The following is a 113,972-nucleotide window of genomic DNA, read 5'->3' on the forward strand; positions in this document are numbered from 1 at the left end:
GGCTGTTAATTTTTAAAGAGCATTTCTGCGAGAAACTTCGTGTTTCCCAGCAGCGCTGCGTTTTCAGCAGCAGAGAAGCGAAATTATGAGTTGTTTTTAAAAACTCGTCAACAACTTTTTAACTACTTCGTTGCGACGGTTTAGATTCAACTCCTTGTGCGTCGGGGCTTTACAACCTGCCATCAACCGCACCGCTTCCCTTCTTTCCTCTCGCGCTGCGTTTCCGTTAGCGCGAAAGAGGCGTGATTCTAAGCACCCGTCCCTGTCTCCGCAACCCCCTTTGTGAAATTATTTTTACAAGCGGTGCCAGGGGTCCGTTGAGCCGCCCCATTGGTCATATATAAGCGACACGGCGGACGGGCCCCGGTAGCCCGTGAACACCCGCCGCATCGAACGCAACCCTCCGTCGCTCACTGCCCCACCATCGCCCTCACCACTCCGTCCCGCCGGATCAACCCGTGATACAGCGCAGCCGCAAAGTGCGCGAGGAACGTCGCGAAGAACAGGTAAGCCAACACCCGATGCGCGACCCGGAGCCAGGCAAACGTCACCGGATCCGCGGAAACCAGCGCCGGCAACTGCACGCCGCCACCCAGTGTCACCGGATACCCGCCAGCCGAAAGCATCGCCCAGCCGATCAGCGGCATCGCGACCATCAGTGCATACAGCACCAGATGCGACCCATGCGCGGCAACCTTCTGCCACCCAGGCAGATCCTCGGGCAACGCCGGCGGCTTCGATACGAACCGCACCACGATCCGCACACAAACCAGCACCAGCACAGCAATCCCCAGCGGCTTGTGCAACGCCACCAGGAAATCGTGCCGCCCGGAAACCGACGCCACCATCCCCACGCCGATGAACAGCATCGCGACGATCATCGCGGCCATCACCCAATGCAGCAGCCTCGCCGGCAAGCCAAACGTCGTAGCAGCCTTCATCATCGTCCCTCCGCACTCAATCGCGCCGCGCCGGCCACGCCGGCCTCTTCACTCGTCCTGCGCAGATACGAATCCGCATAAGCCGCCGACCGCGCCGCCAGCAACGGATCCCCCGACACCTGAATCCCCTGCGGCAGCACCGTCGGGTCGTAATTCACGTCCCGGCACGGCCCGCTGTCCTGCGGCTCCACGCGATCGAGCACGAGCGTCCCCGCGTCGATCGTCGTCCGCTGCGCCGGCCAGGTCTTCGTCGCGTCGTTCACCGAGTCGCCGGGCTCCGCGAGCGTGACCAGCAGCTTCCACTTCTGCGCACCATCCGCGATGCGCCGCGTCAGGTCCTGCTGCAACACGTTCGGATCCGCGGCCGTCGCGACGTCCCCGGCGCCGGCCGTCTGCTCCGGCACGACGCGCCATCTCACCGCCTGGCGCTTGCCGGCCGCATCGACGAAGTAGAACGCGTTCAGCCCGTAATAGCTTTCGGTGACGTAGCTCGCGCTCGGCTTCGCACCCTTCACCCATGCGCGGAACGCGGCCGTCTCCGGATGCGCGCCGAAAAACGCCTTCACCTTCGCCGGATCGGGCTTGCCCGTCGCCGGATCTGGCCGGGTCGCCAGCAACTGCGCGTAGAACGCCTTCGGCGTCGCCACCGGAAACACGGGCATCGCGTTCATCCCGGTCCGCCATTGCTGGCCGTCCGGCGCGGTGAGCTTCAGCGCGAGGCTGCGGATCGGCACGCTGCTGTCCGGCGCATACGGATTTCCTCCCGGCAGCGCGAACCGCCCGACCACCGGCGTGCGCACCGCCTTGAAGAATGGCGCGACCGAATACGCGCTCGCGGCGCCGTTGCCCTCGAAGTAACCGGTCACGCACACGCCCTTCGCATGATTGCGCCGGAAGCCCGGATGCTCGCCGCCGGCCGTCTGCAGCGCGTCGACGAGCCGGTGCGGGGTCAGACGCGCCGGCGCGAGCCACCCGCCGACATACCCGAACGCCACGGCCACGCCGGCCACCGCGCCGCCAATCGCGGCCCAGCGCCACCACCCGCGCCCGGGCTCGCGCGGCGGCAAAGAAGAGGAAGATTGCTTCATGGATGCACTCCCGATCGTCAGATCATTGTCGAACGGGCGTAGGACGCCACCCGTGCCGCTTTATTCCATGAAGAAATTTTTCGTATGCTGACGGAATAAGTGGCGCCGACCGGCGTCCTACGCGGCATCTCCACGCTTATCGGCTCGCGCCCCCGGCCATGCCCCAAAACGCCCCCGACGACGACGCATTGCGCGAACTCATCCCCAGGCTGCGACGCTTCGCGCTCTGGCTGGCGCGCGACGTCCACGCGGCCGACGATCTCGTCCAGTCGACGCTCGAGCGCGCACTGTCGCGCTGGGCGAGCCGCCGCGACGACGCGTCGCTGCGCAGTTGGCTCTTCACGATCCTTTACCGGCAGTTCCTCGACGGCAAACGCAGCGCGAAGCGCTACGCATGGCTGCTCGGCCGCATTCGCACCGACGACGAGCCGCACTGGCCGTCCGCCGAACGCGAAGTCACCGCGCGCGCGACGCTCGAGGCGTTCGGCCAGCTATCCGACGAGCAGCGCAGCCTGCTGCTGCTCGTCGCGGTCGAGGGCTTCACGTATCAGGAAGTCGCCGACCTGCTCGAGGTGCCGATCGGCACCGTGATGTCGCGACTCTCCCGCGCGCGCCAAGCGTTGCGCCAGCTCAGCGACGGCGAGCTTCCCGCTCCTTCTCTCCGCTTGATGAAATGAACACCCTCCGCCCCGACGAACACGATCTCCAGGCCTATGTCGACGGCCAGCTCGACGACGATGCGCGCGCCGCGGTCGAGCGATATCTCGCGCTGCATCCGGAGAGTGCGGAACAGGTGAAGCGATGGCAGCAGGATGCGCAGCGGTTGCGGGCCGCGCTCGAAAGCGTGCGGATGCCGAACGAGAACCTCGCGCTCGATCCGGCCGCGATTCGGGCACGACGCGCGGAGCGCTCGCGGATGCGGTTCGCGATGGCGGCTTCGTTCGTGTTCTGTATCGGGCTCGGGACGTTCGGCGGGTGGCAGGCGCGCGGGTGGAACGCGGCGCCGCCCATCGCGCCGATGAGCGATGCGGTCGAGGCTTACCGGATGATGGTGGTCGATCAGACGGCGAAGGTGGATTTCCGGCCGACGAGTGCGGGCGATTTGCAGGGGTGGCTCACCAGGCGCGTGGGGGCGTCGGCGAAGCTGCCGGATTTGAGTGCGGCGGGGTTCAGGCCGGTTGGTGGACGGTTGTTTACGACGGACAGTGGCGCCACGGCTGCGATGGTGCTCTATGAGGACGATGCCGGGCGCACGCTGAGCTTCTATCTCCGGCCTGCGGAATCGGAACATCGGCTGCTGCCGGCCGGGCAACGCGTGGACGGGACGTTGCTGGCGCGGTATGGGTCCGTGAACGGGCTCAACTATGCGGTCGTCGGGCCCGCGGATAATCTCGGGGAACAAGCAGTCGTGCGGGCGCTTGATCAGCAGATTTGATCGGGGCAATGCGCGGTTCGTTGGTGGCCGTTGCGCGCGGCCTGCGGTCCGGCCGGTGCGGCTCGACCAGTCCGAAAGCGCTTACGCTCACCGTTCGGGTCCACAGCGTTTGGATTCGCTTTCGTGATGGTTGTCCACACCGCAAACATCGTCGCGATGTGTTCGCGAATGGGCGTACCCTCTTCGGTTCCGGTGTCACAGGGTTTGGCGTCGTTTCGGCGCAGGATATCCACATCGGCCGCAACGACTCAGCACGCCACCGCTCGTCGAACTCCTCACCTTTGAGGCGCACAGCCTTTCGTGTGGCTTTGGGTGACGATATCCACACCGCCCTCACCAAGCCAATGCACAGGGTTTTGATTCGGCTGCGTTCGGGTTGTCCACATGCACGTGAGCGTTTCGGGTCGATGCTCACCGGTGGGTCGCACAGCGTTTCGGATTGTTTTGCGTGCCGGTTATCCACACGTGAAGATCAGGCGCTACGCCGGCATGGACGTCACTTGGTCAGGTAAATCCCGAGAATCTCGCCGGTTTCCGGGGAAACCACGTACTTGATCGACGTCCCGAGAGGGCTTGCATTGCCGAGCCCGCGTACACCGGGAGGCATCCTTGCAACGAACGTGACGCTGATGACGTCGTGCTCGTCCATCGGGGCCCCACGGGCCGCGCTTTCGTCCGTGATGCATATCTCGAAATTGCGCGAATCCTGACCGGTGGTCGAGAAGTTCTCGTAGGCCGCCTGCAGGCCAAGAAGCGTCGCGGTATTGAACTTGACGGAACAACGGTCAACCGTGCCGAAATTCAATCTGCTCATGCCCTTCTCCCGAGGCGGGCCATCCGCCTGTCCTTCCGCTTCCGCTCTACGCGCGCTTCACCAGACGCCACGTCACCCAGTGCACCTTGAGCTCGCCCAGGTTGTCCCTGACCAGCATGTCCGGCATGGCCGCCCCAGCTTCGACGCGCAGCGTCTTGCCGCCGTATTCGTCCGTCTGCCATTCACCGGTAACCGGACAGCGATCGCCGGTGCGGACCTGCGCGACGGTTTCCTGCTTCGGCTGCGGCGCTTGCGGCGGCTCGAGGAAATACTGCGATTCGTCGGGGATGACGCCGCCCACGTATCGCTTGTCTTCCCACAACAGTCGCCAGTGCGTCTTGACGGCCGTTCGCGTCTCGTCGTCCCTGAGGTTCGGCGCACGGATGTCCCGAATGAAATAATTGAAGCAGCCGTTGTTGCGCAAGCTGCGATTGCCGACCGGCACGACACCCAGCAACTTCGATTGCTCGACGGCAACGGGTTCCCAGATGCCGTCGCAAGGCACTTTCTCGCCGGACTTGATCACCGGCCCGACGGCTTCCGGAACCTCGGGCAGGTTCTCCGGAAACACCGGATACGGGAGCGTGTAGAAGGTGTTCTCGTATGCACCCGGGGACAGCAGCAGCCCTACCGAGCGCAGTTGTGCTAGGTCGTTGTTCAAACTCGACGGCTCTAACGGAGCATTCTCCATCTGGTATTCCGATGCGTGCAGCAGTTGGGCCAGCGCATCGATCTTCGGCGGGTAGGCAGCCATCTGCGCACCGCGCTCCCAGTAATCCTGATGCGGGAAGAAATACGCGTTCAAATAGTCGTACCGATCAATCGCGTATTCCAGCGGCTCGCCACGCTGCCACACGAATCGATACCCCCGGGCCAGCTCCGTCAATCCTCGATCGTAAGAAGCGAGTATTTCGAAGATGGTCGGCAAATGGTCTGCGTGTACGCGCTCCGGATCGTCTTCCGGCCAAGTCTTCACCGCATTTTCATACTCGTTCGCGAAGATCACAAAGGCATCGCGCTTGCGCTTCCAGAGCGAAAAGCTGGTCAGCCGTTGAAGCAGCCAGAAAATCCTGCGCCGCGTCGTGTCATCCGTCATGTCGTATTGCTTGATCGTATTCGTCATCGCTGACCTTCGTAATTCGCTGCCGATCGTGTCGCTGCGGTCACTTTGCTGTTGGTCGCCTTGGTCTGGATTTCGTCACTCGCCAGCCGACGCGTATCCGTCGAGTAGTGGATGTCGTCCTCGTACTTGCTGTAGCCGTAGACCTTCTCGACATTCTCCCAGTTCGTCTTGTGGAACTCGATCTTGACGCCGTCGAACTCCCTCTCGACGTGCAGATTCGCGTGCCCGGTGAAATTCTCGAATTCCTTCTTGATCTTGTTTCCTTCTGCGGTCACATATTCCGACAGTTTGCCGAAGTCGACGACCAATTGATCGGCGCCGCCTTCAAGATACTGAACGGGCGTCACCGAGCCATACTGCTCGGCAATCTTGCCAGCCCACGCATTGGCTGTCGGCATCCGCTCACCGAAATCGTGCGGCAACTGCATGACCACGATGAACCCGTTGCCGTTCCACGCATCCAGCACCGCACAAAGCCTGCGCCACTCCTCCGCGGTCTTCGGCGGCTCGCCGAATCCCCAGAACGCGGGGCTTCTGCCGCCCGCCGAGCTACCACCCGGGTATATCGCCAGTTCGGACGGGTTGCCAAACACGCGAAACACCTTCTTGCCCGCGAGCTCCTTTGCCGTCAGTGCCTTGATCTCGCCGCTGAACGATGCGACATCGGTAAAGACCTTGTCTTTGCCGAACATTGGCATCTTGCCTATCTTGGCAAGAATGTCCGGCCATCCCTCGGCAATTTTCGGGCCGTATTTCGCCTTGAGCCACGCTTCGACCTTACCTTCGTCAGCCAGGCATTCCGCCGACGGAAAACGACCCCGACGAATATCGCGGGCAAGCCTGCGCTCCTGCAGATACGCTTCGGCCTCGCGCTGGACCTTCGGCACACCGCCCGTCGCGATTTCATGCACCTCGCCGCGATAGACCATGTTCTGCAGCACCTTGAGCTTCGCGTTCAGCTCCTTGATCGCCTCCGGCACGATCTTGTCTGCCATGTCCTGAATCGCGTGGAAGCCGCTACTGACACGCTCGAGCGCGGCCCGCCATTTGTCGGGCAGCATTCGACCGACGCGCGCATTGAGCGAACGCTCGATGGCCACGCGAACCGTCGCGCAAAAGTCCTTCAGCCGCGAGATCGCCTGCGCCTGATACTTGGCCAGATCCAGCGCCTTCAACCACTTCGGTGCGTCGCCGTGCCCCATCCGGTTCAGGAATTGCACAACCGCCTTGAGCAGTTCGGCATCTTTCGCGACATCTCCGGTGACCTTCAGCAGCAAACGCCCGACGCCCTTGATGACACCGCCCACCACCGGGATCAGCGCGAAGATGAGTACGACCAGCAGCACGCGCTGCATCGTATCGTTCCGCTTGACCGGATCCTGGCTCATGCCGATGCTGACGGCCAGCAGATCCCGAACGGCGGTCGCGTCGCCCACGAGCGGAATCATCCCGATCACCGCATCGACGATGATCTGGCTGATTGTCTGTTTTTCGTTGAATGCGCCTTCCAGCGTTCCCCAGCACCACTGCCCGACTTCCAGCGACGTTGCCCTGAAATCATCGATCGTCCAGCTCACGCTCACGCTCCCCCGTGCTTGTTGATGATTGAATCGATGTCGCCATCGGAAAGACGCTCTCCCTTGTAGTCGGGATTAGCGGTCGTATCCTTGCGCGCATACGCGCGCGCATCCGGCCCGAGTTCGACCTTGATGGCGCCGGCCGGCACGTTCTCCAGATGCATCCGGCCCTGCGAATCGAGCACGCCTTCGCGCGTGGTGCCATCGGGCAGCGTCGCAACGTACTTCGCGCCCTGGACTGGCTCGTTGTCGTGATACTGGTATTGCAGCGCCGCAGCATGCGTGGAAGTCGGCATCGCCGGCAGCGGATATGCCATGCTCGTCGGCCCCGCGAACGTATGCGACGCGCCTTTGATGTCGACCTTGCCGGGCGCATGAACCTCGACGTTGCCATCCTTGATCCGGATGTACGCACCGCCGCTCGTCAGCACGATCCCCTGATCGGCCGCGATCTCGATCCGATCGGTTGCGGACACAACCTTCACCGCTTTCTGCGCGGTCACCTCGATGTTGTCCGACTGGGCCTGGATCTCGACCTTGCCCTTGCCCGCGAACAGCTTCATCCCCGCGTTCTGCACGAACAGGCTCAGCTTCTGCCCGATGCTGCCGATCAGCGACTTGCCCGCCGCGACATGCACGCTCTGCCCGCTCGCGACGTTCACGTGATCGTTCGCGACCATGTGCAGCGACTGCTGCGTCGACATCCCGATTCCGGACGGGCTGCCGAACAGCATCACGGGCTCCTTGAACGCATTCGCGCTGCCCGTGCCGCCTCCTGCCGTGCGTCCGCCCGAGGTGCTGCCCGACACGTTGTTCTGCGTTGCGTCGGCAAATGCGCGCATCGTGTCGTGCGCGCCCTTCAGGCTCTCCGCCTGATGCTGCTCGCTCACGCCCGACATCGCCTCGACCAGGCTCTCTCCCGTCACGAACTGCTGCTGCGCCTCCTTCACGTCGAGCGGCTGGCTGTTCGGCGCCTTCGGATGGGTGGTGACGTACAGGCCCTGGCTCGCCCGCACCGCGCCGTAGGCGTCCGAACGCAGGTCGAACCCGCTGCCCAGATACAACCCGCGCGAATTGCCGTTCTGGTCGATGAGGTAGCCGAGATGCAGCAGGCTGTTCGCGCTGCTGCTCATCAGCTGCACGCGGTTCTGCCCGGTCGCGTCGTCCATCACGAGATGGTTGTAGCCGCTGCCCGAATACTCCTTCGACCGATAGCCGGAGAGAATCCCGTCGCTATGCCACTGCGGCTGGTTCGAGCCGTTGTACACGCGCCCGACCGCGAGCGGCCGGTCGCAATCGCCGCCGACGTAGTCGATCAGCACTTCCTCGCCGATCCGCGGCACATGCACGCCGCCATAGCCGCCACCGGTATCCGACTGCACGACGCGCACCCAGCACGACGCGTTCTCGTTGCCCGGGTTGAGGCGGTCCCACACGAACTGCACACGGATCCGGTTCAACTCGTCGGTATAGACTTCCTCGCCCTGCGGCCCGACGACGAGCGCCGTCTCGAGGTGCATCTCCGGCTTCTCGTGTTCGAACGGGCTGCGATACGGCACACTGGCGCGCTGCGCCTCGACTTCGACGAGATAGAAGCCGCTCGAGCCGTCGTCGTGCGATACCTGCAGTCCAGGCGTGTTTTCGTATCGGGCGCGTGTCCGGTCCAGCGCGCGCGCCAGGCTATGCGGGAAATCCGAATCGGTGCCGGGCATCGGCAGGTTGTTCTCGATCCACCATGCGACTTCGATCGCGGCAAACTCACGCTGCTCGGCGGAATCGCGATCGTGCTCGGGATGATCGGCCAGCGTGAAACGCCGGCCCGCATCGATGCCCCGAACGCCGCCCGACCCGAGGAAGCGCTTCGCCTGCGACTCCCATCCCTCCATCCGGATCTTCGACAGGTGGTCGCCACGCGACTGGTCCAGATACGTATAGCCGCCCGTGTACTCGTACACCTCGAGCTGGTCGGGCAATGCCCCCTGGCCGCCCATCGTCGGCACCGATGTCCCTTTCGGGTTCGCAGACTGCGCTGGATTCTTGTAATCGAACGTACGTGTCGTCAGGGTCACGCTCTGCAGCGTGCGCGTACCCGACCATTGCGTGAACGCATCGGCTTCACCCGCCGCGCCACCGTGGTAGAAGCGCACGGTTTCCGGCGACAGCGGCGCGAACGCCTGCAAGTTGTCGGTGATCAGGAGCGTATGCGACTTGCCGTCGTCAGCCTGCTGCCACGCGCAGTAGAGCCCTTCGTCTTCCATCAACCGATGCACGAGGTTCCAGTCCGTTTCACTCTGTCGCGTGAACGACCGATTCGCCAACGGCTGAGACAACGCAAAACGGAACCGCCCGCGCGCTTCCGGGTGCGTGCCCAGCACGTCGGAAATGATGTCCTCGGCGTTCCGGTCGATCCAGATTTTCTCGTCCCGGCGAAACCGGAGCACGTGCATCCATGTGTGCAGTTCCAGCTGATAGGTCGTCAGGCCGCCGTTCGCACCAAGTCGGCGAGCCGTGTACACGTACCCACTGATGGGCCGGTAGGAATTGTCCGCCTGCTGAATCCAGAGCGTCGCAGGTTGCGCAATCAGCTTCTTGAGTTCGAGGCCGTCGTCGCCTGATATCACGTCGAGCGTGAACGAATAGTCTCGGCCGATCCGCGATCGGCCCACCGCGCGCTGTACGGTGAGTGCGTTGGCGCCAAGCGGCGTATCCAGCTTGAGCAAACGGTCCTGCTGAAGCAAGCCACCGCGAATCGCGGCGCCGATGTCCGGCATGTTCATGATGCGGCCCTTTTTTATTTCAGCACCCTCGGATGGTGTCTGTCACGCTATCGCGCGGGATTTTACCGGTTTATCAGGGCTTTACTGTCAAGCATCGTTGGCTGGAACATTAAGAATCTTGAATTCGATGCCGCGTCGATCCACTTCACGGAACGGCCTGCCGCTGGAAATACCCGGATTCGTCCGGGATGATGCCGTCAACGTAACGCCTGTCTTCCCATAGCAGGCGCCAATATGCGGACCTAAGCGTTACGTCGAACGTTGCGACGTCAACATCCGCAAAAACAGGCGCGGTCATGCCCGCAACGAAATAGTTGCAGCAGCCATTGTTCGAGGGCAGCTTTGCATTACGCGGGACGATGTCGGAAATGGGGGGCCCGGCTCGATGGTGATCGGCATCCCAGATGCCGTCGCATGGTACATGCATATCGTGTTTGTTCATCTCGCTGATCGTCACCCTGCTTCCTTCATGAGCCAACCGACGATCTCCGAGATGTCTTCACCGGGTAGCTTGCCGACGCGATCGACAAACATCCCGTAAGCGAGATCGAACCTCACGTTGAATCGCACGCCCTTGTAGTGACAACACGGGACTTCGACTTCCAGTATCGACGCGTGTTGCTCGAACACGATGTTGCCCGGGTGTTGCTGCATCCGGTGTACGACGGCGTCGATATCGAATGCGTCGAGCCGGGTCGATGAGGAATCAGCCATCTGTGGTGAGCCGGTCCGTCGGACTTGGCATTCTGAATCCCGGCGATTCTACAGACCAACCCGTTCACTGATCGACCGCAGGCCTCACAGCCCGCAGATTCGGTTATCCGTCCACCGCACGCGGTGCATATCCTGCCCGGATCACAGTCTCCGGACTGTGCTTATCCAAAGGTGTTAACAGGGTTCGTATATATACGTAGTGATAGTTAACAAGCCCGCCGCCTCACAGTGGATAACATCCGTAACCCCATGAATTTTCAACAAGAAGCGGAATGCATAACCCCCGGCAATGCACAGGCACATCTCTGTGAAGCACAGAACAACTTTTCGTCGATTCACGGCCGCGCCGACATATCCTCAATCGCTCCACTGTGAATCCAGAGGCTTGCCGGACGGTTATCCATAACGCGCTGTGGATAAGTTTCGTCACGAGTCGGCCCGCTATCGAACCGCGGCAGTCAGGTACAGCCCGCCGAGGATCATCGCGACGCCTCCCCATTGCGCATACGACACGCGCTCGCCGAAGAACACGATTCCGGCCAAAAAGACGAGCACGAACGTGAGTGCGGTAAACGGATACACGGCGGTGAGCCCGGCCTTGCTCAATGCGAAGATCCAGAGCACCGTGCCGCCGCCGTAGCAGAGCAGCCCGAGCGCAACCCAGGCGTTGATGAATTCGACGAACGCGTGGCGGCCATCGGCCCCGACCTTGAACGCGACCTGGCCAGTTGCAGCCAGGAACACGCCGGCCAGAATGACAACGTACACGGACAGTTTCACCGGTCTTCCTCGTTGCGCTTCAATCGGTTGGCGACCATGCGGCTCTTCAGAATGGCGATGCTGGTCTTCATGCGCACCGGTAGCCAGCGGAGCATGAACTTGCGCACCTTGTAGCCGGGCGGCGACACGTCCGGTATGCCCGAACCGCTGTCGACGCGGTGTTGTTTGATGGCGTCCGGCAGCCGTTCCACTTCGTCGGCAGCAACGAAGAAGAGTAGGTTGTAGCGGTACCACGGCTCGATGCGGGTGTCCGCGGCGATCAGCGGCCGTACGAAATCGAACAGCAGGTAGCCGCGCCGCGCGAACAGGTCGCGCCAGAACCCGTAGCCCTGTTCGTTGATGTGGTTTTCGCCGCCCTGGCCGGGCACCGCGGCGGAAAACAGCACATGCGTGCCATGCCGGACGAGATTGTCGACGAGTATCTCGCTGGATGCCTTCGGCACGTGCTCGCCGACTTCGAGGCACTGGACGAGGTCGAACGACCGCTCGAGATCGAAGCGCTTCGAAATATCGGCCGGCACGAAGTGGGCGTGGTCGAACAGCAATACCGAACGATCGACATAGTCGCCGTCGATGCCGATCAGGTCCTGCACGCCGAGTTCGCGGTGCACGCTGAGCCACGCTCCGGCGCCGCAACCGACGTCGAGGATGCTCGCGGGGCTCAGCATTGCATTGACGCTTGGCAGTACGCCGCGCGCGGACCGCACCGATCCTTCGCGCTGGTACCGGTAGAACGTCTCGTCATACGGCCGCGGCGTGTCGTCCGCGATGAATCCAGGTGGCATCGCAATCTCCCGATGGCGCGATCGGTGCAGGACGTGCCGCGACGCAACGCACCTCATGCGGCAGCACTGCAATCAATCGCCCCGACAAGCCTGCTTCTCATACACCGACCATTCGCCCGCCGTCTTCACGCGCACGACGCGACAGTCCGGATTGGCGAAAAACGCGTCCGGCAGCGGTGTCTCGGCGCGGACGAAGAAATACCGGTACAGGCGCCCCTGGTGCCGCTGCCAGTTGAAGTGCCGGTACAGCTGCTGCGGCGAGACGTCGGACGGCCCGACACCGGGCAGCCGGTCGAGCCGAAAGCGGACGATCTGCGGCGGGAACCGCGCGGCATTGAAATCGACGAAACCGCGATGCTCGGCCTGATACCAGACCGCAAAGTTCTCGTAGACAAACGGATTATCCGCGGCCACGCTCGCCCGGTCGACGATGAGCGCGAGGCCGCGCTGCGCCGGTTCGATCGCGTTGGCGACCTGTTCGAAATCGGCGCTCTCGTCTGCGAAGCGCAGCACGCGCACGCCTTGCTGCGCGACGAAGCCGATGCAGATTCCGGCAAGGATCAACTGCGTCATCAGCGCGAGCCATGGCGTCTCCCCTCGACCGGATTCCGCCGGCATGGGCGCCCGGAACATCAATGCATAGAACGGAAACAGGAACAGCGCGAAGCGCGGAAACAGGAAGAACGTATTGATCGCGAACAGCGGCACGCCGAACCAGACAACGGTCATGACGATCGCCGGTACATAGGCGGCGACGTGCCGGTTTGCCTTCGATGCCATCAGGAGCGGTGCGGCGACGATCAGCAGGAACGCCAGCAGTGCACTGTCGGCGGCGGTAATACCCCAGGGATACATCACGGCCGCAAACATTCGGACCAGTGGATTGATGGTCCAGATCACGGTGAACGGATACATCGGCGCCAGATCGACGTCACGATGCAAGAGCGCGTACAGCACCGTGACAAGCGCGAGCACCGCATACGGCCACGCGGCGAGCAGTGCGCGCGGAAACGTGCGGGGCCGGCGCACGAGCAGGAACAACCCGCCGATCGCGTTCGCGAACACGAAGATCAGCCCGTGCGAGAAAAACAGCGCAAGATTGACGAGCGTCAGTACAGTGCCGCGGCGAGAGGTCGGCTGCTCGGCATAGTCGAGCGCAAGCGCAAGGAAGATCATCGCGACCGGCGCGGCGACCAGGTACGAATAGAGGCCGAATTCATACGCGAAGCCGAAGAACCCGGGCACGCACAGCCAGTCGAGGCGCGGATCCGTGCCGAGACGCCGGCGCAGCGCGATGTACGCGGCGACGAAACCGTAGAACGACAGGGTCAGCAAGACCTTGAACGCGGCAGTGACCGGCATCACGAACGACAGTGCGGCTGCCGCGCCATAGCCGAGCAGGTAGGGCGTAAACAGGTTGATCCGCAGCAATGGCGCCCAGGGCGACTGGCCGAGCAGCATGTCGTGCAGCGTCGCGACCTGCGCTGCATGCTGCGGAAGATCGACCATTGGCGGGTGCGGCGCGAGCCAGAACAGCAGGCCGGCCGCCGCGACCGTCGCAACGAACAACGCGCGCACCGCGCGATCCACCGCGCGACGTGGCCACGCGCGCGGCAGGCGGCCGCTTACCGTGCTGTCATCCATTGCGCGAGTCCCCCGCGTGAGATACCGACGCCGCCGGCCTCGTGCCGGATCGTTGCGGCACAGGACCGATTGCCCGTCATAGCGTCTTCTCGACGATGAAGCGCGGGCGCTGCTTCGTCTCCGCATAGATCTTCGCGACATAGCCGCCGATCACGCCGAGGAACAGCAACTGCAGGCCGCCGAGAAAGTACATCGGGATCACGGTGGACGCCCAACCGGGCACCGAGCGGTCGGTGAACAGCCGGATCGACAGCGCCCAGATGCCGCACACGGTCGAGGCCAGCGCGAGCAGGGCGCCAACGTACGCGCTCCATTGCAGCGGCTTGGTCGAAAACGACGCGACACCGTCCGATGCGAGCAAGATCATCCTCGCCAATGGATACTTGCTTTCGCCGGCGAAGCGCGGCTGCCGGTCGTACCTGACGATCGCGGTACGGAAGCCCAGCAGCGGCACGATGCCGCGCAGGAACAGGTTGACCTCGCGGAAGCCGCGCAATTCCTCGATCGCCCGGCGGCTCATCAGGCGGAAATCCGCGTGATCCGGCAAGATGTTCACGCCGAAGCGGCGCAGCAGCCGGTAGTAGCCGCGCGCGCTGACGCGCTTGAAGAAGCCGTCGCTGTCGCGACGGTGCCGCACGCCGAATACGATCTCGGCGCCGGATTGGTATTCGCCCAGCATGCGCGGGATCGCGTCGAGGTCGTCCTGAAGATCGGCGTCGAGACTGATCAGCACGTCGCCGTTCACTTTCATGAGGCCGGCAAGCAACGCGTTCTGGTGCCCGTGGTTGCGCGACAGCTTGAGGCCATGGATACGCGGATCGGCGGCATGGAAACCCTCGATGAGGGACCAGGTCCGGTCGTGTGAACCGTCGTCGACGAACGTCACACCGCTCGCGCCGTCGATGATGCCCTCGCGGGCAAGCCGGTCAAGCAGGATCGTGAGCCGGCGTACGGTTTCCGGCAACACGGCTTCCTCGTTGAAGCAGGGAATCACCAGATTGAGCGCGACCATACCCACCCCGATATCGTTACGCGTACGTTGCGGTCTGCCGTCGTCACGAGGCGCTACTGGTGCGTGCATTGTGGCGGGCGGATCATGCATCTCGCGCGCCTGTTCCCCGCGACCGGCTCGGGCCGATTCCTGCTCTTGATTGTCGTTCGCAACCCCCGGCCCCGGATTCGCGACGAATCCATTATGACGGAACGTGCTCCGGCCCGGTGAGACGTCGCAGTGAGGATGAACCCGGATGCGATTGCGGTTTGCCTCGAGCGTCGGACAATCCCCCAAAGCTTCATCCCCGATTCAAAAAATTTTCACGAAGGGGCTTGTGCTCCTCCAAAACCCTCTCTATAATTCGCGGCTTCTTAGGCTCGTAGCTCAGTTGGTTAGAGCACCACCTTGACATGGTGGGGGTCGTTGGTTCGAATCCAATCGAGCCTACCAACGAACAAAATGAAGGGGTCCGGCAGCACGAATTGCCTACAGGCAATCCGGCTCGCCAAACATACGAACGCCACGCGGCAACATCGCGTGGCGTTTTTCTTTTTGCGGCCGAAATTGCGCATGCATGTGCACGAGGCACCACGCGATCCGCGCATGGCAAGCAGTCGGCAATCGACGAGGCAGGGCGCGGAGCAGGGGAAGCGGCTGCACAGCGCCCATCCGCCACCCTCAATGCAGATGCTTCAACTTGTCAGGATTTCGCACGACATAGATCGCGACGATCTTCCCGTCCTCGATCTCGAGCGCGGTCGTCTGCAACTCGCCGTCGGCCTCCAGCGTGACGAACCCCGGCAGCCCGTTGATGAACCCGGCACGCACGAGCTTCGACGCATGCGTGGCGAACAGCTCGGCCAGGTATTCGTGCACCCTCATCACGCGCTCGAAGCCGAATACCGGCTTGCCCGCGGCCGGGCGCTTGCCGCCGCCGTCCGAATGCAGGCTTACGTCCTCGGCGAGCATCGCGCCGAGCGCGCGCATGTCGCCGCTGCGTGATGCCGCGAAGAACGCCTCGGCCAGCGCGATCCCGCGCTGCTTCTCGACATGAAACCGCGGCCGCGCCTCGCGCACATGCGTGCGTGCTCGTGCAGCGAGCTGCCGGCAGGCGGCCGGGTCGCGCTGGATCGTCGTCGCGATCTCGTCGAACGCGAGGCCGAACACGTCGTGCAACAGGAACGCCGCGCGTTCGAGCGGCGACAGCCGTTCGAGCGCGAGCATCAGCGGCAGCGTGACGTCCTCCTGTTCATCTTCCTCGACGACCGGCTCGGGCAGCCACGGGCCGATATAGGTCTCGCGCTGGTGCCGCGCGGACTTCAGCTGATCGAGGCACATGCGCATCACCATGCGGCGCAGGAACGCCTCGGGCACGCGCACCTCGGTGCGGTCGACGTCCATCCAGCGGATGAACGCCTCCTGCACCATGTCCTCGGCGTCCGCGACGGAACCGAGCATCCGGTACGCGACGCGAATCAGCGTGCGACGCAGCGGGTCGAAGCTCGCCGCTGCGTCGGCCCGGTCTTCGGCGCTGCCCGCAGCCGGAACGAGGCGGGTCATCACGCCACCATCTTCGCGGCAGCGGCTTTCGCTTCGGCCGGATCGATCCACAGCCCGAACCCGACGGCCAGCCGGTTCCAGCCGTTGATCACGTTGATCATCACCGTGAGTTTCACCTGTTCCTCCTGGCTGAAGTGATCGTTCAGCGCCGCATACGCGGCTTCGTGCGCGCCATGGCCTTCCGACAGCCGCGTGAGCGCGTCGGTCCAGCCGAGCGCCGCGCGTTCGCGGTCGGTGTAGCAGGGCGCTTCGCGCCACGCGGCCAGCAGGTTGATGCGCTGCTCGGTCTCGCCTTGCTCGCGCGCCTCGACGGTGTGCATGTTAAGGCAGTTCGCGCATGCGTTGATCTGCGATGCGCGGATCTTGACCAGCTCGATCAGCGTCGGCTCGAGGCTCCCGGCAGCGGCGACCGATACGGCCATCCAGTTCTTCATCAGCGCGGGGGCGGCGGCAAACGGATTGAGTTTCGCAGTCATGGTTCCTTCTCCTTTCGTGTGGGTTCCGGTGATATGACGAGCGAGCACCCCGCGCGTGTGACATCGACGCAAAAAATTATTCAAAAGCCGGGAAGCGTGCGGAGGGGAGAGCAGTCGAACGGCGGTATCGATGCCCGCGACGCCAACGCGCGGACCAGGACCGATATCGGTTGCATGATGCTGCTCCCGCGGCGAACCCATACCATCCGACCTTTCATGACTCCGGCGTGGGTGTCATGAGGCGTCGGCATGGCGAACACGCAGGCATGCACATTGCGCTCACCTGTCGAGCCCCGTCATGACGGGCATCGACGGTTCATCACGTCGCCGACCCGAGCATGTTCGATACTTTCATTTTTCTTTCGCGTTTGTTTCACCCGAAATCCGATTCGCGGCGTTCACATTTCTGGCCCATACTGTTCTGAATGGGCAGATGAAGTGACGCCGCACCAGCGGCCCGGCGCGCGCGCCGGCTGCCCGACGACGCAGCAATGAAGGTCGCACGTCAGCCGCGCGCATCCGAGCGCAAGGCTTTCCTTTTTCCGGCAACGCAACGCAGCGAATCGCGACGTGGACGGTAAACCGATGAGCCTCCTTGCATCCCAGCTTCAGCGCCGTTACCAGGACGTGCGCGCCCAGAGCGTCGCATTGACCACGACGCTGTCCGCCGAAGACCAGGCCGTGCAGTCGATGCCCGACGCGAGTCCGGTGAAATGGCATCTCGCGCATACGACCTGGTTCTTCGAAACCGTCGTGCTGATGCGCCGCGTGCGCGGCTACGCGCCGTTCGACGACGCATTCCAGTTCCTCTTCAATTCCTATTACGAAGCGCTCGGCCCGCGCCATCCGCGGCCGCAGCGCGGGCTGCTCACGCGTCCGTCGCTCGATGAGGTGCATGCGTACCGGCAGTACGTCGACGACGCGATGCTGCGCGCGCTCGAAGTCGCCGATCCGGCGTTGCTCGCCACGATCGCGCCCGAGATCGAACTCGGCCTGCATCACGAACAGCAGCATCAGGAGCTGATCGTCACGGACATGCTGCATGCGTTCTCGTGCAACCCGCTGAAGCCTGCGTTCCGGCCGCGCAACGGCGCCGACGCGCATGCCGCCCTGGCCGCGGGCGATGCCGGCCCGTCGCGCTGGCTGCATCAGCCAGGCGGGCTCGTCGAGATCGGCCACGACGGCGACGCGTTCTCGTTCGACAACGAACGGCCGCGCCATACGGCGCTCGTGCGTCCGTGCGAGATCGCGAACCGTCTCGTCACGAATGCGGAATTCGCGGCCTTCATCGCGGACGGCGGCTACGCACGCCCCGAATACTGGCTGTCCGACGGCTGGGCGACGGTGCAGCGGGAAGGGTGGCGAGGGCCCGCGTACTGGATTCCCGACGACGACGGTGATCCAGCAACCGCACACGGATGGCACACGTTCGGCCTGCACGGCGTGGCGCCGCTCGCGCCCGACGCGCCCGTGTGTCACGTGAGCTTCTACGAAGCGGCCGCGTACGCGGAATGGGTCGGCGCACGCCTGCCGACCGAGTTCGAATGGGAAGCGGCGTTCGGCGCGGATGGCATCACGCAGATGCTCGGGCACGTATGGCAGTGGACACGTTCGTCCTACGAGCCGTATCCGGGCTTTCGGCCGCTCGCGGGGGTCGCTGCCGAGTACAACGGCAAGTTCATGGTCGGCCAGCAGGTCCTGCGCGGCAGCAGCATCGCGACGCCGCCGGGGCACGAACGGCCGACGTATCGCAATTTCTTTCCGCCGGCCGCCCGCTGGCAATTCACGGGAGTGCGACTTGCGCGAGACGTCTGACCTGACGGCCACGAGCGGTGGCCTGCAACCCGCCCGCGATGCGCGGCCGAGCGCGTTCGAGCGCGACCTGATCGACGGACTGTCGCGCACGCCGCGCAGCATTCCGCCGAAATACTTCTACGATGCGGCCGGTTCCGCGCTGTTCGACCGCATCTGCGAACTGCCCGAGTACTACCCGACGCGCACCGAGCTCGGCATCCTGCGCGATCGCGCGGCCGAGATCGTGCGGCGCGTCGGCCCGCATGCGGACATCGTCGAATTCGGCGCGGGTTCGCTCGAGAAGATCCGCGTGCTGCTCGACGCGTGCGCGGACAACTACGCGAACGCGCCGGCGCGCTACGTGCCGATCGACATCTCGGCCGACTACCTGCACGGCGCGGCCGCGCGGCTGCGCGCCGCGTATCCGTGGCTCGACGTCGCGCCGATCGCGGCCGACTACACGAAGGCCGAGCAACTGGCCGAACTGACCGAAACGCCGCGCCGGCGCATCGGCTTCTTCCCCGGCTCGACGATCGGCAACTTCTCGCCGGAGGAAGCCGATGCGTTCCTGCGCGACGCCGCGCGGCTGTTGCGCGGCGGCGGCCTGCTGGTCGGCGCGGATCTCGTGAAGGACGAGCGCACGCTGCATCACGCGTACAACGACGCGCAGGGCGTGACCGCACGGTTCAACCTGAACCTGCTCGCCCGTGCGAACGCGGAGCTCGGCGCGGACTTCGATCTCGACGCGTTCTCGCATTGCGCGTTCTACGATCGCGAACGACAGCGCATCGAGATGCATCTCGTCAGCGATATCGCGCAGACGGTGCACGTGCGTGGCCACGCGTTCCGCTTCGAGGCCGGCGAGCGTATCCACACGGAGAACTCGCACAAGTTCACGATCGACGGCTTCCATGCGATCGCGCGGCGTGCGGGCTTCGAGCCCGACACCGTGTGGACCGACGAGGGCAACCTGTTCAGCGTGCACTGGCTGCGCAGCGTCGACGATATCCGCGCGTAACGTCGTTGCGATCCGCTCGCGCGGCGTGCATGCGGATCGCGTGCTGCCTGCATCGCAGGCCTGCTCTCCGGAAAAATTTCCCGACCTTACCGATTCGATGCGCCGTTGCAACGGCGCGTCGAATCGCTCGTCCCCCTTGTCCCGCAAGGCTTTGCGCCCCTCCGTAAACGTCCGTTACCGGTCTCGCATACCCGTTTCACCTGTGTCGGCGCCTGGTGCCTAGACTCCGAACCGTAGTCACATGACGCACGACACGTGCAGGGAGTCGCAAAATGAGCAAGAAACTAATTCTCGGTGCAGTTCTCGGTGTGGCGGCGCTGGCAGCTTCGGGCGTCGCATCGGCCCACGTCGACCTGTCGGTCGGCATCGGCGTGCCGGGCGTCTATGCGGCACCGGAGCCGGTCTACGTCGCGCCGCCGCAGCCGGTCTATGTCGCGCCTTCGCCGCCGGTGATGTACGCGCCGGTGGGCTATCGCGATGACGACTGGCGTGCGCGTCAGTGGCGCGAACACGAGTGGCGCCGCCGTGAATGGCGCGAGCATGAGTGGCGCGACCGCGGCGGCTGGCATGACGGCGACGGCTGGCGCGGCCGCTGGAACTGAGCCCGGCGACCGGCTCACGAGAACACTGATCACGACGACAAGAGGAGAGTGATCGCATGATGCCCATTCGACACATCAGGGTGTGCGCAACCGCCGCCGTCGTTGCGCTCGCAACGATCGGCAGCGCGCACGCGGCGGGCTGCATGAAGGGCGCGGTGGTGGGCGGCGTCGCCGGCCACTACGCGGGACATCACGCCGTGGTCGGCGCGGTCGGCGGCTGTATCGTCGGTCACCACATGGCGAAGAAGCACGAGCAGGAACTGGCCGCGCAGCGCAAGGCGGCCGCACAGGGCACGCAGCCGGCGCAGTAAGCGTGCTCACCGGCGGAAACGGCGCCGCGGTGCCGTTTCCGCCTTTCATCTTCCTTGTCCGGTGACGGGCCGGCCGCGCAATCCGCGCACGCAGCCGGCACGCCACACATTGATCTGACGAATGTGCGTCGCGCACACCGTTACGATCATTTACAACGTCGAGTCGCGCGGAAACCGCGTGTTCCTAGAATGCAATCATTCGAACACGCTCCAGGGAGCAAACAATGAAAACGCAACGATATCTTTCCGTCCTGGCAGCCGCGCTGCTCGCACTCGGTGCCGTTTCCGCGCAGGCAGCGGGCGGTGGCAATGGTGGTGGTGGTGGCGGCGGTCATGGCGCAGGCGGCATGGGTGGCAACGCAGGCGGCATGTCCGCCGGCCACATGAGCGGACAAGCGCTGAGCAACTCGAACAGCTTCAGCGCTGGCGACCGCGACAAGGGCCTCGCGCGCGCAGCCGATCGCTCCGACTCGATCGCCGATCGCGCCGGTGCGCAGCCGGGCCATGGGCATGGCCATACGCACGGTCATACCGCACATGCGTCGACGTCCACGCATCACGCACATCGCAACGCGTTCGGGCGCACGCTGTAACCGCGGCGCACGCATGCGGAAGAAGGGCGCTTCGGCGCCCTTTTTTCATGGCGGCGGCGAAACGGATGTGTCGCGCGCCGGCATCGTATCGCCCCCGATTTGCAACCAGCCGTAACCATGCGCGCGAACGGGCGAGGATACGAATCGCTTTCATCTGAATGACAGACGGATTCGTCCCCGTGGAGCCCGCCATCGCAGCAGCATCGCGGCCCGCTCCATGAAAAAAGGGCGGCTCGTCGCCGCCCTTCGTTTCAGCGCCCCACGCCGGCCAGCGGCGCGACGGATGCAACAGGCTCGAACAACGCATCGGCCTGCCTGACGCGCACGAACCGCGCCGCGTCTCCTCCCTCCACCAGCGCCCGGAAATGCGCTTCGCCGCACGCGAGCTTCGCGCGCTCGTGCTCGCTCGTCACGTCGCCGTCGGCATTCGGCGTATCGACGACGAAATACAGCCGCTCGCCGCCGTCCTGCTCCGCGAGCACCGCCCAGTCGGGGTGATAGCTGCCGAGCGGCGTCGGCACGCGGAACCATGCAGGCAGCTTCGCGTACAGCTTCACGCCGTCGTGCGCTTCGAGCGCATCGGCGAACGCGCGCTCCGCGTCGGTCTCGCACACGACGGCCTCGTGGATCGACTTCCGCGCATCGGGCCGCAGGTTGCGCAGATAACCGGTCAGCGCCTCGCTCTCGAACGACTCGAGCGCATGCACGTGGCGTTCGCCGAGTTTCCGGTACGCGATGCCCGCGACGAGCGCGAGACGCTTGCAGCGGTTGATCGCATCGGCGGCCAGCGTGATGAACTGCTGCGGATTCACGCGGAAATCGTCGAGCCGGCCGCTGTCGGCCAGGATCGTCGCGAGCGAGCGGCGCGTGAGCTGCGTGCGGTCCTGCAGTTCGGTGAGCAGGTCGGGCAGCGGAAGCTCGCCTTCGTCGATCAGCACCGTACCGGCGCCGGCCACCTCGATCGCCTCGATGCCGGCCTTGCCGATGTCGATCTCGGCCTTGCGCCACTGCAGCCGTGCGCGCGCGATGTCCGGCGCGTCGCGCAGCGCGGCCGTGCAGTCGCGCACGAGCTTCGCGTTGTCGAACTCGACGCTGTACACGGTGCGATGGCGGATACGGTCCCACAGCGCGCGGAAGTCGTCGCCGAACACGACCGCCTTGCCCGACGTGTCGCGCCGCAACGCGATCGCGCGGCGCTCGTCCGCATTGCGCACCGCGAAACGGCCCGACAGCTTGCGCAGCGTCGCGACGATCGGCGCGCGCAGCGATTCGAACGCGTCGGGCAGCACGAGCGCGCTCTGGCGCAGCGCATCCTTCAGCCGGTCGAGCACCTTGCCCTGCGCGTCGACGTAGCCCTGCTCGTGCAGATGCGCCCACAGCACGCGCGACAGCTCGATGCCGAGCGCGTGCGCGGGCCCGTCGCCTTCCTGCACCGGCAGCGCCGCGAACTGGTGCTCCTCGACGATTCCGAAGCGGATGCCCGTATCGGCCTCGATTTCCTTCTGCAGGTTCTCCGCGAACGACTCGTAGCGCTCGGTCGCGATCACGGTGAGCGTGTTCACGCCCGGGTCGCGCACGCGTTCGCCGTCCTGGTCGACCGCGAGACGCAGCCCGCGGCCGAGCGTCTGGCGGCGCTCGCGTTCGGTCTGGATGTCGCGCAGCGTGCAGATCTGGAACACGTTCGGGTTGTCCCAGCCTTCCTTCAGCGCCGAGTGCGAGAAGATGAACTTCAGCGGCGTGTCGAACGACAGCAGCGCTTCCTTCTCGCGCATGATGAGGCCGTATGCGCGCTCCGCGTTCTCGCGGGCCGCGGCGCTGCTCTCGCTCGTGTCGGTCCAGCCGCCCTTGCGGTCGATCGAGAAGTAGCCGTTGTGCGCGCGCTCGACTTCGAGTGCCACGTCGACGCCGTCGAACAGCGCACGGTAGGCCGGCACGCGCGCCGCGCGCGCATATTCCTCTTCGAAGATCAGCGCGTAGTCGCCCTTCACGGGCATCCCGTTCTCGTCGTAGCGGCGATAGCGTTCGACCGAATCGACGAAGAACAGCGACAGCACCTTCACGCCGCGCTCGGCCAGGCGCAACTCCTTGTCGAGATGCTCGCGGATCGTGCGGCGGATCATCTCGCGCTGCACGGCGAGCGTGTCGATGTCGCCGAACGCCTCGCCGAGCGACAGGAACGCCTCGCCTTCCGGATGACGCAGCTCGACGTACTCGGCACCCTTCACCGCATGGACTTCGCCGATTCTCAGCCCCGCATACAGCGCGCGCCTGGTCAGGCGTTCGAGATCATCGCCGTCGGTCGCGGACACGATCTGGCGCTTCACGCCGGCCGCGGTCGCGACGTCGAGCTCCATGCGCGCGCTGATCGCGCCGCGCCGGTTCGACACGCCGGCGAGCCGCACGTACGGCTTGTTGTGCGCATCCTCGACGATCGCCGACGCGATCTCGATCTGCTTGACGAGCTTGCGCTCGTACGCGTCGACCGCATCGAGCCGGTACACCATGTGGTGGCGATCGACGTGCGTCGCCGAATAGCGCAGCGTGCAGAGCGGCGCCATCGCGGCGAGCGCCTCGCGCCCGCGCCCCTCGAGCCCGCCGTCGACGCTTTGCGGCTCGTCGACGATCACGATCGGCCGCGTCGCGCGGATCAGGTCGATCGGCTTTTCGCCGCCGGTCTTCTCGCTGTCCTTGTAGAGGTTGTTGATCTCTTTCTTGTTGATCGCGGCAACCGTCATCACCATGATCTGGATCGCGGCGCTCGCCGCGAAGTGGCGCACCTGGCCGAGCTTCGCCGAGTCGTACAGGAAGTAGTCGTACGGCACGCCCGCGTACAACGCGCGGAAATGGTCCTCGGTGATCGACAGCGTCTTGTGCACGCCTTCCTTGATCGCGATCGACGGCACGACGATCACGAACTTCGTGAAGCCGTAGCGGCGGTTCAGCTCGAAGATCGTGCGCAGGTACACGTAGGTCTTGCCGGTGCCGGTCTCCATCTCGACGGTGAAGTCGCGCGAGCCCGGCTGGCCGGACGGCGGCAGCCCGCCGCGCAACTGCACGTCGGCGAGATTGCGCGCGAGCGCGTCGTCGGTCAGCGACAGCCGGTTGCCGACGCCTTGCTCCGACACCGCGAAGCCGAGCGAGCCTTGCGCGGCGGCCGTGGTGCCGGGCGCGGCGTTCGCGAGCACGCTGAAGTCGCCGCGATACGATTCCTGGCCGCGAAACAGGTCGCAGACGGCGTCGATCGCCTCGCGCTGGTAGTCGAGGTCCGCTTCGAAATGCAGCCGCATCACAGGCTCCGCACGCGCTTCACGCCGTGCTGTTCGAGCAGCGCGGCGAGATTGAGCTTCGCGACGTCGTCGACGAAGCCGCTGTCGCGGAACAGGCACGTGACGTCGCGCGTCGCGCCGGTCGCGTCGAGCAGTTCGACGATGCCGTCGGCGAGCGGGCCCGCGTCGTCGCGCGAGATGCGCGCATCGAAGCACGCGACGATCGAGCGGCCGATCAGGTGCACGGTCTTGCCGGCGACCGGGTGATGCTCGACCGGCGTGCACAGATCGAGGCCGAGCTTCAGCGTCAGCTCGGCGAGCAGGTCGTCCTCGCTGCGGCCGGTCTTCACGTGCTCGACGGACGCGAACAGCGCATGGTCGAAGTCGTCGCGGCGCGGATCCCATTCGATCACGTTGGTCGTGTCGAGGCGGTACACGCGGAAACCGAGGTCGCCATAGCTTTCCGGATAGTCGCGCGCGACCTGCTGCGCGGTGCGGCGCAGGCGTTCCTTCGTCACTTCCGCGAGCGTCAGCGGCTTCTTCAGCTTCGCGCAGAAATCGGCGGCCGCGAGCTGCGTCTTGTCGCGGCGGTCGAGTGTCTCGGGCAGCTGCACGAGGATGTAGCGGCGCGCGCCGCCGTCGGTCGCGTTCACCTGCATCACCGCGTGGCCGGTCGAACCGGAGCCGGCGAAGCAGTCGAGCACGATGTCGTCGCCGCGCGTGCACCAGCCGATCACGGCCGCCGCGAAATCGACCGGCTTCGGCTGGTCGAACGGGATGCCGAGCGTCTTCAGCAGCGCGTCGTCGGAGCCGGCGAACGGCAGCACCGACGGGACGTTCTCGTACATGTTCTCGTCGAGGTAGTAGATCCGCTGCGGCTGCGTGGTTTCATCCGGGCCGAACTCGATCTGGCCGCGCTCGATCAGCGCCTGCATGGTCGCGGGCGGGTTGCGCCAGCCGCGCGCCGGCATCGCGCACGGCTTGCCGGTGACCGGGTGGATCAGCGGCGTGAAATACTCTTCCGGCGCCTTCTTCTTGTTCGGCCACGCCATCGACACGAGGCGGTACACGCGCCCGTCGGCCGACAGCCGGTCGTACATCACTTCGCCGCCCGACAGGTTGGTCTGCGCCTTCATCCACGCGCGGTACGCCTTCTGCGCATCCTTCGCGTTGCCGCTGCGGTACACCGCGTCGTGCGCGGCATCGAGCATGCGCTGCGCGTTGCGCTTCGGGCGCTTCAGCGGCGCCTGCTCGAGCAGCGTCTCGGCGTTGCGCGCGAACAGCACCAGCGATTCGTGCTGGTACGCGACGCCGCGTGCATCGCCCTTCGGATTGCGCTTGTCCCACACGGCGACGCCGAGCTCGTTCTCCTCGCCGAAGATCTCGCGCAACATCAGCACGAGCGCATGCACTTCGTGCTCGTCGATGTGCACGGCGATCAGCCCTTCGTCGGACAGCAGCGCGTGCGCGAGCTTCAGGCGCGGATACATCATGTTCAGCCAGTCGGTGTGGAACCGGCCGTTCGCCTCGGTGTTGGTGCTGCGCTTCACGCCGCCGTCGGTCTGGCCCGTCATCGCCAGGTAGTGGCGGATGCTGTCGCTGAAGTCGTCCGGATAGACGAAATCGCTGCCGGTGTTGTACGGCGGGTCGATGTAGACGAGCTTCACCTTGCCCGCGTAGCTCTTGTGCAGCAGCTTCATCACGTCGAGGTTGTCGCCCTCGATCACGAGATGGCGCGTGTCGTCCCATGCGACGCTGTCGCCGGGGCAGGGGCGCAGCGTGCCCGTCGACGGCGTGAGCGCGGCCTGGCGCGCGCTGCGCTTGCCGTGCCAGTGGAAGCCGTAGCGCTCGTCGGCGTCGCCGACGGTGCGCTCGCCGATCAGCGCCTTCAGCACGTCGACGTCGACCGACGCGCCGTCCGGGCCTTCGGTCACGAGTTCGGGGAACAGCGCCTTCAGGCGCGCGACGTTGTCGGCAGTGAAATCCGTCGACATCGCCTGCGGGCTCGCCGCATCGAGTTTCTGCATTGCTTTTTTCCATCGGAGCCCGGCCGCGTGCGCCAGGACGTCGGGCGCACTCACGGCACCGGCGGCAATGGCCACCCGGGCAAACCCGAAACGCTAGCGAGTCGGTCGGCGCAGGTCAAGCACCGATGTGAGGCGATCGTGCGCGCATCGGCCGCGATCGCCCGCCCCACGGGCCGCAAGCGGCTTCGGGCCGGTTGTCGCAGCGCCGGCCAGCGGGCGCTTTCCGGGGGCCCCGCGCGGGCCGAAAACGACGAAAAAAAGGGCACGGTCGGCGCAATGCGCCGGCGTGCCCGCATGGAGAAATCCCGAACGGAGGGTAGGGCGGGGCCCGACGGGCCCCGCTTCGGGTCAGAAGCGCGTACGGATGCCCGACGTCAGTTCGAGCTGGTTCTTCGCGCCGAACGTCGACGACACCGTATAGCCGCCGTGCAGCTTCATGTAGTCGCCGGCCAGGTACACCTCGGTGCGCTTGCTCAAGTGGTAGAACACCGACCCGTAGATCGTCTCCTTGAAGCCGTTGGCGACGCCGTTGGTCAGGCTGAACGCGCCGAGGTTGGCATTCGGCGTGAAGCCGTCCGCGTTGTTCGCCGCGTTCTTGACGCGCATCTGCTGGTAGCCGAGCTCGTAGTCGAGCGGGCCCGTCGGCGCGATCTTCATCGATACCGTCCACGAATCGTCGTGGCGCTGGCCGAGCGGCCCCTGGTCGCCGTTGTAGCGGAAGTAGCCGGCATTCAGGCGCACGATGCTGAACGCGTAGTTGCCGCCGACCGAGAACGTCTGGTTCCTGAAGCCGTTGTGGTTCACGTGGTTGTAGAAGCCCGACACGGCGAACGGCCCGCCGTTGTAGCCGAGCGCGACCTGGTACGCGGAGCCGGTCGCGAATGAGGTCGAGTTGCTGAACTGGTAGCCGGCGCTCGCGAAGATGCCGTTGCTGAACAGCTTCTTCCACGCGAGGCCGTTGTTGTAGCGCGTGCCGGTCGGGCCAGCCGCGTAGAAGATCATCTGCTTGAAGTTGTTCGAGTTGGTCCAGCCGCCTTCCTCGGTCGTGAGCTTCGCGGAGCCGTACGCGTCGCCGTAGATCGCCGATGCATCGCGCGCGATCGTGTTCTGGAAGCCGGCCGTCAGCTTGCCGAAGCGTTCGTCCTCGACGCCGACCCATGCGTCACGGTCGAAGATCTGGCCTTCGTCTTCCATCTGGCCGTTCGCGACCACGAACTCGCTTTCGAGGCGGAAGATGATCTTCGTGCCGCCGCCGATGTCTTCTGCACCTCGCAGGCCCCAGCGGCTGCCGCTGAACCACGGCTCGCCTTCGTTGCCCATGCCGATCACATGGTTGCCGTTCGCGTCGGCGTGGGTCCGGTAGGTCGGAAAGCTCAGGTCCATCAGGCCGTAGAGCTGCACGCTCGACTGCGCATGCGCCTGGGTGCCGGCGCACAGGCCTGCCGCCGCGATGGAAAGGGCAAGGGTTTTTCGTTTCAAGATCGTCTCCTCCGAGCTGCCGCATTGAAATCTGTTCGTTGGCAGTACGTAATGTATGCCGAATGGTGCCGACCACAGCGAGAGGGCCGACACATAGCATCGTAGAGGGTGCAATCCTTCACGCGGCTTTCCCGGAGGAAAGAATCGGATCGGTGAAAACACCGAACGCGCAATAATCGCGAATCGGGCAGGCGGACGTGCGCGAGCCCGGCGGGTAGCCTGCGGGCCGCCCGCACATGATTACGTGTGACGAATCAACGCCGCGGGCGGGGCCGTCAGTCCTGCGCGGTCTTCGTGCGCAGGATGTAGCCAAGCCCGCGCAGCGTGATGATCTCGGCCGTGCTGCCCGCAAGATGCTTGCGCAGCCGGTGGATGTAGATGTCGATCGCATCCGCGCTCGGCTCGTCGTCGAGCGCGAACACGCTGTCCATCAGCCGCGCCTTCGACACCGTCTTGTTCTGCTGCAGCATCAGCGTCTCGAGAATCGCATGCTCGCGGCGGCGCAGCGCGAGCACCGTGTCGCCGCAACGGAATTCACGCGTGCCGAATGCATAGACGAGATCGCCGCACACGAGTTGCGTCGTGCCGACGCCGGCCTGCCGGCGGATCAGCGCGCGGATCCGTGCGACCAGTTCGCGCGATTCGAACGGCTTGACCACGTAGTCGTCGGCGCCCGCGCCGAAGCAGTCGACCTTGTCGTCGACCGAGCCGTGCGCGGTCAGCATCAGCACCGGCACGTTGTCGTTGCGGCGCCGCAATCGCGCGAGCACTTCCTTGCCGCTGATGCCCGGCAGCCGCATGTCGAGCAGCACCGCGTCGTAGCGCTCGGTCTTCAGCACCGTGTCGGCGCGTTCGCCGTCGCCGACGCAGTCGACCGCGAAATCCTCGCCGCGCAGCAGGTTCACGATCCAGTGCGCGAGTTCGGCGTTGTCTTCGACCAGCAGGAGTTTCATGGCAACTTCATCTCTTCAATCGTACGCGGGCAGCCGCACAGTCACGACGATACCGCGATTGCCGGGACCCGGTGCAAGCGTCGCGCTGCCGCCGTGGGCCTGCGCGATCTCGCGGACGATCGCGAGGCCCAGGCCCGAACCTTCGGTGTCGGTCGACACGCGGTAGAACCGCTTGAACACGTGCGGCCGCGCTTCGGCCGGAATGCCGGGGCCGTTGTCGACCACCTCGAGCACGACCGCGTCGCCATCGCGCCGCGCGGCGACCGTCACGCAGCCGCCCGGCTGCGTATAGCGCACCGCATTGTCGACGAGGTTCATCACCAGCGCGGTCAGCAGGCTGTCGCTGCCCGCGACGTCGAGCCGTTCGCCGAGATCGGCGCCGAGGTCGATGTCGCGCTGCTGCGCGAGCACGATCGTTTCCTCGAGCACGCTCGATACCACGGCGGCGAGATCGACGCGATGCGTGAGCAGCGTCGACGGCGTCGCTTCCGCGTGGGCGAGCAGCAGCAGCTTGTCGGTCACGTCGGCCATCTTGCGGCTGCTGCGCTGCATGCTGTCCAGCACCGAAGCCAGCTCGCGATCGTCATGGTCGCGCTGCTGCGCGTACTGGATCTGCGTGTCGAGCACCGCGATCGGCGTGCGCAGCTGGTGCGCGGCGTCGGCGATGAAGCGGCGCTGCGTGGTCGTGTGCGTGTTCAGCCGCGCGATGCACTGGTTGATCGCGTCGACGATCGGCCGCAGCTCGTGCTGCAGCCGCTCCGGGCGGATCGGCTCCAGTTCCATCGGCCCGCGGTCGGCGACGTCGTCCTTCAGCTTCATCAGCGGGCGCAGCTCGAGCGTGAGGCCGAGATAGACCAACACGATCGCGAGCACCAGCATCAGCGACAGGCGCACGAGCTGCGGCCGCCAGATCGTCGCGACCATCGCGTCGTACGAGCGCGTCGTCTTCGCGACGACCACCGTGACCGTCTCGATCTGCCCCTCGTCGTACAGCTGGCGATCGTAGGCAACCGCGCGCAGCCGCACGCCGTCGAGCGAGGTGTCGTACAGCGTCGGGTCGACGCCGTGCTGCACTGGCATCGCGAGCGTGGGATTGCCCGCGAGCAGCCGGTCGTGGCCGTCGATCACCTTGTAGAACACCGAATCGCCAGACGGCGACTCGAAGATTTCCAGCGCGGCCGGCGGCACGTCGGCGGCCGGCCGCCCGTTGCGCCATTCGACGTCCTCTCCGATCGTGCGCGCGGATGCGACGAGCGCGCTGTCCTGCACGAGCCCGGCCGTGCGCCGCGCGGTGTCGTACGACATCGCGCCCGCGATCAGCACGAAAGCCGCGAGCGGCAGCAGCAGCCACCACAGGAGCCGCCCGCGCAGGCTGTGCGCCATTCCTTCTCCTCAATGCCGAACCGCGCCGGGGGCAACCGGCGCGGTTCGGGTGTGTCATCCGATGCGTGCGCTGCTTAGAACGCGGCGGGGCGCCACTTGAGCAAGCGCTTCTCGAGCCAGGTCAGCAGATAGTCGGCGGCCAGCGCGACCACGGCCAGCACGATCATCGCCGCGAACACGCCGCTCGCGTTGAACGCGCCCTGGGCCGTCGAGATTAGCAGGCCGATGCCCTGCTTGGAACCCAGGAATTCGCCGACGACCGCACCGACCAGCGCGAAGCCGAAGCTCACGTGCAGGCTCGCGAGAATCCAGCTCAGCGCGGACGGGATCACGACGGCCGTGGTGATCTGCCGGCGCGACGCACCGAGGATCTGCGCGTTCGCGATCAGGTAGCGGTCGGCCTCCCGCACACCCTGGAACGCGTTGCCGAACACGACGAAGAACACCATCACGACGGCCAGCGCGATCTTCGACGCCATCCCGAGGCCGAGCGCGATCACGAAGATCGAGCCCAGCACGACGCGCGGGATCGAGTTCGCGATCTGGATGTACAGGCCGAACACGTCGGCCATCAGCTTGTTGCGGCCGAGCACGATCCCGCAGATCACGCCGGCGACCGAGCCGATCAGGAAGCCGATCCCGGTTTCCTCCAGCGTGACCCACACCTGCGTGAGCAGCGGGCCCTGCGACGTGCCGTTCACGAACCAGTCCTGGATCTGCGCGAAGATCAACGACGGCATCGAGAAGAAGAACGGATCGATCCACTTCAGCCGTGCGGCGAGTTCCCAGCCGCCGAGCACGATGACGAGCACGGCGATCCGGAGCGTGACGATCAGGTTGCGCCGGCGGCGCAGCCGGCGTTGCGCGGCGCGCTCGTCGTCCTCGAGCGTCGTCGCCGGAAGGGCGGTAGTGGGAAGCGTCATGTCGGTCATGCTCCTGTCCTTGCTATGTCTTGCCATTGCTTGCCGTGCGGCATATGCGTCAGCCGATCTGCACTTCTTCGCGCAGGTCGTGCCAGATGTCCTTGGAAATCTCGATGAAGCGCGGGTCGTAGCGAATCTCCGACGTGACGCGCGGGCGCGGCAGGTCGATCTCGTACACGCGCTTGAGCGTCGCGGGGCGCGCGGTCAGCACGAACACGCGGTCGGCAAGCGCGATCGCCTCCTCGAGATCGTGCGTGACGAACACGACCGAGCCCTTGTTCGCGGACCAGAGCTGCAGCAGCTCGTCCTGCATCAGCGTGCGCGTCTGCATGTCGAGCGCGGAGAACGGCTCGTCCATCAGCAGGATTTCCGGCTGGTTGATGAAGGTCTGCGCGAGCGCGACGCGCTTGCGCATCCCGCCGGAGAGCTGGTGCGGGTAGTGCTTCGTGAACTTGTCGAGGCCGACCTTGCGGATCCATTCCTCGGCCTGCGCGTAGGCGACGTCCTTCGAGCGGCCGCGGAACAAGGGGCCCGCCGCGACGTTGTCGATCACGTTGCGCCACGGGAACACGGCGTCGGCCTGGAACACGAAGCCGATGCGCGGGTCGATCCCGTCGACCGGGCGGCCCATCACGCGCACCTCGCCCGACACCGGCTTGAGCAGCCCGGTGATCATGTTCAGCGTGGTCGACTTGCCGCAGCCGGTCGGACCGACGATCGCGATGAACTCGCCGCGCGCGACGCTCATGCTGAAGTCGCGCAGCGCGACGGTGGCCTTGCCTTCCGGCGAAATGAAGCGGCACGACACGTTGCGAAACTCGATCGCCGGTGTGCTCGGGGAAACTGCCTGGTTCATCGCATTCGTCCTGCGGGTGAGGAGGGCGCCGCATCGTGGCGACGCCGGGCCGGTCAACCGGGCCGGAACGGGGAACGCGCGGCGGCGGGATCGCCGCCGCCGGCGCCTGTACCGATATCGATTACTTCGCGTTCACGAAATCGTTGGTATAGGTGCGCGCCAGGTCGATGTGCTTGCCTTTCACCGACGGGTTGAACGCCGACAGCACCTTCAGCACGGTCGCCGGGCCGTCGGCCGGCATCTTCGCGTCAGCCGTGTACATCGGCAGCGACGCCTTCAGCGCGGCCACGTACAGGCCCTTGTCCTTCTGGTAGTCGGCCGGCATCTTCGCGGCGATTTCCTCGGCGCTGTGCGTGTGGATGAACTGCATCGTCTTCGCGAACGCGTGCGCGAGCTTGGTGGCTTCCGCCTTGTGCGAATCGGCCCACGCCGACTGCACGTACAGGCTCGCGGCCGGATAGGTGCCGCCGAGCGCGGCGCGCGTGCCGTCGACGGTGCGCATGTCGACCATCACCTTCGCGTCGCCCATCTTCTCGAGCGCGGACACCGTCGGCTCGGTCGTCATCCCGGCGTCGATACGGCCCTGCTTGATCGCGGCGATGAAGCTCGCGTCGGCGCCGACCGGCAGCATCGTGTACTGCGTCGACGCCACGCCGTGCTGCAGTGCGAGGTATTGCGTGAGGAAGCTCGTCGACGAGCCCAGGCCCGTCACGCCGAGCGTCTTGCCCTTCGCGTCGGCCATCGACTTGAACGTCGGCGCCGCCTTGGTCGACACCATCTCGACCTCGCCCGGCACCTGGCCGAACACGGCGATCGCCTTCACGTCCTTGCCCTTGCTCTGCAGGTCGATCGTGTGGTCGTAGAAGCCGACGACGCCCTGCACGGCGCCCGCCAGCAGCTCGTTCTCGGCGTCGACGCCGGCCGGCTGCGACAGCAGCTCGACGTCGAGCCCTTCGGCCTTGAAGTAGCCGAGTTCCTGCGTGAGCCGCGCGGGCAGGTAGATCAGTTTCGCGATCCCGCCGACCATGATCGTGATTTTGCCGCCGTCGTCGGCGAAAGCGGGGTGAGCGGCGAGCGCGCAGCTCAGGCTGGCTGCAACGGCGAGGGTGCGCAGGATGGGTCGCATCGGGGTCGTCTCCTTCGTTGTATTCGTATGGCGCGATGCTTGCTGCATCGTGATAACGAGTATAGGGAGGCGAAACCTTCCGCTACCTTTCGCGGGCGGGCGATTCCGTTAGGGGTTTTCCAGCAATTTCCGTGCAGCGGGCCGGTGCGGGAAGCGAAAGGCTTCGCGCTGCGCGGCCGGTTGGTTAAAACGGAGCGATATCGCCGATGTCGATGCGAGCCAGATTCCCGTCCGGCGTGGTGGCAACCGACAGATTTGGCGCGATCGCGTATCTGACCGACGCATCGTCGTGCCAGACCAGGGAGAGGCAGCGTGCCGCACTGTCATAGGCGGTAGCCGGTTCGCGGACGCTCGCGCGACCGAGCGCGTCATACGCCGCGCTGAAGCGCGGCGTATGCGGCGAAACCGGAATAGGCGGCGGTAGACCGGCTTTTTGCCAGTGATCGGCGTTCGTATAGAAGTCGAACGAGCACAAGCGGCCCACGCCGTCGAGCGTGAGCGTCAAGCTGCCGGCGGTGATGACGTGACGGGTTTCGGACTGCACGCCCAACTGGTCGTCCAGTCGGTCGCGAAGGACGGAGGGCCGTGCCGTCCGATTGTCCGGCGCATGGCGAATGTCGCACGAGAGCGTGAAGCTGTCCTCGTCCCATCGCATGCGGGCGGTCGCCGGCGCAGCGAGCGGGGTGGCGGCAAAGCGCAGTTGCTTGCTTGACGAGGCGGCGAAGCGCGTTCTGAGGCCGGATAATACGGGCCGACCGATGATCGCGTGAGTACCATACCCGCCGATTCTCGCCATCGCACGGGCACCCGATCGCCACATGGCGCCGACAACGAAAATCGTATCGACCGGATCGACAAGCGGCGCTTCCAGCGGCTTCTCGGTGACCGAAACGCATGTGCCTTCGAGATCGTATATGTATGCGACGCCACCGATTTCCGTACGGTATCCGATGATGGCATCCAATCGACCGTCAAGCAGCGGCTCCGCATGAATCGGTAGATTCGGTGGCCGAATTTCGAACAAAGCAGAAGATACTGGTGCGCGACCACGCCATACGTGTCCCGCTTCCGTGCTTGTGTAGAGCATGCTGGATGATCGCCCCTCGACGAGGCTCGTTCCGGTGGATGAGTCCGCCAGCGTATTTTTCACGGACACCCAAAGCAATCAGACACGTTCGAAAAGCAAGGGGGCAGCGCGAATATCCCGCACGCTTGCCGAGTATTGCCGCCTCAGCGCCACCCGAGCAGCACGCGCCCCATCGCATCGAGCCCCATGTCGAACAGGTGCAACACGAACGGCACGAGGTTCGGGATCATCAGTTGCACGAGCAACAGCCCGACCAGCATCGTGACCGGAAAGCCGATCTGGAAGATGCCGATCTGCGGCGCCGCGCGGTTCAGGATCCCGAGCGCGAGGTTCGCGATCAGCAGCGCCGCGACCACCGGCAGCGCGAGCAGCAGCCCCATCTCGAACACGGTCGCGCCGAACGCGGCGAGCGTGCGCCAGCCGGGCGCGTGCAGCAGGTCGGCCGATACCGGCAGCGACTGGAACGACGCGGCCAGCGCCGCGAACACCTGCAGGTGGCCGTCGACCGCGAGGAACGCGAGCATCGCGATCGCGTTCAGGAAGCGGCCCATCACCGGCGTCGCGCCGTTCGAGTGCGGGTCGAAGAAGGTCGCGAAACCGAGCCCCATCGACAGGCCGATGAAGTCGCCGGCCGCCTCGACGGCCGCGAACACGAGCTGCATCGTGAAGCCCATCGCGACGCCGATCAGGAACTGCGTGACGACGATCCAGATGCCCTGCGCGGAGAACACGGTGACGCCCGGCATCGCGCCGAGCGTCGGCGCGACGACCAGCGCCATGAACGCGGCGATGCCGATCTTCACGCGCACCGGCACCGCCGCGTGGCCGACCACGGGCGCCGTCGCGACGAGCGCGAGCATCCGCACGAACGGCCACAGGAAGGCGGTCAGCCAGCCGTTGAGCTGCGCGTAGGTAACCGAGAACATCGCGGTGGAACGGAGCCGGGTGCGCCGCTCAGCCGGCGCCGAGCGTCGCGACGTGCAGCAGCGTCTGCCGCAGGTAGTCGAGCATCGTCGTCAGCATCCACGGGCCGGCGATCACGAGCGTCGCGGCCACCGCGAGCAGCTTCGGGATGAACGACAGCGTCGATTCGTTGATCTGCGTCGCGGCCTGGAACAGGCTCACGACGAGGCCGACCGCGAGCGCGACCAGCAGCAGCGGGGCGGCCAGCAGCAGGCCGACCATCATCGCCTGGTGCGCCAGCGTCATCACCTGTTCGGGCGTCATCGCGCGTTCTCCTCCGCTTACGTGAAGCTCTGCGCGAGCGAGCCGATCAGGAGCTGCCAGCCGTCGACCAGCACGAACAGCATCAGCTTGAACGGCAGCGACACGGTGGACGGCGACACCATCATCATCCCCATCGACATCAGCACGCTCGCGACGACCATGTCGATGATCAGGAACGGAATGAAGATCGTGAAGCCGATCTGGAAGCCGGTCTTCAGCTCGCTCGTGACGAACGCCGGCACCAGCAGCGACAGCGGCACGTCTTCCGGGCCCTGCATCGGCGCGGCCTTCGAGATCTTCGCGAACAGCGCGAGATCGGTCTCGCGGGTCTGCTTCAGCATGAAGGTCTTGAACGGCGCGACGCCGCGCTGCACGGCCTGCTCCATCGGCATCGAGCCGTCGGAGAACGGCTTGTAGCCGTCGCTGTACGCGCGGTCGAGCACCGGCGACATCACGAAGAAGGTGAGGAACATCGCGAGGCCGACCAGCACCTGGTTCGGCGGCGTCGTCGCGGTGCCGAGCGCCTGGCGCAGCAGCGACAGCACGATGATGATGCGCGTGAAGCTCGTCATCATCAGCAGCATCGCCGGCAGGAACGACAGCATCGTGAGCAGCAGCATCGTCTGCACGCTCAGCGAATAGGTGGTGCCGCCGTTCGGGCCCGGGCTCGTGTTGAACGCGGGCAGGCCGGCCGCCTGCGCGCACGCGAGCGCGGGGGCAAGGCCGAGGATCAGCACGGGCGCGAAGCGCGCCGCGCGACGCAGGAATGGGTGTTTCATCGGAATGCGAGTACGGAAAGAGGGCGCGACACCATGTCAGCGGTCCTTGCCGCGTCCAAAGCGCTTCACGGCTTCGCCCGCGAGCGCGTCGCGAAACCGCGCGCCGAACGTGCCGGGCTGGCCGCGTTCGGCGGAAGCCGTGCCGGCGGGGACGTCGGGGGAGGCCGACGCCGGCGTCATCGCCGAGCCGGCCGGCAGCGTATGCAGCAGCCGCACGTTGCCCGGCGCGACGCCGAGCACGAGCCAGGTGTCGCCGATCTCGACGATCGTCGCGCTTTCCTTCGCGCCGAGCCCGACGCTCGACACGACCTTCAGCGGGCCGCCGCGCCGCGCGGGCTGGAACCCGAAGCGGCGGGCGAGCCACGCGCAGCCGAACACGAGGCCGATCACGACCGCGAGCCCGACGAGCGTCTGCAGTACCGCGCCGACGCCGAGCGACGGCGCGGCCGAACCGACCATCACGCTCGACGCGATCGAACCGGCGTGGTTCACCGCGTTCATGTCGGCGGCGCCGGCCGGCGCGCACGCGAGCGACGCGGCGACGGTCGCCGCCGCCACGCTCGGGAAAAGGCGCGCGCGGCGGCCGGACGTCACGACGTTCACCGATTCAGCTTCCGGATGCGTTCGGCCGGCGTGATGATGTCGGTCAGCCGGATGCCGAACTTGTCGTTGACGACCACGACCTCACCCTGCGCGATCAGGCAGCCGTTCACGAGCACGTCCATCGGCTCGCCGGCAAGGCCGTCGAGCTCGACGACCGAACCCTGCGCGAGCTGCAGCAGGTTGCGGATCGCGATCTTCGTGCGGCCGAGCTCCACGGTCATCTTGACCGGGATGTCGAGAATCATCTCGATATCGTTGTGCGTCGAACTGGCCGCGGCCTTCGACAGCGGCTGGAACACGCCGGCGCCGGTCGCGCCCGCCTGCACCGGCTGCTGGTTCTGCTCGGCGAGCGCGGCGGCCCAGTCGTCCAGGCTCGACTCTTCGTCCACCGCGGCGGGTGCCGCCTGCACGGCCACCGCCGATTCCGCGAGCGCCGCGTCGGCAAGCGCCTGCGGGTCGAGTTCGGGCGTCGGGTTCAGCTCACTCATATCCACCTTCCTTCATCGTGTCGCCCGCGCTGATCATCTTCTGCACGCGCAACGCATATTGACCATTGAAAATGCCGTAGCCGCATTCCATCACCGGCACGCCGTCGACCTTCGCGGTGATCGTTTCCGCGATCTCCAGCGGCAGCACGTCGCCCGCGCGCAGGTTCAGGATCTTCTCGAACGTCGACGGGACCTCGGCGAGATCTGCGCTCAGCTCGACTTCGGCCGACTGCACCTGCTGCGACAGCACGCGTACCCAGCGGCGGTCGACTTCGAGCGCCTCGCCCTGGATCGGCGATGCGAGCACGTCGCGGATCGGCTCGACCATCGAGTACGGCATGCAGATGTGCAGCGTGCCGCCCGTCGGCCCGAACTCGATCGAGAACTGCGTGACGATCACGATCTCGTTCGGCGTCGCGACGTTCGCGAACTGCGTATGCATCTCCGAGCGCACGAATTCGAACTGCAGCGGCCGCACACTCTTCCACGCGGTCGCGTAGTGCTCGAACACAAGGTTCAGCAGCTTGCCGATGATCCGCTGCTCGGTGGCCGTGAAGTCGCGGCCCTCGACGCGCGTGTGAAAGCGTCCGTCGCCGCCGAACAGGTTGTCGACGACGAAGAACACGAGGTTCGGGTCGAACACGAACAGCGACGTGCCGCGCAGCGGCTTCACGTGCACCAGGTTCAGGTTCGTCGGGATCGGCAGGTTGCGGGTGAACTCGCTGTACTTCTGCACCTTCACCTGGCTCACGGAGATTTCCGCCGTACGCCGCATGAAGTTGAAGATGCCGATCCGCAGCAGGCGCGCGAAGCGGTCGTTGATGATCTCGAGGCCGGGCATCCGGCCGCGGACGATCCGCTCCTGCGTCGCGATGTTGTAGGGACGGACGCCCGACGTGTCGCGCTGCTCGTCGATTGCGTCGGTTTCGCCCGTGACGCCCTTGAGGAGGGCGTCGACCTCCTCCTGGGACATGAACTCCTGGTGGCCCATGCGCGCTCCTTTTCCGGCCGCGTTACTGGACGACGAATTCGGTGAACAGCACGTCGTCGACCTTCGCGCGCTGGTTGCCCGGCTGCGTCGGCTGCTCGATCAGCTCCAGCAGTTCCTGCGCGACCGAACGCTTGCCGTCCGGCGTCGCGAGATCCTCGGGATGCTTGTTCGACAGCGCGAGCAGGATCCGGCTGCGGATCTCCGGCATGCGCGCGGTCAGCTGCTCCTGCGCCTTCGGATCGGTGAGCTTCAGCGACAGGCCGACGCGCAGGTAGTGCTGCACGCCGTCGTCTGACTGCAGGTTGACGGTCAGCGGGTCGAGCGGGAAGAACACCGGCGCGGCGAGCGGCGCCGGTTCGGCGGGCGCGCTCGCATGGCCGACGCCGGCCTTGCTCAGGAACACGTACATGCCGCCCGCGGCGGCGGCCGCCGCGCCCAGCGCGATGACGGCGATGAGCGCGATGCGCTTGAACTTGCCGGACGAAGCCGGCTTGTCGGCAGTCGGGTTTGCGGTCGTGGAGGCCATGTGAATGCGTGCGTGATGTCTCGTAGCATGCATTGTTCGGCATCCGGGCCGAGCCCGATGGGCGGAAAAGAGGGGGGAATTGCGGCTATCTCAGCCGATGGTCGGCCGGGTGCCGGCTCGATGCAGGGTACGACCGGCGGGGAAAAACGACCGGACGGGGCGTGGCAGGCGACCGGCGGGCATCCGGGCCTTCAGGCGGGAAGGGCGGGTGGCGGCCCCGCCCGTGCGTCGTCAGATCGGCAGCCTCGACAGCAGCGGCGCGATCAGCACCATCGCGACGCCCGCGATCATCATCGTGAGGCTCGACACGACGCCTTCCTCGCTGCCGATCTCGCGTGCCTTCGCGGTGCCCACGCCGTGGGCGGCCGCGCCGAACAGCGCGCCGCGCGCGAGCCGCGTGCGCATCGGCACCAGCGCGAGCACGATCTCGCCGAGCAGCATCCCGCAGATGCCGGTCGCGATCACGAACAGGGCGGTGAGGTCCTTCGGCGCATGGATCTTGTCGGACACGGCGAGCGCGAACGGAGTCGAGACCGAGCGCGTCATCAGCGAGCGCTGCAGCTCGGGCGACAGGTGCAGCAGCTTCGCGAGCAGCAGCGACCCGCACACGCCCGCGCCGATCCCGACCGTGACGCCGACCGACAGCGACAGCCAGTGGCGGCGGATCAGGTCGCGATACTCGTAGATCGGCACCGCGAATGCGATCGTCGCCGGGCCGAGCAGCCACATCAGCCAGCGCGTATCGCGGAAGTAGACCGAATATGGGATGCCAGTCAGCACGACGAGCAGCGCCAGCACGCCCGGCACGAACACGAGCGGCGAGAACAGCAGCGTCTTCTTGTATGCGTAGAGCCGCTTCGACACGAAATAGAGCACGACCGTCAGCACGAAGCAGCCGACGGAAATCGCGGGATTCACCTGGTCGGCGGACAGGTTCGACAGCATCGCAGGCTCCGGCTCAGTGGGCCGACACGGTGGCGAGGCGCGCGCGGCGGCGTTCGGCGAACACGCGCTGCGCGGCGAGCCGGCGTTCGAGCTTCGCGGCGAGGTCGACCGCCACCGCCACCGCGACCATCACGAATGCGGTGCCGGCGAGCATGACCAGCGCGATGCGCCAGCCGTCCTCGCGGAACAGCCCGCCGTACTGGACGGCCGCGACGGCGGCCGGCACGAAGAACAGCAGCATGTCGGACAGCAGCCAGTTCGCGCCGTCCTTCACCCACGCGGGCGCGACGCGGCCCGAGAACAGCAGCACGAGCAGCACGGCGAGGCCGACGACGCCGGACGGCACCGGCAGCCCGACCGCGCGCACCGCCCAGTCGACCGCCATCCACAGCACGCCGAGCGCGGCGGCCTGCAGCACGATCCGGCTCGTACGCGCAACGTTGCCCGAAGCGGCGGGGCGGGCGGCGGCAGTGGCGGTCGGCTGGGTCATGTCGGGCTCCATACAGATATTTCGTCGATGGAGTGAGTATAGGGTTTCCCCTAACCATAAATAAAATGACTTGTCTCTATCCTTGTTATTCCAATTCGGAATTCACTTGTGTGTGCTGCACCAATCTGGGGAGTGATCGATGGAATTGCGCGCGCTGCGGTACTTCGTCGAGGTGGTCCGTCAGCAGAGCTTCACGGCGGCCGCCGACCGCCTGTTCGTCACGCAGCCGACCATCAGCAAGATGGTGAAGGCGCTCGAGGACGAGATCGGCTCGCCGCTGCTGCTGCGCGACGGCCGGCAGATGGTGCTGACCGACGCGGGGCGGATCGTGTTCCAGCGCGGCCAGGACGTGCTCGCCGCGCAGGCGCAGCTGCAGTCCGAGCTGAACGATCTGGGCACGCTCGGGCGCGGCGAGCTGACGATCGGCATTCCGCCGCTCGGCGGGTCGCTGTTCACGCCGATCATCGCCGCGTACAAGCAGCGCTATCCGAACATCGAGCTGAAGCTGTTCGAGCAGGGCGCGCGGATGATCGAGGCCGCGCTGATGTCGGGCGAGCTCGAGCTCGGCGGGCTGCTGGAGCCGGTCGATCCCGCCACGTTCGACCGGCTGCCGATGGTGCGCGCGCCGCTATGGCTCGTCGCGCCGCGCGATTCGCGCTGGGAGGATCATGCGGCCGTGCCGCTCGCCGATCTCGCGCGCGAGTCGTTCGTGTTCTATGCGGAAAGTCTCGCGCTGCACGATGCGGTGCTCGACGCGTGCCGGCAGGTCGGTTTCACGCCGTCGATCGTGAGCCGCAGCGGCCACTGGGATTTCATGGCGGCGCTGGTGCACGCGGGCGTCGGCATCGCGCTGTTGCCGGAGCCGTACTGCCGGCGGCTCGATTCGCGGCAGTTCACGTGCCGGCCGATCGTCGAGCCGGAGATCACGTGGGCGATCGCGCTCGGCTGGCTGAAGAAGGGTTACCTGTCGCACGCGGCGCGGGCGTGGCTCGAGGTCGCGCGGGCGACGCTGCCGATCGCGTCGGGCGACGATCTGGCCTTCGGCGGGTTGCGGGCGAGGGAGTGAGGCCCGCGACGCGGGCGGCGGGACGGGCCGGGGAACGGGCGGGCGCCGGCGCGGCCCGCCGCGCGTTCAGTGGCCCATCGCCGGCCCCGCGCCCTTCTTCGGCTTCGTGATCCACACGAGCGCCGCGAGCGCGATGAACACGCCCGCCGACAGGTGGAAGAAGTCGTTGGTCGCCATCATGAAGCCTTGCTGCGTGACGAGCTGGTTGAGTTGCGCGTTGGCCGTCTGCCCGACGATCCCGAGCTGCGCGAGCGCGCCCTGGTAGTCGGTCGTGTTCTGCGCGTAGACGCTCACCGATTCCGACAGCCGCGCGTGGTGGTAGATCGCATCGTTCTCCCAGAACGTCGAGCTGGCCGCGGTGCCGATCGCGCCGGACAGCGTGCGCAGGAAGTTCGACAGCCCCGACGCGCTCGCGAGCCGTTCGTCGGAGATGCTCGACAGCGTGATCGTCGTCATCGGCACGAAGAAGCACGCGACGCCGATCCCCTGCACGAGCCGCGGCAGGATCACGTGGTTGAACGGCACGTCGAGCGTGAACGTCGAATTCCAGACCGACACGCCCGCGAACACGATGAACGCGAAGCTCGCGACCATCCGCAGGTCGAGCCGGTGCATGTTGCGCCCGATCAGCGGCGACAGCACCAGCGCGAGCAGCCCGACCGGCGCGGTCGCGAGGCCGGCCTTGCCGGCCGTGTAGCCCATCACCGTCTGCAGCCACAGCGGGAAGATCACGACCGAGCCGAAGAACGCCATGAAGCCGAACGAGATGATCAGCGCGCCGAGCGCGAAGTTGCGGTCCTTGAACAGCGACAGGTCGACCACCGGTTCCTTCTCGGTCGCCTCCCACACGAGCATGAACGCGAGCGACACGACCGCGATCAGCGCGAGCGCGACGATGAAGCTCGAGTTGAACCAGTCGCGGTCCTTGCCGAGGTCGAGCATCATCTGCAGGCACGACACGCCGATCACGAGCAGCGCGAGGCCGATCGCGTCGATCCGCTGCTTCGTCGTCTTCGTCTCGCGGCCGCGCAGCAGGAAGTACGCGCAGGCCGCGGAGAAGATGCCGATCGGCAAGTTGATGTAGAAGATCCACGGCCATGTGTAGTTGTCGCTGATCCAGCCGCCCAGCAACGGGCCGAAGATCGGCGCGACGATCACCGTCATCGCCCATAGCCCGAGCGCGAGCCCGCGCTTCGCCGGCGGGTAGCTGCGCATCAGGATCGTCTGCGACAGCGGCACCATCGGCCCGGACACGAGGCCCTGCAGCAGCCGGAACGCGATCAGCGTCTCGAAGTTCGACGCGAGGCCGCACAGCGCCGACGCGATCGTGAACGCGAGCACGGACAGCGTGAACAGGCGCACCTCGCCGACCCGCCGAGCGAGCCAGCCGGTCAGCGGCACCGCGATCGCGGACGCGACCGAATACGACGAGATCACCCACGTGCCTTCGCTCGTCGCGACACCGAGGCTGCCCGAGATGGTCGGCACCGCGACGTTCGCGATCGACGTGTCGAGCACTTCCATGAAGGTGCCGAGCGCGAGCCCGACGGTGAGGAGCGCGAGCGCGCCGCCGGTCAGCGGCGCGGGTTGGGCGGCGGGAGGCGCGGCGGATGCCGTGGTGGCGGACATCGGAATCTCCTAGACGCGGCGCGCGCGACGCGCCGGCACAACGCACGGGCGCACGATATCGCGTGGCCCGGCCGGACGAAACGGGTCAGGGGAGAGACGGAGCACGTGCCTTGTCATCTTCTGCCCAGACAGAGAAATAAACGAATGCTTAACCTAGACATCGGCCCTCCCGCGCTCAGCAATCCGGTTCGTCGGGCTTCGGGCAGCCAGCGTCGCCGGGCCCGTTGGCAATGAACCGCTGCAGCAGGCCGGTGAGCAGCGCGAGTTCGTCGGCCGAGAAGCCGGCGAGCTGCGCGTTCAGCGCGGTCGCGATCAACGACGGCAGCGCGCGGGCCGCCTCGGCGCCGCGTTCGGTCAGCGTCAGCTCGATCACCCGGCGGTCCTGTTCGCTGCGCGAGCGGGCGACCAGGCCCTTGCGCTCGAGACGGTCGAGCATCCGGGTCATCGAGCCGCTGTCGTACGACATCTTGCGCGACAGCTCGAACGGCGTGCGCGCATAGCCGCGCGACAGCAGCAGGATCACGCCGATCTGCTGCGCGGTGAGGTCGTACGGCTCGAGCGCGCGATCCATGCGCTCGACGAGCGCCTGCCGGGCCTTGGTCAGGTAGTAACCGAGGCTCGTTTCCAGTGCGATGGTGTCGGGATCGTAGAGGCCGCCGTTCATGCGATTGCGCGCGCAGCAACAGTGCGTTTCAGGTCAAAACGCGCCCAGTATCTTGAAAAATGATTGCTTAGTCAATATTATTTCAGGCAACCAGTTACGACGTGCATGCTGCACTGCCGGAGACGATGTTCTGACCGCCTAGCCCGCGCTGCCGGGCCCCCCGAGGATGTTCGCGATGCTGTTCCTGAAAAATGCCGCCGGCGCGCTGCGCCGCAACCTGACCGATACCGCTCATCATGTGTTCTCCGGGCCGCACCGCGGCTGGAAGATCGCGCTGTACGTGACGATGCTGGTGGTACCGGGCGGATCGCTCGCGGCACTCGGGTTCGCATGGTTCGATCATCGCCGGCAGCGCAACGCGAAGGGCGCCGCCCGCCGCACGAGCCAGCCAGCGGCAACGGAGCCGTCGACATGGCGGTCCGCCGCCGATCCCGTCCCGGTGCCCGTGCGCTGCCACTGACACCGCACCGCCACCATCACCCCGACTGAACGCCGGCCACGCCCCCGCGTCGTCTGCGCCGCATTCGGTGCCTGTCTCGCGCGCAAGCGATCCGTAATGTCCGGTAAACCGGCCGGCCGCGCCGGTAACACATTCGTGCTGCTGCGCACCGTACCCTTAGGGCTGCGCAGCTTCTCCGCCGTCAGTTACCATTTGTCCGCCAGCGGCACTACGACCGCATCGCGCGACGCCGCTCGCCGGCCGCAGCACCCAACAGGAAAACCACGATGCCGTACGCCCCCCTCCCGCGCGCCCTTCGCCCGCTGAGCGCCGCCGTCGCCGTTGCGATGGCCGTGCTGCTCGCCGGCTGCGCCGTCGGGCCCGATTATCACCGGCCCGACACGTCGATCCCCGCCGCCTTCAAGGAAGCGCCGGCCGGCTGGAAGGTCGCGCAGCCCGCCGACCGGGCCGACCGCGGCTCGTGGTGGAGTGTCTACAACGATCAACAGCTCGACGCGCTGATCGGCAAGCTCAACGCATCGAACCAGACCATCGCGCAATCGGCCGCCGCATACCGGCAGGCTCGCGCGCTCGTCGCCGAGGCGCGCGCCGCGTATTTCCCGACCGTCGGGCTGACCGCGTCGGGCTCGCGCTCCCGCGCGGCGCGTACGTCGTCGAGCTCGTCCAGTTTCAGTAGCAGCTCGTCGATCAGCAACAGCTACAGTGTCGGCCTCGATGCGAGCTGGGAGCCCGACCTGTGGGGCAAGGTGAGCCGCGGCGTCAGCGCGCAGCGCGCCGGCGAGGCGGCCGCCGCGGCCGATCTCGCGAACGCGCGGCTGTCACAGCAGGCGCTGCTCGCGCAGACCTACTTCCATCTGCGCACGTCCGATGCCCTGCAGAAGCTGCTCGACGACACCGTGAAGTCGTATGGCGAATCGCTGAAGCTTACGCAGAACCAATATGCGCAGGGCGTCGCTGCGCGCGCGGACGTGATCCAGGCGCAGACGCAGTTGCAGAGCGCGCAGGCCGCGTCGATCGACAACGGCGTCGCGCGCGCGCAGTACGAGCATGCGATCGCGACACTGATCGGCGAACCGGCATCGACGGTCTCGCTGCCGCCGAACCCGCTCACGGCGGAACCGCCGATCACGCCGGTCGACGTGCCGTCCGCGCTGCTCGAGCGCCGCCCCGACATCGCGGCGGCCGAGCGCCGCGCGGCTGCCGCGAACGAGCAGATCGGCGTCGCGATCGCCGCGTTCTTCCCGATGCTCACGCTGTCGGCCACCGGCGGCTTCCAGAGCTCGGTGTGGTCGCAACTGTTCACGCTGCCCGCGCGGTTCTGGACGGTCGGCCCGCAGCTCGCGGCGACACTGTTCGACGCCGGCCTGCGCGCCGCGCAGACCGATGCCGCGCGCGCGACCTACGACCAGGATGTCGCCGCGTACCGTCTCGCGGTGCTCACCGCGTTCCAGGACGTCGAGGACAACCTCGCGTCGCAGCGCATCCTCGCGCAGGAAGTCGACGTGCAGCGGCAGGCCGTCGACAGCGCCGAGCACGCGCTCGCGATCGTCACGAACCAGTACAAGGCCGGCACGGTCGCCTACCTGAACGTGCTGACCGCGCAGACCACCGCGTTCACCGCGCAGCAGAAGCTCATGACGATCGCCGGGCAGCGGATGGTGTCGTCGGTCGGGCTCGTGAAGGCGCTCGGCGGCGGCTGGGATGCGTCGGACATGGCGCGCGAGACGGGCGACATGGCGGCGCCGGTGCCGGAATCGGCATCCGGTGCGGCGGCGCCGGCCGCGACCGCACCGCTCGCGCAGAAGTAAGGCGGAAAAGAGAGGGCGCCGCGCGCGTCAGCGCGTCGCGTCGCCGAAGATCAGCGACACCTGGTTGTTGCCGATCGGATGACCGAGCAGGTTCAGCAGCCCCGCAAGGTTCGCCTGCTGCTCGGGCGCCGCATGCGCGGTGCCGCGAAACGAACCCTGGCCGGGGCCGAAGCTGCCGTGTCCGTCGAGGAACAGCGGGCCCTGCGTCGTCGACAGGTCGAGATCGGCGCCCGAACCCTTCGCCTGCAGCACCGCACGGTACGACCCGAGCGGCTTCACGCGCGACACGCGCGAACTCATCGAATCGATCGTCACCGTCAGCTGGCCGAACGCGTTGTTGCCGATCATCCGCCAGTCGGTCCAGCCGAGCCGCACGTCACCCTGCAGGTCGAGCGTGTTGAACGGCGTGCCGAGCCCGGCGAGCAGCGACGCGGGCACGGCCATCGCACCCGCCGACAGCACCGCGCCGCGCCACGTCGCATCGAGCGTGACGGCGTCGGGCATCGCCTCGGTCTGCCGCATGCGCATCCGCACGCGCCCGGTCAGGAGCGGCCAGAAGCCCGTGGTCCATTCGACCCGGCCCGGCAGCAGCGTCGCCGCGCTCTGGTCCGCACCCGGTGCGAGCATCAGCGTGCCCGAACCGTGCCATAGCGACCCGTCCGGATCGACGAGATTCACGTGGCCGCCGGTCGCGCGCGCGAACTGCGGCGCGATCCATGCGGCCGGCGCGAGCGCGACGAGCGTCAGCGCCGTCGCGAACCCGCCTGCCACCACCCACGGCAATGCGGCGACGAGCCGCCTGGTCCCTGGCCTCATCGGCCGACCGTCGCTGGTTTCATCCACTGCGTCATTTTTGCGTCGAGGGTTGCATCACGGCCGTCAGGTCGACTTGGCCGTCTTCCTTCAGCGCGGTCGCGTGCGCTTCGCCGACCTGCACCTTGAACTGCCGGCGCGCGTCGTCGAGCCACTGCGTCCACACCGGGAACGGCACGTTCTTCATCTGGATCTGCACGCCGTTGCCGACGACCTGCACCTGCGCGCCCTGCAGCCCGTGATCGGACAGCGACGCGGTGAGCGCGTCCTTCAGCGCGAGGCCGGTTGGCGCGACGCCTTGCGCGGCGGCCGTCAGCGACTTCGCCTCGTTGGCCTGCGCGGTCATCTGCGCGAGTTCGCGGCGCATCGTCGGCAGCTCGTGGCGAATCCGTGCGCGGCCTTCCTGTGCGGGCGACCACAGGACCGAATACGCGATCGCGACGGCCAGCACGGTGCCGCCCCAGCCGAGCAGCGTCCGCTCGCGCGGCGTGCGCTCGCCCCAGAACTGGGCCAGCGTCTGCTTCAGTTGTTCGGTCTTCATGAGCGGCTCCGGATCGTCCATTTGCCGGTGCTGCTGTCGACTTCGCCGGCCAGCCCGTTGCGCGCGAGACGCTGCGGGAAATCGGGGTCGACCTTGACCTCCGGCTTGAAGCCGACGTCGAGCCGCCGGTCGTGATAATCGAGCGACGCGATTCCGTTGAGCGGCAGCGCGCCCATCGAATGCGACAGCCCGCTCGACAGCGCGAGGAAATCGTTCGGCGACAGCTCGCCCGCCGCGAGGCGCAGCTGGTCGAGCTGACGCTGCATCTGCGCGGGCGGATCGAGCACCGTCGTCGTCTTCGGGAAGGCCGACAGCAGCGTCTCGGTGATCTGCGCGGACAGCGCGTCGCGCTCGCGCGACAGCTTCCACCAGTGCAGGTTCATCCCGATCACCGCGACGCCGAGCGTGGCCGCGGCGAGTGCGATCGGCACGCGCAAGCGCTTCACCGTCGCGCGGTCGAAGCGCCACGGCTGCGATTCGAATTCGAACTGGCACAGATCGAAGCGCTCGGTCAGCGCCCGCCGCGCGAACGCATCGAACGACAGCGGTTGCGCGCCCGGCAGCAGCGTGCCGTCGGCGCGTCCGACCGACGCGAGGCGCGGCTCCGCGCCCGGTTCGCCGAGCTCGTACAGTTCGACGTCGCCGCCGCCCGCGAGTGCGGCCAGCGTGCCGCCGGCGCGCGCCGCGGGTGCCGCGAACCCTTCGCCGAGCGCGCCACGCGCGACCGCGAGTTCGAGACGCGGCGCACCGGCCACGGCCGGCTGCGCGCCGGCTTCCACGAGCAGCGGTTCGACCGCCGTCGCGAGGCCGAGCACCACGGCCACCGCGGTCGGGCGGGGGAGCGGCTCGTCCGCGTCCGCGATCGCGTCGGCGTTGATGGCCTCGCCGTCGGCAGGCGCGCCGAGCGTGGGCTCCGCCGGCGCGTGCGGTGCAGGCAGGCAGCGCGTCGCGGGCACCGCGCTCAGGTGCCGGTGGCCGGCCGCGCTGAACGCGTCGCAGATCGCGCGGAACCACGCGCGATCGACGACGGCCAGCACGCGGCGGCCGTCAGGCAGCGCGACCGGATCGAGCGCGATATGGCAGCCGAGCGGATCCTGGATCAGCTGATCCTCGACGATGTTCGGCAGCGCCTGGCGCAGCTTCGGCCCCTTGAGCGGCGGCACGGTCGCGGCCAGCAGCAGCACGTCGCGCGCGGCGACGATCAGTACCGTCGCGTTCGCGCGCGGCAGCAGCGCGAGCGCGGCACGGCCCGCGCGCTGCACCTGGCCGGCCTTGTCCACGAGCGTGAACGGCAGCTCGGGCCACTGCCACTCCTGCAACGGCACGGCCGGCTCGCGCGGCGGCAAAGAAACAATCAGCGTGCTCAAGAGCTCCTCTCCCGAATGGCGTCGTTATAGCTGGTCGCGGATGCGCACGACCCGCGTCGAGTGCGTGGTCGGATCACGATACACGAGCGAGGTGCGATCGACCTCAGCGCGATCGTGCTGAATCCGGCCATGCACGATGAAATAACTCGAATTGACGTCGACGAGGCTTGAGTCGATCGTCACGTTCGGCGCGCCGGCGCCGCGCAGCGCGAGCTGCACGTCGCCGACGTTGCGGAAAAACACGGTCTCGCGGCGCGACACGAGCGCCTGCGCGGACGACACGCTCATCCCCGGCACCAGTGCCGCGATCACCTCCGCCGGCGCGGTGTTCATGTTCACCGGCGTCGTGGTCGGCAGCACGGTGACGAACGGGCGCAGCCGCGCGACCATCTCGGGCGTCACGCCGTCGATGTCCAGCAGGCTGTCGACGCCGGTCATCACGAGCGGCGCGGGCCCGCGGTCGCTGTCGGACATCCCCGGTTCGTCGGTGAAGTTGCCGGCCATGTCGCCGCCGGGCACGGGCGCGGTCGCGGCCGTACCGGCGCCGGGCAGCGCCGCCGTCTGGAAACGCGTCGCCGAGTGCATCAGGCCCGCGCGCATCTGCAGCGCGATCCGTTTCGCGAGCGCGCCGTCGTAGCCGAGTGTCGTCAACAGCTGCTGGAACGCCTTCAGCTGCATCACGTTGAGCTGCAGCACGCCGGGCGCCGGCGACGACACGAGGTTGCGCAGGTTGTACTTCGCCTGTGCGTCCTCGATCGATCCGGAAATGTAGGTGTCTTCGCCGCCGCTGTCGTTCGGCGCGCCGATCCGGCCGAGGAAGTCCGACAGCTTGGTCTTCGCAATCGGCACGGCCCAGATCCCGCCGAGATAGGTGATGCCGGGCGCCGTGTCGCCTTCGGAGCGCAGGATCATGCGCGTCCAGTCGAGCGCGCCGCGCGCGACCCACTGCGCCTGCGCGATCACGCGCTGGTTCTCGATGCGGCGAATCTGCACCTGCTGGCGCCACAGCATCCCCGACACGAGGATCGCCGACAGCGCGACGACGAGCAGCGCGGTGATGATCGCCGCGCCGCGCTCGCGGCGTGCGCGTGCGGTGCCACGAGCGGCGAACCGGGAACGGTGAGGGCGCGCGCGCATCGTCATTCCCCGACGAGGAAGATGCGCGTGACGGGCACGTGCAGCGACGTCGCGCCGATGCTGACCTGCAGCCCGGTCACCGCGCGCGCCGGCGGCGCGTTGCCGATCTGCGGCACCTTCAGCGCATCGTTGTTCTGCGACAGTGCGTCACTGGCCGCCTGCAGGTTGGTGGTCCAGCCGACGCGCGGCACGTACAGCTTCGCGTCGATCGCACCGACGCCGCCCATCAACGCGACCCAGCTCCAGCCGTCGACGCCGCTGTCCTTCAGCACGTCGCGCAGGCGGTTCGCGTCGTCGAGCGGCGGCGACGCATAGCGCACGACGCGCCCGCCGGCGATCCGGTAGCGGACCACCTGCAGCCGCGGCGCGGCGCCCGGCACGTCGAGTTCGCGAACGATCTGCAGCGTGTTGCCGGCGACGCCGATCGCCGGCCGGCCGGCTTCGTCGTCGGTCGCGGCGAGCCGCGCGTCGATACGCATCTGGTCGAACATCTGCGCGAATATGCGTTCGTCTTCCATCGCGGACGCGACCTTGTCGCGGCCGCGCATGATCTGGTCGAGCCCGCGCCACGAGAGGATCGCGACCACCGCGAGGATCGCGATCGCGATCATCAGTTCGATCAGCGTGAAGCCTCGCACGCGGCGCGAGCCGACGGCGCGCTGGGGCCGGCGCCGCATCGGCGCGTCAGAGCGGACGGCTGGTTTCATTCGCGACCACCGTCACCATTTGCGCGAGCACGCCGGCGCGCCCCGGCATGCTCACCGACACCTGCACGCGCCGGAACACCGGGTTCGGCGTCGTGCTCACGCGCTGCGTGCAGACCAGCTGCACGTTGCCTTGCGAACAGTCGAAGCTCTGCTCGCCGACCTCCGGCCACGCATGCGTCAGGCGCAACTGCGCGAGCGCGTTGTCGGCACTCCAGCCGGCGAGCAGCCGGCGATGGAGATCGGATGCATTGGTCGCCATCGTGCCGACCGCGCGGATCGACGCGGCGAGCGCGACCGCGATGATCGCGAGCGCGACCAGCACCTCGATCATCGTGAAGCCACGCGAGGAAGAAGCCGGAAAGAGCAGGCGACGACGCATCGTCATTGGACCTCGTAGCGGCCGTTGCCCGTGCCGACGATCGTCGCGCTGCCAACCGCCGAATGCAGCGTCACGCGCACCGGCGTGTCGATGCTTTCGGTGCCGAACACGACGCGGCTCGCGCGCGTATCGGACCCGGGATAGTCGATGTCGGCGCCCGTGACGCCGCCGTCCCAGTCGCGCGGGCGCAGCAGGTCGTCGCGCAGCGTGCGCCAGCCGTCGGGCGAGCTCACGTCGAAACGGAAGCCGTGCGCGGTCGGCTGCCACGCGATCGGTCGCGCGCGCACCTGCGCTTCGTCGCCGGCCGACTCGAACAGCAGGGCGATGCGCTGCGCTTCCTCGCGCAGGTCGGTGCGCGGATTGCGCGTCAGCGACAGCGACGCGAGCGACACCAGCAGGCCCGCGATCACGAGCACGACCAGCATCTCGAGCAGCGTGAAGCCGCGTGCACGGGCGTGTGTCGCGGTCACGGCCGCGCCGCGACGCGCGCGGCCGTCGCGGTCAGCGCGGCGAGCGAAGCGCAAGGGCGTGCGAAGGGCGGGCATGAAGTGAAGAACGGGGAGATCGTCGGGCCGGTCAGCGCAGGCTTACTGCCACGAACCGATGTCGGAGTCGTTGCTTTCGCCGCCTTCCTTGCCGTCCGCGCCGTAGCTGAACACGTCGATCTCGCCGTGCACGCCCGGGTTCAGGTACTTGTACCCGTTGCCCCACGGATCGTTCGGCAGGCGCTCGAGATAGCCGCCGTCCTTCCAGTTGTTCGGGATCGGATCGGTGGTCGGCTTCTGGGTCAGCGCGTTCAGGCCCTGCTCCTGGGACGGATAGCGGCCGTTGTCGAGACGGTACAGCTTGAGCGCCTGCATGATCGTGCCGATGTCCTGCTTCGCGGCGATGCGGCGCGCCTCGTCGGGACGGCTCATGATCTTCGGCACGATCAGTGCCGCCAGGATCCCGAGGATCGCGACCACCACCATGATCTCGATCAGCGTGAAACCGCGCTGACGGCGCACGGCCGCATTGCGGCGAGTGATCCACGTTTGCATGACTGACTACCTCTTCCAAAAAATGTCGTCGATTGAGTGACGCACCCGGCGCATGACGGACGTTTGCCTGACGGCCAGCTTCCGTTTCCCCGGGCGCGGAGCACGCATTGTAAGGCGCGCATCGCCGAGGGCTTTCACCCAACGCAAATTTCACATACATCCGTACAATAGCGCGCATGAACGCGCTCTCGATCCGGATCCTCTCCCTAGCCCTCTTCGCGGGTTTGTGCGCGACGGCCACCTACTGGGTCGTCACGCTGTCCGCCCGCGAAGCGCCGCTGCCCGCCGCCGCCGCGCGGTTGCCGATCCGCACGGAGGACGCCGCCGCGCTCTTCGGCGGACAGCTCGACAAGAATCCCGTGCAGGACATCCACCTGTTCGGCATTCTCGCGCTCGATCATGGCGGCGCGGCGATCGTCGGCGTCGGCGGCGAACCGCCGCGTGCCGTGTCGCTCGGCGCGGAGGTCACATCCGGCGCGAAGCTCGCCGAAGTCCGCAGCCGCTCGATCATCGTCGACCGCAACGGCGCCCGCGCCGAAATCCAGCTCCCCGCGAACACACCGTCCCCCGCGATCTACATGCGTTGAACGGCGGTGGCCTGACCGGCGGTCAGGCCGTCACTGCACCATGTTGTTCAGCTCGATGATCGGCAGCATCACGGCCAGCACGATCACGAGCACGATGCCGCCCATCGCCAGGATCAGCAGCGGCTCGAGCAGGCTCGTCAGGAACATCGTGCGCCGCTCGAGTTCGCGTGCCTCGCCTTCCGCCGCGCGGTCGAGCATCGTCGTCACGTCGCCCGTCGCTTCGCCGGAGCGGATCAGGTGCACGAGCACCGGCGGAAACGTCTTCACGTTGTTCAGCGCGCGCGACAACGCGGAGCCTTCGCGCACGCGCACGATCGCATCGTCGATGTTCGCGCGCATCGCGCGGTTCGACAGCGTCTCGCCGGCCGCCTGCAGCGCACGCAGGATCGGCACGCCGGCCGCGGTCAGGATGCCGAGCGTGCTCGCGAAGCGCACCGTGTTGTAGCCGCGCACGAGCTTGCCCGCGAGCGGCGCGGTCAGCACCCAGCGGTCGAACGCGAGCCTGGGCCCGTCGCGCGACAGCGTCGCCTTCACGAACCACACGACGAGCGCGACCGCGATCAGGATCGCCCACCACCAGTGCCGCACGAAATCCGACAGCGCCATCATCACGACCGTCAGCACCGGCAGCTGCTGCTTGGTGCTCGCGAACACGTTGACGACCTGCGGCACGACGTAGCTCAGCAGGAACGTGACGATGCCGAACGCGATCAGCGTGACGATCCCCGGATACGTGAACGCGAGCAGGATCTTCTGCTTCAGCGCGTTGCTCTGTTCGATGTAGTCGGCGAGGCGCGACAGCACGATGCCGAGCTTGCCGGTATGCTCGCCCGCCGCGACGAGCGCGCGGTAGATTTCCGGGAAGTCGCGCGGATGCTGGCCCAGCGCATTCGCGAGCGAATGGCCGCCAAGCACTTCCGCGCGGATCGCGGCCATCAGTTCGCGGATGTAGTCGCGTTCGGCCTGCTCGGTGAGCACGCCGAGCGCCTCGTCGAGCGGCAACCCCGCGATCAGCAGGCTCGCGAGCTGGCGCGTGAGGATCGCCTGCTCGCGCTGCGACAGCTTGCGGCCGAACGCGAGGCGCTGCGAGCGAGCGCCGCGGCTCGCGCTGGCGGCCGGCTCGACGACGAGCGGCGTGAGCCCCTGCGTGCGCAACTGGCCGCGCGCGGCGCGCGCGCTGTCGGCATCGATCACGCCCTTCTGCGCGCGCCCCGCCGCATCGATTGCTTCGAAACGGAATGCCGACATCGCGCTATGCGCCTCCCGTCACGCGCAGCACTTCCTCGAGCGACGTCGCGCCGGCCGCGAGCCAGCGTTCGGCGTCGTTGCGCAGCGTGCGCATCCCTTCCGCGCGGCCCGCGGCGAGAATTTCGGCATCGGCCGCGTTGCGGTGGATCAGCGTGCGGATCGAATCGTCGATCACCAGCAGTTCGTACACGCCGCGCCGGCCCGTGTAGCCCGAATGCCCGCACTTGTCGCAGCCGACCGGATGCCACACGGTGCGGCCTTCCTCTTGCCGCGCTTCCTTGCAGACGGGGCAGAGCTGGCGCACCAGGCGCTGCGCGAGCACGCCGAGCAGCGACGACGCGAGCAGGTACGGCTCGACGCCCATGTCGGTCAGACGCGTGACGGCCGATGCCGCGTCGTTGGTGTGCAGCGTCGCGAGCACGAGGTGGCCCGTCAGCGATGCCTGCACCGCGATCTGCGCGGTTTCGAGATCGCGGATTTCACCGATCATGATCACGTCCGGGTCCTGGCGCAGGATCGAACGCAGCGCGCGGGCAAAGGTCATCCCGATCCGCTCGTTCACCTGCGTCTGGCCGATGCCGGACAGGTCGTATTCGATCGGGTCCTCGACGGTCATGATGTTGGTCGTCGCCGTTTCGAGCCGCGACATCGACGCATACAGCGTCGTCGTCTTGCCCGAACCGGTCGGGCCCGTCACCAGCACGATCCCGTGCGGGCGGCCGATCAGCTTGTCGAACTGGCCGAGCGTGTCGCGGCCCATCCCGAGCGCTTCGAGGTTCAGGCGCTGCGCATCCTTTTCCAGCAGACGCAGCACCGCGCGCTCGCCGTGCCCGGTCGGCAGCGTCGACACCCGCACGTCGACCGGCCGGCCGCCGACGCGCAGCGTGATGCGGCCGTCCTGCGGCAAACGTTTCTCGGCGATGTCGAGCTGCGCCATGATCTTGATCCGCGAGATCAGCGCGCCGTGCAGCGCCTTCTTCGGACGCACGACGTCGCGCAGCGTGCCGTCGACGCGAAACCGCACGACCGATGCATTCTCGAACGGCTCGATGTGAATGTCCGATGCCTGTTCGCGCGCCGCTTGAGTGAGCAGCGCGTTGATCATCCGGATGATCGGCGCGTCGTCTTCCGATTCGAGCAGATCCTCGACTTCGGGAATGTCCTGCATCAGCCGCGACAGGTCGACTTCGCCTTCGACCTCGCCGACGATCTGCGCCGCGCTGCCGTCCTGGCGCGCATAGGCCTGGTTGATCGCCTGCGCGAGCTCGTCGGCCGGCACGCGATGCACGGAGATCGAGCCGAAGTTGCGCGCGATTTCGGCGAGCGCCGCATCGTTCGTGCGTTCGCTGATCCACACCTCGAGCGTATCGTCGAGCTGGTGCGCGATCAGCACCTGGCCGCTCTTCGCGAAGCTGTACGGCAGCAGGCGCGCGGCGAGCGGCGACGGCGGCTGCCGTTCGCCGGGCGCGCCGTCCTGGGGCGAGGACGCGAGCACGTCGCTCACTGCGAGGCTCCCGGCGTGGCGGTCAGCGGTTGTTGCGGCACCGACTGCTGCGGCACGCTCTGCGGCTGCACGGGCGTCTGCTCCGGCAGCGGCTGGGCCGGCACCGGCGCCACCTGGCGCTGCATCTGCTGACGGCGCATCTTGTCGAGGTCGAACAGGTTGCCCGCAGGCGTGCCACCCTGGCTCGGGCCGAGCGGCATCGGCGGGACGACCGGATCGTCCTTGTCGCGGATCACGTTGTTGTCCGACTTGTACGCACCCGTCACGCCCTGGATGTAGTCGTAGCGGTTGGCCGTGACTTCCTGCGCGGTGCTGCGATCGGAGATGATCACCGGGCGCAGGAACACCATCAGGTTGGTCTTCTGGCGCTGCTTCGATTCCGAACGGAACAGCTGGCCGATCCACGGGATGTCGCCGAGCAGCGGCACCTTGCTGTTCGTCACCTGATAGTTGTCCTGCATCAGGCCGCCGAGCACGATGATCTCGCCATTGTCGGCCAGGATCGTCGACTGGATCGAGCGCTTCGTGAAGGTCGGGCCGGTCACCGCGTTGGTGGTGCCGCTGACGACGGCCGAATCTTCCGTGTAGAGCTGCAGCTTCAGGATCCCGCCGTCGGTGATCTGCGGCTTCACGTGCAGCGTCAGGCCGACGTCGCGCCGGTCGAAGGTATTGAACGCGTTGCTCGTCGTGCCGCTTGTCAGGTTCGAATACGAACCGGTCGCGATCGGCACGTTCTGGCCGACGACGATCTTCGCTTCCTCGTTGTCGAGCGTGACCAGGTTCGGCGTCGACAGCACGTTTGCATCGGCCACGCCCGAAAAATACTGCAGCAGCGCACCGAGCCCCTGCACGCCGAACATGTTGTGCAGCCAGCCGATGTTGAGGCCCTGGCTCAGGTTCGAGAGATTGGCGGCCAGCCCCGTGGTGGCGGCCGTGCCGCCGGTCGTCAGGTTGATGATGCTGTTGCCCAGGCCTAGCGCGGGGTTCAGGTTCGTGCCGCCGAGGAACTGGCCGCTCGCCACCTGCCACTGGATCCCGAGGTTGCCCTGCGTCGTCGAGTTCAGCTCGACGATCAGCGCTTCGATGTAGACCTGCGCACGCCGCGCGTCGAGCTGGTCGATCACCGAGCGCAGGTTCCGGTAGACCGGATCGGATGCGGTGATGATCAGCGAGTTGGTCGCCGCATCGGCCTGGATCATCCCGCCCGGCTGGTTGTCGTCGCTCTTTTCCTTGTCACCGCCGAGCAGGCCGCCGGTGCCGAGGCCGCCGCTGCTGGACGAGCCGCCGTACGATGACGAGGACGACGAACCGCCTAGGCCGCCGGACGGCAGCGGCGGGGTGCCGGACGTGCCGGTCGAGAAGTTGCCGCTCGACGACGAGCCGGTGTTCTGGTTGAAGCTGTTCGCATCGTTGGACGACGCCGACGACCCGCTGTCGCTGCCGCCCTTGCCAAGCATCCCGCGCAGCGTCTTCGCGAGCTTCACCGCGTCGGCGTTGCGCAGCGGCACGACGTGCATGTTGCCGGGCACCGCGCTCGGCGCGTCGAGCTGCTGCACGAGACGCTTCGCCGCCGCGAGGCGCGAGGCGCTCGATGCACGCAGCATCAGCGAGTTGGTGCGCGGGTCGGCCGTGACCGATACCTTCAGCGTCGCGTCGCTGTTGCCGATCGCGCCGGGGTCGAGCATCTTCTGCAGTTGCGCGGCGAGGTCGATCGCGTTCGCGTTGCGCAGCGGCACGACCTGAACCTGCGCGCCCGCGGCGCTGTCGACACCCGCGATGATCTGCGCGATGCGGCGCACGTTGTCCGCGTAGTCGGTGACGATGATCGTGTTGTTCGCCGGGTAGGCGGTGACCGTGTTGTTCGGCGAGATCAGCGGCCGCAGTACCGGCAGCAGGTTGTTCGCCGATTCGCTGTGTAGCTCGAACACTTGCGTGATGACCTGGTCGCCGCGCGCCTGCGGCGCATTGCCGACATAGGTCGGCACGCCCTGCAGCTTCGCGTCGGCCTCCGGCACGACCTTCAGCACGCCGTGATCCTGCACGAGTGCGAAGCCCTGCATGCGCAGCGCCGACTGCAGCGTCTTCAGCGCCTGGTCTTCCGGCACCGGCCGTTCGGCCTGCAGATTGAGCTGCCCTTTCACGCGGGGGTCGACGATGATGGTCTTGCCGGTTGCGGCGCCGATCGCCTTGGCGACCTGGTCGATATCCGCGTTCACGAAATTGAGCGTGACCTGAGCGTAGGCGGCCTGCGAGACGATGATGCCGGCGACCATCAGGGTCGTGGCGATGCGCCGCATAACGAAGCGATTTCTTGTCATGGATGAATGGGTCGATGCCGGCTCAGGCCGCTTCCGGCGGTAGTGCTGGGATCCAAGTCCTAAAGGGGCGACATTAGCAGTTTTTCATGTCCGAAATATCACATTGATCCGAGGACTGTCTCACATACGACATGTATCTGGTACATCGTATGCAATATGTAAGATTCCGGCGCCGCCTCGGCATTCCGGCCATCGCCGTCGTTTTGCGATGAATCGACATGGAAATGCGGTATAAACGGGTTGCCGTCTTTCGCATGTCGCCACGTGACGGACTGTCGGTATGATACGGTCGGCGCGTTTCCGGTCGTATGGATAACAGCCACGGGTTTTCCCGATCCTTGCGTCATTCCCTTTTCGTTTCCGCATCATGAACAGACGGTTCGCTTCGATCGCGTTGATCGCCGCCGGCGTGTGGTTCGCCTGCGGGAACGCTCGCGCGGATTGTTTCGACGAGGCCGCCCGGTACCAGAAGGTCAATCCGTTGATCCTGCGCGCGATCGCGTGGCAGGAGTCGCGCAACCGGCCCGACGCGCTGAACAAGAATACGAACGGCTCGGTCGACTACGGCCTGATGCAGATCAATTCGATCCACCTGCCGACGCTGTCGCGCTACGGCATCGGCCGTGACACGCTGATGCAGCCGTGCAAGAACGTCTACATCGCCGCGTGGCACCTGCGCCAGAAGATGAATCGCTACGGCAATACATGGCAGGCCGTCGGCGCCTATCATTCCGAAACGCCGTCGCTGCGCGACAAGTACGCGCGGCAGATCGCCGGAATCCTGGCGCAGTGGAAGCTGCTGCCGCCCGAGCAGTGACGCCGCGCCGCAGCGCTGGCTGACGCCGTGCCGCTCGGCCGGTGCGCGTTTGATGCACAATGCGGGCTCACGCTGCGGTTTCGACCGGCCCCGGGCGACCGGCTTCGGGCCGATCGCGCCCCGCCAGGGCGCCGCGGCCGCTTTTTTATCTTTTCCGTTGGTGCAAATCGTTATGAATCCGGCAATGAACCAGCCGTTGCCCGTCACTGTGCTGTCCGGTTTCCTCGGCGCCGGCAAGACCACGCTGCTCAATCACATCCTCGCGAACCGCGCGGGCCTGAAAGTGGCCGTGATCGTCAACGATCTCGCGGCGGTCAACATCGACGCGTCGCTCGTGCGCGATGCGCAGGCGCTGTCGCACGTCGAGGAACGCCTCGTCGAGATGTCGAACGGCTGCATCTGCTGCACGCTGCGCGACGACCTGCTCGTCGAGATTCGCAATCTCGCGGCGGACGGCCGCTTCGACGCGATCGTGATCGAATCGACCGGCATCGCGGAGCCGATGCCGATCGCCGAAACCTTCACGTTCGTCGACGACGACGGCGCATCGCTGTCGAACGTCGCGCGGCTCGACACGCTCGTCACCGTGGTCGACGCCTACAATTTCCTGCGCGACTACGGTTCCGACGACGCGCTCGCGACGCGCGGCATCGCCGCATCGGACGAAGACGATCGCACGCTCGTCGAGCTGCTGATCGAGCAGATCGAGTTCTGCGACGTGCTCGTGATCAACAAGACCGACCTCGTCGGCGCGGAAGAACGCGCGCGCCTGCAGCATATCCTCGCGCGGCTCAACCCGCGCGCGCACCAGGTCGTGTCGACGTTCGGCAACGTGCCGCTCGACGAAGTGCTGAACACCGGCCGTTTCGATTTCGACGAAGCCGCGAACGCGCCGGGCTGGCTCGCGTCGCTCGATCACGATCACACGCATTGCGACGATCCCGAGTGCCATGACCCGCATCACGCGCACGTGCATGGCGAAGCCGACGAATTCGGCATCGGCAATTTTGTTTACCGCGCGCGCCGGCCCTTTCATCCGGCACGACTCTGGGCGCTGCTGCATCAGGAGTGGCCGGGCGTGCTGCGCAGCAAGGGCTTCTTCTGGCTCGCGACGCGCAACGACATCGCGGGTTCGCTGTCGCAGGCGGGCGGCGTATGCCGGCATGGCCCGGCAGGCCTCTGGTGGGCCGCGCAGGATCGTGCGGAATGGCCGGACGACGACGAATTGCTCGCCGAAATTCGCACGGAGTGGCAGGGCGACCTCGACGACCGTTCGGTCGGCGATCGCCGTCAGGAACTCGTGCTGATCGGCATCGGGCTCGATGCCGACGCGTGGCGCGCGAAACTCGACGCGTGCCTGCTCACCGATGCGGAATTCGCGCTCGGTGCGGCGCAATGGACCGCGTTCGACGATCCGTTTCCGGCGTGGGACGTCGACGCGCACGACGACGAAGATCCCGACGCGCAGATCGTGCACGCGTAATGTACGGTAAAAAACGGAGTGCGAGAAGCAACCGTTAAATCTTGCAAGCGTGGCGCGAACTGTGGCGAAAATGCCGCGCGCGCCCAACAAAAAACCCGCCGAAAGGCGGGTTTTTTTCCTGGAACAGGCGCTGAATCAACGCTTGTTGACGGCGTCCTTGAACGCCTTGCCAGCCGTGAACTTGACCGTCTTGGCTGCCGGGATCTTGATGGTTTCGCCCGTCTTCGGGTTGCGGCCCGTACGTGCTGCGCGCTTGCCCGAACCGAAGCTGCCGAAGCCGATCAGCTGAACCGCATCACCCTTCGACACGGCCTTCTTGATGACTTCGAGCAGCGTGTCCAGCGTTTCGCCGGTTTGAGCCTTGCTGGCGCCCGTTTGGGCGGCGACGGCGTCGATCAGTTCCTGTTTGTTCATTAAGGTTCCTTTTTCAGGTTAGGTTTGACACGAACAGCGCGAACGCGCCGATTATACGTGCGCGAACCGTGCCGTCGAGAGTCAGACTTCGACGGCACAGCGCCGAATCCTGGCCCGCGCGACGTGCCGTCCGGCTTGCCGGCGGCCACCCCGCGGTACGGCGTTGCTATGATAGCGCAGCGCAAACCCAATAACGACAAGGGTTTCAAAGATTTTCATCGGTATTTCGCCGAATGAATCGTCGATTGCCCGTTTTTTGACCTGCGCCAACCGGACAGGGTACGCAGCCGGGTCCGCCCACGCGCAACGCCGTTGGTTTTTGCCAACGGCCTGCCGGACGCCTCCGCGCAATCCCTTGCCAGGCTTGGCTGCCACGTTTTTTGTTTCGCATGACCGACCGACTCGTTTCCGCCACGCTCGCCCGCCGCGACGACGGCATTCTGGTCTCGCCCGAGTACGGCGAGCTCCCTCGCGACGCATCGCGCGCACGCGCGCACGCGAACCGGATGCTCGCCGGCAACGGGCTGCCGGCCCGCTGGCGGGGCCGCCGCACGTTCACGGTCATCGAGACGGGATTCGGCACCGGCGGCCATTTTCTCGCGACGTGGGCCGCGTGGCGCGACGATCCCGCGCGTTGCGAGCGGCTGCATTTCGTCGCGGTCGAACCGCATCCGTTCTCGCGCGAGGACCTGCAACGCGCCATTTCACATATCGTTGCGGACACAACCATATCGGAAAATGCCGGTACGCTGCTCGACGCGTGGCCGATGCATGTCCCCGGCCTGCATCGGCTCGAATTCGACGAAGGGCGCGTGGTACTCACGCTTGCATTCGGCGACGCGCGTGACATGCTGCAACGGCTCGTCGCGCGTGCCGATGCGTTCTATCTCGGCAACGTCGTGTCCGCCGAGTACGGTGATTTGCTGTCGGCCGACGTGACGCGCGCATTCGCGCGCATCGCCGGCGTCGGGGCAACCTATGCGACGCATTCGCGCGACGATGCCGTGAAACAAACGCTCGAGGAAACGGGTTTCACGAGTCGCGACGTCAACGATTGCGCAGGCGAACCCGCGCTGCGCGTCGGCGAATATGCCCCGCGCTGGCGGATGCGCCGGCACGAACCGCCGCGCGCATTCCCGGTTGCCACGCGCGACGCGATCGTGATCGGCGCGGGCCTGGCCGGTTGCGCGGTCGTCGAACGGCTCGCCGCACGCGGCTGGAACGTCACGCTGATCGAGCGGCACGAACGGATCGCGAACGATGCATCGGGCAATCCGGCCGGGGTATTCCATCCACTGATGACGCGCGACGACAACGTCGCGAGCCGCCTCACGCGCAGCGGTTTCCTGCATGCGCTCGCACGCTGGCGCGCGCTCGAGAATGCGGGCCATGCGTTTGCGCGCAGCACACGCGGGATGATCCATCTCGCGGAATCGGCTGACGATTTCGTGCGGATTCGCGATGCGTTCGATGCGCTTGGCGCACCGTCCGACTATGTATCGCTGCTCGACACCGACGCCGCCCGCGCGCATCTGAACCTGCCGGTCGCACATGGCGGCCTGCTGTTTCCGCACGGCGGCGCCGTATGGCCGGCCGGGCTCTGCGCCGCACAAGTCGCGGCGGCCGGTGAGCGCGTGACACTGCGGGCCGGCACCGAAGTCGCGCGACTCGAACGTGACGGCGACACGTGGCGCGCCGTCGATGCGGCAGGCGCGACGCTCGCCGAAGCGCCGGTCGTCGTGCTCGCGAACGCGGGCGACGCCGTGCGTCTCGCGGGCCTGCGGCATGTCACGCTGCAACCGGTGCGCGGCCAGCTCACGCTGCTGCCGCCCGGCAGCACGGCGCCGCTGCCGTGCCCGGCGATCGGCGACGGCTATGCCGTGCCGCTCGACGACGGCACGCTGCTGATCGGCGCGACGTTCGAACCCGACGACCTCGATCCGACGATGCGCACCGCCGGACATATCGAAAATATCGAGCGCGTCCGGCATCTGCTGCCCGGCCTGATCGGCGAGCTGCCGGACGTCGAAACGCTGCACGGGCGCGTCGCGTTTCGCTGGGTCGTCGCCGATCGCGTGCCGGTGATCGGCCCGCTCGCCGACGAAGCGCTGGCCGTTGCGAACGCACGCGCGCTGAGCGGTGCGAAAGCGCGCGACCTGCCGCGCACCGCGGGCCTCTACGGCGCATTCGGCTACGGCTCCCGCGGCCTGGTGTGGGCGGCGCTCGGCGCCGAGCTGATTGCGTCGCAACTCGAAGGCGAGCCGCTGCCGCTCGAGCGCGAACTCGCCGATGCCGTCGATCCGGCCCGGTTCCTGATCCGCGCGCTGCGCGGCCGCCAGATCGGCTGATCTCGTCAGCTGAATCCTCACAGTTCTTCGATTTTTCCGCGCAAGGTTATCCACGTGACGCTGTGGATAACCGCGCGGAATCCGCACGCACTTCGTGTGCAATCACAGTGGACGTAAACTGGGCAACTCGGCACAGCCTCGAAGCGGCCCGAAAGTTGCCCAACTCAAACCTCTGTGAGCAAACAACCTGTGCAACGGGTTGTGGCTGCGCCAACACCTTGATCTTGTTGCGTAAACCGAAGTTATCCACAGAACAGCGCGTGCTTTGTTAACTTCTACTACGTATATATACAAGTAAACCATTGAAACCAAAGACCTGTGGTGCCTCACAGCGCCGCGAGTCGATTCAATCGGCTCCGGAGCGAAAAAGCTGTGGCACAATCGGTTTCCTTCGCGTTCGTTCGGCCAAGCGCCGGACATGCTTCAATGGAACGGTCGGCTCGATTTCGAATCTGAATCATCGAGACTGTGCAGTCCGTTCACACACCAGGCCGACAATCCAGATCGGCAGCCTGAACGACAGTTCCGCCGGATGGCGGAAAGAGGCGGATCCCATATCCCGCCGTCGTCGACCACAACAAACACATTCGGGGCGATACCCAGCCGGCGCGCATCTCATTTCTGACGCTTGACCCCGCGCCGCTGGCGATTGCTTCCAAAGGAGAAGTCACCACGATGAAGTCGGCGTTCTCATTCCTGCCCAACTGGCCGCTCGCGCCGGATGCCGTGTTCTGGGCCGGGCTCGCGTTGTTCGCGGCCGGTCTGTGTGGCGAGCTGTGCTATCGCGCATGGCGGCTGCCGCGCATCACCGGTTATGCGGTGATCGGTCTCATCGCCGGTTCGTTCGGATTCGGCGTGATCGACGCCAGCACCGACGAAACCTCGCGACTGCTGATCGACGTGGCGCTCGGCCTGCTGCTGTTCGAGCTCGGCAGCCGTCTCGACCTGAAATGGATTCGCCGCAATCCGTGGCTCATTGCCTCGAGCCTCGCGGAGGCAACGCTGACATTCGTGCTCGTGCTGTTCGTGATGCTCGCGCTCGGCGTGTCGGGCATGGTCGCGCTCGTGCTGTCGGCGATCGCGATCGCGACGTCGCCGTCGATGGTGATCCAGCTCAAGACCGAACTGCGCGCGGAAGGGCAGGTGTCGCAGCGCCTCATCACGCTGACCGCGCTGAACAGCGTGTACGCGATCGTGCTGACCAAGCTCGTCACGAGCTGGCTCCACCAGGAAGCGTACGGAAACGTTTTCGCGACGATCCTGCAACCCGTCTACCTGATCGCCGGTTCGTTCATCGTCGCGTACCTGGTCGCGCGGGCGTGCAATTACCTGTTCCGTCACATGACCGCGACGATGCGCGACGAGCATTCGTTCGTCGCGTTGTTCGGGCTCGTGATGCTCGCGATCGCGGTGGCTCAGGCGCTGAAGCTGTCGACGCTGCTCACGCTGCTGCTCGCCGGCATCATCGTGAAGAACCTCGAAGCGCGGCCGCAGCTGTGGCCCGAGCATTTCGGTACGGCCGGCTGGCTGCTGACGGTGATCCTGTTCGTGCTGACGCTCACGTCGTTCACGTGGGGCGACATCGCGCTCGGCGGCCTGCTCGCGATCGCGCTGATCGTCACGCGGCTCGCCGCCAAGCTCGCCGGCGTCGTCGCGTTCGCGAAGCCGAGCGGGCTCGGGATGAAGCAGGGCGTCGCGCTCGGCATCGCGCTGACACCGATGTCCGCGCTGTCGTACCTGCTCGTCGACGACACCTACCAGCTCTATCCGAATTTCGACCCGCACCTGCGCGCGATCGTGATGTGCACGATCGTGATCCTGCAGCTCGTCAGCCCGTTCGTCGTCTACCGCTGCCTGTCGGCGGTCAGCGAACGCAGCGACAGAAACTGATTCCGGAACCTGCCATGGCACTCGAAACCTTCGTCAATTCAGAGCCGTTCACGTTCGGCGTCGAACTGGAGATCCAGGTCGTCAACACGCACAACTACGACCTGACCAAAGCAGCATCCGACCTGATGCGCCTGATCCAGGGCGAGACCTTCCCCGGCAACATCACGCCGGAAATCACCGAGAGCATGATCGAGCTGTCGACCGGCATCTGCCATTCGCACGAGCAGGCGGTCGCAGAGCTACACGCGATCCGCGACGTGCTCGTGAAGGCGGCCGACCAGCTCAACGTCGGGCTGTGCGGCGGCGGCACGCATGCGTTCCAGCAGTGGAGCGACCGGCAGATCTACGACGCGCCGCGCTTCCAGTACATCTCCGAGCTGTACGGCTATCTCGCGAAGCAGTTCACCGTGTTCGGCCAGCACGTGCACATCGGCTGCCCCGATCCGGACAGCGCGCTGTTCCTGCTGCACTCGATGTCGCGCTTCATTCCGCACTTCATCGCGCTGTCCGCGTCGTCGCCGTTCGTGCAGAACGTCGACACCGGCTTCCATTCGGCGCGCCTGAATTCGGTGTTCGCGTTCCCGCTGTCGGGCCGCGCGCCGTTCGTGCTGACCTGGGACAGCTTCGAGGAGTACTTCACGAAGATGGTCAACACGGGCGTCGTCAACTCGATGAAGGACTTTTACTGGGACATCCGGCCGAAGCCCGGCTACGGGACGATCGAGGTGCGCGTGATGGACACGCCGCTGTCGGTCGACCGCGCGGCCGCGATCGCGTGCTACATCCAGACGCTCGCGCGCTACCTGCTGACCGACCGGCCGCTGAAGCTGTCGGAGGACGACTATCTCGTCTACACATTCAACCGTTTCGAAGCGTGCCGCTTCGGGCTCGAGGGCACCTGCGTCAATCCTCAGACAGGTGAGCGCCGCACGATCGCGGAAGACATCCTCGACACGCTCGACCGGATCGCGCCGCATGCGGCCGCGCTCGGCTCGCGCGCGGCGCTCGACGAGATCGGCGCGCTCGCGAAGGCGCGTGTGAATGACGCATCGTGGTTGAGAACCGTTTTCAAACAGGAAAAATCGCTGAACGAGACGGTTCGCCAGCAGTGCCTGCGCTGGCGAGAATGAAAAAATGTTTTGCAGATTACGGGCTCGACCGCGCGGCGATTCGCTGAACGCCGGTCGACGCCGATTCGTGCGTGGCGCGTCGGCAGGCGTCCTGAAAATCTGTGGATAACCTGATATTCCGCTTCAAAGTCAATGCCCTACGCGCGGGATAACCCGGTGGATCGGTACCGTCGGCACGATGGCCGATTCGGACAGGAAAATGGTTGCGCGTTGCGCCGTGGGGCCGGCAGAGATTGCCGGCACAACGAAAAAAATCAGTTATCCAGCGATTTTCCACAGAATGAAGGGGATAACTTAGCTGTGCGATTTTCCGCTCTCGCTTAGAATGTCGGCTTTGCGGACACCGGAACGACGTGTGTCTCACCGGTCGCCGCGAACGCGACCGCCGCGTGTGCCTCGCGACGGCCGTGTCGACGCTCTGCAACGAGCGTCTGTTTTGAGATAGACATTCGATCTCCACACTACGGCTGCTCGGCAATCCGGGCGGCGGCAAAGCGAAAAGACTATGAGCGAAGGCGTTTACGGGAATCAGGCTTCGGGACGTGTGACCCACAGCTTGCTGCGGTTGAGTACGGCCATGCGAAGCCAGGCATGGGATTGGGCGGAAGGCGCAGGCCTCACGCCGACGCAGGGCGAGATCCTCGTGCTGCTGCTGCAACGCAAGGGCCCGATGCGGCTCGGCGAGATCGCACGCGAGACGCAGCTCACGGCTGCGACCACCAGCGATGCGGTCAGCACGCTCGAGACGAAGGGGCTTGTCGAGAAGCGTCGCGCACTGGACGACGGCCGTGCGCTCGCCGTGCGCCTGTCGGCCCGCGGCCGTACCGCGGCGAAGAAGGCGCTGCAATGGCCGGAATTCCTGACGAAGGCGGTCGGCAAGCTCGGTGCGGACGAGCAGGGCGCGTTGTACCGCGCGCTGCTGAAGACGCTGCGCGAACTGCAGGTGGCCGGTGCGACGCCGCCGCAGCGCATGTGCCTGACGTGCGCGCATTTCCAGCCGGGCAAGCAGTCGAAGAAGACCGTGCATCATTGCGCGGCGCTCGACCTGTCGATGGCCGACAGCGATCTGCGTCTCGACTGTTCGGTGCACGAAGAAGCCGACGCGGCGACGCAAAAGAAGACCTGGAAGGTGTTCGCCGGCTGACGTCCGTCGATCGACCGGGAGGCCGATGATGAACGCTGAAGTGGTGGCGATCCGCCACGTGCATTTCGAGGACCTCGGCAGCTTCGAACAGGTGCTCGGGGAGCGCGGGCGGCGGGTGCGCTACGTCGACGTCGGATCGTCGCGCGTCGAGGTGCTCGACGCGCTCAAGCCGTCGCTGCTCGTGATGCTCGGCGGGCCGCTCAGCGTGTACGAGGACGCGCAGTATCCGTCGATCGCGCCGCTCGCCGCGCTCGTGCGCCAGCGTATCGACGCCGGGCTGCCGATCCTCGGCATCTGCCTGGGGGCGCAGTTCATCGCCCGCGCGCTCGGTGCACGCGTCTATCCGGCTGCGCAGAAGGAACTCGGCTGGGCGCCGCTGACGCTCACCGACGCGGGCCGCGCGTCGCCGATGCGCCATCTCGACGGCGCCGCGACCTCGATGCTGCACTGGCATGGCGATACGTTCGACCTGCCGGGCGGCGCGATCCATCTCGCCTCGACACCGGCTTGTCGCCACCAGGCATTCGCGTGGGGGCAGCACGTGCTGGCGCTGCAATGCCATCCCGAAATCCGCGCCGACCGCTTCGAACCCTGGCTGATCGGCAACGCCGGTGAAATCGCGTCGACGCCCGGCATCGACGCGTGCCGGTTGCGCGACGACACCGTGCAGTACGGTCCCGCGCTGGAGACGGCCGCGCGACGCATGTTCGCGGAGTGGCTCGATAGCGTCGGGCTTTGATCCCGAACGAGCGGCACCGCGCGTGACCGGCCCGCAGGCATTGCCGGCCGGCGCACCGCTGCATGCCGTGTGCGCGTGGCCTTGCTGCCGGCCGCACGCCGGCGCTACCTGACCATCCGCTTACTGCCGAACCGGGCGCCAGCAGGCTTCGAGCCTGCATGCTACGCTCGTTTGCTCTTTCCCTTTCCTGGCGAGCGGCATCCATGACTGCGCTGTTTTCCCCGTTCACGCTGCGCGGCGTGACCCTTCCGAACCGGATCGTGATCTCCCCGATGTGCCAGTACTCGGCCGAGCGCGGCGAGGCGACCGACTGGCACATGATCCATCTCGGCCATCTCGCGCTGTCCGGCGCGGGCCTGCTCTGCATCGAAGCGACCGCCGTCGAACCCGACGGGCGCATCACGGCCGGCGACCTCGGTTTGTGGGACGACGTGACCGAAGCGGCGCTCAAGCCGGTGCTGGCGTCAATCCGCAAGCATTCGCCGGTCCGCATCGCGATGCAGCTGTCGCACGCGGGGCGCAAGGCGTCGAGCGAGGTGCCGTGGAAGGGCGGCCAGCTCGTGTCCGTCGCCGATGGCGGCTGGCTGCCGCATGCGCCATCGGCCCTGCCGCACAAGGACGGCGAGACACCGCCGCTCGCGCTCGACGCGGCCGGCCTGAACCGGATCCGCGAAGCGTTCGCGGCCGCCGCGAAGCGTGCCGCGCGCCTCGGCATCGATGCGATCGAAGTGCACGCGGCGCACGGCTACCTGCTGCATCAGTTCCTGTCGCCGCTGTCGAACCAGCGTACCGACGAATACGGCGGCTCGCGCGAAAACCGGATGCGCTTTCCGCTCGAGATCTTCGAGATCGTGCGCGCGGCGTTTCCGGAGGACCGGCCGGTCGGTGTGCGCGTGTCGGCGACCGACTGGGTCGAGGGCGGCTGGGAACTCGACGACACGATCGCGTTTGCCCACGAACTGAAGCAGCGCGGCTGCGACTGGATCGACGTGTCGTCCGGCGGCGTGTCGCCGCTGCAGAAGATTCCGCTGTCGCCCGGTTACCAGGTGCCGTTCGCGCAGGCCGTGAAGCGCGCGGTCGGGATGCCGACGATCGCGGTCGGCCTCATCAACGACCCCGCGCATGCGAACCGGCTGATCGAGTCGGGCGACGCCGATTTCGTCGCGATGGCGCGCGCGATGCTATACGACCCGCGCTGGCCATGGCATGCGGCTGCCGAGCTCGGTGCGCAGGTGTCGGCGCCGCCGCAGTACTGGCGTTCGCAGCCGCGCGAGCACAAGGCGTTGTTCGGCGACATCGCATTCGGCCAGCGCTGAGCGTCATGCGCGCAATATTGCGCGATGTTGAACGAAGCAATCGCGAACGTGTAGGATGCGGGTGATTCGCCGCACGCCCCGACGCGGCACCGGTCGGTGCCGCGTTTTCGTTTTGCGCGACGCAGGGCCGCGAGCGCGGCCGTCTTCCATTCAAGTCGTCTTCAAAGGATTCGTTCGATGAGTTCACGCAGGATCGCGGTGCGCCGCTCGGGAGTACACGGCAAGGGCGTGTTCGCGGTGGAGCCGATCAAGGCCGGCGAGCGCGTAGTGGAATACAAGGGCGAGCGAATTTCGTGGAAGGAAGCGCTGCGCCGCCATCCGCACGACCCGAACGAGCCGAACCATACGTTCTACTTCGCACTGGAAGAGGGCGGGGTGATCGACGGCAAGATCGACGGCAACAGCGCGCGCTGGATCAACCATTCGTGCGCGCCGAACTGCGAGGCCGAGGAGATCAAGGGCCGCGTGTTCATCCACGCGCTGCGCGACATCGGGCCGGAAGAAGAGCTGTTCTACGACTATGGCCTCGTGATCGACGAGAAGCTGACGAAGAAGCTCAAGCGCGAATACGCGTGCCATTGTGGCGCGGCCGCATGCCGCGGCACGCTGCTCGCCACCCCGGACGACGACGGCAAGAAGAAAAAGAAGAAGGACGGCAAGGCCGAGTCCGGCACGAAGGACAAGAAAAAGAAGAAGTGACCGGCGCGGCCGCGCATCGTGCGCGGCTGCTGCACCGGCTGGCCGCCGCGCGCCGAGGGGCCGCGCGGCCAGCCGTCCCGCCCGATACGGGGTCGTGCGCGCGTCAGTGCGTCGGCGCGGCGGCCGGCGTCTCGCTCGCCGGCTTCGCGGCGCGCTTGGCGAGCGGCACGCGCACCACGAAGCGCGAACCGCCTTCCGATGCATCCTCGTACGACACCGTGCCGCCGTGCATCGCGATGATGTCGTGCACGATCGCGAGTCCGAGGCCGGCGCCCGTCTCGACACCGTTGCCGCTTTGCGCATCGCCGCGGAAGAAGCGCTTGAACAGGTCTGCCTGCTGGTTCGCAGGCACGCCCGGGCCGTTGTCCTCGACGACGATCTCGGCGGCCGGCTGGCCGTCCTCGAGCGCGCCGCGCGCGACGTTCACCGTGATCCGCGCACCCTCCGGCCGTGCGAGCGGCACATATTTCAGTGCATTGTCGAGCAGGTTTGCGATCACCTCGCGCAGCAGCACGGGGTTGCCGCGCACGTTCAGCGTTTCGTCTTCGCCGGGATCGTCGCTGCGCTGGAAGCCGAGGTCAACATGCGACGTGAGCGCGCGCGGCACCCATTCGGCGCCCGTCTCGAACGCCATCGCCGCCAGGTCGACGTCGACGAAGCGCGCGGCCTGCTCGCCCGGCTCCGCACGCGCGAGCGACAGCAGCTGGTTCGACAGACGCACCGCGCGATCGGCGGCCGCGCGCAGTTCGCGCACCGCGGCGTAGGTCTGCTGCGGGTCGCGCGCGACGGCGGCCTGTTCGGCATGCAGCTTCACGGCCGTGAGCGGCGTGCGCAACTGATGCGCGGCATCGGCGATGAACTTGCGCTGCGCATCGAGCGCGGTCTTGAGGCGGCCGAGCAGTGCGTTCATCGCGCTCGTCAGCGGCCGGATCTCGAGCGGCACTTCGCTTTCGTCGACCGGTTCCAGCGACGTGTGAGTCTGCCGGTTCAGCGAATCGGCGAGATGCGTGAGCGGGCCGAGCTGCTGGTTGACGACGCGCCACACGATGCCCCAGCCCGCAAGCAGCAGCAGCAGCAGCGGCATCATGATCGCGACGAGGAATTCGGCCGCGATCCGGTAGCGGTGCCGCACCGGCTGCGCGACCTCGACCACCATCGGCCGGCCGCCCTCGACTTCTTCGACGCGCACCTGCGCGACCCGCACCGCGCGGTTGTCGTACTCGGCCTCGAACACGTATGCGTGATGCATGCGGCGCACATTGATGCCACGCAGCGGCAGCTTCGGGTCGCCGGCGAGTTCCTGCTCGCCGTCGCTGATCCGGTAGATCAGTGCCTCGGCCGGATCGGAGAACATCGCCTGCGCGAGCGGCGGCACGGTGAACGGCGCGTCGGGGCCGGCGATCTGGATCTGTTTGGAGATGGCGGTCGCGAGATCGGCGAGCGAGCGGTCGATCACGTGTTGCGTGTATTGCCACGCGAGCCAGTAGGCGATCAGGCCGCTCATCAGTGCGAGCATCGACAGCGGCGCGGCGAGGCGCCGGAGCAGCGAGCGGCGCAGGCTGGTGGTCACAGCCGGATCAGAAGACATGTCGACGGGCAAATGGATAAGCGCCGCTCACGGGGAGCGGCGCGGTGGTGCGTCGGACGGCGACGCGGGCAGGGCGCCCGCCGGGCGGCACGTGGCCGGCCGGCGCGCGGCGCCGCTCAGACGCTCGCCGTCTGGCGGATTTCCTGCAGCAGGTAGCCGAAGCCCCGCACCGTAACGATTTCGACACGGCACTGCTCGAGTTTCTTGCGCACGCGGTGCACATAGACTTCGATCGCGGTGTCGCCGAGATCGCCGCCGAAGTGCGTAAGGTGATCCTGCAACTGGGCCTTGCTGACGACGCGGCCGTGACGCAGCAGCAGCATTTCGAGCACCGCGAATTCGCGCGGCGACAGTTCCAGCGGCTTGTCGTCGTTGAAGATGCGGCGATCGACGCCCGACAGGCGGACGCCGCCGAGCGACACTTCCGGACGCGGCATGTCGCTATGCGGGCCGCTGCGGCGCATCACCGCGCGGATGCGCGCTTCGAGCTCGGCCGGCTCGAACGGCTTGAGCATGTAGTCGTCGGCGCCGGAGTTCAGGCCCTGGATCCGGTCGTTCAGTTCGTCGCGCGCGGTCAGCACGATGACCGGCGTGTGGCGGTTGGTCTGGCGGAAACGCGTGAGCAGCGTCATCCCGTCGATGCCCGGCAGGCCGAGGTCGAGGATCACGAGTTCGTGGCGGTTCTGTGCCAGTGCCTGTTCGGCAAAGATGCCGTCATGCACCATGTCGACGGTGAAGCCAGCCTGCTCGAGGCTGCTCTGGATACCGCGTGCGATGGGGCGGTCGTCTTCGATCAGAAGGAGTCGCATGAAGTTCGCTCAAGTACAATGGGTTGGCGGTTCAGGCACGCGGACAGCACGACGCCGTTTCCACAGGGGCGCCGCATCGCCTGACATCAAGCATGGCGGCCAGCGAACGATTAAATCCAATCATGTCCGATATTTCGATCCACGACCTCGAAGCCGCGATCAATTTCTGGCGCGCACGCTCGCCGTCGAGCGGCGACGAACTCAAACTCTGCGAAGAGGCCAGCGCGCTCTCCAAGCCGTATGCGCTGCTGATTGTACAGCGCGAAGGTGCGCTGCAACTGGAAGGTTTGGACCCCAAGGCGCGGAAAGCGTACGAGACTTACGTGCGCCTTAAGGATGGCTTGGAAAGCTGAAGGCTTTCGCTGAGTACATCCTAGAAAACGTTCAGCGAAATGAAAAGTTGACGCGCCGCGCGTCGAAAGATGCGCGGCGGTAGCGGAAGGTCTCAGGCGGCCGGCTGGATGTGCGCGCACACTTGGTCGATGAACGTCGCGAGCGCGATGTCGCGCTCGGTCAGGCCGTCCGCGTCGTGGGTCGACAGCGTCACGTCGACGCGGTTGTACACGTTGAACCATTCCGGATGGTGGTTCATTTCCTGCGCCTTGATCGCGACGCGCGTCATGAAGCCGAAGGCTTCGTTGAAATCGGCGAAGCGCAGGCTGCGCTGGATCGCGTCGCGGCCCGGCACGGCCGTCCAGTGCGGCAGGCCTTCGAGCCGGGTCTTGCGTTCTTCTGATGTGAGCTTGTGGATCATGTTGCACCTCGTTCGGTAACGGCGCCCGCACGCGGGCAAAGGCCACGCGGCAAAGCCGGTACCGGTCATTGTTTCATAGTTGTGCGACGGGCACCCGGGGACGGCCATCCGCGGGCCGGCATCGGGAGGCAGGCACCGGAGCGCGCATCACGCCGGCGAGGTCCGTGGCCTTACGCGTCCGCGTCGTCCGGCCAGCCTTCGCCCGTGCCGCGGTGCAGCACGAGATCGTCATCGACCACCGCGCCGGCCGGGATTTCCGGCAGCGCGGCCAGCCGGTCGGCCAGCGCACGGCCGTCGACGTCGGCGAGCGCGAACAGCTGCGCGAAATCGTCGATCACGAAGTAGGTCTTCTGGAACGTGTCGATGCGGTACCGCGTGCGCATCACGCGCTCGAGGTCGAAGCCGAGCCGGTTCGGCGCCGCGCTTTCGAGGCTGTACAGGCTTTCGCCTTTGCTCGACACGATCCCGGCTCCGTAGATCGACAGCCCGTTCGGGCCGTGCGGATCGCGGATCAGGCCGAACTCCACCGTATACCAATAGAGGCGCGCCAGTCGCGCGAGCGCCGCTTCGTCGTCCGCGACCGCGAGTGCGGTGCGGCCGTATGCCTGCATGTAGTCGGCGAATACCGGCTCGATCAGGAGCGGCACGTGGCCGAACAGATCGTGAAAGCAGTCGGGTTCCTGCAGGTAGTCGAGCTGATCCGGGCGGCGCATCCACCAGGTGACCGGAAACCGCCGGTTCGCGAGGTGCTCGAAGAACACGCGATCGGGCACGAGGCCCGGCACCGCGACGATCTCCCAGCCGGTGGCCGGCTTCAGCTGGCGGTTCACGTCGGCGAACGACGGCACGCGGTCGGCCGGCAGGTCGATCTTCCCGAGCCCGGCGACGAACGCGTCGCACGCGCGTCCGCGCAGCAGCGCCGACTGACGTGCATAGAGCTGCTGCCACACCGCGTGGTCGACCTGGCCGTAGCGTTCGAGCGGCTGGTCGATGGTGAAATCGGCGCGGGTTTCGAGGCCCGCGTCGAACTGCTCCTGCAGTTTCGCGGTGACGACGGTGGACATGATCTGGCTCTGCACGCTGTTGGTTGGGAACCATGCAAGTGTAGAGCGGGCGACGTGCGGAATGGGCGCAAAGATGGCGTGGATTCACTTATTGATGCGATAATCGCGCATCAAAACAGGAATAAATGCGGAGAATGCTCATGCTGGAACTCGATCACTTCGATCTCGCGCTTCTCGACGTGCTGCAGCGCTTCGGTCGCGCGACGCACCAGCAGCTTGGCGAGGAGGTGCCGCTGTCGCCGTCGCAGATCGGTCGGCGGCTGCAGCGGCTCGAGGCGGCCGGCGTGATCGAAGGCTACCGTGTGATGCTGCGCCCCGAAAAGCTCGGGCTCGGCGTCACGGCGTTTACGAGCCTGAAGCTCAAGCACCACGGCGATTCGATCATCGAGCAGTTCCAGCAGCAGATCGACGTGCTGCCCGAGGTGCTCGAATGCCATGCGGTGGTCGGTGATGCCGACTATCTGCTGCGGATCGTCGCGCCGGATCTCAACGCGCTGTCGCAGTTCGTGATGAAGAAGCTGATGCGTGTGCCGGGCGTCGACAGCGTGCGCTCGAACATCGTGCTGACGACCTTCAAGCGCAACGGCGCGCTGCCGCTCGCGCACCTGGCGCCCGGCGCCGCGTGACGCGGCGGGCCGGCGGCGGGGCGCAAGGCGCCGCTGCGGATAGGGCCAGATCAGGCCGCTTCGTGCTGCGCGTCGGCGTTCAGCAGGTCGACGTACGCGACCGCGACGAGATCCTCCTGCGCCACGCCGAGCTTCGCGAACACGTCATGCGCCTCGGCTTCGCCGCCGGCTTCGTCGTCGTCGGGGCCGAGCACCACTTCCAGTTCGATGAAGTCGCCGAGGCCGTCGACGCGGTCGAGGTGGATCCGCGTGCGGCCGACGAGGTACACGTGCCGTTCCTTCGTCACGATCCCGCGCGTGGTCAGCGCGGTCGCAAGCAGCGAGTGCATCGCGTCCGGGTTCGTCACCGGGCTGCGCGTGTAGTACGACGCCTTCGGGCCGTCGCGGTCGTCGCGCTGGTAGAAGATCAGTTCGGCCGGCGTGCCGTCCTCGAAGCGGCGCAGCTTCAGCCGGCCGCGCGGCACGTCGTAGAAGAAATCCTGCTGACGGTAGAACAGCGGCGCTTCGGTCGCGAGCGTAGCCGCCTGTTCGCGCAGGCGGTCGAATTCTCGGGCGCGGGCTTTGATCTCGATGTTGCGGGCCATGCGGGTCTCCTTCAATCAGGGGTCTCGCGGTGTGCGAAGGCACAATCTAGCAAAAAGCCTGCGATGGCGGCGTGACGAGCAAGCGGGACGCGGCGACACGCCACGGGGCGGGCGATTCGAGCCTGTCCGTGATGCCACGCGTCACCGGGGCGCGGGTGGGCGATCCGCAGGATGCGCCGGATGCATCAGGCGCCGACGCCCGATGCACGACCGACGACACCGACATCAGCCGCACTCATGTCATCCACTGGGTCTCGATCAATCGCAGCGCGGCCGCGATCGCCGGTTCGTCGCGCCGCTCGGCGAGCGTCACGAACGTCAGCTCGGTCGGCACCGTCACGCGTTCGACGATCGTCAGCGCATGCGCGTGCGCTTCGGCCAGCGCGGTCGAGTCGCGTGCGAGCGTCAACCCGATCCCCGATTTGACGAGGTCGAGCATCGACTGCTCCTGGTCGACCTCGGCGACCTTCGCCGGCTGCGCGCCGGCCGCCGCGAACAGCCGCGACAGCAGCCGGTGATGGGCGGACGCCGGTGGCGTCCAGATCCACGGCAGCGTGGCGAGCGCGCGCCAGTCGTGCGCGCGCTGCACGCGCTCCTTCCAGCCGGCCGGTGCGAGCACGCGGTAGTGGAAACGCGTGAGCGTGACCGTGTGGAACAGCGTGTCGTCGCGCGGATCGTCCTCGCCGGGCCGGCCGATGTAGTAGCCGACGTCGAGCGCCTGCGCACGCACCTGTTCGAGCACCCAGCCGGACATCCCGTGCCGTAGCGCGGTTTCGATCTGCGGATGGGTTTCGACGAGCGCGCGCAGGAAGCCGCCGAGCCGCAGGAAGCCCGGATCGAGGATCGTGCCGATCCGCAGCCGGCCGCGCACCTCGTGCCGCAGCGCAGCAGCGGCGCGCTGCACGTCGGCGGCCGCGGCCAGCGCGCGCTCCGCGTGCGGCAGCAGCGTCTGGCCGTCGCGCGTGAGCGCGAGCCCGCGCGACGTGCGCGTGAACAGGGTGACGCCGAGCGTTTCCTGCAGATGCTTGATCTGCAGGCTGACGGCCGGCTGTGTCAGATGCAGCTGCACGGCGGCGCGCGTCAGGTTGCCTTCGCGGGCGACCGTCGCGAACGCACGGAGCAGGGTGAGATCCATCGTCGTGATATGAGCGCAGCTTATAACGCAGTTCAGCATAACTCATTGGATCGGCGGCGCGCGCGCGGAGTACGCTTCATCGGTCGCGTCGCTCGCGACGCACTATGCTGAAAACGACGCGCGGGAATGTGCCGCGCGGGGCACAAACAACAATGAGCTTTGCATGGGACCCGAGTAAGTGCCAAAGCGCTAACTCGGGTCGACCGCGAAGCATGGGACCCAAGTAAGCGCTAAAGCGCTAACTCGGGTCGACCGCGAAGCATGGGACCCAAGTAAGTGCTAAAGCACTAACTCGGGTCGACCGCGAAGCATGGGACCCGAGTAAGTGCTAAAGCACTAACTCGGGTCGACAGGAGACACGCTGTGAGTACTCAACGCACGCTCGAGGGCGAATTCGATTACGTGATCGTCGGCGCGGGCACCGCAGGTTGCGTGCTCGCGAATCGCCTGACCGAGGATCCCGAGATCCGCGTGCTGTTGCTCGAAGCGGGCGGCAAGGACGACTATCACTGGATCCACATCCCGGTCGGCTATCTGTACTGCATCGGCAATCCGCGCACCGACTGGCTGTACAAGACGCAGCCCGAGGCGGCGTTGAACGGCCGCGCGCTGTCGTATCCGCGCGGCCGCGTGCTCGGCGGCTGCTCGTCGATCAACGGAATGATCTATATGCGCGGCCAGCGCGAGGATTACGACAGCTGGGCGCAGGAAACCGGCGACGCCGGCTGGTCGTGGGACAGCGTGCTGCCGATCTTCAAGCGCAGCGAGGACCACCACGCGGGCGCGAGCGACGCGCACGGCGCGGGCGGCTACTGGCGCGTCGAGAAGCAGCGGCTGCGCTGGGAGATCCTCGAATCGTTCGCACAGGCCGCGCAGCAGACGGGCATCCCTGCGACCGACGATTTCAACCGCGGCGACAACACCGGGGTCGGCTATTTCGAGGTGAACCAGAAGCGCGGCGTGCGCTGGAATACGTCGAAGGCGTTCCTGCGGCCCGCGATGACGCGCCCGAACCTGACCGTGATCACCGGCGCGCATGCGCAGCGCGTGATCTTCGACGGTCGGCGTGCGGTCGGCGTCGAGTATCGTGGCGGCGGCACCGACTACGTCGCGCGCGCGCGCGCCGAAGTGCTGCTGACCGCCGGCGCCGTGAATTCGCCGCAGCTGCTCGAACTGTCGGGCATCGGTGCGGGCGCACGGCTACAGGCACTCGGCATCGAGGTCGTGCAGGATCTGCCGGGTGTCGGCGAGAACCTGCAGGATCACCTGCAGCTGCGGATGGCGTTTCGCGTCGAAGGCGTGCGCACGTTGAACACGCTGTCCGCGCACTGGTGGGGCAAGCTGATGATCGGCGCCGAATATGCGCTGCTGCAGCGCGGGCCGATGTCGATGGCGCCGTCGCAACTCGGCGCGTTCGCGAAGTCCGATCCCGACGATCCGGCGCTCACGCGCCCCGATCTCGAATACCACGTGCAGCCGCTGTCGCTCGAGCGCTTCGGCGAGCCGCTGCACAGCTTCAACGCCTTCACGGCGTCCGTCTGCCATCTGCGGCCGAGCTCGCGCGGCAGCGTGCATATCGCGAGCCCCGATGCGGGCGTGGCGCCGTCGATCGCACCGAACTACCTGTCGACCGACCACGATCGTCATGTCGCCGCGAACGCGCTGCGCCTCACGCGCCGGATCGCGTCCGCGCCGGCACTCGCGCGCTACCGTCCGGAGGAGATCCTGCCGGGCCCGCGGTACCGGACCGAAGCGGAACTGATCGAAGCGGCGGGCGCGGTCGGCACGACGATCTTCCATCCGGTCGGTACGTGCCGGATGGGGCGCGCGGACGATGCGCGTGCCGTCGTCGACAGCCGGCTGTGCGTGCGCGGCATCGCCGGGCTGCGGATCGTCGATGCGTCGGTGATGCCGTTCATTACGTCGGGCAACACGAATTCGCCGACGCTGATGATCGCCGAGCGCGCGAGCGACATGATCCGCGCCGATCGACGCGCGGCGCACGACGCGACGCAGGTGCGAACGGACGCGGCGATGACGGCTGAGTGACACCAGGCTGACGCGCACGTCAGCGGGCCGTCATCATGGCGCCCACTGTTTCGCCATGCAAAACAATCCGACACGTGCGGATCGCAACGTTTCGACGGCACGCACCGCGATTGCGCCGCGAGCCGCGCATTGCTCGCAGCGTTCTTGTCGCGCGACGACATGACGCGCGGCGTAACGTGCCCGCGTTCGTGCAGGCACGCGCCATGCGATCGCGCGACTGTCGATGATGCGCGTGTCAAAAAAACGCGTCGAAAATACGCGCTCAGCCGCGTCCGATATGGCGGCCAGCCCTATAAGTGCAAATCCCGATGATTGCACTGCACCAACGGCGCGACAATGTTGCGCAGTATGCATACGCGTCGGCGCGGGAGACCACCCTCGATGCGTAATACGGCGTCCGGGGGCAGCTCGCTCATCCGCAGACCTGTTCGCGGTCGCTTGCGCGAATCTTCCCGGTGCTTCGCCTGACTTCGTACGGAAGGGAACATGATTCTCGGCGACACGATTCTGGAAACACGCGGACTGACGAAGGAGTTCAGGGGCTTCACTGCCGTGAACGGGGTCAACCTGCGTGTGCGCCGCGGTGCGATCCATGCGTTGATCGGGCCGAACGGCGCGGGCAAGACCACCTGCTTCAACCTGCTGACCAAGTTCCTGACACCGACGGCCGGTCAGATCGTCTTCAACGGAATCGACATCACCGACGAGCGGCCCGCGCAGGTCGCGCGCCGCGGCATCATCCGTTCATTCCAGATCTCGGCGGTATTCCCGCACCTGACCGCGTTGCAGAACGTGCGCATCGGCCTGCAGCGCGCACTCGGCACCGAATTCCATTTCTGGCGCAGCGAGCGCACGTTGCGGCGCCTCGACGATCGCGCGATGGATCTCCTCACGCAGGTCGGCCTCACCGATTTCGCGCACGTGCCGACGGTGGAGCTCGCGTACGGCCGCAAGCGCGCGCTCGAGATCGCGACGACGCTCGCGATGGAACCCGAGTTGATGCTGCTCGATGAGCCCACGCAAGGGATGGGCCACGAGGACGTCGATCGCGTGACCGCGCTGATCAAGAAGGTCGCGAGCGGCCGCACGATCCTGATGGTCGAGCACAACATGAACGTGATCGCGGGCATTTCGGACACGATTACCGTCCTGCAGCGCGGCGAGGTGCTGGCCGAAGGCTCGTATGCGGAAGTGTCGAAGAATCCGCTTGTGATCGAGGCCTACATGGGCAGCGCCGATGCGGCGCTCGCGGGGGCGCACGCATGAAGCACAGCGAACGGGAGGAACGCGAATTGAGCGGCGTCGAAAGCGGCACGCCCGCGCTGGAGATCACGGGCCTCGAGGCCTGGTACGGGGAATCCCACATATTGCACGGTGTCGACCTGAGCGTTCATCGCGGCGAGGTCGTCACACTGCTCGGCCGCAACGGCGCGGGCCGCACCACGACGCTGCGCGCGATCATGGGCCTCACCGGCCGGCGCAGCGGCTCGATCAAGGTCGCCGGCAACGAGACGATCGGGCTCGCGACGCACCGCATCGCGCATTTCGGCATCGGCTATTGCCCGGAAGAGCGCGGGATCTTCTCGAGCCTGTCGTGCGAGGAGAACCTGATGCTGCCGCCGCCGATCGGCCCGAGCGAGCACGCGATGTCGCTCGACGAGATCTACGCGATGTTCCCGAACCTCGCGTCGCGCCGGCAGAGCCAGGGCACGCGGCTGTCCGGCGGCGAGCAGCAGATGCTCGCGGTGGCGCGGATCCTGCGCACCGGCGCGAACCTGCTGCTGCTCGATGAAATTTCCGAAGGCCTCGCGCCCGTGATCGTGCAGGCGCTCGCACGAATGATCGTCGAGCTGAAGGCGCGCGGCTACACGGTGGTGATGGTCGAACAGAATTTCCGCTTCGCCGCACCGCTCGCCGACCGCTTCTACGTGATGGAGCATGGCCGCATCGTCGAGCATTTCCGCTCATCCGAACTGGAAGGCAAGATGCCGATCCTTCACGACCTGCTCGGGGTGTGACGCCGCCCCGTTTCCCTTGCCGCTAGCCGTGGCGGCCTCGAACAACCACAACGCATCAGAACAACAGGAGACGTCAATGAAAATGAAGACCCTCGCACACGCATGTCTCGCGGTCGCGACCGCAGCGTTCACCGCCGGCGCCGCACACGCCGCGGATAGCGTGAAGATCGGCTTCATCACCGACATGTCGGGGCTTTACGCGGACATCGACGGGCAGGGCGGCCTCGAGGCGATCCGGATGGCGGTCGCCGACTTCGGCGGCAAGGTGCTCGGCAAGCCGATCGAGGTCGTCTATGCCGATCACCAGAACAAGGCGGACATCGCCGCGTCGAAGGCGCGCGAATGGATGGACCGCGGCGGGCTCGACCTGCTGGTCGGCGGCACGAATTCCGCGACCGCGCTGTCGATGAACCAGGTCGCGGCCGAGAAGAAGAAGGTCTACATCAACATCGGTGCGGGCGCCGACACGCTGACCAACGAGCAGTGCACGCCGTACACGATCCACTACGCATACGACACGATGGCGCTCGCGAAGGGCACCGGCTCGGCGGTGGTGAAGCAGGGCGGCAAGAGCTGGTTCTTCCTGACCGCCGACTATGCGTTCGGCAAGGCGCTCGAGAAGAACACGTCGGACGTCGTGAAGGCGAACGGCGGCCAGGTGCTCGGCGCGGTGCGGCACCCGCTGTCGGCGTCGGACTTCTCGTCGTTCCTGCTGCAGGCGCAGTCGTCGAAGGCGCAGATCCTCGGCCTCGCGAACGCGGGCGGCGACACGATCAACGCGATCAAGGCCGCGAAGGAATTCGGCATCACGAAGACGATGAAGATCGCCGCGCTGCTGATGTTCATCAACGACGTGCACAGCCTCGGCCTCGAGACGACCCAGGGCCTCGTGCTGACCGACAGCTGGTACTGGAACCGCGACGCGGCAGCGCGCCAGTGGGCGCAGCGCTACTTCGGCAAGATGAAGAAAATGCCGTCGAGCCTGCAGGCGGCGGACTACTCGTCGGTGACGACGTACCTGAAGGCCGTGCAGGCCGCCGGCACGACCGACTCCGACAAGGTGATGGCCGAGCTGAAGAAGATCAAGGTCAACGACTTCTACGCGAAGGGCTACATCCGCGCGGACGGCAGCATGATCCACGACATGTACCTGATGGAAGTGAAGAAGCCGTCGGAATCGAAGGAACCCTGGGATTACTACAAGGTGCTCGCGACGATTCCGGGCGAGCAGGCGTTCACGACCAAGCAGGAGACGCGCTGCGCGATGTGGAAGTAAGCGCGACGGTGCGGCGCGTGGTGGCGGCTGCAGCGATGTGCCTGCTGCGCCGCCCGCGCGCGACGACTTGAAAGTTGCGCACGCAACGAAACTCAACCTGACGGCTAAGTCGATGGAAATCTTTGGCATTCCGTTGCCGGCGATGCTGAGCCAGTTGCTGCTCGGGCTCGTCAACGGCTCGTTCTACGCGATCCTGAGCCTCGGGCTCGCGGTGATCTTCGGGCTGCTCAACGTGATCAACTTCGCGCACGGCGCGCTGTTCATGCTGGGCGCGATGCTCGCATGGATGGGGCTGTCGTACTTCGGGTTGCCGTACTGGGCGATGCTCGCGCTCGCGCCGCTGATCGTCGGCGCGTTCGGGATCGTGATCGAGCGTTCGATGCTGCGCTGGCTGTACAAGCTCGATCACCTGTACGGGCTGCTGCTCACGTTCGGCCTCACGCTCGTCGTCGAAGGCGTGTTCCGCTCGATCTACGGCTCGTCCGGCCAGCCGTACGACGTGCCGTCGCAGCTGTCCGGCGCGACCAATCTCGGCTTCATGTTCCTGCCGAACTACCGCGCGTGGGTGGTCGTGGCGTCGCTCGCGGTGTGTCTCGCGACCTGGTTCGTGATCGAGAAGACGCGCCTGGGCGCCTATCTGCGCGCCGGTACCGAGAACCCGAAGCTCGTCGAGGCGTTCGGCGTGAACGTGCCGATGATGATCACGCTCACCTACGGCTTCGGCGTCGCGCTCGCGGCATTCGCGGGCGTGCTCGCGGCGCCGGTGATCCAGGTGTCGCCGCTGATGGGCCAGCCGATGATCATCACCGTGTTCGCGGTGGTCGTGATCGGCGGGATGGGCTCGATTCTCGGCTCGATCATCACCGGGCTGCTGCTCGGCGTGATCGAGGGCTTCACGCGCGTGTTCTATCCGGAAGCGTCGGCCACGGTGGTGTTCGTGATCATGGCGATCGTGCTGCTGATCCGTCCGGCGGGCCTGTTCGGCAAGGAAAAATGATGCAGAGAAAAGTGCTCTACGGCGTGCTGCTCGCCGCACTGCTCGCCGCGCCGTTCATCGGCGCGTATCCGGTGTTCGTGATGAAGGTGCTCACGTTCGCGCTGTTCGCGGCCGCGTTCAACCTGCTGATCGGCTATACGGGGCTGCTGTCGTTCGGCCATGCGATGTTCCTCGCGACCGCCGGCTACGCGACCGGCTATGCGATCCAGACGCTCGGCTTCACGCCGGAGCTCGGCGTGCTCGTGGGTACGTTTGCCGCGACGCTGCTCGGGCTCGTCGTCGGCCTGTTCGCGATCCGCCGGCAGGGCATCTACTTCGCGATGATCACGCTCGCGTTCGCGCAGATGGTCTACTTCATCTACCTGCAGGCGCCGTTCACGCACGGCGAGGACGGCCTTCAGGGCGTGCCGCGCGGGCATCTGTTCGGGCTCGTCGACCTGTCGAACGACGTCGCGCTCTACTACGTCGTGCTCGCGGTGATCGTCGCGGCGTGCGCGTTCATCGTGCGGATCGTGCACTCGCCGTTCGGCCAGGTGCTCGTCGCGATCAAGGAAAACGAGGCGCGCGCGATCTCGCTCGGCTACGACACCGACCGCTTCAAGCTGCTCGCGTTCATCCTGTCGGCCGGGCTAGCGGGGCTGGCCGGTTCGCTGAAGGTGCTGGTGCTCGGCTTCGAGACGCTGTCCGACGCGTACTGGACGATGTCGGGCCTCGTCGTGCTGATGACGCTCGTCGGCGGGATGGGCACGCTGTTCGGGCCGCTGCTCGGCGCGGCGCTGATCGTCGCGCTGGAGGACCGGCTCGGCGACATCGGCGAATGGCTCGCGTCGGCGACCGGCATCGGCTGGTTCCACTCGCTCGGCGAATCGGCGACGATCGTCACGGGGCTGATCTTCATCGCATGCGTGCTGGCGTTCCGGCGCGGGATCGTCGGCGAGATGGTCGCGCGGGTCAAGACGCTCAGGCCGTCCTGATTGCATTGCACCGGGTGCTGCGACACGTTGATGCGAAGCACCATCCGGCGCGGCCGGAAAGGGTGTCTCGGCCGCCTCCGGACGGCGCCGCGCGGCAGGGCTGGTGCCCCATTTTCGTGCGGCGATGCACCATAGGGGTAAATGCTAAGTTGTCGCAGGGTGAAAGGTCCTTTAATCTTCGTTCCAGTTCTGATGCACCGCGAAACGAATTTGCAGGTGGAGAACGAGGAGACAATCGAGGCACAAAGTGCCCGGACCCCAAAGCGCTGTTGGACGGAATCCAACAGCGCTTTTTCATTTGTGTGCGCGAATTTCCATTGTTGGTGCAGGCGAGTGGCGCCACGTTCCGCGCGCCCGTGTTCTGCCTCACCTCGCTCGCGTTTCTTCCCGTCCCCCCGTTTTTGTCCAATCCTGCCGGTCGATCGCAACCGGCGCGCAATCGCATGCATGCCGTCCGGGCTTACCCGGTTGGCGTGCGCAAAAAGCGTCCGTTACACTCAGCTTTCGCCGACCGTGCGGTCGGGAAAACGGTCGGCAGTTCTCCTATAAGCAAAATGCAGAACAGGGAGTACGGTTGGATGAGACGCGCAGGACGATGGATCGGGGCACGAGGGGCGGCTGGCGCCGCTCGTTCGGGGGGGAGGGCGCATTGGTATGCCCCGGCTTTCACGAGCCGTCCCGCAGCCGGCATGCGCGTTCTGGCGCGATTGGCCGGCACGGCTGTTTCTCCGGTCGTTGTGTTCGCATCCGACGCGCCGTTCGGATTTGCATTCGCATGAACGGCCGGTTTCCCGATCTTGCACCGCTTGCGCGCGGGGCCGCACCGGGCCCGTCCGGCGGACCTTCCGTCGATCGTTGCGTTCGCATCGATCGACGCTCGCGCGACGCCGCATTTCTCCGCTTCCTTCATCCTGACGACATTGCCGCCGCGCATCGTGGTGGTCGAACGACCGCGTCGGAACGCGCTGCGGCGCGCGCGTGCGCGGTGTTGCCGAGGGCGCGGTCGCGGCGCCGGCGCTTCACGGGAAAACGAGCGTAGACGTGGTACGACTAGATAGTTAATTTATTAACTTGTTTGAGGACCGGGAGCCGCCCGAGCGACCCGCGGATTTTTCGAGCAGCGTTTGGAGACAACGTAAATGAAGATGAATCGATGGATGGAGGTTCTGCTTGCCGCGGGCCTCGTGTGTGCGGCGGCCACGGCGTCGGCGCAGGTGAAGATCGGCGTGACGCTGTCGGCCACCGGGCCGGCCGCCTCGCTCGGGATTCCGGAAAAGAACACGATCGCGCTGCTGCCGAAGGAAATCGCGGGCAAGAGCGTCCAGTACATCGTGCTCGACGATGCATCCGACACGAGCCGCGCGGTGCAGAACGTGCGCAAGCTGATCGACGAGGATCACGTCGACGCGATCATCGGTTCATCCGTCACGCCGAACTCGCTCGCGATGCTCGATCCGGTGTCGCAGGGCAAGACGCCGACGATCTCGCTCGCGGCGAGCGCGCAGATCATCGCGCCGATGGACGCGAAGCGCGCCTGGATGTTCAAGGTGCCGCAGAACGACCAGTTGATGGCCGATGCGATCGCCGGCTACATGGCGAAGCACGGCGTGAAGACGGTCGGCTTCATCGGCTTCGCCGATGCGTATGGCGACAGCTGGTACAACACGTTCAACGCGGCTGCCGCGAAGAACGGGCTGAAGGTCGTGTCGAACGAGCGCTTCAACCGCACCGACGCGTCGGTGATGGGGCAGGTGCTGAAGCTGATGGGCTCGAATCCCGACGCGGTGCTGATCGCCGGATCCGGCACGCCGGCCGCGCTGCCGGCCAAGACGCTGAAGGAGCGTGGCTACAAGGGCAAGGTGTACCAGACGCACGGCGTCGCGAACAACGACTTCCTGCGCGTGTGCGGCAAGGATTGCGAAGGCGAGATCCTGCCGGCCGGTCCGGTGCTCGTGACCGACCAGTTGCCCGATTCGAACCCGGTGAAGAAGCCGGCGCTCGGCTACAAGGCCGCATACGAGAAGGCGTACGGCGCGGGTTCGCTGGCGACCTTCGGCGGCCACGCATGGGATGCGGGGCTGCTGCTGCAGCGTGCGATTCCCGACGCGCTGAAGAAGGGTCAACCGGGCACCGAGGCGTTCCGCGAGGCGCTGCGTGCGTCGCTCGAGAGCGTGAAGGATCTGCCCGTGTCGCACGGCGTGATCAACATGTCGGCGACCGATCACAACGGCTTCGACACGCGGGCGCGCGTGATGGTGCAGGTCGTCGACGGCAAGTGGAAGTTGCAGGCCGAGTAAGCATCACGTGAAACCGGCGGGCGCGGCGCGAACGGCGCCGTGCGCGCCGTTGGCGGCGGGGCGGGCCATGCGGCCCGTGCTCGCGTCGCATGGAATGTCCGGGAAGCCGCCGCACGACGCCTGACACCCCGATCTGGCCGTCCGCGCGCGGGCCGTTCCCGTCGCTGTTTCTCCGCAGCATTCTCGATACACGAAACGTATGGATCTCTCGATTGCAGCGATCCTCGCGCAAGACGGCATCACGACCGGCGCCATTTATGCATTGCTGTCGCTGGCGCTCGTGCTGGTGTTTTCCGTCACGCGGGTGATCTTCATTCCCCAGGGCGAATTCGTCGCCTACGGTGCGCTCACGCTTGCGGCGTTGCAGGCGCAGAAATTCCCCGCCACCTGCTGGCTGCTGTTCGTGATGGGCATCGCATGCTTCCTGCTGGAAGTCGGCGGCCTGATTCGCCATCGCGAACGCCGCCATCAGCTCGGCCGCACGCTCGCGACGCTCGGCAGCCGCTACGTGCTGCTGCCGCTCGCGGTGTTCGCGATCACGCGCAGCTTTGCCGCTCAGCCGATGCCGATGCTCGCGCAGATCGCGCTGACGCTCGCGATCGTCGTGCCGATGGGGCCGTTCGTCTACCGGCTCGTCTATCAGCCGATCGCCGAAGGCACGACGCTGCTGCTGTTGATCGTGTCGGTCGCCGTCCATTTCTCGATGGTCGGCCTCGGGCTCGTGATGTTCGGCGCGGAAGGCTCGCGCACCAACGGCTTCGCGGATGCTTCGCTGTCGGTCGGCAGCATGTCGGTGTCGGTGCAGAGCATCCTCGTGGTCGTGACCGCGCTGGTGCTGATCGGCGCGCTCTACGTGTACTTCGGCCGCACGATCGCCGGCAAGGCGCTGCGCGCGACCTCGGTGAACCGGCTCGGCGCGCGGCTCGTCGGCATCGGCACGACCGAAGCAGGGCGGCTCGCATTCACGCTGGCGGCCGGGCTCGGCGTGCTGTCCGGCATCCTCGTCGGTCCGCTGACGACGATCTATTACGACTCCGGCTTCCTGATAGGCCTGAAGGGTTTCGTCGGCGCGATCATCGGCGGGCTGGTCAGTTATCCGCTCGCGGCCGCCGGCTCGCTGCTGGTCGGCGTGCTCGAATCGTATTCGTCGTTCTGGGCGAGCGCGTACAAGGAAGTGATCGTGTTCACGCTGATCATCCCGGTGCTGCTGTGGCGCAGTTTCGCGACGCCGCACGCGGAAGAGGACGAGGAGTGACGCGATGAAGACGATGGTACGCAACAAGACCTTCTGGGTGTTTCTCGTGGTGCTGTTCACGCTGCCGGTGCTGCCCGGTGCGCTGCAGGTGCCCGAATACTGGATCACGCTGCTGAACTACATCGGCCTCTACGCGATCGTCGCGATCGGGCTCGTGCTGCTGACGGGCGTTGGCGGGATGACGAGCTTCGGGCAGGCCGCGTTCGTCGGCATCGGCGCGTATGCGACCGCATTCCTGACCACGCGATACGGTGTGTCGCCGTGGCTCGCGCTGATCGTCGGTGTCGTGCTGACGGCGCTCGTCGCGCTCGTGCTCGGCGCGGTCACGATGCGCCTGTCCGGGCACTTCCTGCCGCTCGGCACGATCGCGTGGGGCCTCGCGCTGTTCTATCTGTTCGGCAACCTCGAACTGCTCGGCAAGTACGACGGGATCAACGGGATTCCGGCGCTGAACCTGTTCGGCATCGAGCTCGGCAGCGGCCGCAGCCTGTACTTTCTGATCTGGGCCGTCGTGCTGGTCGCGATCGTGTCGGTGCAGAACCTGCTCAACAGCCGGCCCGGCCGCGCGATCCGCGCGCTGCGCGGCGGCGGGGTGATGGCCGAGGCGATGGGCGTGAACACCGCGTGGATGCGCGTCGTGATCTTCATCTACGCGGCCGTGCTCGCGGCGGTATCGGGCTTCCTGTACGCGCACCTGCAGCGCGCGGTGAACCCGACCCCGTTCGGCCTGAATCACGGGATCGAATTCCTGTTCATGGCCGTGGTTGGCGGCGTGTCGCACGTGTGGGGCGCGGTGCTCGGCGCGGCGATCCTCACCGTGCTGCAGGACTACCTGCAGACGCTGTTGCCGAAGCTGCTCGGCTCGGAGGGCAACTTCGAGATCATCGTGTTTGGCGTGCTGATGGTGCTGCTGCTGCAGTACGCGCGCCAGGGCGTGTGGCCGTTCGTCGCGAAGCTGTTTCCGCGCGGGCCGCGCGCGCACGTGCCCGACCATGCGGATCCGCTGCCGCAGCGCGCGAAGCCGGTGGCGGGCGAACCGCTGCTCGTCGTCGATAACGCGCGCAAGCAGTTCGGCGGGCTGGTGGCCGTCAACGACGTCAGTTTCGACGTGAAAGCAGGGCAGATCATCGGCCTGATCGGCCCGAACGGCGCCGGCAAGTCGACCACGTTCAACCTCGTGACCGGCGTGCTGCAGCCGACCGGCGGCACGATCACGTTCCGCGGCGAGCGGATCGACGGGCTCACGTCGCGCCAGATCGTCCGGCGCGGGATCGGCCGTACGTTCCAGCACGTGAAGCTGCTGCCGACGATGACGGTGCTCGAGAACGTCGCGATCGGCGCACACCTGCGCGGCCATACCGGCGTGTGGCGCAGCATCGCGCGGCTCAATGCACATGAGGAAGCGCAGCTGCTGGCCGAGGCGGCACGGCAGATCCGCCGCGTCGGGCTCGAAAGGCACATGTACGACGAAGCGGGCAGCCTCGCGCTCGGCCAGCAGCGCATTCTCGAAATCGCACGCGCGCTGTGCTGCGATCCGACGCTGTTGCTGCTTGACGAGCCGGCCGCCGGGCTGCGCTACCAGGAGAAGCAGCAGCTCGCGAACCTGCTGCGGCGCCTGAAGGCCGAAGGGATGAGCGTGTTGCTCGTGGAACATGACATGGATTTCGTGATGAACCTCACCGACCGGCTGGTGGTGATGGAGTTCGGCACGCGGATCGCGGAAGGGCTGCCGCGGGATGTGCAGCAGGATCCGGCGGTGCTTGAAGCGTATCTGGGCGGGGTGGAGTGATGACGGACACGACGATGCCGATTCTCGAGGTGCGCGGTCTGGCGGTGCGGTACGGGAAGGTTGAGGCGCTGCACGGTGCAGCGATCAAGGTTGGCGCAGGGCAGATCGTCAGCGTGATCGGCCCGAACGGGGCCGGCAAGTCGACGCTGCTGAACGCGATCATGGGCGCGTTGCCCGTGACCGGGCACGCGTCGGGCGCGGTCGTGTACCGCGGCGACGACGTGGGCGCGCTGCCGGTCGAGCAGCGCGTCGCGCGCGGAATGTGCCTCGTGCCGGAAAAGCGCGAGCTGTTCAGCACGATGACGGTCGAGGACAACCTCGTATTGGGCGCGTATCGCCGCAAGCTCGCGGGCCAGTCGAACTTCCTTGACCAGCTCGATCATGTGTTTACGCTGTTTCCGCGGCTCAAGGAGCGGCGCAAGCAGGCGGCCGGCACGCTGTCGGGCGGCGAACGGCAAATGCTCGCGGTGGGCCGCGCGCTGATGGGTAAGCCTGACCTGCTGATGCTGGACGAGCCGAGTCTCGGGCTGGCCCCGCTTATCGTGAAGGAGATTTTTCATATCGTCAGCGCGTTGCGCGGCACAGGCGTCGCGACGCTGTTGATCGAGCAGAACGCGCGGGCCGCGCTGCAGATCTCGGACTACGGCTATGTGCTGGAGACGGGCGAGTTTGCGCTCGAAGGGCCGGCGGCCGAGCTGGCACAGAATCCGCGCGTGATTGAAACATACCTGGGGCTGGCGAAGAAAATGGCTTGATGGTTGGGGTAGTTGGCGGGAGCCGGGCGGCGTGTTTCACGTGAAACACGCCGTTTTTGTTTTCGGGAGGAGGGCGATGCTGCGGTGAATCGGGTGTGGGGATAAGTGCCGGAGCAACAAGCAAAAGCCCTGTGACGGGAGTGGGGTGCTCGTCATACGGGGTGGCACAGGGTAGCGAGCATTGTGTGCGCGACAGTGCTCTGTCGCCGCGAGCCAGTCGGCACAGGGGATAAGTGCCGGGTGAATGATCGAAAGTACTGTGACGGCATGCCGATGTCGGGTTTCGCGAACCGCTACCCGATGCTGCTTTTGCACAGCTTTATGGTGTGCGGGTGAGGTCACGGTATCGCCGCCGACGCAGGCCGGGCACCACAGCTCAACCAATCGGTCGAAAAAAACGACCAAATGAACGGGCCCTACCATTCGGACTGTCTTCGGGTGAAAAGCGAACCCGCTATAATTCGGCCCATACATTTCTCAGATAGGTTCGTGCGCAGTCCTGCGCCCGGAATCCACCATGCTTTTTCCCACAGAATTTGACGTCATCGTCGTCGGTGGCGGGCACGCCGGCACGGAAGCCGCGTTGGCATCGGCCCGTATGGGTGCGAAGACGCTGCTGCTGACCCATAACATCGAAACGCTCGGGCAGATGAGCTGCAATCCGTCGATCGGCGGCATTGGCAAGGGCCATCTGGTCAAGGAAGTCGATGCGCTCGGCGGCGCGATGGCCGCCGCGACGGACGAGAGCGGTATTCAGTTCCGGATCCTCAATTCGTCGAAGGGCCCGGCCGTGCGCGCGACGCGTGCGCAGGCAGACCGCATCCTGTACAAGGCTGCGATCCGCCATCGGCTCGAGAACCAGCCCAACCTGTGGCTGTTCCAGCAGGCCGTCGACGATCTGATGGTCGAAGGCGACCGCGTGGTCGGCGCCGTCACGCAGATCGGCATCCGCTTCCGCGCACGTGCTGTGGTGCTGACGGCCGGTACCTTCCTCGACGGCAAGATCCACGTCGGCCTGAACAACTACACGGGCGGTCGCGCGGGCGATCCGGCGGCCGTGTCGCTGTCGGCGCGCCTGAAGGAGCTGAAGCTGCCGCAGGGCCGCCTGAAGACCGGTACGCCGCCGCGTATCGATGGCCGCTCGATTGACTTCTCGAAGCTGGACGAGCAGCCGGGCGATCTCGATCCGATCCCGGTGTTCTCGTTCCTGGGCCGCGCGGAGCAGCATCCGCAGCAGCTGCCGTGCTGGGTCACGCATACGAACGAGCGCACGCACGACATCATTCGCGGCGGCCTCGACCGTTCGCCTATGTATACAGGCGTGATCGAAGGCGTCGGCCCACGTTACTGCCCGTCGATCGAGGACAAGATCCACCGATTCGCGTCGAAGGAGTCGCACCAGATCTTCCTGGAGCCGGAAGGGCTGACGACCAACGAGTTCTATCCGAACGGGATTTCGACGAGCCTGCCGTTCGACGTGCAGCTCGAGCTCGTGCACTCGATGCGCGGCCTCGAGAACGCGCACATCCTGCGCCCCGGCTACGCGATCGAGTACGACTACTTCGACCCGCGCGCGCTGAAGGCGTCGCTCGAGACGAAGGCGATCAACGGGCTGTTCTTTGCGGGCCAGATCAACGGTACGACCGGCTACGAAGAAGCGGCTGCACAAGGCCTGCTGGCCGGCCTGAACGCAGGCCGTTACGTGCAGGAGAAGGACGCATGGTGTCCGCGTCGCGACCAGGCGTACCTTGGTGTGCTGGTCGACGACCTTGTCACACGTGGTGTGGCCGAGCCGTACCGGATGTTCACGAGCCGTGCCGAGTACCGTCTGAGCCTGCGTGAGGACAATGCGGACATGCGCCTGACCGAAATCGGCCGCGAGCTGGGCCTGGTCGACGACGTGCGCTGGGATGTGTTCAGCCGGAAGCGCGATGCTGTTTCACGTGAAACCGAACGGCTGAAATCGACGTGGGTCACGCCGAAGACGCTGCCGCCGGAAGAGGCGACCGCGTTGCTCGGCAAGGCAATCGATCACGAGTACAGCCTCGCTGAACTGTTGCGTCGCCCGGGCGTCAGCTACGACGGCGTGTGCGGCCTGAAGGGCGGCGAATGCGGTCCGGCTGAGCCGCTGGGCGACGATCCGGTGCTGCTCGAGCAGATCAAGGAACAGGTCGAGATCGGCATCAAATATCAGGGCTATATCGAGCGTCAGGCCAGCGAGATCGAACGCAACGATGCGAACGAGAACACGCGCCTGCCGGACGGTATCGATTACCGCGAGGTTCGCGGCCTGTCGTTCGAAGTAAGCCAGAAGCTCAACGAGTTCCGGCCGGAAACGATCGGCCAGGCATCGCGGATCTCGGGCGTCACGCCGGCGGCAATCTCGCTGCTGATGGTGCATCTGAAGCGCCGTGGCCTCGGCCGCCGTAACGCCACGGCCGCAGAGGCGACCGAGCAGGGGGACGGCACCGTCCCGACGCAACAATGACGGCGCGTCGCGCGCCGGCGGTTAATCGGGACGTACTTGAACAGATGCTCGTCGACGGCACGGCCGCGCTCGACATCGCATTGACGGATGCACAACGCAACCAGCTGCTCGACTATGTCGCGCTGCTCGGCAAGTGGAACGCGGTCTACAACCTGACTGCGATCCGCGACCCGAAGCAGATGCTGATCCAGCACATTCTCGATTCGCTCTCCATCGTTCCGCATCTGCGCGATCGTGCATCGGCGCGCGTGCTCGACGTGGGTTCGGGGGGCGGGTTGCCCGGCATCGTACTGGCGATCGTCCAGCCGGATTGGCAGGTCACGCTGAACGATATCGTGCAGAAGAAGTCTGCATTCCAGACGCAGATGCGTGCGGAGTTGAAGCTCGCGAACCTGTCGGTCGTCACCGGGCGGGTCGAATCGCTGCAGCCGGGTGTCGAAGTGCCGGAAAAATTCGACATCATCGTATCCCGCGCTTTCGCGGACCTATCCGACTTCGTTAAACTTGCTCGACATCTCGTCGCGCACGGCGGATCGATCTGGGCAATGAAGGGTGTCCACCCGGACGACGAAATTGCACGGCTGCCGGAAGGCAGTCGCGTAAAGCAGACGATGCGGCTGGCGGTACCGATGCTCGATGCCGAACGGCATCTGATCGAGGTCACCGTCGAAGAGGCGAATTGAAGGCGTGCGGTAGCGCGCCGTTTGTTTGAAGGTAAAGGGAACACACCAACGATGGCAAAGATCTTCTGCGTTGCGAACCAGAAGGGGGGCGTCGGCAAGACGACGACATCGGTCAATCTCGCCGCAAGCCTTGCAGCGCAGGAGCAACGAGTCCTGCTGATCGATCTCGACCCGCAGGGCAACGCGACGATGGGCAGCGGGATCGACAAGGCCGCCTGCGAGTCGACCGTGTACGAAGTGCTGGTCGACGGCGTATCGGTGACGGACGCGCGCGTCCGTCCGGAAGGTGTCACGTACGACGTGCTGCCGGCCAACCGCGAGCTGTCCGGTGCCGAGATCGAGTTGATCAGCATCGATAACCGCGAGCGCCGATTGAAGGCCGCGCTCGAGCGCGTCGCCGACGACTACGACTTCGTGCTGATCGATTGTCCGCCGACGCTGTCGCTACTGACGCTGAATGGGCTGTGCGCGGCGCATGGCGTCGTGATCCCGATGCAGTGCGAGTACTTCGCGCTGGAAGGGCTGTCGGATCTCGTCAATACGATCAAGCAGGTTCACGCGAACATGAACCGCGATCTGAAGATCATCGGCTTGCTGCGCGTGATGTTCGATCCGCGCATCACGCTGCAGCAGCAAGTCTCCGATCAACTGAAAGCGCACTTCGGCGACAAGGTGTTCGACGCGGTGATTCCGCGCAACGTGCGCCTGGCGGAAGCGCCGAGTTACGGGTTGCCGGGCGTCGTGTTCGACCGCAACTCGCGCGGTGCGCAGGCGTATCTCCAGTTCGGTGCCGAGATGATCGATCGCGTGCGCGCGTTCGAGGTGTCGTGATCCGGACATGAGCGAAGCGAGGAAGAAAGACATGAACGCGGTACCAAAGAAGAAGGGCTTGGGACGTGGCCTCGAAGCGCTGCTCGGCGGCAGTGCGGACATCACCGAAGCGGTGAAGATCGAAGGCGCACCGAACACGCTCGCACTCGGCAAGCTGCAGGCCGGCAAGTACCAGCCGCGGACGCGGATGGACGAAGGCAGCCTGCAGGAGCTGGCGGCCAGCATTCGCGCGCAAGGCGTGATGCAGCCGATTCTGGTACGGCCCATTTCGTCTGATAAATACGAGATCATCGCCGGCGAGCGCCGTTTCCGCGCGGCACGCCTGGCGGGCCTCGACGAAGTGCCGGTGCTCGTGAAGGACGTGTCCGATCAGGCCGCCGCGGCGATGGCGCTGATCGAGAACATCCAGCGCGAGGACCTGAATCCGCTGGAAGAGGCGCACGGTATCCAGCGTCTGCTCGACGAGTTCGGTTTCACGCACGAACAGGCAGCCGAATCGGTCGGCCGTTCGCGCAGCGCGGTGTCGAACCTGCTGCGCTTGCTGAACCTCGCCTCGCCGGTGCAGACGATGCTGCTGGCCGGCGATCTCGACATGGGCCACGCGCGTGCGCTGCTCGCGGTCGACGCGGCGACGCAGATCACGCTCGCGCACCAGGTCGTCAACAAGCGCATGTCGGTGCGCGAGACCGAGAAGCTGGTCGCTCACACGACGAAGGAAGCGCCGGCCGTGAAGGCGCGCGCGAAGGACGACGGCGGCCGCGATACGCGCCGTCTCGAAGAGGAGTTGTCCGACCTGCTCGCGTCGACGGTGAAGATCAAGCTCGGCCGCCGCGGGCGAGGGCAGGTGATGATCGACTTCGGCAACCTCGATGCGCTCGAGGGAATCCTCGCGCGCCTGCGCGGCAACGTCGCAACTGAAGAGTAACGAGGCACAATTGGTGGAAAGTACGGGCGCGCCGGCGCCACGCCGGTGGCTCGGCTGGCTTTCGCAGGAGCCAGTACTGACGGTACTGGGTCTTGCGCTGATTCTTCTTCAATGGTTGCGTCAGCAACCAATTTCCACGTTGGCCGGTCTCGTCGACTGGCCGACCGTTGCGACGCTCGCGGGTTTGCTGATGCTGACCAAGGCGCTCGAGCTGTCCGGATGCCTGATGTGGCTCGCGCATCGCATCGTGCATCACGTGCACTCCGAGCGCGGGCTCGCGATGTTGCTTGTCGTGTTTGCGGCGGTGCTCGCAATGTGGCTCACCAACGATGTCGCTCTGTTCATCGTCGTGCCGCTGATGGTGTCGCTGCGTGCGCTGACACCGCTGCCGTTCCGCCGGCTCGTGATCGTGGTCGCGCTGGCCGTCAACGCGGGGTCCGTCGCGACACCGCTCGGTAACCCCCAGAACCTTTTCCTGTGGCAATTGAGCGGCATGCCGTTCGGCCGCTTCGTCGTCGAGCTCGGGCCGCTTGCCCTCGCGCTGATGGCGCTGCTGCTCGGGCTGACGGCGTGCGCGTTTCGTGCCAGGCCGCTCGACCTGTCGGGAGACGTCGAGGTTGTTCCCGTGCAGCGCGTGCACGCACTGCTCGCGGCGGTGCTGTTCGGTGCATTCGTGTGGCTGGCCGACGCGCATCATCCGTTGCCGGGCCTCATCGTCGTCGTGATCGCGCTGCTCGTGGCAAAACGTGAGGCAGTCCTGAAGATCGACTGGCTGCTGCTGCTGATCTTCGTGCTGATGTTCGTCGTGTTGCGCAGCGCGGCCGCGTTGCCCGTTGTCCACGACGCGATCGCGCGAACCCATCTCGATTCGCCGCTGCGCGTGTTCGCGGCGGGTGCGGTGCTGTCGCAGGGCATCAGCAACGTGCCGGCGGCGATCCTGCTGTCGGAGTTCACGCACGACTGGCGTGCGCTTGCGTTCGGGGTGTCGGTCGGCGGTTTCGGTTTCGCGATCGGTTCGCTCGCGAACCTGATCGCGGTGCGTCTCGCCAAGGAGCCGCGCATGTGGCTGCCGTTTCACCTCGTGTCGATTCCGTTCGCGCTCGTGAGCGCGGCACTGGGCGCGTGGTTGCTCGTGCACGGCTGAGCAGCGCGGCCGCGTGCGGTGCAGGCGTGCTGCAAGCTTGAGAGGGTGGGGCACAGCATTCGCAACTGATGCGAAGCGGTGGTTGTTGATAAGTATGGCAACCCACAGTCGATCTACTGTGGTGGCGCAACAACTGAATGCAGGCATCGGCGCGCTCGCGTTCGAGCGTATTTCGCGCATCGCGCTCGACGCGGTGGTCACAGTATTTCCTCTCTTCCGCATCGCCGCGCCGAGTCATTTCGGGTGGTCGCGTCACAGAAGAATTCCTGCTGCGATCGCGTCGCGCCGGTGGCGCCCGCGCCAGGCGTCGATGTCGTGTGATTGCCTCGTTGCCGGACTTTTTCGGGCAAGAAATACCGGTGCAAAAAACCGACCTTACAACTGTCATCGTACGTCGTTGATTCGCGCGTTTTTCACATGATGAGGCGTCGTTTTACGCAGGTTTTTGTCGCGTCTAAAGCCTTGAATCACTTGCAACTATCGCTTACAATCGCCCGGATTTGTTAGCTAGGCACCCCTGAAAGCTTTCAGAAAGCTTGGGGCCGGGTTCAGGGATTTTGCGGAAGATTGCGATGGCGGGTCAGGCGCCGAACGACAGGCACGATGATCACCGAGCGCAACGCACCGCTTCAGCGGCCGGCGAGCGGCGCGAGTCCGATGACGATGACTGGGATGCCGAGCAGCAAGATGACAACATCGTTCCGCTCACGCGGACGGAAGCCGAGAGGTTGTTCGGTCCGAACGTGAGCAAGCCGCCGCGCGTGACCCCCTACAAGGTGGTGATCGCGCAGGTGGTCTTGTCCCTGGTTGCAACGCTGGCGTGGTGGCTGTTTTCAAAGTCGCCGGGCGCCGCTGCGCAATCCGCGTTTCTGGGCGGGGCGATCGGCTGGGTGCCAAGCGCGTTGTTCGTGGCACGACTGAAGGCAGGTGGCTCGGCCACCGTGATGAGCTGGGTGATGGGCGAAGCCCTGAAGCTCGGCGTGACGGTCGGGATGTTCGCTGCAGTGGCGTACGGCTATGCCGGCGTGCACTGGCCGGCACTCCTCGTCACCTACCTCGTCGTGCTGAAGACGTACTGGATCGCGCTGGCCTGGCGGTAAGCAACAAGCAGCGTGCGGTTTCGACAACGAACCGCACCGGCCCGTTCCCGCAATAACGTATTGCGGAACGGGGCAAAACGATTTTCGACAATTTGGGTGGCATTAACGATATGGCAGCTAGCGAAGGCACGCGCGGTCCGGATCCGTCCGAGTACATTGCGCACCACTTGCAGAATTTCTCCACCTCGCATCAGACGTCGATTTTCGACATCCACGTCTGGAACCTCGACACGCTGTTCTGGTCGATCGTGTGCGGCATCGTGACGATCCTCCTGCTGCGTCTGGCCGCCCGCAAGGCGACCTCGGGCGTGCCGGGCCGCTTCCAGTGCGCGATCGAGATGCTCGTCGAAATGGTCGAAGACCAGTCGAAGGCCATCGTCCACGGCAATCGCACCTTCATCGCTCCGCTCGCCCTCACGGTGTTCGTGTGGGTCGCGCTGATGAACTCCCTCGACTTCCTCCCGGTCGACCTGCCGGGCCGTGTCATCGGCCTGCTCGGTCTGTCGGACGTGATTTCCCACCATCGCATCGTCCCGACGGCCGACCTGAACGGCACGCTCGGCATCGCCCTCGGCGTGTTCGTCCTGATGATCTACTACAGCATCAAGATCAAGGGCGCGGGCGGCTTCGTGCATGAGCTGCTGTCGGCGCCGTTCGGCGCCCACCCGCTGCTGTGGATCCCGAACCTCGCGCTGAACATCGTCGAATACCTCGCGAAGACCGTCTCCCTCGGCATGCGGCTGTTCGGCAACATGTATGCGGGTGAGCTGTTGTTCCTGTTGATCGCCCTGCTCGGCAGCATGTGGAGCTTCGGTGGCGACGCAACGTTCCTCGGCTTCGTTGGCCATGTGATCGCGGGTAGCGTCTGGGCAATCTTCCACATCCTGATTGTTCTGTTGCAGGCATTCATTTTCATGATGCTGACGCTGGTGTATCTCGGCCAGGCGCACGACACGCACTAAGCGTGGCGTGCAAAAAAGAGTTTCCGTTTTAGTTTTTTAAATCTCAGTTCCAAGTCTTTTCACAAAGGAGTGATCATGCAAGCTTACATCGCCAACATCCAGGGTCTGACCGCCATCGGTATCGGCATCATCATCGGCCTGGGTGCTATCGGCGCCTGTATCGGTATCGCGCTGATGGGTGGCAAGTACATCGAAGCCTGCGCGCGTCAGCCGGAACTCATCAACCCGCTGCAAACGAAGATGTTCCTGTTGGCCGGCCTGATCGACGCTGCATTCCTGATCGGCGTTGGTGTCGCAATGCTGTTCGCGTTCGCGAACCCGCTCCTGTCGAAGCTCGCAGGCTAAGGTTCCACGGAACTTTGCGTCCGGCGCGAGCCGGCGCAGGGCGGAACGGAGACTTGGGGCGCTGATCGAATGCAACTCGATGAGCGCCTTACCGTTTCATTTTTCCGGAATAGCAGATAAGGAAACACCGTGAATCTCAACGCAACTCTGTTTGCGCAAATGGTCGTGTTCCTGGTCCTCGCGTGGTTCACGATGAAATTCGTGTGGCCGCCGTTGATCAACGCCCTCGACGAACGTTCGAAGAAGATCGCCGACGGCCTCGCCGCCGCGGAGAAGGGCAAGGCGGAACTCGACGCAGCGCACAAGCGCGTGGACCAGGAACTCGCGCAGGCCCGCAACGACGGCCAGCAGCGCATCGCCGACGCTGAAAAGCGTGCCCAGGCGGTCGCCGAGGAAATCAAGGCCAACGCCCAAGCTGAAGCCGCCCGCATCGTCGCTCAGGCGAAAGCGGAAGCAGAACAGCAAATCGTGAAGGCGCGCGAAGCGCTGCGTGGCGAAGTCGCCTCGCTGGCCGTGAAGGGCGCCGAGCAGATCCTGAAGCGCGAAGTCGATCAAACGGCCCACGCCCAACTGCTGAATCAACTGAAAGCCGAGCTCTGATCATGGCCGAACTTGCAACCATCGCCCGCCCTTACGCAGAAGCGCTGTTCCGCGTGGCCGAGGGAGGTGACATCGCCGCCTGGTCCACGCTCGTGCAAGAGCTGGCCCAGGTTGCGCGTCTGCCGGAAGTGCTGTCGGTCGCGTCGAGCCCGAAGGTGACGCGCACGCAAGTGGCCGAGCTGCTGCTTGCTGCGTTGAAGTCGCCGGTCGCGGCCGGCGCCGAAGCGAAGAACTTCGTGCAGATGCTGGTCGACAATCATCGCATCGCGCTGCTGCCGGAAATCGCCGAGCAGTTCGAGGCGCTCAAGAACGAACGTGAAGGTGCAGCCGACGCCGAGATCGTGAGCGCGTTCCCGCTGAACGGCGCGGATCTCGAAAGCCTCGTCTCTGGCCTCGAACGTAAGTTCAAGCGCAAGCTGAAGCCGACGGTCGAAGTCGATTCGTCGCTGATCGGCGGCGTGCGCGTGACGGTCGGCGACGAAGTGCTCGACACCTCGGTTCGCGCGCGCCTCGCATCGATGCAGGCTGCCTTGACCGCCTGAGCGCCACGCCGGCACGCAACAGAATTGACTATCAGGAGCGAATAATGCAACTCAATCCCTCTGAGATCAGCGAACTGATCAAGAGCCGGATCCAGGGCCTTGAAGCGAGCGCAGACGTTCGCAACCAAGGCACGGTGATCTCCGTGACCGACGGTATCGTGCGTATCCACGGCCTGTCGGACGTGATGCAGGGCGAAATGCTCGAGTTTCCGGGCAACACGTTCGGTCTCGCGCTGAACCTCGAGCGCGACTCGGTCGGCGCGGTGATTCTCGGCGAATACGAACACATCTCGGAAGGCGACATCGTCAAGACGACGGGCCGCATTCTCGAAGTGCCGGTGGGTCCGGAACTCGTCGGCCGCGTGGTCGATGCGCTCGGCAACCCGATCGACGGCAAGGGCCCGGTCAACGCCAAGCTGACCGACGCGATCGAAAAGATCGCCCCGGGCGTGATCTGGCGTAAGTCGGTGTCGCAGCCGGTGCAGACGGGCATCAAGTCGATCGACGCGATGGTGCCGATCGGCCGTGGCCAGCGTGAGCTGATCATCGGCGACCGTCAGTGCGGCAAGACCGCGGTGGCGCTCGACGCGATCATCAACCAGAAAGGCAAGGACCTGATCTGTATCTACGTCGCGATCGGCCAGAAGGCTTCGTCGATCATGAACGTGGTTCGCAAGCTCGAAGAAACGGGCGCGATGGAATACACGATCGTCGTCGCCGCCTCGGCATCGGATTCGGCTGCCATGCAGTACCTGGCACCGTACGCCGGCTGCACGATGGGCGAATACTTCCGCGACCGTGGCCAAGACGCGCTGATCATTTATGACGACTTGACCAAGCAAGCCTGGGCATACCGTCAGATCTCGCTGCTGCTGCGCCGCCCGCCGGGCCGTGAAGCGTACCCGGGCGACGTGTTTTATCTGCACTCGCGTCTGCTCGAGCGCGCTGCTCGCGTGTCGGAAGAGTACGTCGAGAAGTTCACGAACGGCGAAGTGAAGGGCAAGAGCGGTTCGCTGACGGCACTGCCGGTCATCGAAACGCAGGCTGGCGACGTGACCGCGTTCGTTCCGACGAACGTGATCTCGATTACCGACGGCCAGATCTTCCTGGAAACCGACCTGTTCAACGCAGGCATCCGCCCGGCAATCAACGCCGGCGTGTCGGTGTCGCGAGTCGGTGGCGCCGCTCAGACGAAGGTCGTGAAGAAGCTGTCGGGCGGTATCCGTACCGACCTCGCGCAGTACCGTGAACTGGCCGCATTCGCGCAGTTCGCATCGGACCTCGACGAAGCGACCCGCAAGCAGCTCGAGCGCGGCCGCCGCGTGACGGAACTGCTGAAGCAGCCGCAGTACCAGCCGCTGCAGGTGTGGGAACTGGCCGTGTCGCTGTACGCCGCGAACAACGGCTACCTCGACGATCTCGACGTCAAGCAAGTGCTGTCGTTCGAGAAGGGCCTGCGCGACAACCTGAAGACCAGCCACGCTGACCTCATCAAGCGCATCGAAGACACCAAGGATCTCTCGAAGGACGACGAAGGCGCACTGCGCTCGGCAATCGAATCCTTCAAGAAGTCCGGTGCCTATTGATCCGCGAGTGACACACTGAGGCCGCGCGGGTGCTGATGCGCCCGCGCCGCTTCGGTCAAGGAGCAAGCTATGGCTGGAATGAAGGAAATTCGCGGCAAGATCAAGAGCGTGCAGAACACGCGCAAGATCACGAAGGCGATGGAGATGGTGGCTGCATCGAAGATGCGTCGCGCGCAGGAACGCATGCGCGCCGCTCGTCCGTATGCAGACAAGGTCCGTGCCATCGCCGCGCACATGAGCCGTGCGAACCCGGAGTACCGCCACCCGTTCATGGTGGCAAACGACGGCGCGCAGACGGCCGGCATCATCCTCGTCACGACGGACAAGGGTCTTTGCGGCGGTCTGAACACCAACGTGCTGCGTGCGACGGTGCAGAAGTTCAAGGAGCTGGAAGAGAAGGGCCAGAAGGTCGAAGCCACCGCGATCGGTAGCAAGGGCCTCGGGTTCCTGAACCGCTTCGGCGCGAAGGTGCTGTCGCAGGTCGTGCACCTCGGCGACACCCCGCATCTGGACAAGCTGATCGGCGCTGTGAAGACGCAGCTCGATCTGTACTCGGAAGGCAAGCTGTCGGCGGTCTATATCGCTTACACGCGCTTCGTCAACACGATGAAGCAGGAAGCCGTGATCGAGCAGCTGCTGCCGCTGTCGTCGGAACACTTCGAAGCCGATGACGGTACGCCGGCAACGTCGTGGGACTACATCTACGAGCCGGACGCGCAGGCAGTCGTCGACGAACTGCTCGTGCGTTACGTCGAGGCGCTGGTGTACCAGGCCGTCGCGGAAAACATGGCGTCCGAGCAATCGGCGCGGATGGTCGCGATGAAGGCCGCGTCCGACAACGCGAAGACGGTGATCAGCGAACTGCAGCTCGTGTACAACAAGAGCCGCCAGGCCGCGATTACGAAAGAACTGTCGGAGATCGTCGGCGGCGCAGCCGCTGTTTAAGCGCGCGCCGGGACGACAACTGCGCCTTTGCGCGAGTAAAGAATCAGGTATTTAAAGGAAAAGCGATGAGTACTGCTGCTTTGGTAGAAGGCAAGATCGTACAGTGCATCGGCGCCGTTATCGACGTGGAATTCCCGCGCGACAGCATGCCGAAGATCTACGACGCGCTCATTCTCGATGGCTCGGAACTGACGCTCGAAGTCCAGCAGCAGCTGGGCGACGGCGTGGTCCGTACCATCTGTCTGGGTGCATCCGACGGCCTGCGCCGCGGCCTGACCGTGAAGAACACGAGCAAGCCGATTTCGGTGCCGGTCGGCAAGCCGACCCTCGGTCGTATCATGGACGTGCTCGGCCGTCCGATCGACGAAGCCGGTCCGATCGAAAGCGAACATACGCGTTCGATCCACCAGAAGGCTCCGGCGTTCGACGAACTGTCGCCGTCGACCGAACTGCTCGAAACGGGTATCAAGGTTATCGACCTGATCTGCCCGTTCGCGAAGGGCGGCAAGGTTGGCCTGTTCGGCGGTGCTGGCGTGGGCAAGACCGTCAACATGATGGAGCTCATCAACAACATCGCGAAGGAACACGGCGGTTACTCCGTGTTCGCGGGCGTGGGCGAGCGTACCCGTGAAGGGAACGACTTCTACCACGAAATGAAGGACTCGAACGTTCTCGACAAGGTCGCGCTGGTGTACGGCCAGATGAACGAGCCGCCGGGCAACCGTCTGCGCGTCGCGCTGACCGGCCTGACGATGGCCGAGCACTTCCGTGACGAAGGCCTCGACGTGCTGTTCTTCGTCGACAACATCTACCGTTTCACGCTGGCCGGTACCGAAGTGTCGGCACTGCTCGGCCGTATGCCGTCGGCAGTGGGCTATCAGCCGACGCTGGCTGAAGAAATGGGCAAGCTGCAAGAGCGCATCACGTCGACCAAGAAGGGCTCGATTACGTCGGTTCAGGCCGTGTACGTCCCTGCGGACGACTTGACCGACCCGTCGCCTGCCACGACCTTCGGCCACCTGGACGCAACCGTCGTTCTGTCGCGTGACATCGCTTCGCTGGGTATCTACCCGGCGGTCGACCCGCTCGACTCGACGTCGCGCCAGATCGACCCGAACGTGATCGGTGAAGAGCACTACTCGATCACCCGTCGCGTTCAGCAGACGCTGCAGCGCTACAAGGAACTGCGCGACATCATCGCGATTCTGGGCATGGACGAACTGTCGCCGGAAGACAAGCTGTCGGTCGCACGTGCGCGTAAGATCCAGCGTTTCCTGTCGCAGCCGTTCCACGTCGCTGAAGTGTTCACGGGCTCGCCGGGCAAGTACGTGCCGCTGAAGGAAACGATCCGTGGCTTCAAGATGATCGTCGACGGCGAGTGCGACCACCTGCCGGAACAGGCGTTCTACATGGTCGGCACGATCGACGAAGCCTTCGAAAAGGCCAAGAAGATCCAGTAAGGGTCATATGGGATGGAAGTGAGCGCTGAAGCGCTCACTTCTGCCGACCGCCGAGGGGCCTGAGTAAGCGCTAAAGCGCTAACTCAGGCCAACCACGGCATGGGATCGGAGTAAGCGCTGAAGCGCTAACTCCGATCGACAGGAGTTCGATATGGCAACCATCAAAGTAGACGTCGTCAGCGCGGAAGAGCAGATCTTCTCGGGCGAGGCGAAATTCGTCGCGCTGCCGGGCGAAACGGGTGAACTGGGTATTCTGCCGGGTCACACGCCGCTGATCACGCGGATTCGTCCGGGTGCGGTGCGCATCGAAGTCGAGGGCGGCAACGACGAATTCGTGTTCGTCGCGGGCGGCATTCTCGAAGTGCAGCCGGGCGCCGTGACGGTGCTCGCCGATACCGCGATCCGCGGCAAGGACCTCGACGCGGCGAAAGCCGAGGAAGCACGCAAGCGTGCCGAGGAAACGCTGCAGAACGCGAAGTCGGACCTCGACCTCGCAAAGGCGCAATCCGAGCTCGCGACCGCGATGGCGCAGCTCGAGGCGATCCAGCGTCTGGCGAAGATTCGCAGCCGGCACTGAGCCGCGCGCGCGTATCCCGCGAAAGAAAGCAGCCTTCGGGCTGCTTTTTTTTCGCCCGTCGTTTTCGTCTGTTTTTTGCGGGCCGGATCGTATCGTCCGGTCGTGCTATTTCATCCGCCGGCCGCGATTTGCTGTCAGAGTGTCGTCAGCAGAGCGCGGCATCATCCGGGCAGAGGCTGTCCGCCGCGATTGCGGCGGAGCAGGCGCGTGCATCAGCCGCGTGCCGGGCCGATCAGACAAAAACGGACGGAGACATCGATGGCAGCAGACCTTGGCAAGGGGGCGCTGATCGCGCCCGAAAACGGACTGTCGTACGTGCGCGGCGCGACCGACGTGCCGCTATCCGAAGCGACGATCAGCCGGTTCCTGCTCGACACGGCCGGCCGTTTCCCCGATCGTCCGGCCGTTGTGTTTCGCGAACAGCGGGTGCGCTGGAGCTGGCGCGAATTCGCGCACGAGGTCGATGTGCTCGCGGCTGGCCTCGCCGCGCTGGGGATCGAGAAGGGCGATTGCGTCGGCATCTGGTCCCCGAACCGCAGCGAATGGCTGCTCACGCAGTTCGCGACCGCGCGCATCGGCGCGGTCCTCGTCAACATCAACCCGGCCTACCGGCTCGCGGAACTCGAATACGCGCTGAACAAGGTCGGCTGCAAGGCCGTGATCGCGGCCGAGCGCTTCAAGACGTCGGCGTACGTCGAGATGCTGCAGACCATCGCGCCCGAGCTCGCAAGCGCGACGCCGGGCGACCTGCAGGCGGCGCGCGTGCCGAGCCTGCGCACGGTCGTGTCGATGGGCGAGGTCGCGCCGGCCGGCATGTTCCGCTTCGCGGACGTGATGGCGCGCGGCCGGGACACGCTCGATGTCGCGCGGCTCGACGCGATCGGCGCGACGCTCGCGGCCACCGATCCGATCAATATCCAGTTCACGAGCGGCACGACCGGCAGCCCGAAGGGCGCGACGCTCACGCACCGCAACGTCGTCAACAACGCGCGCTCGATTGCGATGGCGATGCGCTTCAGCGAACAGGATTCGCTATGCATCCCGGTGCCGTTGTATCACTGCTTCGGGATGGTGCTGGCCGTGCTCGCGTGCGTGTCGAAGGGCGCGGCGATGGTGTTCCCCGGCGAGGCGTTCGATCCGGTCGCGACGCTCGCGGCCGTGGCCGACGAACGCTGCACCGCGCTGCACGGCGTGCCGACGATGTTCATCGCGGAGCTCGATCATCCGGAGTTCGCGAAATTCGACCTGTCGACGCTGCGCACCGGCATCATGGCCGGTTCGCCGTGCCCGATCGAGACGATGAAGCGCGTCGTGTCGCAGATGCACTTGTCCGAGATCACGATCGCGTACGGGATGACGGAGACGAGCCCCGTGTCGTTCCAGAGCTCGACCGACGATCCGCTCGAGAAGCGCACGACGACAGTCGGCCGCATCCAGCCGCACCTGGAGGTGAAGATCGTCGATCCGAACGGCGACGTCGTGCCGGTCGGCGCGACGGGTGAGCTGTGCACGAGGGGCTATTCGGTGATGCTCGGCTACTGGGACGACGACGCGAAGACGCGCGAGGTGCTGGTCGACGGCTGGATGCATACGGGCGACCTCGCGACGCTCGACGCAGACGGCTACTGCAACATCGTCGGCCGGCTGAAGGACATGGTGATCCGCGGCGGCGAGAACGTGTATCCGCGCGAGATCGAGGAATTCCTGTTCAGGCATCCGAAGATTCAGAGCGCGCAGGTGTTCGGTGTGCCCGATGCGAAATACGGCGAGGAGCTGTGCGCGTGGATCGTGCTGCGCGCGGACGAGCAGATGACCGAGGACGACGTGCGCGCGTTCTGCAGCGGCCAGATCGCGCACTACAAGATTCCGCGCTACATCCGCTTCGTCGACGAGCTGCCGATGACGGTGACGGGCAAGGTGCAGAAGTTCGTGATGCGCGAACGGATGATCGACGAACTGAAGCTCGACGTGCAGAAGACCGCTTGAAACGACCGGGCGGCCCGGCGGCGGGAAAAACGCGGCGGCCTGCGGGCCGTTGCGTTTTCGATGGACGAAAAAAAGCGGGCTTATTAGCCCGCTAAAAACCACACGCTACGGGGTTAGCGCGAGGAGACCAAAGATGAAACCGGATCCGGCGGGGAGCCGGAAACGACTCCAACAGGGATGCCCCTCGGAAGGGCTTCGGTACGTGACCGACTGGCTCGCAGCGCTTCGCGTCCGCTCACACTTGGCACACGAGACCGCATCCGTGTTGAAACCGTTGAGGCCATTGTGGGCGAATTAATGACCCCTCGCGGTAACAAAGTGTTTCAGGTTGTAACGCCCGCCAGATAAGGCTTTCCGGGATTTTTTGCTGTTTTCGGGGTCCTGAAAAAGGTCATATTTACTTATCTTTTCCGCAGAGTTTTCATCGGGTGCGCGCAATGCGTTTTTCATGCGTATTGGCGTCGATGAATTGCCGATTTATACGCCGGAATGTGCATCGAGCGGCAGATACCGCATATGACGATTCAATCGTCGGAAAGATTTTGAAACGTGATCGGCGCGCGCGGTAGTCGGCCATTCGGCCGGTTTTCGCGGTTTCACGCCTGTCGCCCGCTGCGCCGATGTGTAACCGAGGGCACCGGACGGCGGCCGAATACCGCCGCCCGTATCCCCGTTCCCCGGCTGCAATAGCGGGGCCCGTGCGCGTTATCGGCCGCCGTTGCCACGCACGATGATCGCGCTCACTTCAGCCACTTGTCGGCGATCGCCTGGTATTCGCCGGCCGACAGCGCGAGGTGCAGCCACTGGTCGACGTACTGCTGGAACACCATGTCGCCGCGCGGCACCATGTACGCCTTTTCGCCGAACTGGAACGGCTTGTCCGGATGCACCGAGCACAGGCCCGGATTCAGCTTTTGCTGCAGCAGCGTCTCGGATGCATCCGTCACCATGACGTCCGCCTTTCCCGCGAGGATCTGCTTGAAGATCGTCACGTTGTCCGGATAGACGGTCAGGTTCGCATGCGTGAAGAACTGCTTCGCGAAGCGCTCGTTGGTGCCGCCCGGGTTCACGATCACGCGGGTTTCGGGGCGGTCGATCTGCGCGATGGTCTGGTACTTGTCGGCGTCCGCGCAGCGCACGATCGGCGTCTTGCCGTCGACGACGTACGGCTGCGTGAAGAACACGCGTTTCTGGCGCTCGAGCGTCGTCGATACGCCGCCCACCGCGATATCGCACTTCGCAACGAAGTCGTTGGTGAGGTTCGGCCAGCTCGTCTTCACGAAGTCGGCCTTCACGCCGAGCGATTTCGCGAGCGATTCGGCCATGTCGATGTCGATCCCCTCGAAACGGCCGTCGGTCCGGTAGTACGAATACGGCTTGTAGTCGCCCGTCGTGCACACGCGCAGCGTGCCGCGTGCGAGGACGTCGTCGAGCCGTGAGCCGGCCGCGGCGGTAGTCGGGGCCGCGGTTGCCGGCGCGCCCTGCGCGTGCGCGGCAGCGCAGCAAAGCATGATGGCGGCTGTGAGCGTGGCCAGCGTGGCGGATGTCTTCATCGGTCTCCTCCTTCGTTCGGTTCGATATCAGCGTCCGATCATAACGGAGCCATCGCGCGCGTCATATGGCCGCCATCGCATCGGGATACGCAGCCGTGCGGCCCCGCTCCGGTAAAATGCCGCTTTGCCTTCGCATCGTCGCTCCTACCGTGGCCCATACCCTGCTCAACGACACCTTCCTGCGTGCGCTTCTGCGCGAGCCGACCGACTACACGCCGATCTGGCTGATGCGCCAGGCCGGCCGCTACCTGCCCGAGTACAACGCGACGCGCGCGCGCGCCGGCAGCTTCCTCGGTCTCGCGAAGAATCCCGACTACGCGACCGAGGTGACGCTGCAGCCGCTCGAGCGCTTCCCGCTCGACGCCGCGATCCTGTTCTCGGACATTCTGACGATTCCCGACGCGATGGGCCTCGGCCTCGACTTCCAGGTCGGCGAAGGGCCGAAGTTCGCGCATCCGGTGCGCACCGAGGCCGACGTCGCGAAGCTCGCGGTGCCGGACATCGAGGAAACGCTCGGCTACGTGACCGGCGCGGTGCGCGAGATCCGTCGCGCGCTGACCGACGGCCAGGGCCGCCAGCGCGTGCCGCTGATCGGCTTCTCGGGCAGCCCGTGGACGCTCGCGTGCTACATGGTCGAAGGCGGCGGATCGGACGATTTCCGCACGGTGAAGTCGATGGCGTATTCGCGCCCCGACCTGATGCACCGGATCCTCGACGTGAACGCGCAGGCCGTGGCCGCGTACCTGAACGCGCAGATCGAAGCCGGCGCGCAGGCCGTGATGATCTTCGATACGTGGGGCGGCGCGCTGGCGGACGGCGCGTACCAGCGCTTCTCGCTGGACTACATCCGCCGCGTGGTCGCGCAGCTCAAGCGCGAGCACGACGGCGAGCGCGTGCCGGTGATCACCTTCACGAAGGGCGGCGGGCTGTGGCTCGAGGAGATCGCGGCGACCGGCGTCGACGCGGTCGGGCTCGACTGGACGGTCAACCTCGGCGCGGCGCGCGAACGCGTCGCGGGGCGCGTCGCGCTGCAGGGCAACCTCGACCCGACGATCCTGTTTGCGCCGCCGGCGGCGGTGCGCGAACAGGCGCGCGCGGTACTCGACAGCTACGGCAATCATCCGGGCCACGTATTCAACCTCGGCCACGGCATCTCGCAGTTCACGCCACCCGACCACGTCGCCGAACTCGTCGACGAAGTGCACACCCACAGCCGCAAGATCCGTAGCGGAGCGGCGGGCTGAGTGCAAGCGCTGTCATGCTGCACTGCGGGGTGGCAGCGTTTCGCTGTCGGCGCTAAACAGGGCGCAACCCCGTCCCGGTTGCCGATTCATGGCTTGTCAAGACTTGACTTATGCACATTTTCCACGTTGCAGCGCGGTAGAGCCCTGTATCGGTCGAATTGTCTCGCTATGGTTTGGTAATTTGAATAGCAGCCTTATGGAATAAGGCTCCGCGGGGCGCGGCACACGGCGGCCGAAAACAGCGGAAAGCACGGCCCCGCGCGCTTTGCGGCTATTGAACGGCGAGTTCTCAACAAAGTTATCCACAGGCTGGTCAGGGTATACGGCGATTCCTAATGCGAATCCAAAACTTAGCGCCGAATCTGAAGTTTTACTTTAAGTTCGCCACCGCGACGCGGATTCGGGTGCAGATCGTCCGTGCGCCGCGCGCTGCCGCCGGAGCCCGGTGATGGACGGCACCTACCTGCGGGTCGCCCTCGACCATCCGCTCGCCACCCTGTTCGACTACCGCTGCGACGTCCAGCCGGCGCCCGGGCCCGGCACCCTGGTGCAGGTGCCGTTCGGCAAGCGGCAGGTCGTCGGCCTCGTTTGCGAAGTGACGACTCACACCGACGTGCCGCCGTCCCGGTTGCGGGCGATCGATGCGATCTGTACCGAGCTGCCGCCGCTGGCGCCGGACTGGCTCGCGCTCGTCTCCTTCGCGGCCGACTACTACCAGCGCGGTCGCGGCGAAGTGGCGCTGCCGGCGTTGCCGCAGGCGCTGCGCGACGCGGAGCGCTGGGGGCGGCTGCTGGCGCCCGAGGTGCGTCACCGGCTGACCGAAGCCGGCCGCGCGGCGCTTCCCGATGCACTGCCCGCGCGCGGGGCCGCGCTGCGGCGGCTCGCGCAGGCGCTCGCCGACACCGAATCGCTGACGTTGCCCGATGCGCGCGCACTGCATCCGAAGGCGACGGCCACGCTCGACGACTGGTCGGCGCGCGGCTGGGTCGCGATCGAGGAAATCGGCTGGGCCGATGCGCCTGTGCCCAAGTCTGTGGATAACCTGTCGACAACCGGTGGACGAACTGTGCCGCCGGCGCTCACCGACCAGCAGGCCGAGGCGCTCGACGCGATCCGCGCGGCGCAGGGCTTCGCGCCGTTCCTGCTGCATGGCGTGACCGGGAGCGGCAAGACCGAGGTCTATCTGCATGCGCTCGCCGCACTGCTCGATGCACGGCCCGACGCGCAGGCGCTCGTCCTCGTGCCCGAAATCAACCTGACGCCGCAGTTCGAGGCCGCGTTTCGCGCGCGCTTCGCGGGCACGCTCGCCGACGATGCGATCGTCACGCTGCACAGCGGGCTCGCCGAGGGCGAGCGTGCGCGCAACTGGCTCGCCGCGCACACGGGCCGCGCGCGGATCGTGCTTGGCACGCGGCTCGCGGTGCTTGCGTCGCTGCCGACGCTCGCGCTGATCGTCGTCGACGAAGAACACGAGCCCGCGTACAAGCAGCAGGAAGGGTTGCGCTATTCGGCGCGCGATCTTGCCGTGTGGCGTGCGAAGCATCTGGGCATTCCGGTCGTGCTCGGTTCGGCGACACCGTCGCTCGAGAGCTGGTGGCAGGCCGAGCAGGGCCGTTACACGCGGCTCACGCTGTCGCGCCGCGCGGTGGCCGACGCGACGCTGCCGACCGTGCGGCTGATCGATCTCGAAGAGGAGCGGCGGCGCGGGCGCGCGTCGATGGGCGGGCTATCGGGGCCGCTCGTCGCGGCGCTGAAGGCGCGGCTCGAGCGCGGCGAACAGAGCCTCGTATTCCTGAACCGGCGCGGCTACGCACCACAGCTTGCGTGCGACGCGTGCGGCTGGGTCGCCGGTTGCCCGCGCTGCAGCGCCTATGTCGTACTGCACAAGCCCGAGCATGCGCTGCGCTGCCATCACTGCGGCTGGGAGGCGCGCATTCCGCGTTCATGCCCGGAATGCGGGAACGTCGACATTGCGCCGCTCGGGCGCGGCACGCAGCGCATCGAGGAGGCGCTCGCCGAGGCCGTGGCGGGCGCACGGATCCTGCGGATCGACGCGGACAGCACACGACGCAAGGGCAGTGCACAGGCGCTGTTCTCGGACGTGCACGCCGGTGAAGTCGACATCCTGGTCGGCACGCAGATGATCGCGAAGGGGCACGACTTCCAGCGCGTGTCGCTCGTCGGCGTGCTCAATGCCGACACTGCGCTGTTCTCGCACGACTTCCGTGCGAGCGAGCGGCTGTTCGCGCAGCTGATGCAGGTGAGCGGCCGCGCGGGGCGCGCCGGGCTGCCGGGCGAGGTGCTCGTGCAGACGCGTTATCCGCGCCACGCGCTGTATCACGCGCTCGGCCGGCAGGATTACGTCGGCTTCGCCAACTCGACACTCGGCGAGCGCCGCGACGCGCACCTGCCGCCGTTCGTCTACCAGGCGCTGCTGCGCGCCGAAGGGCGCACGCTCGATGCGGCGCTCGCATTCCTGCTGCAGGCCGCGGCCGTGTTGCCGGGGCTGCCGGGCGCCGATCGCGTGACCGTGTATGACGCGGTGCCGATGACGATCGTGAAGGTCGCTAACGTCCACCGCGCGCAGTTGCTGCTCGAAAGCGCGTCGCGGGCCGCGCTGCAGCATGCGCTGCGCGCATGGCAGCCGGAACTGCGCGCGCTGAAGGGCGTGCTGCGGTGGAGCGTCGAGGTCGATCCGCTGGATATCTGAGTCTTCGGGCGCCGGGCGCCTGGCGACGCGCGCGAGGGCATTCGGAGCGCGCCGCGCGCTTCGCGCGGTGGCGACCGCGGCCCGGCGCGCACGCCGAATCCAACCGTCATTGCGCCTTTCCCCCAACCTTCCGCCCGCCGCGCCGCACCTGCCGGCGCGCTCAGTGCAACTCGTTTTCGCCCACTTCCGCTCGCGCCGAAGGTTGCACGCGCATGTCGAATCGGCCCGATCAGGGAAAACACCGATCCGCCGACCACGGGCAACCCCTAGGTTGCAACCTTCTAAGTGGCTGATTATATTGAGTAACTTATGGGTGCAACCAATCTCTTAATTCGGTTGCACCTTTTTATTGCGTGCCGTAGGATTTCGCGCATCCTCTCACACCACATTGCCGGGCTCGCACCGGCGCACGAACCCACCATGGCAAGCACGACTCTCGGCGTCAAAGTCGACGACCTTCTCCGCTCGCGCCTGAAAGACGCGGCAGCGCGTCTCGAGCGCACCCCCCACTGGCTGATCAAGCAGGCGATCTTCGCGTATCTCGAGCGGATCGAGCACGGCCAGTTGCCGCCCGAGCTGTCGGGCAGCAGCGGCGTGACGGAGCTCGCCGACGGTCAGGCGACGGACGGCGACGACGACAACTCGCCGCATCCGTTCCTCGAGTTCGCACAGAACGTGCAGCCGCAATCGGTGCTGCGCGCGGCGATCACGGCCGCGTATCGCCGCCCCGAGCCGGAATGCGTGCCGTTCCTGCTCGGCCAGGCACGCCTGCCGGCCAATCTGCAGGCCGACGCGCAGGCGCTCGCGACGACGCTCGTCGAGGCGCTGCGCGAGAAGAGCTCGGGCGGCGGCGTCGAAGGGCTGATCCACGAGTTCTCGCTGTCGAGCCAGGAAGGCGTCGCGCTGATGTGTCTGGCCGAAGCGCTGCTGCGCATTCCCGATCGCGCGACGCGCGACGCGCTGATCCGCGACAAGATCAGCAAGGGCGACTGGCGCTCGCACGTCGGCCACGCGCCGTCGCTGTTCGTGAACGCGGCGACCTGGGGGCTGATGATCACCGGCAAGCTCGTGACGACCAACAGCGAAGCTGGCCTGTCGTCGGCACTCACGCGCCTGATCGGCCGCGGCGGCGAGCCGCTGATCCGCAAGGGCGTCGACATGGCGATGCGCCTGATGGGCGAGCAGTTCGTCACAGGCGAGACGATTTCCGAAGCGCTGGCCAACAGCCGCAAGTACGAAGCGCGCGGCTTCCGCTACTCGTACGACATGCTCGGCGAAGCGGCGACGACCGAAGAGGACGCGCAGCGTTACTACGCATCGTACGAACAGGCGATCCACGCGATCGGCAAGGCAGCCGGCGGCCGCGGCATCTACGAAGGCCCGGGCATCTCGATCAAGCTGTCGGCACTGCACGCGCGCTACTCGCGCTCGCAGCAGGACCGCACGATGAGCGAGCTGCTGCCGCGCGTGCGCGCGCTCGCGCTGCTCGCGCGCCGCTACGACATCGGCCTGAACATCGACGCGGAAGAAGCCGACCGTCTCGAACTGTCGCTCGACCTGCTCGAGGCGCTGTGCTTCGATCCGGAGCTCGCAGGCTGGAACGGCATCGGCTTCGTCGTGCAGGGCTACCAGAAGCGCTGCCCGTTCGTGATCGACTACCTGATCGACCTCGCGCGCCGCAGCCGTCACCGCCTGATGATCCGCCTGGTCAAGGGCGCGTACTGGGATACCGAAATCAAGCGTGCGCAGGTCGATGGCCTCGAAGGCTATCCGGTCTACACGCGCAAGATCTACACGGACGTGTCGTACCTCGCGTGCGCGAAGAAGCTGCTCGCTGCACCGGATGCCGTCTACCCGCAGTTCGCGACGCACAACGCGTACACGCTGGCCGCGATCTATCACCTGGCCGGCCAGAACTACTACCCGGGCCAGTACGAATTCCAGTGCCTGCACGGGATGGGCGAGCCGCTGTACGAGGAAGTCACGGGCCGCGACAAGCTGAACCGTCCGTGCCGCGTGTACGCGCCGGTCGGCACGCATGAAACGCTGCTCGCGTACCTGGTGCGCCGTCTGCTCGAGAACGGCGCGAACACGTCGTTCGTGAACCGCATCGCCGACAAGACGGTGTCGGTGAAGGAACTGGTCGCCGATCCGGTCGACGAGGCGTCGAAGGTCGTGCCGCTCGGCGCGCCGCACGCGAAGATCCCGCTGCCGCGCCACCTGTACGGCGACGAGCGTCCCAACTCGATGGGCCTCGACCTGTCGAACGAACACCGCCTCGCGTCGCTGTCGTCCGCGCTGCTAGCGAGCGCGCACCATCCGTGGCGCGCGGTGCCGATGCTCGCCGACGACGCGCTCGCCGACGCCCCGGCGCGCGACGTGCGCAACCCGGCCGACCAGCGCGACCTGGTCGGCACGGTGAGCGAAGCGACGGCCGAACACGTGAGCGCGGCGCTCGCGCACGCGGTGGCTGCCGCGCCGATCTGGCAGGCGACGCCGGTCGATGCGCGTGCCGACTGCCTGGTGCGCGCAGCCGACCTGCTCGAAGCGCAGATGCACACGCTAATGGGCCTGATCGTGCGCGAAGCCGGCAAATCGCTGCCGAACGCGATCGCCGAGATCCGCGAAGCCGTCGACTTCCTGCGCTACTACGCGGCGCAGATTCGCGACGAATTCTCGAACGACACACACCGTCCGCTCGGCCCCGTGGTTTGTATCAGCCCGTGGAACTTCCCGCTCGCGATCTTCATGGGCCAGGTGGCCGCTGCGCTCGCGGCCGGCAACACGGTGCTCGCGAAGCCGGCCGAACAGACGCCGCTGATCGCCGCGCAAGCCGTGCGCCTGCTGCGCGAGGCCGGCGTGCCGGCCGGCGCGGTGCAGCTGCTGCCGGGCACCGGC

General features: G+C 66.1%; 104 protein-coding genes and 1 tRNA gene (1 of these 105 running past the window's edge). 52 read left to right on the top strand and 53 right to left on the bottom strand.

The genetic code is table 11. From position 1 onward, the window contains the following. Positions 1 to 410: 410 nt before the first annotated feature. Together DIE23_RS16655 and DIE23_RS16660 are read right to left on the bottom strand one after the other, a co-directional pair. Positions 411 to 944: a cytochrome b gene (locus DIE23_RS16655; RefSeq protein ID WP_124613150.1), complete on the bottom strand. Its 534-nt coding sequence runs from the start codon at positions 942 to 944 to the stop codon at positions 411 to 413. Beyond that, positions 941 to 2,029, bottom strand: coding sequence for a catalase family peroxidase (locus tag DIE23_RS16660; RefSeq protein ID WP_124613151.1), 1,089 nt, complete (start codon positions 2,027 to 2,029; stop codon positions 941 to 943). Before DIE23_RS16660 ends, DIE23_RS16655 begins: the two co-directional genes overlap by 4 nt. A 158-nt stretch (positions 2,030 to 2,187) precedes the next feature. On the opposite strand from DIE23_RS16660, the gene DIE23_RS16665 reads away from it, so the two are divergent. Both DIE23_RS16665 and DIE23_RS16670 read left to right on the top strand, forming a co-directional pair. Next, complete coding sequence (locus DIE23_RS16665; RefSeq protein WP_124613152.1) at positions 2,188 to 2,706, top strand: sigma-70 family RNA polymerase sigma factor; 519 nt, start codon at positions 2,188 to 2,190, stop codon at positions 2,704 to 2,706. Then, entirely contained in the window at positions 2,703 to 3,464 is a 762-nt protein-coding gene (locus tag DIE23_RS16670) for an anti-sigma factor (RefSeq protein WP_124613153.1), read from the top strand. Before DIE23_RS16665 ends, DIE23_RS16670 begins: the two co-directional genes overlap by 4 nt. A gap of 496 nt (positions 3,465 to 3,960) precedes the next feature. Here the strand turns inward: DIE23_RS16670 and DIE23_RS16675 are convergent, their stop codons facing one another. From DIE23_RS16675 to DIE23_RS16720, 10 genes are all read right to left on the bottom strand, one after another. Further along, the gene (locus DIE23_RS16675; protein ID WP_124613154.1) at positions 3,961 to 4,278 is read right to left on the bottom strand and encodes a hypothetical protein; all 318 of its coding nucleotides are present in this window, start codon (positions 4,276 to 4,278) and stop codon (positions 3,961 to 3,963) included. Positions 4,279 to 4,324: 46 nt separating this feature from the next. Further along, positions 4,325 to 5,401, bottom strand: a complete 1,077-nt coding sequence (locus DIE23_RS16680) for an Imm72 family immunity protein (protein WP_124613155.1) — start codon at positions 5,399 to 5,401, stop codon at positions 4,325 to 4,327. Next, complete coding sequence (locus tag DIE23_RS16685) at positions 5,398 to 6,978, bottom strand: hypothetical protein (RefSeq protein ID WP_124613156.1); 1,581 nt, start codon at positions 6,976 to 6,978, stop codon at positions 5,398 to 5,400. The genes DIE23_RS16680 and DIE23_RS16685 overlap by 4 nt, the downstream gene beginning before the upstream one ends. Positions 6,979 to 6,980: 2 nt before the next feature. Then, positions 6,981 to 9,755 (bottom strand): type VI secretion system Vgr family protein, encoded by a 2,775-nt coding sequence (locus tag DIE23_RS16690; RefSeq protein WP_124613157.1) that lies wholly within the window; start codon positions 9,753 to 9,755, stop codon positions 6,981 to 6,983. A gap of 145 nt (positions 9,756 to 9,900) precedes the next feature. Beyond that, positions 9,901 to 10,197 carry an Imm72 family immunity protein gene (locus DIE23_RS16695; RefSeq protein WP_124613158.1) on the bottom strand — a complete coding sequence of 99 codons (297 nt, stop codon included), beginning with the start codon at positions 10,195 to 10,197 and terminating at the stop codon, positions 9,901 to 9,903. Between the two features lie 11 nt (positions 10,198 to 10,208). Further along, positions 10,209 to 10,469, bottom strand: a complete 261-nt coding sequence (locus tag DIE23_RS16700; RefSeq protein WP_124613159.1) for a hypothetical protein — start codon at positions 10,467 to 10,469, stop codon at positions 10,209 to 10,211. A gap of 441 nt (positions 10,470 to 10,910) precedes the next feature. Further along, entirely contained in the window at positions 10,911 to 11,249 is a 339-nt protein-coding gene (locus DIE23_RS16705) for an EamA family transporter (RefSeq protein WP_124613160.1), read from the bottom strand. Further along, positions 11,246 to 12,034 (bottom strand): methyltransferase domain-containing protein, encoded by a 789-nt coding sequence (locus tag DIE23_RS16710; protein ID WP_124613161.1) that lies wholly within the window; start codon positions 12,032 to 12,034, stop codon positions 11,246 to 11,248. Before DIE23_RS16710 ends, DIE23_RS16705 begins: the two co-directional genes overlap by 4 nt. Positions 12,035 to 12,106: 72 nt before the next feature. Then, positions 12,107 to 13,678, bottom strand: a complete 1,572-nt coding sequence (locus tag DIE23_RS16715; RefSeq protein ID WP_124613162.1) for a hypothetical protein — start codon at positions 13,676 to 13,678, stop codon at positions 12,107 to 12,109. A 76-nt stretch (positions 13,679 to 13,754) separates the two neighbouring features. Beyond that, entirely contained in the window at positions 13,755 to 14,690 is a 936-nt protein-coding gene (locus DIE23_RS16720) for a glycosyltransferase family 2 protein (RefSeq protein ID WP_124613163.1), read from the bottom strand. Positions 14,691 to 15,045: 355 nt separating this feature from the next. Between DIE23_RS16720 and DIE23_RS16725 the strand changes: the two genes are divergently transcribed. Beyond that, positions 15,046 to 15,122 (top strand) — tRNA-Val (locus DIE23_RS16725). 228 nt (positions 15,123 to 15,350) lie between these two features. Here DIE23_RS16725 and DIE23_RS16730 read toward each other — a convergent pair. Then, positions 15,351 to 16,232, bottom strand: coding sequence for a sigma-70 family RNA polymerase sigma factor (locus tag DIE23_RS16730; protein ID WP_124613164.1), 882 nt, complete (start codon positions 16,230 to 16,232; stop codon positions 15,351 to 15,353). Continuing rightward, complete coding sequence (locus DIE23_RS16735; protein WP_059602222.1) at positions 16,232 to 16,708, bottom strand: carboxymuconolactone decarboxylase family protein; 477 nt, start codon at positions 16,706 to 16,708, stop codon at positions 16,232 to 16,234. The genes DIE23_RS16730 and DIE23_RS16735 overlap by 1 nt, the downstream gene beginning before the upstream one ends. Positions 16,709 to 17,293: 585 nt before the next feature. Between DIE23_RS16735 and egtB the strand changes: the two genes are divergently transcribed. The 5 genes from egtB to DIE23_RS16765 all read left to right on the top strand — a co-directional run bounded on the left by egtB (position 17,294) and on the right by DIE23_RS16765 (position 21,026). Beyond that, the gene (gene egtB, locus DIE23_RS16745; protein WP_124613165.1) at positions 17,294 to 18,523 is read left to right on the top strand and encodes an ergothioneine biosynthesis protein EgtB; all 1,230 of its coding nucleotides are present in this window, start codon (positions 17,294 to 17,296) and stop codon (positions 18,521 to 18,523) included. Further along, on the top strand, positions 18,507 to 19,520 hold the full coding sequence (gene egtD / locus DIE23_RS16750) for an L-histidine N(alpha)-methyltransferase (protein WP_124613166.1): 1,014 nt from the start codon (positions 18,507 to 18,509) through the stop codon (positions 19,518 to 19,520). Before egtB ends, egtD begins: the two co-directional genes overlap by 17 nt. Before the next feature lie 272 nt (positions 19,521 to 19,792). Then, positions 19,793 to 20,122: a hypothetical protein gene (locus DIE23_RS16755; protein ID WP_124613167.1), complete on the top strand. Its 330-nt coding sequence runs from the start codon at positions 19,793 to 19,795 to the stop codon at positions 20,120 to 20,122. Between the two features lie 56 nt (positions 20,123 to 20,178). Then, the gene (locus DIE23_RS16760) at positions 20,179 to 20,433 is read left to right on the top strand and encodes a hypothetical protein (protein ID WP_124613168.1); all 255 of its coding nucleotides are present in this window, start codon (positions 20,179 to 20,181) and stop codon (positions 20,431 to 20,433) included. A gap of 224 nt (positions 20,434 to 20,657) precedes the next feature. Next, positions 20,658 to 21,026, top strand: a complete 369-nt coding sequence (locus tag DIE23_RS16765) for a hypothetical protein (RefSeq protein ID WP_124613169.1) — start codon at positions 20,658 to 20,660, stop codon at positions 21,024 to 21,026. A 251-nt stretch (positions 21,027 to 21,277) separates the two neighbouring features. Here the strand turns inward: DIE23_RS16765 and DIE23_RS16770 are convergent, their stop codons facing one another. The 18 genes from DIE23_RS16770 to DIE23_RS16855 all read right to left on the bottom strand — a co-directional run bounded on the left by DIE23_RS16770 (position 21,278) and on the right by DIE23_RS16855 (position 40,175). Beyond that, complete coding sequence (locus DIE23_RS16770) at positions 21,278 to 24,313, bottom strand: type III restriction-modification system endonuclease (RefSeq protein WP_124613170.1); 3,036 nt, start codon at positions 24,311 to 24,313, stop codon at positions 21,278 to 21,280. Beyond that, entirely contained in the window at positions 24,313 to 26,319 is a 2,007-nt protein-coding gene (locus DIE23_RS16775; RefSeq protein ID WP_124613171.1) for a site-specific DNA-methyltransferase, read from the bottom strand. Before DIE23_RS16775 ends, DIE23_RS16770 begins: the two co-directional genes overlap by 1 nt. A 348-nt stretch (positions 26,320 to 26,667) precedes the next feature. Continuing rightward, complete coding sequence (locus DIE23_RS16780; protein ID WP_124613172.1) at positions 26,668 to 27,798, bottom strand: porin; 1,131 nt, start codon at positions 27,796 to 27,798, stop codon at positions 26,668 to 26,670. A gap of 275 nt (positions 27,799 to 28,073) precedes the next feature. After that, positions 28,074 to 28,751, bottom strand: a complete 678-nt coding sequence (locus DIE23_RS16785; protein WP_124613173.1) for a response regulator — start codon at positions 28,749 to 28,751, stop codon at positions 28,074 to 28,076. 15 nt (positions 28,752 to 28,766) lie between these two features. Beyond that, positions 28,767 to 30,134: a sensor histidine kinase gene (locus DIE23_RS16790; protein ID WP_124613174.1), complete on the bottom strand. Its 1,368-nt coding sequence runs from the start codon at positions 30,132 to 30,134 to the stop codon at positions 28,767 to 28,769. A 74-nt stretch (positions 30,135 to 30,208) separates the two neighbouring features. Further along, complete coding sequence (locus DIE23_RS16795; RefSeq protein WP_185646474.1) at positions 30,209 to 31,057, bottom strand: ABC transporter permease; 849 nt, start codon at positions 31,055 to 31,057, stop codon at positions 30,209 to 30,211. A gap of 58 nt (positions 31,058 to 31,115) precedes the next feature. After that, positions 31,116 to 31,913, bottom strand: coding sequence for an ABC transporter ATP-binding protein (locus DIE23_RS16800; RefSeq protein WP_124613176.1), 798 nt, complete (start codon positions 31,911 to 31,913; stop codon positions 31,116 to 31,118). Between the two features lie 121 nt (positions 31,914 to 32,034). Then, positions 32,035 to 33,039, bottom strand: a complete 1,005-nt coding sequence (locus DIE23_RS16805) for an ABC transporter substrate-binding protein (RefSeq protein ID WP_124613177.1) — start codon at positions 33,037 to 33,039, stop codon at positions 32,035 to 32,037. A 184-nt stretch (positions 33,040 to 33,223) separates the two neighbouring features. Next, positions 33,224 to 34,003 (bottom strand): hypothetical protein, encoded by a 780-nt coding sequence (locus DIE23_RS16810; protein WP_124613178.1) that lies wholly within the window; start codon positions 34,001 to 34,003, stop codon positions 33,224 to 33,226. 266 nt (positions 34,004 to 34,269) lie between these two features. Then, complete coding sequence (fliR, locus tag DIE23_RS16815) at positions 34,270 to 35,052, bottom strand: flagellar biosynthetic protein FliR (RefSeq protein ID WP_124613179.1); 783 nt, start codon at positions 35,050 to 35,052, stop codon at positions 34,270 to 34,272. Between the two features lie 28 nt (positions 35,053 to 35,080). Beyond that, a complete protein-coding gene (fliQ, locus tag DIE23_RS16820; protein WP_006750427.1) occupies positions 35,081 to 35,353 on the bottom strand; it encodes a flagellar biosynthesis protein FliQ in 273 nt (90 codons plus the stop codon). Positions 35,354 to 35,370: 17 nt separating this feature from the next. Beyond that, a complete protein-coding gene (gene fliP, locus DIE23_RS16825; RefSeq protein ID WP_124613180.1) occupies positions 35,371 to 36,132 on the bottom strand; it encodes a flagellar type III secretion system pore protein FliP in 762 nt (253 codons plus the stop codon). A 36-nt stretch (positions 36,133 to 36,168) separates the two neighbouring features. Then, the gene (gene fliO, locus DIE23_RS16830) at positions 36,169 to 36,735 is read right to left on the bottom strand and encodes a flagellar biosynthetic protein FliO (RefSeq protein ID WP_124613181.1); all 567 of its coding nucleotides are present in this window, start codon (positions 36,733 to 36,735) and stop codon (positions 36,169 to 36,171) included. Next, a complete protein-coding gene (gene fliN / locus DIE23_RS16835; protein WP_124613182.1) occupies positions 36,732 to 37,223 on the bottom strand; it encodes a flagellar motor switch protein FliN in 492 nt (163 codons plus the stop codon). The genes fliO and fliN overlap by 4 nt, the downstream gene beginning before the upstream one ends. Then, entirely contained in the window at positions 37,216 to 38,214 is a 999-nt protein-coding gene (fliM, locus tag DIE23_RS16840; protein WP_124613183.1) for a flagellar motor switch protein FliM, read from the bottom strand. The genes fliN and fliM overlap by 8 nt, the downstream gene beginning before the upstream one ends. A gap of 22 nt (positions 38,215 to 38,236) precedes the next feature. Next, a complete protein-coding gene (fliL, locus tag DIE23_RS16845) occupies positions 38,237 to 38,773 on the bottom strand; it encodes a flagellar basal body-associated protein FliL (protein WP_124613184.1) in 537 nt (178 codons plus the stop codon). Between the two features lie 198 nt (positions 38,774 to 38,971). After that, positions 38,972 to 39,685: an LrgB family protein gene (locus tag DIE23_RS16850; RefSeq protein WP_124613185.1), complete on the bottom strand. Its 714-nt coding sequence runs from the start codon at positions 39,683 to 39,685 to the stop codon at positions 38,972 to 38,974. 13 nt (positions 39,686 to 39,698) lie between these two features. Continuing rightward, on the bottom strand, positions 39,699 to 40,175 hold the full coding sequence (locus DIE23_RS16855) for a CidA/LrgA family protein (protein ID WP_124613186.1): 477 nt from the start codon (positions 40,173 to 40,175) through the stop codon (positions 39,699 to 39,701). A gap of 139 nt (positions 40,176 to 40,314) precedes the next feature. Here DIE23_RS16855 and DIE23_RS16860 point away from each other — a divergent pair, with 139 nt between their 5' ends. Continuing rightward, the gene (locus DIE23_RS16860) at positions 40,315 to 41,241 is read left to right on the top strand and encodes a LysR family transcriptional regulator (RefSeq protein ID WP_124613187.1); all 927 of its coding nucleotides are present in this window, start codon (positions 40,315 to 40,317) and stop codon (positions 41,239 to 41,241) included. A 66-nt stretch (positions 41,242 to 41,307) separates the two neighbouring features. On the opposite strand, the gene DIE23_RS16865 is transcribed toward DIE23_RS16860, so the two are convergent. Both DIE23_RS16865 and DIE23_RS16870 read right to left on the bottom strand, forming a co-directional pair. Then, positions 41,308 to 42,870, bottom strand: coding sequence for a DHA2 family efflux MFS transporter permease subunit (locus tag DIE23_RS16865; protein ID WP_124613188.1), 1,563 nt, complete (start codon positions 42,868 to 42,870; stop codon positions 41,308 to 41,310). A 175-nt stretch (positions 42,871 to 43,045) separates the two neighbouring features. After that, positions 43,046 to 43,534, bottom strand: coding sequence for a MarR family winged helix-turn-helix transcriptional regulator (locus DIE23_RS16870; protein WP_124613189.1), 489 nt, complete (start codon positions 43,532 to 43,534; stop codon positions 43,046 to 43,048). A 175-nt stretch (positions 43,535 to 43,709) separates the two neighbouring features. Here DIE23_RS16870 and DIE23_RS16875 point away from each other — a divergent pair, with 175 nt between their 5' ends. Both DIE23_RS16875 and DIE23_RS16880 read left to right on the top strand, forming a co-directional pair. Beyond that, on the top strand, positions 43,710 to 43,994 hold the full coding sequence (locus DIE23_RS16875) for a multidrug ABC transporter ATPase (protein ID WP_124613190.1): 285 nt from the start codon (positions 43,710 to 43,712) through the stop codon (positions 43,992 to 43,994). 266 nt (positions 43,995 to 44,260) lie between these two features. Then, complete coding sequence (locus tag DIE23_RS16880; RefSeq protein ID WP_124613191.1) at positions 44,261 to 45,802, top strand: efflux transporter outer membrane subunit; 1,542 nt, start codon at positions 44,261 to 44,263, stop codon at positions 45,800 to 45,802. A gap of 27 nt (positions 45,803 to 45,829) precedes the next feature. Here DIE23_RS16880 and DIE23_RS16885 read toward each other — a convergent pair whose 3' ends face one another. From DIE23_RS16885 to gspG, 8 genes are read right to left on the bottom strand one after another with little or no spacing between them, the layout of a single operon-like run. Then, entirely contained in the window at positions 45,830 to 46,618 is a 789-nt protein-coding gene (locus DIE23_RS16885; RefSeq protein WP_124613192.1) for a type II secretion system protein N, read from the bottom strand. Positions 46,619 to 46,649: 31 nt separating this feature from the next. Further along, positions 46,650 to 47,156, bottom strand: a complete 507-nt coding sequence (gspM, locus tag DIE23_RS16890) for a type II secretion system protein GspM (RefSeq protein WP_124613193.1) — start codon at positions 47,154 to 47,156, stop codon at positions 46,650 to 46,652. Further along, on the bottom strand, positions 47,153 to 48,523 hold the full coding sequence (gene gspL, locus DIE23_RS16895; protein ID WP_124613194.1) for a type II secretion system protein GspL: 1,371 nt from the start codon (positions 48,521 to 48,523) through the stop codon (positions 47,153 to 47,155). The genes gspM and gspL overlap by 4 nt, the downstream gene beginning before the upstream one ends. Positions 48,524 to 48,547: 24 nt before the next feature. Continuing rightward, positions 48,548 to 49,660, bottom strand: coding sequence for a type II secretion system minor pseudopilin GspK (gene gspK, locus DIE23_RS16900; RefSeq protein WP_124613195.1), 1,113 nt, complete (start codon positions 49,658 to 49,660; stop codon positions 48,548 to 48,550). A gap of 2 nt (positions 49,661 to 49,662) precedes the next feature. Then, a complete protein-coding gene (locus tag DIE23_RS16905) occupies positions 49,663 to 50,367 on the bottom strand; it encodes a type II secretion system protein J (protein ID WP_124613196.1) in 705 nt (234 codons plus the stop codon). Continuing rightward, positions 50,345 to 50,752: a type II secretion system minor pseudopilin GspI gene (gene gspI / locus DIE23_RS16910; RefSeq protein ID WP_185646475.1), complete on the bottom strand. Its 408-nt coding sequence runs from the start codon at positions 50,750 to 50,752 to the stop codon at positions 50,345 to 50,347. Before gspI ends, DIE23_RS16905 begins: the two co-directional genes overlap by 23 nt. Next, positions 50,749 to 51,291 (bottom strand): GspH/FimT family pseudopilin, encoded by a 543-nt coding sequence (locus DIE23_RS16915; RefSeq protein WP_124613197.1) that lies wholly within the window; start codon positions 51,289 to 51,291, stop codon positions 50,749 to 50,751. The genes gspI and DIE23_RS16915 overlap by 4 nt, the downstream gene beginning before the upstream one ends. 42 nt (positions 51,292 to 51,333) lie before the next feature. Further along, the gene (gspG, locus tag DIE23_RS16920) at positions 51,334 to 51,786 is read right to left on the bottom strand and encodes a type II secretion system major pseudopilin GspG (RefSeq protein ID WP_124613198.1); all 453 of its coding nucleotides are present in this window, start codon (positions 51,784 to 51,786) and stop codon (positions 51,334 to 51,336) included. Positions 51,787 to 51,962: 176 nt separating this feature from the next. On the opposite strand from gspG, the gene DIE23_RS16925 reads away from it, so the two are divergent. Then, the gene (locus DIE23_RS16925) at positions 51,963 to 52,373 is read left to right on the top strand and encodes a type II secretion system protein N (RefSeq protein ID WP_124613199.1); all 411 of its coding nucleotides are present in this window, start codon (positions 51,963 to 51,965) and stop codon (positions 52,371 to 52,373) included. Between the two features lie 30 nt (positions 52,374 to 52,403). On the opposite strand, the gene gspF is transcribed toward DIE23_RS16925, so the two are convergent. From gspF to gspD, 3 genes are read right to left on the bottom strand one after another with little or no spacing between them, the layout of a single operon-like run. After that, positions 52,404 to 53,621 (bottom strand): type II secretion system inner membrane protein GspF, encoded by a 1,218-nt coding sequence (gene gspF / locus DIE23_RS16930; protein ID WP_124613200.1) that lies wholly within the window; start codon positions 53,619 to 53,621, stop codon positions 52,404 to 52,406. 4 nt (positions 53,622 to 53,625) lie between these two features. Continuing rightward, positions 53,626 to 55,125, bottom strand: coding sequence for a type II secretion system ATPase GspE (gene gspE / locus DIE23_RS16935; RefSeq protein ID WP_124613201.1), 1,500 nt, complete (start codon positions 55,123 to 55,125; stop codon positions 53,626 to 53,628). Beyond that, on the bottom strand, positions 55,122 to 57,443 hold the full coding sequence (gene gspD / locus DIE23_RS16940) for a type II secretion system secretin GspD (RefSeq protein WP_124613202.1): 2,322 nt from the start codon (positions 57,441 to 57,443) through the stop codon (positions 55,122 to 55,124). The genes gspE and gspD overlap by 4 nt, the downstream gene beginning before the upstream one ends. A gap of 367 nt (positions 57,444 to 57,810) precedes the next feature. Between gspD and DIE23_RS16945 the strand changes: the two genes are divergently transcribed. Together DIE23_RS16945 and DIE23_RS16950 are read left to right on the top strand one after the other, a co-directional pair. Then, positions 57,811 to 58,260: a lytic transglycosylase domain-containing protein gene (locus DIE23_RS16945; protein WP_124613203.1), complete on the top strand. Its 450-nt coding sequence runs from the start codon at positions 57,811 to 57,813 to the stop codon at positions 58,258 to 58,260. Positions 58,261 to 58,432: 172 nt separating this feature from the next. Continuing rightward, positions 58,433 to 59,743: a GTP-binding protein gene (locus DIE23_RS16950; RefSeq protein WP_124613204.1), complete on the top strand. Its 1,311-nt coding sequence runs from the start codon at positions 58,433 to 58,435 to the stop codon at positions 59,741 to 59,743. 135 nt (positions 59,744 to 59,878) lie between these two features. Here the strand turns inward: DIE23_RS16950 and DIE23_RS16955 are convergent, their stop codons facing one another. Continuing rightward, positions 59,879 to 60,157 (bottom strand): HU family DNA-binding protein, encoded by a 279-nt coding sequence (locus tag DIE23_RS16955; RefSeq protein WP_006401505.1) that lies wholly within the window; start codon positions 60,155 to 60,157, stop codon positions 59,879 to 59,881. A gap of 389 nt (positions 60,158 to 60,546) precedes the next feature. Here DIE23_RS16955 and mnmC point away from each other — a divergent pair, with 389 nt between their 5' ends. The 7 genes from mnmC (at position 60,547) to DIE23_RS17000 (ending at position 69,423) form a co-directional block, all read left to right on the top strand. Beyond that, entirely contained in the window at positions 60,547 to 62,505 is a 1,959-nt protein-coding gene (gene mnmC, locus DIE23_RS16960) for a bifunctional tRNA (5-methylaminomethyl-2-thiouridine)(34)-methyltransferase MnmD/FAD-dependent 5-carboxymethylaminomethyl-2-thiouridine(34) oxidoreductase MnmC (RefSeq protein WP_124613205.1), read from the top strand. Between the two features lie 675 nt (positions 62,506 to 63,180). Continuing rightward, positions 63,181 to 64,395: a cation:proton antiporter gene (locus tag DIE23_RS16975; RefSeq protein ID WP_124613207.1), complete on the top strand. Its 1,215-nt coding sequence runs from the start codon at positions 63,181 to 63,183 to the stop codon at positions 64,393 to 64,395. Between the two features lie 14 nt (positions 64,396 to 64,409). Then, positions 64,410 to 65,525: a YbdK family carboxylate-amine ligase gene (locus DIE23_RS16980; protein WP_124613208.1), complete on the top strand. Its 1,116-nt coding sequence runs from the start codon at positions 64,410 to 64,412 to the stop codon at positions 65,523 to 65,525. A gap of 505 nt (positions 65,526 to 66,030) precedes the next feature. Beyond that, positions 66,031 to 66,669 (top strand): MarR family winged helix-turn-helix transcriptional regulator, encoded by a 639-nt coding sequence (locus DIE23_RS16985; protein WP_059682639.1) that lies wholly within the window; start codon positions 66,031 to 66,033, stop codon positions 66,667 to 66,669. Positions 66,670 to 66,697: 28 nt separating this feature from the next. Continuing rightward, positions 66,698 to 67,408: a glutamine amidotransferase gene (locus DIE23_RS16990; RefSeq protein WP_124613244.1), complete on the top strand. Its 711-nt coding sequence runs from the start codon at positions 66,698 to 66,700 to the stop codon at positions 67,406 to 67,408. A gap of 203 nt (positions 67,409 to 67,611) precedes the next feature. Then, positions 67,612 to 68,724, top strand: coding sequence for an NADH:flavin oxidoreductase/NADH oxidase (locus DIE23_RS16995; RefSeq protein ID WP_124613209.1), 1,113 nt, complete (start codon positions 67,612 to 67,614; stop codon positions 68,722 to 68,724). Between the two features lie 177 nt (positions 68,725 to 68,901). Continuing rightward, on the top strand, positions 68,902 to 69,423 hold the full coding sequence (locus DIE23_RS17000; protein WP_124613210.1) for an SET domain-containing protein: 522 nt from the start codon (positions 68,902 to 68,904) through the stop codon (positions 69,421 to 69,423). A gap of 103 nt (positions 69,424 to 69,526) precedes the next feature. Here DIE23_RS17000 and DIE23_RS17005 read toward each other — a convergent pair whose 3' ends face one another. Next, on the bottom strand, positions 69,527 to 71,011 hold the full coding sequence (locus DIE23_RS17005) for a sensor histidine kinase (RefSeq protein ID WP_124613211.1): 1,485 nt from the start codon (positions 71,009 to 71,011) through the stop codon (positions 69,527 to 69,529). Between the two features lie 116 nt (positions 71,012 to 71,127). Next, on the bottom strand, positions 71,128 to 71,820 hold the full coding sequence (locus DIE23_RS17010; RefSeq protein WP_006401494.1) for a response regulator transcription factor: 693 nt from the start codon (positions 71,818 to 71,820) through the stop codon (positions 71,128 to 71,130). 122 nt (positions 71,821 to 71,942) lie between these two features. Between DIE23_RS17010 and DIE23_RS17015 the strand changes: the two genes are divergently transcribed. Further along, positions 71,943 to 72,173, top strand: coding sequence for a DUF3717 domain-containing protein (locus DIE23_RS17015; protein WP_006756491.1), 231 nt, complete (start codon positions 71,943 to 71,945; stop codon positions 72,171 to 72,173). A gap of 92 nt (positions 72,174 to 72,265) precedes the next feature. Here DIE23_RS17015 and DIE23_RS17020 read toward each other — a convergent pair whose 3' ends face one another. Together DIE23_RS17020 and phhA are read right to left on the bottom strand one after the other, a co-directional pair. Beyond that, a complete protein-coding gene (locus DIE23_RS17020) occupies positions 72,266 to 72,574 on the bottom strand; it encodes a 4a-hydroxytetrahydrobiopterin dehydratase (RefSeq protein ID WP_124613212.1) in 309 nt (102 codons plus the stop codon). Positions 72,575 to 72,744: 170 nt separating this feature from the next. Then, the gene (gene phhA, locus DIE23_RS17025; RefSeq protein ID WP_221623348.1) at positions 72,745 to 73,638 is read right to left on the bottom strand and encodes a phenylalanine 4-monooxygenase; all 894 of its coding nucleotides are present in this window, start codon (positions 73,636 to 73,638) and stop codon (positions 72,745 to 72,747) included. 140 nt (positions 73,639 to 73,778) lie between these two features. Between phhA and DIE23_RS17030 the strand changes: the two genes are divergently transcribed. Continuing rightward, positions 73,779 to 74,264 carry an Lrp/AsnC family transcriptional regulator gene (locus tag DIE23_RS17030; protein ID WP_006408082.1) on the top strand — a complete coding sequence of 162 codons (486 nt, stop codon included), beginning with the start codon at positions 73,779 to 73,781 and terminating at the stop codon, positions 74,262 to 74,264. A 50-nt stretch (positions 74,265 to 74,314) separates the two neighbouring features. Here the strand turns inward: DIE23_RS17030 and DIE23_RS17035 are convergent, their stop codons facing one another. Together DIE23_RS17035 and DIE23_RS17040 are read right to left on the bottom strand one after the other, a co-directional pair. Continuing rightward, a complete protein-coding gene (locus tag DIE23_RS17035; RefSeq protein ID WP_124613214.1) occupies positions 74,315 to 74,848 on the bottom strand; it encodes a class IV adenylate cyclase in 534 nt (177 codons plus the stop codon). Positions 74,849 to 75,083: 235 nt separating this feature from the next. After that, positions 75,084 to 75,983, bottom strand: coding sequence for a LysR family transcriptional regulator (locus DIE23_RS17040; protein WP_124613215.1), 900 nt, complete (start codon positions 75,981 to 75,983; stop codon positions 75,084 to 75,086). A 363-nt stretch (positions 75,984 to 76,346) separates the two neighbouring features. On the opposite strand from DIE23_RS17040, the gene DIE23_RS17045 reads away from it, so the two are divergent. From DIE23_RS17045 to DIE23_RS17170, 26 genes are all read left to right on the top strand, one after another. Further along, positions 76,347 to 78,032, top strand: coding sequence for a GMC family oxidoreductase (locus DIE23_RS17045; RefSeq protein WP_124613216.1), 1,686 nt, complete (start codon positions 76,347 to 76,349; stop codon positions 78,030 to 78,032). Positions 78,033 to 78,518: 486 nt separating this feature from the next. Beyond that, complete coding sequence (locus tag DIE23_RS17050) at positions 78,519 to 79,298, top strand: ABC transporter ATP-binding protein (RefSeq protein ID WP_040142748.1); 780 nt, start codon at positions 78,519 to 78,521, stop codon at positions 79,296 to 79,298. Continuing rightward, on the top strand, positions 79,295 to 80,050 hold the full coding sequence (locus DIE23_RS17055; protein ID WP_124613217.1) for an ABC transporter ATP-binding protein: 756 nt from the start codon (positions 79,295 to 79,297) through the stop codon (positions 80,048 to 80,050). The genes DIE23_RS17050 and DIE23_RS17055 overlap by 4 nt, the downstream gene beginning before the upstream one ends. A 76-nt stretch (positions 80,051 to 80,126) precedes the next feature. Continuing rightward, positions 80,127 to 81,326 carry an ABC transporter substrate-binding protein gene (locus DIE23_RS17060; RefSeq protein WP_124613218.1) on the top strand — a complete coding sequence of 400 codons (1,200 nt, stop codon included), beginning with the start codon at positions 80,127 to 80,129 and terminating at the stop codon, positions 81,324 to 81,326. A 112-nt stretch (positions 81,327 to 81,438) separates the two neighbouring features. Beyond that, positions 81,439 to 82,323 carry a branched-chain amino acid ABC transporter permease gene (locus DIE23_RS17065; protein ID WP_124613219.1) on the top strand — a complete coding sequence of 295 codons (885 nt, stop codon included), beginning with the start codon at positions 81,439 to 81,441 and terminating at the stop codon, positions 82,321 to 82,323. Continuing rightward, positions 82,323 to 83,297 (top strand): branched-chain amino acid ABC transporter permease, encoded by a 975-nt coding sequence (locus tag DIE23_RS17070; RefSeq protein ID WP_185646476.1) that lies wholly within the window; start codon positions 82,323 to 82,325, stop codon positions 83,295 to 83,297. Before DIE23_RS17065 ends, DIE23_RS17070 begins: the two co-directional genes overlap by 1 nt. Before the next feature lie 1,139 nt (positions 83,298 to 84,436). Further along, entirely contained in the window at positions 84,437 to 85,594 is a 1,158-nt protein-coding gene (locus DIE23_RS17075; RefSeq protein WP_124613221.1) for an ABC transporter substrate-binding protein, read from the top strand. A gap of 199 nt (positions 85,595 to 85,793) precedes the next feature. Further along, the gene (locus DIE23_RS17080) at positions 85,794 to 86,849 is read left to right on the top strand and encodes a branched-chain amino acid ABC transporter permease (protein ID WP_124613222.1); all 1,056 of its coding nucleotides are present in this window, start codon (positions 85,794 to 85,796) and stop codon (positions 86,847 to 86,849) included. Positions 86,850 to 86,853: 4 nt separating this feature from the next. Continuing rightward, positions 86,854 to 88,638, top strand: coding sequence for an ABC transporter permease subunit (locus DIE23_RS17085; protein WP_124613223.1), 1,785 nt, complete (start codon positions 86,854 to 86,856; stop codon positions 88,636 to 88,638). Then, a complete protein-coding gene (locus DIE23_RS17090; protein WP_124613224.1) occupies positions 88,638 to 89,393 on the top strand; it encodes an ABC transporter ATP-binding protein in 756 nt (251 codons plus the stop codon). The genes DIE23_RS17085 and DIE23_RS17090 overlap by 1 nt, the downstream gene beginning before the upstream one ends. 517 nt (positions 89,394 to 89,910) lie before the next feature. After that, a complete protein-coding gene (gene mnmG, locus DIE23_RS17095; RefSeq protein WP_124613225.1) occupies positions 89,911 to 91,881 on the top strand; it encodes a tRNA uridine-5-carboxymethylaminomethyl(34) synthesis enzyme MnmG in 1,971 nt (656 codons plus the stop codon). Then, on the top strand, positions 91,878 to 92,564 hold the full coding sequence (gene rsmG, locus DIE23_RS17100) for a 16S rRNA (guanine(527)-N(7))-methyltransferase RsmG (RefSeq protein WP_124613226.1): 687 nt from the start codon (positions 91,878 to 91,880) through the stop codon (positions 92,562 to 92,564). Before mnmG ends, rsmG begins: the two co-directional genes overlap by 4 nt. A 51-nt stretch (positions 92,565 to 92,615) precedes the next feature. Then, on the top strand, positions 92,616 to 93,395 hold the full coding sequence (locus tag DIE23_RS17105) for a ParA family protein (RefSeq protein ID WP_059465983.1): 780 nt from the start codon (positions 92,616 to 92,618) through the stop codon (positions 93,393 to 93,395). Positions 93,396 to 93,426: 31 nt separating this feature from the next. Further along, complete coding sequence (locus tag DIE23_RS17110; RefSeq protein ID WP_034183983.1) at positions 93,427 to 94,320, top strand: ParB/RepB/Spo0J family partition protein; 894 nt, start codon at positions 93,427 to 93,429, stop codon at positions 94,318 to 94,320. A gap of 13 nt (positions 94,321 to 94,333) precedes the next feature. Further along, on the top strand, positions 94,334 to 95,464 hold the full coding sequence (locus DIE23_RS17115; protein WP_185646479.1) for an SLC13 family permease: 1,131 nt from the start codon (positions 94,334 to 94,336) through the stop codon (positions 95,462 to 95,464). Positions 95,465 to 95,585: 121 nt separating this feature from the next. Next, entirely contained in the window at positions 95,586 to 95,885 is a 300-nt protein-coding gene (locus tag DIE23_RS17120) for a hypothetical protein (protein WP_260436095.1), read from the top strand. 151 nt (positions 95,886 to 96,036) lie between these two features. Next, on the top strand, positions 96,037 to 96,564 hold the full coding sequence (locus tag DIE23_RS17125; protein WP_124613228.1) for an ATP synthase subunit I: 528 nt from the start codon (positions 96,037 to 96,039) through the stop codon (positions 96,562 to 96,564). 110 nt (positions 96,565 to 96,674) lie between these two features. Next, positions 96,675 to 97,526, top strand: coding sequence for a F0F1 ATP synthase subunit A (gene atpB, locus DIE23_RS17130; protein WP_034183834.1), 852 nt, complete (start codon positions 96,675 to 96,677; stop codon positions 97,524 to 97,526). A gap of 75 nt (positions 97,527 to 97,601) precedes the next feature. After that, positions 97,602 to 97,871 (top strand): F0F1 ATP synthase subunit C, encoded by a 270-nt coding sequence (atpE, locus tag DIE23_RS17135; RefSeq protein WP_006482730.1) that lies wholly within the window; start codon positions 97,602 to 97,604, stop codon positions 97,869 to 97,871. A gap of 129 nt (positions 97,872 to 98,000) precedes the next feature. Then, positions 98,001 to 98,471, top strand: a complete 471-nt coding sequence (locus DIE23_RS17140; protein WP_006751767.1) for a F0F1 ATP synthase subunit B — start codon at positions 98,001 to 98,003, stop codon at positions 98,469 to 98,471. Positions 98,472 to 98,473: 2 nt separating this feature from the next. Then, entirely contained in the window at positions 98,474 to 99,013 is a 540-nt protein-coding gene (locus DIE23_RS17145) for a F0F1 ATP synthase subunit delta (protein ID WP_057927955.1), read from the top strand. A gap of 44 nt (positions 99,014 to 99,057) precedes the next feature. After that, positions 99,058 to 100,599, top strand: a complete 1,542-nt coding sequence (gene atpA / locus DIE23_RS17150; RefSeq protein WP_014895499.1) for a F0F1 ATP synthase subunit alpha — start codon at positions 99,058 to 99,060, stop codon at positions 100,597 to 100,599. A 69-nt stretch (positions 100,600 to 100,668) separates the two neighbouring features. After that, positions 100,669 to 101,544: a F0F1 ATP synthase subunit gamma gene (gene atpG, locus DIE23_RS17155; protein ID WP_014895500.1), complete on the top strand. Its 876-nt coding sequence runs from the start codon at positions 100,669 to 100,671 to the stop codon at positions 101,542 to 101,544. A 65-nt stretch (positions 101,545 to 101,609) separates the two neighbouring features. Next, positions 101,610 to 103,004 carry a F0F1 ATP synthase subunit beta gene (atpD, locus tag DIE23_RS17160; protein ID WP_059531206.1) on the top strand — a complete coding sequence of 465 codons (1,395 nt, stop codon included), beginning with the start codon at positions 101,610 to 101,612 and terminating at the stop codon, positions 103,002 to 103,004. 151 nt (positions 103,005 to 103,155) lie between these two features. Further along, positions 103,156 to 103,581, top strand: a complete 426-nt coding sequence (locus tag DIE23_RS17165) for a F0F1 ATP synthase subunit epsilon (protein WP_006477288.1) — start codon at positions 103,156 to 103,158, stop codon at positions 103,579 to 103,581. 258 nt (positions 103,582 to 103,839) lie between these two features. Further along, positions 103,840 to 105,567, top strand: a complete 1,728-nt coding sequence (locus DIE23_RS17170; RefSeq protein WP_124613229.1) for an AMP-binding protein — start codon at positions 103,840 to 103,842, stop codon at positions 105,565 to 105,567. 740 nt (positions 105,568 to 106,307) lie between these two features. Here DIE23_RS17170 and DIE23_RS17180 read toward each other — a convergent pair. Continuing rightward, positions 106,308 to 107,120, bottom strand: coding sequence for a transporter substrate-binding domain-containing protein (locus DIE23_RS17180; protein WP_124613230.1), 813 nt, complete (start codon positions 107,118 to 107,120; stop codon positions 106,308 to 106,310). A gap of 149 nt (positions 107,121 to 107,269) precedes the next feature. On the opposite strand from DIE23_RS17180, the gene hemE reads away from it, so the two are divergent. The 3 genes from hemE to putA form a co-directional block, all read left to right on the top strand. Beyond that, a complete protein-coding gene (gene hemE / locus DIE23_RS17185; protein ID WP_311767819.1) occupies positions 107,270 to 108,364 on the top strand; it encodes a uroporphyrinogen decarboxylase in 1,095 nt (364 codons plus the stop codon). Between the two features lie 448 nt (positions 108,365 to 108,812). Then, complete coding sequence (locus DIE23_RS17195) at positions 108,813 to 111,074, top strand: primosomal protein N' (RefSeq protein WP_124613232.1); 2,262 nt, start codon at positions 108,813 to 108,815, stop codon at positions 111,072 to 111,074. Between the two features lie 420 nt (positions 111,075 to 111,494). Beyond that, positions 111,495 to 113,972, top strand: the 5' portion of a protein-coding gene (gene putA, locus DIE23_RS17200) for a trifunctional transcriptional regulator/proline dehydrogenase/L-glutamate gamma-semialdehyde dehydrogenase (RefSeq protein WP_124613233.1). It continues 1,455 nt past the right edge of the window; 2,478 of the gene's 3,933 nt are visible here — the first part of the coding sequence; its start codon is at positions 111,495 to 111,497; the stop codon falls past the right edge of the window.

Origin of the sequence: Burkholderia sp. Bp9143, from assembly GCF_003853645.1 — a bacterium.
Classification (GTDB): domain Bacteria; phylum Pseudomonadota; class Gammaproteobacteria; order Burkholderiales; family Burkholderiaceae; genus Burkholderia.

What these genes read in the sequence shown, in the direction of transcription:
- DIE23_RS16655 (WP_124613150.1), bottom strand. Translation starts at nt 944, where the DNA reads ATGATGAAGGCTGCTACGACGTTTGGCTTGCCGGCGAGGCTGCTGCAT.
- DIE23_RS16660 (WP_124613151.1), bottom strand. Translation starts at nt 2,029, where the DNA reads ATGAAGCAATCTTCCTCTTCTTTGCCGCCGCGCGAGCCCGGGCGCGGG.
- DIE23_RS16665 (WP_124613152.1), top strand. Translation starts at nt 2,188, where the DNA reads ATGCCCCAAAACGCCCCCGACGACGACGCATTGCGCGAACTCATCCCC.
- DIE23_RS16670 (WP_124613153.1), top strand. Translation starts at nt 2,703, where the DNA reads ATGAACACCCTCCGCCCCGACGAACACGATCTCCAGGCCTATGTCGAC.
- DIE23_RS16675 (WP_124613154.1), bottom strand. Translation starts at nt 4,278, where the DNA reads ATGAGCAGATTGAATTTCGGCACGGTTGACCGTTGTTCCGTCAAGTTC.
- DIE23_RS16680 (WP_124613155.1), bottom strand. Translation starts at nt 5,401, where the DNA reads ATGACGAATACGATCAAGCAATACGACATGACGGATGACACGACGCGG.
- DIE23_RS16690 (WP_124613157.1), bottom strand. Translation starts at nt 9,755, where the DNA reads ATGAACATGCCGGACATCGGCGCCGCGATTCGCGGTGGCTTGCTTCAG.
- DIE23_RS16695 (WP_124613158.1), bottom strand. Translation starts at nt 10,197, where the DNA reads ATGAACAAACACGATATGCATGTACCATGCGACGGCATCTGGGATGCC.
- DIE23_RS16700 (WP_124613159.1), bottom strand. Translation starts at nt 10,469, where the DNA reads ATGGCTGATTCCTCATCGACCCGGCTCGACGCATTCGATATCGACGCC.
- DIE23_RS16710 (WP_124613161.1), bottom strand. Translation starts at nt 12,034, where the DNA reads ATGCCACCTGGATTCATCGCGGACGACACGCCGCGGCCGTATGACGAG.
- DIE23_RS16715 (WP_124613162.1), bottom strand. Translation starts at nt 13,678, where the DNA reads ATGGATGACAGCACGGTAAGCGGCCGCCTGCCGCGCGCGTGGCCACGT.
- DIE23_RS16720 (WP_124613163.1), bottom strand. Translation starts at nt 14,690, where the DNA reads ATGGTCGCGCTCAATCTGGTGATTCCCTGCTTCAACGAGGAAGCCGTG.
- DIE23_RS16730 (WP_124613164.1), bottom strand. Translation starts at nt 16,232, where the DNA reads ATGACCCGCCTCGTTCCGGCTGCGGGCAGCGCCGAAGACCGGGCCGAC.
- DIE23_RS16735 (WP_059602222.1), bottom strand. Translation starts at nt 16,708, where the DNA reads ATGACTGCGAAACTCAATCCGTTTGCCGCCGCCCCCGCGCTGATGAAG.
- egtB (WP_124613165.1), top strand. Translation starts at nt 17,294, where the DNA reads ATGAGCCTCCTTGCATCCCAGCTTCAGCGCCGTTACCAGGACGTGCGC.
- DIE23_RS16755 (WP_124613167.1), top strand. Translation starts at nt 19,793, where the DNA reads ATGAGCAAGAAACTAATTCTCGGTGCAGTTCTCGGTGTGGCGGCGCTG.
- DIE23_RS16760 (WP_124613168.1), top strand. Translation starts at nt 20,179, where the DNA reads ATGATGCCCATTCGACACATCAGGGTGTGCGCAACCGCCGCCGTCGTT.
- DIE23_RS16765 (WP_124613169.1), top strand. Translation starts at nt 20,658, where the DNA reads ATGAAAACGCAACGATATCTTTCCGTCCTGGCAGCCGCGCTGCTCGCA.
- DIE23_RS16770 (WP_124613170.1), bottom strand. Translation starts at nt 24,313, where the DNA reads ATGCGGCTGCATTTCGAAGCGGACCTCGACTACCAGCGCGAGGCGATC.
- DIE23_RS16775 (WP_124613171.1), bottom strand. Translation starts at nt 26,319, where the DNA reads ATGCAGAAACTCGATGCGGCGAGCCCGCAGGCGATGTCGACGGATTTC.
- DIE23_RS16785 (WP_124613173.1), bottom strand. Translation starts at nt 28,751, where the DNA reads ATGAAACTCCTGCTGGTCGAAGACAACGCCGAACTCGCGCACTGGATC.
- DIE23_RS16790 (WP_124613174.1), bottom strand. Translation starts at nt 30,134, where the DNA reads ATGGCGCACAGCCTGCGCGGGCGGCTCCTGTGGTGGCTGCTGCTGCCG.
- DIE23_RS16795 (WP_185646474.1), bottom strand. Translation starts at nt 31,057, where the DNA reads ATGACGCTTCCCACTACCGCCCTTCCGGCGACGACGCTCGAGGACGAC.
- DIE23_RS16800 (WP_124613176.1), bottom strand. Translation starts at nt 31,913, where the DNA reads ATGAACCAGGCAGTTTCCCCGAGCACACCGGCGATCGAGTTTCGCAAC.
- DIE23_RS16805 (WP_124613177.1), bottom strand. Translation starts at nt 33,039, where the DNA reads ATGCGACCCATCCTGCGCACCCTCGCCGTTGCAGCCAGCCTGAGCTGC.
- fliR (WP_124613179.1), bottom strand. Translation starts at nt 35,052, where the DNA reads ATGTTCTCGGTTACCTACGCGCAGCTCAACGGCTGGCTGACCGCCTTC.
- fliQ (WP_006750427.1), bottom strand. Translation starts at nt 35,353, where the DNA reads ATGACGCCCGAACAGGTGATGACGCTGGCGCACCAGGCGATGATGGTC.
- fliP (WP_124613180.1), bottom strand. Translation starts at nt 36,132, where the DNA reads ATGAAACACCCATTCCTGCGTCGCGCGGCGCGCTTCGCGCCCGTGCTG.
- fliN (WP_124613182.1), bottom strand. Translation starts at nt 37,223, where the DNA reads ATGAGTGAGCTGAACCCGACGCCCGAACTCGACCCGCAGGCGCTTGCC.
- fliM (WP_124613183.1), bottom strand. Translation starts at nt 38,214, where the DNA reads ATGGGCCACCAGGAGTTCATGTCCCAGGAGGAGGTCGACGCCCTCCTC.
- fliL (WP_124613184.1), bottom strand. Translation starts at nt 38,773, where the DNA reads ATGCATGCTACGAGACATCACGCACGCATTCACATGGCCTCCACGACC.
- DIE23_RS16850 (WP_124613185.1), bottom strand. Translation starts at nt 39,685, where the DNA reads ATGCTGTCGAACCTGTCCGCCGACCAGGTGAATCCCGCGATTTCCGTC.
- DIE23_RS16855 (WP_124613186.1), bottom strand. Translation starts at nt 40,175, where the DNA reads ATGACCCAGCCGACCGCCACTGCCGCCGCCCGCCCCGCCGCTTCGGGC.
- DIE23_RS16860 (WP_124613187.1), top strand. Translation starts at nt 40,315, where the DNA reads ATGGAATTGCGCGCGCTGCGGTACTTCGTCGAGGTGGTCCGTCAGCAG.
- DIE23_RS16865 (WP_124613188.1), bottom strand. Translation starts at nt 42,870, where the DNA reads ATGTCCGCCACCACGGCATCCGCCGCGCCTCCCGCCGCCCAACCCGCG.
- DIE23_RS16870 (WP_124613189.1), bottom strand. Translation starts at nt 43,534, where the DNA reads ATGAACGGCGGCCTCTACGATCCCGACACCATCGCACTGGAAACGAGC.
- DIE23_RS16875 (WP_124613190.1), top strand. Translation starts at nt 43,710, where the DNA reads ATGCTGTTCCTGAAAAATGCCGCCGGCGCGCTGCGCCGCAACCTGACC.
- DIE23_RS16880 (WP_124613191.1), top strand. Translation starts at nt 44,261, where the DNA reads ATGCCGTACGCCCCCCTCCCGCGCGCCCTTCGCCCGCTGAGCGCCGCC.
- DIE23_RS16885 (WP_124613192.1), bottom strand. Translation starts at nt 46,618, where the DNA reads ATGAGGCCAGGGACCAGGCGGCTCGTCGCCGCATTGCCGTGGGTGGTG.
- gspM (WP_124613193.1), bottom strand. Translation starts at nt 47,156, where the DNA reads ATGAAGACCGAACAACTGAAGCAGACGCTGGCCCAGTTCTGGGGCGAG.
- gspK (WP_124613195.1), bottom strand. Translation starts at nt 49,660, where the DNA reads ATGCGCGCGCGCCCTCACCGTTCCCGGTTCGCCGCTCGTGGCACCGCA.
- DIE23_RS16905 (WP_124613196.1), bottom strand. Translation starts at nt 50,367, where the DNA reads ATGAAACCAGCCGTCCGCTCTGACGCGCCGATGCGGCGCCGGCCCCAG.
- gspI (WP_185646475.1), bottom strand. Translation starts at nt 50,752, where the DNA reads ATGACGATGCGTCGTCGCCTGCTCTTTCCGGCTTCTTCCTCGCGTGGC.
- DIE23_RS16915 (WP_124613197.1), bottom strand. Translation starts at nt 51,291, where the DNA reads ATGCCCGCCCTTCGCACGCCCTTGCGCTTCGCTCGCCGCGCTGACCGC.
- gspG (WP_124613198.1), bottom strand. Translation starts at nt 51,786, where the DNA reads ATGCAAACGTGGATCACTCGCCGCAATGCGGCCGTGCGCCGTCAGCGC.
- DIE23_RS16925 (WP_124613199.1), top strand. Translation starts at nt 51,963, where the DNA reads ATGAACGCGCTCTCGATCCGGATCCTCTCCCTAGCCCTCTTCGCGGGT.
- gspF (WP_124613200.1), bottom strand. Translation starts at nt 53,621, where the DNA reads ATGTCGGCATTCCGTTTCGAAGCAATCGATGCGGCGGGGCGCGCGCAG.
- gspD (WP_124613202.1), bottom strand. Translation starts at nt 57,443, where the DNA reads ATGACAAGAAATCGCTTCGTTATGCGGCGCATCGCCACGACCCTGATG.
- DIE23_RS16945 (WP_124613203.1), top strand. Translation starts at nt 57,811, where the DNA reads ATGAACAGACGGTTCGCTTCGATCGCGTTGATCGCCGCCGGCGTGTGG.
- DIE23_RS16950 (WP_124613204.1), top strand. Translation starts at nt 58,433, where the DNA reads ATGAATCCGGCAATGAACCAGCCGTTGCCCGTCACTGTGCTGTCCGGT.
- DIE23_RS16955 (WP_006401505.1), bottom strand. Translation starts at nt 60,157, where the DNA reads ATGAACAAACAGGAACTGATCGACGCCGTCGCCGCCCAAACGGGCGCC.
- mnmC (WP_124613205.1), top strand. Translation starts at nt 60,547, where the DNA reads ATGACCGACCGACTCGTTTCCGCCACGCTCGCCCGCCGCGACGACGGC.
- DIE23_RS16975 (WP_124613207.1), top strand. Translation starts at nt 63,181, where the DNA reads ATGAAGTCGGCGTTCTCATTCCTGCCCAACTGGCCGCTCGCGCCGGAT.
- DIE23_RS16980 (WP_124613208.1), top strand. Translation starts at nt 64,410, where the DNA reads ATGGCACTCGAAACCTTCGTCAATTCAGAGCCGTTCACGTTCGGCGTC.
- DIE23_RS16985 (WP_059682639.1), top strand. Translation starts at nt 66,031, where the DNA reads ATGAGCGAAGGCGTTTACGGGAATCAGGCTTCGGGACGTGTGACCCAC.
- DIE23_RS16990 (WP_124613244.1), top strand. Translation starts at nt 66,698, where the DNA reads ATGAACGCTGAAGTGGTGGCGATCCGCCACGTGCATTTCGAGGACCTC.
- DIE23_RS16995 (WP_124613209.1), top strand. Translation starts at nt 67,612, where the DNA reads ATGACTGCGCTGTTTTCCCCGTTCACGCTGCGCGGCGTGACCCTTCCG.
- DIE23_RS17000 (WP_124613210.1), top strand. Translation starts at nt 68,902, where the DNA reads ATGAGTTCACGCAGGATCGCGGTGCGCCGCTCGGGAGTACACGGCAAG.
- DIE23_RS17005 (WP_124613211.1), bottom strand. Translation starts at nt 71,011, where the DNA reads ATGTCTTCTGATCCGGCTGTGACCACCAGCCTGCGCCGCTCGCTGCTC.
- DIE23_RS17010 (WP_006401494.1), bottom strand. Translation starts at nt 71,820, where the DNA reads ATGCGACTCCTTCTGATCGAAGACGACCGCCCCATCGCACGCGGTATC.
- DIE23_RS17015 (WP_006756491.1), top strand. Translation starts at nt 71,943, where the DNA reads ATGTCCGATATTTCGATCCACGACCTCGAAGCCGCGATCAATTTCTGG.
- DIE23_RS17020 (WP_124613212.1), bottom strand. Translation starts at nt 72,574, where the DNA reads ATGATCCACAAGCTCACATCAGAAGAACGCAAGACCCGGCTCGAAGGC.
- phhA (WP_221623348.1), bottom strand. Translation starts at nt 73,638, where the DNA reads ATGTCCACCGTCGTCACCGCGAAACTGCAGGAGCAGTTCGACGCGGGC.
- DIE23_RS17030 (WP_006408082.1), top strand. Translation starts at nt 73,779, where the DNA reads ATGCTGGAACTCGATCACTTCGATCTCGCGCTTCTCGACGTGCTGCAG.
- DIE23_RS17035 (WP_124613214.1), bottom strand. Translation starts at nt 74,848, where the DNA reads ATGGCCCGCAACATCGAGATCAAAGCCCGCGCCCGAGAATTCGACCGC.
- DIE23_RS17040 (WP_124613215.1), bottom strand. Translation starts at nt 75,983, where the DNA reads ATGGATCTCACCCTGCTCCGTGCGTTCGCGACGGTCGCCCGCGAAGGC.
- DIE23_RS17050 (WP_040142748.1), top strand. Translation starts at nt 78,519, where the DNA reads ATGATTCTCGGCGACACGATTCTGGAAACACGCGGACTGACGAAGGAG.
- DIE23_RS17055 (WP_124613217.1), top strand. Translation starts at nt 79,295, where the DNA reads ATGAAGCACAGCGAACGGGAGGAACGCGAATTGAGCGGCGTCGAAAGC.
- DIE23_RS17060 (WP_124613218.1), top strand. Translation starts at nt 80,127, where the DNA reads ATGAAAATGAAGACCCTCGCACACGCATGTCTCGCGGTCGCGACCGCA.
- DIE23_RS17065 (WP_124613219.1), top strand. Translation starts at nt 81,439, where the DNA reads ATGGAAATCTTTGGCATTCCGTTGCCGGCGATGCTGAGCCAGTTGCTG.
- DIE23_RS17070 (WP_185646476.1), top strand. Translation starts at nt 82,323, where the DNA reads ATGCAGAGAAAAGTGCTCTACGGCGTGCTGCTCGCCGCACTGCTCGCC.
- DIE23_RS17075 (WP_124613221.1), top strand. Translation starts at nt 84,437, where the DNA reads ATGAAGATGAATCGATGGATGGAGGTTCTGCTTGCCGCGGGCCTCGTG.
- DIE23_RS17080 (WP_124613222.1), top strand. Translation starts at nt 85,794, where the DNA reads ATGGATCTCTCGATTGCAGCGATCCTCGCGCAAGACGGCATCACGACC.
- DIE23_RS17085 (WP_124613223.1), top strand. Translation starts at nt 86,854, where the DNA reads ATGAAGACGATGGTACGCAACAAGACCTTCTGGGTGTTTCTCGTGGTG.
- DIE23_RS17090 (WP_124613224.1), top strand. Translation starts at nt 88,638, where the DNA reads ATGACGGACACGACGATGCCGATTCTCGAGGTGCGCGGTCTGGCGGTG.
- mnmG (WP_124613225.1), top strand. Translation starts at nt 89,911, where the DNA reads ATGCTTTTTCCCACAGAATTTGACGTCATCGTCGTCGGTGGCGGGCAC.
- rsmG (WP_124613226.1), top strand. Translation starts at nt 91,878, where the DNA reads ATGACGGCGCGTCGCGCGCCGGCGGTTAATCGGGACGTACTTGAACAG.
- DIE23_RS17105 (WP_059465983.1), top strand. Translation starts at nt 92,616, where the DNA reads ATGGCAAAGATCTTCTGCGTTGCGAACCAGAAGGGGGGCGTCGGCAAG.
- DIE23_RS17110 (WP_034183983.1), top strand. Translation starts at nt 93,427, where the DNA reads ATGAACGCGGTACCAAAGAAGAAGGGCTTGGGACGTGGCCTCGAAGCG.
- DIE23_RS17125 (WP_124613228.1), top strand. Translation starts at nt 96,037, where the DNA reads ATGGCGGGTCAGGCGCCGAACGACAGGCACGATGATCACCGAGCGCAA.
- atpB (WP_034183834.1), top strand. Translation starts at nt 96,675, where the DNA reads ATGGCAGCTAGCGAAGGCACGCGCGGTCCGGATCCGTCCGAGTACATT.
- atpE (WP_006482730.1), top strand. Translation starts at nt 97,602, where the DNA reads ATGCAAGCTTACATCGCCAACATCCAGGGTCTGACCGCCATCGGTATC.
- DIE23_RS17145 (WP_057927955.1), top strand. Translation starts at nt 98,474, where the DNA reads ATGGCCGAACTTGCAACCATCGCCCGCCCTTACGCAGAAGCGCTGTTC.
- atpA (WP_014895499.1), top strand. Translation starts at nt 99,058, where the DNA reads ATGCAACTCAATCCCTCTGAGATCAGCGAACTGATCAAGAGCCGGATC.
- atpG (WP_014895500.1), top strand. Translation starts at nt 100,669, where the DNA reads ATGGCTGGAATGAAGGAAATTCGCGGCAAGATCAAGAGCGTGCAGAAC.
- atpD (WP_059531206.1), top strand. Translation starts at nt 101,610, where the DNA reads ATGAGTACTGCTGCTTTGGTAGAAGGCAAGATCGTACAGTGCATCGGC.
- DIE23_RS17165 (WP_006477288.1), top strand. Translation starts at nt 103,156, where the DNA reads ATGGCAACCATCAAAGTAGACGTCGTCAGCGCGGAAGAGCAGATCTTC.
- DIE23_RS17170 (WP_124613229.1), top strand. Translation starts at nt 103,840, where the DNA reads ATGGCAGCAGACCTTGGCAAGGGGGCGCTGATCGCGCCCGAAAACGGA.
- DIE23_RS17180 (WP_124613230.1), bottom strand. Translation starts at nt 107,120, where the DNA reads ATGAAGACATCCGCCACGCTGGCCACGCTCACAGCCGCCATCATGCTT.
- DIE23_RS17195 (WP_124613232.1), top strand. Translation starts at nt 108,813, where the DNA reads ATGGACGGCACCTACCTGCGGGTCGCCCTCGACCATCCGCTCGCCACC.